Annotated in this window: 108 protein-coding genes, 1 tRNA gene and 1 pseudogene (2 of these 110 cut by a window edge); 53 read left to right on the top strand and 57 right to left on the bottom strand. The window is 37.3% G+C overall.

Features of this window, described 5'->3' with window-relative positions:
* The 6 genes from AO058_RS16710 to AO058_RS16685 form a co-directional block, all read right to left on the bottom strand.
* Window positions 1–1,405 carry the 5' portion of a S8 family peptidase gene (locus tag AO058_RS16710; protein WP_075328014.1) on the bottom strand. The gene continues 14 nt to the left of window position 1, outside the view, so 1,405 of the gene's 1,419 nt are visible here — the first part of the coding sequence; it begins with the start codon at window positions 1,403–1,405; the stop codon falls past the left edge of the window.
* 233 nt (window positions 1,406–1,638) lie between these two features.
* Window positions 1,639–1,989: a 50S ribosomal protein L19 gene (gene rplS, locus AO058_RS16705; RefSeq protein WP_037319936.1), complete on the bottom strand. Its 351-nt coding sequence runs from the start codon at window positions 1,987–1,989 to the stop codon at window positions 1,639–1,641.
* A gap of 114 nt (window positions 1,990–2,103) precedes the next feature.
* Window positions 2,104–2,790, bottom strand: a complete 687-nt coding sequence (trmD, locus tag AO058_RS16700; protein WP_075327577.1) for a tRNA (guanosine(37)-N1)-methyltransferase TrmD — start codon at window positions 2,788–2,790, stop codon at window positions 2,104–2,106.
* Between the two features lie 50 nt (window positions 2,791–2,840).
* The gene (locus AO058_RS16695; protein ID WP_232228859.1) at window positions 2,841–3,425 is read right to left on the bottom strand and encodes a hypothetical protein; all 585 of its coding nucleotides are present in this window, start codon (window positions 3,423–3,425) and stop codon (window positions 2,841–2,843) included.
* Between the two features lie 197 nt (window positions 3,426–3,622).
* On the bottom strand, window positions 3,623–5,071 hold the full coding sequence (locus tag AO058_RS16690; protein WP_075327576.1) for a glyceraldehyde-3-phosphate dehydrogenase: 1,449 nt from the start codon (window positions 5,069–5,071) through the stop codon (window positions 3,623–3,625).
* 214 nt (window positions 5,072–5,285) lie between these two features.
* Window positions 5,286–6,683 carry a S1C family serine protease gene (locus AO058_RS16685; RefSeq protein ID WP_075328012.1) on the bottom strand — a complete coding sequence of 466 codons (1,398 nt, stop codon included), beginning with the start codon at window positions 6,681–6,683 and terminating at the stop codon, window positions 5,286–5,288.
* A gap of 135 nt (window positions 6,684–6,818) precedes the next feature.
* On the opposite strand from AO058_RS16685, the gene dapF reads away from it, so the two are divergent.
* From dapF to AO058_RS16665, 4 genes are all read left to right on the top strand, one after another.
* Window positions 6,819–7,613 (top strand): diaminopimelate epimerase, encoded by a 795-nt coding sequence (gene dapF, locus AO058_RS16680; protein ID WP_075327575.1) that lies wholly within the window; start codon window positions 6,819–6,821, stop codon window positions 7,611–7,613.
* Complete coding sequence (locus AO058_RS16675) at window positions 7,601–8,125, top strand: GNAT family N-acetyltransferase (protein ID WP_075327574.1); 525 nt, start codon at window positions 7,601–7,603, stop codon at window positions 8,123–8,125. The genes dapF and AO058_RS16675 overlap by 13 nt, the downstream gene beginning before the upstream one ends.
* Window positions 8,125–9,168, top strand: coding sequence for an endolytic transglycosylase MltG (mltG, locus tag AO058_RS16670; RefSeq protein ID WP_075327573.1), 1,044 nt, complete (start codon window positions 8,125–8,127; stop codon window positions 9,166–9,168). The genes AO058_RS16675 and mltG overlap by 1 nt, the downstream gene beginning before the upstream one ends.
* 213 nt (window positions 9,169–9,381) lie before the next feature.
* A complete protein-coding gene (locus AO058_RS16665; protein ID WP_075327572.1) occupies window positions 9,382–10,053 on the top strand; it encodes a peptidoglycan-binding protein LysM in 672 nt (223 codons plus the stop codon).
* Here AO058_RS16665 and AO058_RS16660 read toward each other — a convergent pair.
* From AO058_RS16660 to dnaA, 3 genes are read right to left on the bottom strand one after another with little or no spacing between them, the layout of a single operon-like run.
* On the bottom strand, window positions 10,050–10,775 hold the full coding sequence (locus AO058_RS16660) for an SAM-dependent methyltransferase (RefSeq protein WP_075327571.1): 726 nt from the start codon (window positions 10,773–10,775) through the stop codon (window positions 10,050–10,052). The two genes, AO058_RS16665 and AO058_RS16660, sit on opposite strands and share 4 nt — an antisense overlap.
* Window positions 10,775–11,245, bottom strand: a complete 471-nt coding sequence (locus tag AO058_RS16655; RefSeq protein ID WP_075327570.1) for a low molecular weight protein-tyrosine-phosphatase — start codon at window positions 11,243–11,245, stop codon at window positions 10,775–10,777. Before AO058_RS16655 ends, AO058_RS16660 begins: the two co-directional genes overlap by 1 nt.
* A 10-nt stretch (window positions 11,246–11,255) precedes the next feature.
* Window positions 11,256–12,683: a chromosomal replication initiator protein DnaA gene (gene dnaA, locus AO058_RS16650; RefSeq protein ID WP_075327569.1), complete on the bottom strand. Its 1,428-nt coding sequence runs from the start codon at window positions 12,681–12,683 to the stop codon at window positions 11,256–11,258.
* A gap of 205 nt (window positions 12,684–12,888) precedes the next feature.
* Here dnaA and AO058_RS16645 point away from each other — a divergent pair, with 205 nt between their 5' ends.
* On the top strand, window positions 12,889–13,284 hold the full coding sequence (locus AO058_RS16645) for an acyl-CoA thioesterase (protein ID WP_075327568.1): 396 nt from the start codon (window positions 12,889–12,891) through the stop codon (window positions 13,282–13,284).
* A 110-nt stretch (window positions 13,285–13,394) separates the two neighbouring features.
* On the opposite strand, the gene AO058_RS16640 is transcribed toward AO058_RS16645, so the two are convergent.
* From AO058_RS16640 to ribD, 4 genes are all read right to left on the bottom strand, one after another.
* Window positions 13,395–14,003 (bottom strand): IMPACT family protein, encoded by a 609-nt coding sequence (locus tag AO058_RS16640; RefSeq protein WP_075327567.1) that lies wholly within the window; start codon window positions 14,001–14,003, stop codon window positions 13,395–13,397.
* Window positions 14,004–14,065: 62 nt separating this feature from the next.
* Window positions 14,066–14,938, bottom strand: a complete 873-nt coding sequence (locus AO058_RS16635; protein WP_075327566.1) for an EamA family transporter — start codon at window positions 14,936–14,938, stop codon at window positions 14,066–14,068.
* Window positions 14,935–15,543 carry an HAD family hydrolase gene (locus tag AO058_RS16630; RefSeq protein WP_075327565.1) on the bottom strand — a complete coding sequence of 203 codons (609 nt, stop codon included), beginning with the start codon at window positions 15,541–15,543 and terminating at the stop codon, window positions 14,935–14,937. Before AO058_RS16630 ends, AO058_RS16635 begins: the two co-directional genes overlap by 4 nt.
* Complete coding sequence (gene ribD / locus AO058_RS16625; protein WP_075327564.1) at window positions 15,536–16,573, bottom strand: bifunctional diaminohydroxyphosphoribosylaminopyrimidine deaminase/5-amino-6-(5-phosphoribosylamino)uracil reductase RibD; 1,038 nt, start codon at window positions 16,571–16,573, stop codon at window positions 15,536–15,538. The genes AO058_RS16630 and ribD overlap by 8 nt, the downstream gene beginning before the upstream one ends.
* Window positions 16,574–16,601: 28 nt before the next feature.
* On the opposite strand from ribD, the gene AO058_RS16620 reads away from it, so the two are divergent.
* The 6 genes from AO058_RS16620 (at window position 16,602) to AO058_RS16595 (ending at window position 22,229) form a co-directional block, all read left to right on the top strand.
* Window positions 16,602–17,087 (top strand): GNAT family N-acetyltransferase, encoded by a 486-nt coding sequence (locus AO058_RS16620; RefSeq protein WP_075327563.1) that lies wholly within the window; start codon window positions 16,602–16,604, stop codon window positions 17,085–17,087.
* Window positions 17,088–17,361: 274 nt separating this feature from the next.
* Complete coding sequence (prmC, locus tag AO058_RS16615) at window positions 17,362–18,207, top strand: peptide chain release factor N(5)-glutamine methyltransferase (protein WP_075327562.1); 846 nt, start codon at window positions 17,362–17,364, stop codon at window positions 18,205–18,207.
* Between the two features lie 50 nt (window positions 18,208–18,257).
* Complete coding sequence (locus AO058_RS16610) at window positions 18,258–18,863, top strand: TIGR00730 family Rossman fold protein (protein ID WP_083634205.1); 606 nt, start codon at window positions 18,258–18,260, stop codon at window positions 18,861–18,863.
* 11 nt (window positions 18,864–18,874) lie between these two features.
* Window positions 18,875–19,543, top strand: a complete 669-nt coding sequence (locus AO058_RS16605; protein WP_075327560.1) for a VOC family protein — start codon at window positions 18,875–18,877, stop codon at window positions 19,541–19,543.
* A 14-nt stretch (window positions 19,544–19,557) separates the two neighbouring features.
* Entirely contained in the window at window positions 19,558–21,552 is a 1,995-nt protein-coding gene (gene ligA, locus AO058_RS16600) for an NAD-dependent DNA ligase LigA (RefSeq protein ID WP_075327559.1), read from the top strand.
* Between the two features lie 392 nt (window positions 21,553–21,944).
* A complete protein-coding gene (locus AO058_RS16595) occupies window positions 21,945–22,229 on the top strand; it encodes an addiction module antidote protein (RefSeq protein WP_075327558.1) in 285 nt (94 codons plus the stop codon).
* A 71-nt stretch (window positions 22,230–22,300) separates the two neighbouring features.
* On the opposite strand, the gene AO058_RS16590 is transcribed toward AO058_RS16595, so the two are convergent.
* Together AO058_RS16590 and AO058_RS16585 are read right to left on the bottom strand one after the other, a co-directional pair.
* Complete coding sequence (locus AO058_RS16590) at window positions 22,301–23,209, bottom strand: bifunctional metallophosphatase/5'-nucleotidase (RefSeq protein WP_075327557.1); 909 nt, start codon at window positions 23,207–23,209, stop codon at window positions 22,301–22,303.
* A gap of 3 nt (window positions 23,210–23,212) precedes the next feature.
* The gene (locus AO058_RS16585; RefSeq protein WP_075327556.1) at window positions 23,213–23,971 is read right to left on the bottom strand and encodes a 5'-nucleotidase C-terminal domain-containing protein; all 759 of its coding nucleotides are present in this window, start codon (window positions 23,969–23,971) and stop codon (window positions 23,213–23,215) included.
* Between the two features lie 341 nt (window positions 23,972–24,312).
* Here AO058_RS16585 and AO058_RS16580 point away from each other — a divergent pair, with 341 nt between their 5' ends.
* From AO058_RS16580 to AO058_RS16495, 18 genes are all read left to right on the top strand, one after another.
* On the top strand, window positions 24,313–25,011 hold the full coding sequence (locus AO058_RS16580) for a hypothetical protein (RefSeq protein ID WP_143083626.1): 699 nt from the start codon (window positions 24,313–24,315) through the stop codon (window positions 25,009–25,011).
* 201 nt (window positions 25,012–25,212) lie between these two features.
* Window positions 25,213–26,091 (top strand): 4-hydroxy-tetrahydrodipicolinate synthase, encoded by an 879-nt coding sequence (gene dapA, locus AO058_RS16575; RefSeq protein ID WP_075327554.1) that lies wholly within the window; start codon window positions 25,213–25,215, stop codon window positions 26,089–26,091.
* Between the two features lie 285 nt (window positions 26,092–26,376).
* Entirely contained in the window at window positions 26,377–27,204 is an 828-nt protein-coding gene (locus AO058_RS16570) for an outer membrane protein assembly factor BamD (RefSeq protein ID WP_232228858.1), read from the top strand.
* A gap of 13 nt (window positions 27,205–27,217) precedes the next feature.
* Window positions 27,218–27,553: a DNA-directed RNA polymerase subunit omega gene (locus AO058_RS16565; RefSeq protein ID WP_075327552.1), complete on the top strand. Its 336-nt coding sequence runs from the start codon at window positions 27,218–27,220 to the stop codon at window positions 27,551–27,553.
* A 5-nt stretch (window positions 27,554–27,558) separates the two neighbouring features.
* Window positions 27,559–28,764 (top strand): bifunctional phosphopantothenoylcysteine decarboxylase/phosphopantothenate--cysteine ligase CoaBC, encoded by a 1,206-nt coding sequence (gene coaBC, locus AO058_RS16560; RefSeq protein WP_075327551.1) that lies wholly within the window; start codon window positions 27,559–27,561, stop codon window positions 28,762–28,764.
* Window positions 28,757–29,644 (top strand): type IX secretion system protein PorD, encoded by an 888-nt coding sequence (locus AO058_RS16555; RefSeq protein WP_075327550.1) that lies wholly within the window; start codon window positions 28,757–28,759, stop codon window positions 29,642–29,644. Before coaBC ends, AO058_RS16555 begins: the two co-directional genes overlap by 8 nt.
* Window positions 29,645–29,998: 354 nt before the next feature.
* On the top strand, window positions 29,999–31,651 hold the full coding sequence (gene recN / locus AO058_RS16550) for a DNA repair protein RecN (protein ID WP_075327549.1): 1,653 nt from the start codon (window positions 29,999–30,001) through the stop codon (window positions 31,649–31,651).
* 153 nt (window positions 31,652–31,804) lie between these two features.
* The gene (locus AO058_RS16545; protein ID WP_075327548.1) at window positions 31,805–32,632 is read left to right on the top strand and encodes an enoyl-ACP reductase FabI; all 828 of its coding nucleotides are present in this window, start codon (window positions 31,805–31,807) and stop codon (window positions 32,630–32,632) included.
* 167 nt (window positions 32,633–32,799) lie between these two features.
* Entirely contained in the window at window positions 32,800–33,102 is a 303-nt protein-coding gene (locus AO058_RS16540; RefSeq protein ID WP_075327547.1) for a nucleotidyltransferase domain-containing protein, read from the top strand.
* Entirely contained in the window at window positions 33,092–33,427 is a 336-nt protein-coding gene (locus tag AO058_RS16535) for a HepT-like ribonuclease domain-containing protein (RefSeq protein ID WP_075327546.1), read from the top strand. The genes AO058_RS16540 and AO058_RS16535 overlap by 11 nt, the downstream gene beginning before the upstream one ends.
* A gap of 144 nt (window positions 33,428–33,571) precedes the next feature.
* Complete coding sequence (locus AO058_RS16530; RefSeq protein ID WP_075327545.1) at window positions 33,572–33,793, top strand: hypothetical protein; 222 nt, start codon at window positions 33,572–33,574, stop codon at window positions 33,791–33,793.
* A complete protein-coding gene (locus tag AO058_RS16525) occupies window positions 33,793–34,101 on the top strand; it encodes a type II toxin-antitoxin system RelE/ParE family toxin (protein WP_075327544.1) in 309 nt (102 codons plus the stop codon). The genes AO058_RS16530 and AO058_RS16525 overlap by 1 nt, the downstream gene beginning before the upstream one ends.
* A gap of 37 nt (window positions 34,102–34,138) precedes the next feature.
* Entirely contained in the window at window positions 34,139–35,146 is a 1,008-nt protein-coding gene (locus AO058_RS16520) for a glycosyltransferase (protein ID WP_075327543.1), read from the top strand.
* A complete protein-coding gene (locus tag AO058_RS16515) occupies window positions 35,139–36,095 on the top strand; it encodes a CdaR family protein (RefSeq protein WP_075327542.1) in 957 nt (318 codons plus the stop codon). Before AO058_RS16520 ends, AO058_RS16515 begins: the two co-directional genes overlap by 8 nt.
* Complete coding sequence (gene coaE / locus AO058_RS16510) at window positions 36,092–36,682, top strand: dephospho-CoA kinase (RefSeq protein ID WP_075327541.1); 591 nt, start codon at window positions 36,092–36,094, stop codon at window positions 36,680–36,682. Before AO058_RS16515 ends, coaE begins: the two co-directional genes overlap by 4 nt.
* A 67-nt stretch (window positions 36,683–36,749) precedes the next feature.
* Window positions 36,750–38,321, top strand: a complete 1,572-nt coding sequence (locus tag AO058_RS16505) for a sensor histidine kinase (RefSeq protein WP_075327540.1) — start codon at window positions 36,750–36,752, stop codon at window positions 38,319–38,321.
* Between the two features lie 4 nt (window positions 38,322–38,325).
* Window positions 38,326–39,048: a response regulator transcription factor gene (locus AO058_RS16500; protein ID WP_075327539.1), complete on the top strand. Its 723-nt coding sequence runs from the start codon at window positions 38,326–38,328 to the stop codon at window positions 39,046–39,048.
* A 381-nt stretch (window positions 39,049–39,429) separates the two neighbouring features.
* Window positions 39,430–44,220, top strand: a complete 4,791-nt coding sequence (locus AO058_RS16495; protein ID WP_075327538.1) for an Ig-like domain-containing protein — start codon at window positions 39,430–39,432, stop codon at window positions 44,218–44,220.
* 498 nt (window positions 44,221–44,718) lie between these two features.
* Here the strand turns inward: AO058_RS16495 and coaD are convergent, their stop codons facing one another.
* Complete coding sequence (coaD, locus tag AO058_RS16485) at window positions 44,719–45,171, bottom strand: pantetheine-phosphate adenylyltransferase (RefSeq protein ID WP_075327537.1); 453 nt, start codon at window positions 45,169–45,171, stop codon at window positions 44,719–44,721.
* Between the two features lie 614 nt (window positions 45,172–45,785).
* On the bottom strand, window positions 45,786–46,766 hold the full coding sequence (locus AO058_RS16475; RefSeq protein ID WP_075327535.1) for a D-alanine--D-alanine ligase: 981 nt from the start codon (window positions 46,764–46,766) through the stop codon (window positions 45,786–45,788).
* A 178-nt stretch (window positions 46,767–46,944) separates the two neighbouring features.
* Here AO058_RS16475 and AO058_RS16470 point away from each other — a divergent pair, with 178 nt between their 5' ends.
* The 4 genes from AO058_RS16470 to AO058_RS16455 are packed head-to-tail and all read left to right on the top strand — an operon-like array spanning window position 46,945 to window position 49,152.
* Window positions 46,945–47,562 carry a PASTA domain-containing protein gene (locus AO058_RS16470; RefSeq protein WP_075327534.1) on the top strand — a complete coding sequence of 206 codons (618 nt, stop codon included), beginning with the start codon at window positions 46,945–46,947 and terminating at the stop codon, window positions 47,560–47,562.
* Entirely contained in the window at window positions 47,562–48,608 is a 1,047-nt protein-coding gene (locus tag AO058_RS16465) for an RluA family pseudouridine synthase (RefSeq protein ID WP_075327533.1), read from the top strand. Before AO058_RS16470 ends, AO058_RS16465 begins: the two co-directional genes overlap by 1 nt.
* Window positions 48,609–48,644: 36 nt before the next feature.
* The gene (locus AO058_RS16460; RefSeq protein WP_075327532.1) at window positions 48,645–48,878 is read left to right on the top strand and encodes a hypothetical protein; all 234 of its coding nucleotides are present in this window, start codon (window positions 48,645–48,647) and stop codon (window positions 48,876–48,878) included.
* On the top strand, window positions 48,868–49,152 hold the full coding sequence (locus AO058_RS16455) for a type II toxin-antitoxin system RelE/ParE family toxin (RefSeq protein WP_075327531.1): 285 nt from the start codon (window positions 48,868–48,870) through the stop codon (window positions 49,150–49,152). The genes AO058_RS16460 and AO058_RS16455 overlap by 11 nt, the downstream gene beginning before the upstream one ends.
* A 115-nt stretch (window positions 49,153–49,267) precedes the next feature.
* Here the strand turns inward: AO058_RS16455 and AO058_RS16450 are convergent, their stop codons facing one another.
* From AO058_RS16450 to AO058_RS16425, 6 genes are all read right to left on the bottom strand, one after another.
* Window positions 49,268–49,996 carry an SDR family oxidoreductase gene (locus AO058_RS16450; protein ID WP_075327530.1) on the bottom strand — a complete coding sequence of 243 codons (729 nt, stop codon included), beginning with the start codon at window positions 49,994–49,996 and terminating at the stop codon, window positions 49,268–49,270.
* A 360-nt stretch (window positions 49,997–50,356) separates the two neighbouring features.
* The gene (locus tag AO058_RS16445; protein ID WP_075327529.1) at window positions 50,357–50,605 is read right to left on the bottom strand and encodes a hypothetical protein; all 249 of its coding nucleotides are present in this window, start codon (window positions 50,603–50,605) and stop codon (window positions 50,357–50,359) included.
* Window positions 50,606–50,698: 93 nt separating this feature from the next.
* Complete coding sequence (locus AO058_RS16440; protein ID WP_075327528.1) at window positions 50,699–50,995, bottom strand: TIGR03643 family protein; 297 nt, start codon at window positions 50,993–50,995, stop codon at window positions 50,699–50,701.
* Window positions 50,996–51,395: 400 nt separating this feature from the next.
* Window positions 51,396–52,376: an HNH endonuclease gene (locus AO058_RS16435; RefSeq protein ID WP_075327527.1), complete on the bottom strand. Its 981-nt coding sequence runs from the start codon at window positions 52,374–52,376 to the stop codon at window positions 51,396–51,398.
* 1 nt (window position 52,377) lies between these two features.
* Window positions 52,378–55,521, bottom strand: coding sequence for a DEAD/DEAH box helicase (locus tag AO058_RS16430; protein ID WP_075327526.1), 3,144 nt, complete (start codon window positions 55,519–55,521; stop codon window positions 52,378–52,380).
* Window positions 55,518–55,904, bottom strand: coding sequence for a (deoxy)nucleoside triphosphate pyrophosphohydrolase (locus AO058_RS16425; RefSeq protein ID WP_075328011.1), 387 nt, complete (start codon window positions 55,902–55,904; stop codon window positions 55,518–55,520). Before AO058_RS16425 ends, AO058_RS16430 begins: the two co-directional genes overlap by 4 nt.
* A 227-nt stretch (window positions 55,905–56,131) precedes the next feature.
* On the opposite strand from AO058_RS16425, the gene AO058_RS16420 reads away from it, so the two are divergent.
* The 4 genes from AO058_RS16420 (at window position 56,132) to AO058_RS16405 (ending at window position 59,677) form a co-directional block, all read left to right on the top strand.
* A complete protein-coding gene (locus AO058_RS16420; protein ID WP_232228857.1) occupies window positions 56,132–56,623 on the top strand; it encodes a CIA30 family protein in 492 nt (163 codons plus the stop codon).
* Window positions 56,624–56,768: 145 nt separating this feature from the next.
* Window positions 56,769–57,530: a peroxide stress protein YaaA gene (gene yaaA, locus AO058_RS16415; RefSeq protein WP_075327524.1), complete on the top strand. Its 762-nt coding sequence runs from the start codon at window positions 56,769–56,771 to the stop codon at window positions 57,528–57,530.
* Window positions 57,531–57,966: 436 nt separating this feature from the next.
* The gene (locus AO058_RS16410) at window positions 57,967–58,875 is read left to right on the top strand and encodes a L,D-transpeptidase (RefSeq protein ID WP_232228856.1); all 909 of its coding nucleotides are present in this window, start codon (window positions 57,967–57,969) and stop codon (window positions 58,873–58,875) included.
* A 40-nt stretch (window positions 58,876–58,915) separates the two neighbouring features.
* Window positions 58,916–59,677, top strand: coding sequence for a hypothetical protein (locus AO058_RS16405; protein WP_075327523.1), 762 nt, complete (start codon window positions 58,916–58,918; stop codon window positions 59,675–59,677).
* Window positions 59,678–60,171: 494 nt separating this feature from the next.
* On the opposite strand, the gene AO058_RS16400 is transcribed toward AO058_RS16405, so the two are convergent.
* The 8 genes from AO058_RS16400 to AO058_RS16370 all read right to left on the bottom strand — a co-directional run bounded on the left by AO058_RS16400 (window position 60,172) and on the right by AO058_RS16370 (window position 67,458).
* Complete coding sequence (locus AO058_RS16400) at window positions 60,172–61,449, bottom strand: hypothetical protein (RefSeq protein WP_075327522.1); 1,278 nt, start codon at window positions 61,447–61,449, stop codon at window positions 60,172–60,174.
* Window positions 61,450–61,501: 52 nt separating this feature from the next.
* Window positions 61,502–61,894 (bottom strand): hypothetical protein, encoded by a 393-nt coding sequence (locus tag AO058_RS16395; protein ID WP_075327521.1) that lies wholly within the window; start codon window positions 61,892–61,894, stop codon window positions 61,502–61,504.
* Window positions 61,895–62,052: 158 nt separating this feature from the next.
* Window positions 62,053–63,060 (bottom strand): TlpA disulfide reductase family protein, encoded by a 1,008-nt coding sequence (locus tag AO058_RS16390; RefSeq protein WP_075327520.1) that lies wholly within the window; start codon window positions 63,058–63,060, stop codon window positions 62,053–62,055.
* Window positions 63,061–63,785: 725 nt separating this feature from the next.
* Complete coding sequence (locus AO058_RS18445) at window positions 63,786–63,926, bottom strand: hypothetical protein (RefSeq protein ID WP_156858155.1); 141 nt, start codon at window positions 63,924–63,926, stop codon at window positions 63,786–63,788.
* 75 nt (window positions 63,927–64,001) lie between these two features.
* A complete protein-coding gene (locus AO058_RS16385) occupies window positions 64,002–64,538 on the bottom strand; it encodes a 2'-5' RNA ligase family protein (RefSeq protein WP_075327519.1) in 537 nt (178 codons plus the stop codon).
* A 27-nt stretch (window positions 64,539–64,565) separates the two neighbouring features.
* Entirely contained in the window at window positions 64,566–64,937 is a 372-nt protein-coding gene (locus AO058_RS16380) for a hypothetical protein (RefSeq protein WP_075327518.1), read from the bottom strand.
* Between the two features lie 3 nt (window positions 64,938–64,940).
* A complete protein-coding gene (lysA, locus tag AO058_RS16375) occupies window positions 64,941–66,173 on the bottom strand; it encodes a diaminopimelate decarboxylase (RefSeq protein ID WP_075327517.1) in 1,233 nt (410 codons plus the stop codon).
* Between the two features lie 112 nt (window positions 66,174–66,285).
* A complete protein-coding gene (locus AO058_RS16370; protein WP_075327516.1) occupies window positions 66,286–67,458 on the bottom strand; it encodes an MFS transporter in 1,173 nt (390 codons plus the stop codon).
* A 266-nt stretch (window positions 67,459–67,724) separates the two neighbouring features.
* On the opposite strand from AO058_RS16370, the gene sucC reads away from it, so the two are divergent.
* The 3 genes from sucC (at window position 67,725) to AO058_RS16355 (ending at window position 69,984) form a co-directional block, all read left to right on the top strand.
* Window positions 67,725–68,918 (top strand): ADP-forming succinate--CoA ligase subunit beta, encoded by a 1,194-nt coding sequence (gene sucC, locus AO058_RS16365; RefSeq protein WP_075327515.1) that lies wholly within the window; start codon window positions 67,725–67,727, stop codon window positions 68,916–68,918.
* A 190-nt stretch (window positions 68,919–69,108) separates the two neighbouring features.
* Complete coding sequence (locus tag AO058_RS16360) at window positions 69,109–69,426, top strand: hypothetical protein (RefSeq protein ID WP_075327514.1); 318 nt, start codon at window positions 69,109–69,111, stop codon at window positions 69,424–69,426.
* 225 nt (window positions 69,427–69,651) lie between these two features.
* Complete coding sequence (locus AO058_RS16355; protein WP_075327513.1) at window positions 69,652–69,984, top strand: hypothetical protein; 333 nt, start codon at window positions 69,652–69,654, stop codon at window positions 69,982–69,984.
* Between the two features lie 78 nt (window positions 69,985–70,062).
* Here the strand turns inward: AO058_RS16355 and AO058_RS16350 are convergent, their stop codons facing one another.
* From AO058_RS16350 to AO058_RS16325, 6 genes are all read right to left on the bottom strand, one after another.
* On the bottom strand, window positions 70,063–70,875 hold the full coding sequence (locus tag AO058_RS16350) for an MBL fold metallo-hydrolase (RefSeq protein ID WP_075327512.1): 813 nt from the start codon (window positions 70,873–70,875) through the stop codon (window positions 70,063–70,065).
* Between the two features lie 63 nt (window positions 70,876–70,938).
* The gene (locus tag AO058_RS16345) at window positions 70,939–71,397 is read right to left on the bottom strand and encodes a GNAT family N-acetyltransferase (protein WP_075327511.1); all 459 of its coding nucleotides are present in this window, start codon (window positions 71,395–71,397) and stop codon (window positions 70,939–70,941) included.
* A gap of 76 nt (window positions 71,398–71,473) precedes the next feature.
* Complete coding sequence (locus AO058_RS16340; RefSeq protein ID WP_075327510.1) at window positions 71,474–71,839, bottom strand: DUF1622 domain-containing protein; 366 nt, start codon at window positions 71,837–71,839, stop codon at window positions 71,474–71,476.
* Window positions 71,836–72,834, bottom strand: a complete 999-nt coding sequence (locus AO058_RS16335; RefSeq protein ID WP_075327509.1) for a formimidoylglutamase — start codon at window positions 72,832–72,834, stop codon at window positions 71,836–71,838. The genes AO058_RS16340 and AO058_RS16335 overlap by 4 nt, the downstream gene beginning before the upstream one ends.
* Entirely contained in the window at window positions 72,834–74,072 is a 1,239-nt protein-coding gene (gene hutI / locus AO058_RS16330; RefSeq protein ID WP_075327508.1) for an imidazolonepropionase, read from the bottom strand. Before hutI ends, AO058_RS16335 begins: the two co-directional genes overlap by 1 nt.
* Window positions 74,073–74,317: 245 nt before the next feature.
* Window positions 74,318–75,373 (bottom strand): NAD(P)-dependent alcohol dehydrogenase, encoded by a 1,056-nt coding sequence (locus tag AO058_RS16325; RefSeq protein ID WP_075328009.1) that lies wholly within the window; start codon window positions 75,371–75,373, stop codon window positions 74,318–74,320.
* Window positions 75,374–75,552: 179 nt separating this feature from the next.
* Here AO058_RS16325 and AO058_RS16320 point away from each other — a divergent pair, with 179 nt between their 5' ends.
* The 6 genes from AO058_RS16320 (at window position 75,553) to mazG (ending at window position 80,821) form a co-directional block, all read left to right on the top strand.
* On the top strand, window positions 75,553–76,707 hold the full coding sequence (locus tag AO058_RS16320; RefSeq protein WP_075327507.1) for a trans-sulfuration enzyme family protein: 1,155 nt from the start codon (window positions 75,553–75,555) through the stop codon (window positions 76,705–76,707).
* A gap of 76 nt (window positions 76,708–76,783) precedes the next feature.
* Window positions 76,784–77,500 carry a bacillithiol biosynthesis deacetylase BshB1 gene (gene bshB1, locus AO058_RS16315; protein ID WP_075327506.1) on the top strand — a complete coding sequence of 239 codons (717 nt, stop codon included), beginning with the start codon at window positions 76,784–76,786 and terminating at the stop codon, window positions 77,498–77,500.
* Between the two features lie 144 nt (window positions 77,501–77,644).
* Window positions 77,645–77,720: transfer RNA gene (locus AO058_RS16310), tRNA-His, on the top strand.
* A gap of 787 nt (window positions 77,721–78,507) precedes the next feature.
* Window positions 78,508–79,044, top strand: a complete 537-nt coding sequence (locus tag AO058_RS18600; protein ID WP_198036118.1) for a reverse transcriptase domain-containing protein — start codon at window positions 78,508–78,510, stop codon at window positions 79,042–79,044.
* An 80-nt stretch (window positions 79,045–79,124) separates the two neighbouring features.
* A complete protein-coding gene (locus AO058_RS18595) occupies window positions 79,125–79,799 on the top strand; it encodes a group II intron maturase-specific domain-containing protein (RefSeq protein WP_198036117.1) in 675 nt (224 codons plus the stop codon).
* A gap of 248 nt (window positions 79,800–80,047) precedes the next feature.
* Complete coding sequence (mazG, locus tag AO058_RS16295; protein WP_075327504.1) at window positions 80,048–80,821, top strand: nucleoside triphosphate pyrophosphohydrolase; 774 nt, start codon at window positions 80,048–80,050, stop codon at window positions 80,819–80,821.
* Window positions 80,822–80,826: 5 nt separating this feature from the next.
* Here mazG and AO058_RS16290 read toward each other — a convergent pair whose 3' ends face one another.
* The 8 genes from AO058_RS16290 to AO058_RS16255 all read right to left on the bottom strand — a co-directional run bounded on the left by AO058_RS16290 (window position 80,827) and on the right by AO058_RS16255 (window position 91,274).
* Window positions 80,827–81,453: a class I SAM-dependent methyltransferase gene (locus AO058_RS16290; RefSeq protein WP_075327503.1), complete on the bottom strand. Its 627-nt coding sequence runs from the start codon at window positions 81,451–81,453 to the stop codon at window positions 80,827–80,829.
* A 10-nt stretch (window positions 81,454–81,463) separates the two neighbouring features.
* Window positions 81,464–83,734: a DUF349 domain-containing protein gene (locus tag AO058_RS16285; protein WP_075327502.1), complete on the bottom strand. Its 2,271-nt coding sequence runs from the start codon at window positions 83,732–83,734 to the stop codon at window positions 81,464–81,466.
* A gap of 112 nt (window positions 83,735–83,846) precedes the next feature.
* Entirely contained in the window at window positions 83,847–84,575 is a 729-nt protein-coding gene (locus AO058_RS16280; protein ID WP_075327501.1) for a shikimate dehydrogenase family protein, read from the bottom strand.
* Complete coding sequence (locus AO058_RS16275; protein ID WP_075327500.1) at window positions 84,572–85,597, bottom strand: DUF368 domain-containing protein; 1,026 nt, start codon at window positions 85,595–85,597, stop codon at window positions 84,572–84,574. Before AO058_RS16275 ends, AO058_RS16280 begins: the two co-directional genes overlap by 4 nt.
* Window positions 85,584–86,522 carry a DUF368 domain-containing protein gene (locus tag AO058_RS16270; protein ID WP_075327499.1) on the bottom strand — a complete coding sequence of 313 codons (939 nt, stop codon included), beginning with the start codon at window positions 86,520–86,522 and terminating at the stop codon, window positions 85,584–85,586. The genes AO058_RS16275 and AO058_RS16270 overlap by 14 nt, the downstream gene beginning before the upstream one ends.
* Window positions 86,523–86,562: 40 nt before the next feature.
* A complete protein-coding gene (locus AO058_RS16265; protein ID WP_075327498.1) occupies window positions 86,563–87,960 on the bottom strand; it encodes a tetratricopeptide repeat protein in 1,398 nt (465 codons plus the stop codon).
* Between the two features lie 178 nt (window positions 87,961–88,138).
* Window positions 88,139–89,338 (bottom strand): aspartate aminotransferase family protein, encoded by a 1,200-nt coding sequence (locus tag AO058_RS16260; protein ID WP_075327497.1) that lies wholly within the window; start codon window positions 89,336–89,338, stop codon window positions 88,139–88,141.
* Window positions 89,331–91,274: an OstA-like protein gene (locus tag AO058_RS16255; RefSeq protein ID WP_083634242.1), complete on the bottom strand. Its 1,944-nt coding sequence runs from the start codon at window positions 91,272–91,274 to the stop codon at window positions 89,331–89,333. The genes AO058_RS16260 and AO058_RS16255 overlap by 8 nt, the downstream gene beginning before the upstream one ends.
* A gap of 213 nt (window positions 91,275–91,487) precedes the next feature.
* On the opposite strand from AO058_RS16255, the gene AO058_RS16250 reads away from it, so the two are divergent.
* Together AO058_RS16250 and AO058_RS16245 are read left to right on the top strand one after the other, a co-directional pair.
* Entirely contained in the window at window positions 91,488–92,231 is a 744-nt protein-coding gene (locus AO058_RS16250) for a ferritin-like domain-containing protein (RefSeq protein WP_075327495.1), read from the top strand.
* Window positions 92,232–92,257: 26 nt separating this feature from the next.
* Complete coding sequence (locus AO058_RS16245; protein WP_075327494.1) at window positions 92,258–93,091, top strand: ferritin-like domain-containing protein; 834 nt, start codon at window positions 92,258–92,260, stop codon at window positions 93,089–93,091.
* Window positions 93,092–93,191: 100 nt separating this feature from the next.
* Here AO058_RS16245 and AO058_RS16240 read toward each other — a convergent pair whose 3' ends face one another.
* The 8 genes and pseudogenes from AO058_RS16240 to AO058_RS16205 form a co-directional block, all read right to left on the bottom strand.
* Window positions 93,192–94,463 (bottom strand): adenylosuccinate synthase, encoded by a 1,272-nt coding sequence (locus AO058_RS16240; RefSeq protein ID WP_075327493.1) that lies wholly within the window; start codon window positions 94,461–94,463, stop codon window positions 93,192–93,194.
* A 12-nt stretch (window positions 94,464–94,475) separates the two neighbouring features.
* Complete coding sequence (locus AO058_RS16235; protein WP_037315154.1) at window positions 94,476–94,931, bottom strand: Fur family transcriptional regulator; 456 nt, start codon at window positions 94,929–94,931, stop codon at window positions 94,476–94,478.
* A gap of 29 nt (window positions 94,932–94,960) precedes the next feature.
* Window positions 94,961–97,170 (bottom strand): annotated as a pseudogene (locus AO058_RS16230) (RelA/SpoT family protein).
* A gap of 35 nt (window positions 97,171–97,205) precedes the next feature.
* The gene (locus AO058_RS16225) at window positions 97,206–98,444 is read right to left on the bottom strand and encodes a M48 family metallopeptidase (RefSeq protein WP_075327492.1); all 1,239 of its coding nucleotides are present in this window, start codon (window positions 98,442–98,444) and stop codon (window positions 97,206–97,208) included.
* Window positions 98,445–98,495: 51 nt separating this feature from the next.
* Entirely contained in the window at window positions 98,496–99,290 is a 795-nt protein-coding gene (locus tag AO058_RS16220) for a TrmH family RNA methyltransferase (RefSeq protein ID WP_075327491.1), read from the bottom strand.
* Between the two features lie 101 nt (window positions 99,291–99,391).
* Entirely contained in the window at window positions 99,392–100,693 is a 1,302-nt protein-coding gene (locus AO058_RS16215; protein WP_198036116.1) for an amidohydrolase family protein, read from the bottom strand.
* A gap of 15 nt (window positions 100,694–100,708) precedes the next feature.
* Window positions 100,709–103,702, bottom strand: coding sequence for an amidohydrolase family protein (locus AO058_RS16210; RefSeq protein ID WP_075327489.1), 2,994 nt, complete (start codon window positions 103,700–103,702; stop codon window positions 100,709–100,711).
* Between the two features lie 132 nt (window positions 103,703–103,834).
* On the bottom strand, window positions 103,835–104,908 hold the full coding sequence (locus AO058_RS16205) for a DUF3810 domain-containing protein (protein WP_075327488.1): 1,074 nt from the start codon (window positions 104,906–104,908) through the stop codon (window positions 103,835–103,837).
* Between the two features lie 239 nt (window positions 104,909–105,147).
* Here AO058_RS16205 and AO058_RS16200 point away from each other — a divergent pair, with 239 nt between their 5' ends.
* Entirely contained in the window at window positions 105,148–106,608 is a 1,461-nt protein-coding gene (locus AO058_RS16200; protein WP_075327487.1) for an aminoacyl-histidine dipeptidase, read from the top strand.
* A 78-nt stretch (window positions 106,609–106,686) separates the two neighbouring features.
* Here AO058_RS16200 and AO058_RS16195 read toward each other — a convergent pair whose 3' ends face one another.
* From AO058_RS16195 to AO058_RS16185, 3 genes are read right to left on the bottom strand one after another with little or no spacing between them, the layout of a single operon-like run.
* Entirely contained in the window at window positions 106,687–107,808 is a 1,122-nt protein-coding gene (locus tag AO058_RS16195; RefSeq protein ID WP_075327486.1) for a peptidylprolyl isomerase, read from the bottom strand.
* A 42-nt stretch (window positions 107,809–107,850) separates the two neighbouring features.
* Window positions 107,851–108,411 (bottom strand): gliding motility-associated peptidyl-prolyl isomerase GldI, encoded by a 561-nt coding sequence (gldI, locus tag AO058_RS16190; protein WP_075327485.1) that lies wholly within the window; start codon window positions 108,409–108,411, stop codon window positions 107,851–107,853.
* On the bottom strand, window positions 108,411–109,421 hold the full coding sequence (locus AO058_RS16185; protein WP_075327484.1) for a DHH family phosphoesterase: 1,011 nt from the start codon (window positions 109,419–109,421) through the stop codon (window positions 108,411–108,413). Before AO058_RS16185 ends, gldI begins: the two co-directional genes overlap by 1 nt.
* Window positions 109,422–109,780: 359 nt before the next feature.
* On the opposite strand from AO058_RS16185, the gene AO058_RS16180 reads away from it, so the two are divergent.
* Both AO058_RS16180 and AO058_RS16175 read left to right on the top strand, forming a co-directional pair.
* The gene (locus AO058_RS16180) at window positions 109,781–110,200 is read left to right on the top strand and encodes a nucleoside-diphosphate kinase (RefSeq protein WP_075327483.1); all 420 of its coding nucleotides are present in this window, start codon (window positions 109,781–109,783) and stop codon (window positions 110,198–110,200) included.
* 202 nt (window positions 110,201–110,402) lie between these two features.
* Window positions 110,403–111,002 (top strand): hypothetical protein, encoded by a 600-nt coding sequence (locus AO058_RS16175; protein WP_075327482.1) that lies wholly within the window; start codon window positions 110,403–110,405, stop codon window positions 111,000–111,002.
* A gap of 74 nt (window positions 111,003–111,076) precedes the next feature.
* Here AO058_RS16175 and AO058_RS16170 read toward each other — a convergent pair whose 3' ends face one another.
* The gene (locus tag AO058_RS16170; protein ID WP_075327481.1) at window positions 111,077–113,221 is read right to left on the bottom strand and encodes a M3 family metallopeptidase; all 2,145 of its coding nucleotides are present in this window, start codon (window positions 113,219–113,221) and stop codon (window positions 111,077–111,079) included.
* A 175-nt stretch (window positions 113,222–113,396) separates the two neighbouring features.
* Here AO058_RS16170 and azu point away from each other — a divergent pair, with 175 nt between their 5' ends.
* Together azu and serA are read left to right on the top strand one after the other, a co-directional pair.
* The gene (gene azu / locus AO058_RS16165) at window positions 113,397–113,945 is read left to right on the top strand and encodes an azurin (protein WP_075327480.1); all 549 of its coding nucleotides are present in this window, start codon (window positions 113,397–113,399) and stop codon (window positions 113,943–113,945) included.
* 318 nt (window positions 113,946–114,263) lie between these two features.
* Window positions 114,264–115,343: the 5' portion of a phosphoglycerate dehydrogenase gene (serA, locus tag AO058_RS16160; RefSeq protein ID WP_075327479.1), read on the top strand. Its footprint extends 813 nt past the window's final position; the window shows 1,080 of its 1,893 coding nt (coding positions 1–1,080); it begins with the start codon at window positions 114,264–114,266; its stop codon lies off the right edge, out of view.

The raw sequence follows: 115,343 nt of genomic DNA, 5'->3' as shown, positions 1-115,343 counted from the left end.
CGCGGTAAGCATTTATTCTTCCTTTTCCAAAGAATGTGCTTTGACCGTTGCCATCAACTTTATCTGCAGTTTTTTCAATTTGTTTTGTAACTTCTTGAGGATTCATGTCACCACCATTTTTAGCGATGATTAATGCAGCAACACCAGAAACGTGTGGAGCAGCCATACTTGTACCTGCGCTCCAGAATAATGAATTATTATTACCGGTGCTAAGAATCATATCATCAAGAGCAACGTCTCCATCTCCTCCAGGGGCAGCAATGTCTACTAAAGATTTCCCGTGAGTAGTGTAACTTGAAGGAATATCAAAGTTTGTGTAATCTGCAGTCCAGTCGTAACCTTCGGGTGCAGTTGCAGAGACAGTTACCACATTATTTAATCCACCAGGTAGTTTAATATATGCTGAATTTCCATCGTAATTTACCCCATCATTACCTGCTGAAGCTATAATTGTACTTCCTTTTTTATAGGCATAATCTATAGCTTTTTGCTGAGCATTTACAATTTCCATAACATACTTAGCAGGTATTTTATAAGGATCTCCGTTTGCATCAATTAATTTTCCGTTCTTATTCAAAGTAACACCTAAACTCATATTAATAACGTCAGCCGAGTTTTCGCCTGCATAAACAATACCGGCATTAATTGAACTAAAGGCGCCACTTCCTGTAAATTCAGAAAGAACTTTAACAGCTACAAGTTCAGCGTGTGGTGCAACACCAATAAGGCCTAATCCATTTTGAGCAGCAGCAATGGTTCCTGCTACGTGAGTTCCATGATTATCAAAAGGAGTGCTCTCTAAAACATTCCAATCTTCTCCGGGTACAAATGAAGCTGAAAGTGAAGTATTTAAATTGGGTGCCAGTTCTACGTGTTCGGCATCTATACCAGAGTCAAGAACAAATACATTTGCCCCGCTACCAGTAAAACCAGCATTCCATGCATCTGGAGCGTCAATAGCCTCTAATCCCCAAAGATAATCGTAGAAATAATAAGGTTCTGTGCTTCCAATACTAGGTGTGGCTTCTGGAAGATTTGCTTCTATACCTTTAGAGGTAGGTATCCATGCTATTTCATAATCTGGCACCACAGCGTTTATGTTCTTCTTTTTCATGGTGTTCTCTATGAAGTTTACATCTTTTGAACTTACAATAGAAATTCCAATTTCAGGAATAGAACTTACGATCTCACTACCGCTTGTTTTTAGAGAATTTTCTACACTTTTAGTTAAGTCAGAAGATTCAGAAATTACCATATAATTTTTAAATGGTGGCTCCTGTAAATCAGTAGCAAGGTTTTCCTCACTTTCACTTAAATTCTCTTCTTTCTCACATGAGCTAAATACAGCCCCAAATAAGAAAACGCATACAAGCATTTTCCATAATTTAATTGTTGTTTTTTTCATAAAATATGTTTTAGTTTTTTCAAGGCCATAAATTACAAGAATAACAACTATTAACAAGAATTTAATATCATTAAATTATAATATTTAGCATTTAGGTTAAAGAAATAACGATAAATACTAAAAAGATTACTGAAATATTAATGATAAAATTGTAGTATGCTGGTTTACTTAAAAATAATCTATAAAAAAAGCCCCGATTTATGGGGCTTTCTATAATTTGAATAAGATGTATTCTATCTTTTAGCTTCCTTAATACGGGCTTTTTTCCCGGTAAGTTCTCTAAAGTAATAAATACGAGCTCTTCTTACTTTTCCTCGTTTGTTCAATTCAATTTTTTGAATTGCAGGAAGGTTTAAAGGAAAAATTCTTTCTACTCCAACGGTTCCACTCATTTTTCTAATGGTGAAAGTTTGTGAAGCACCGCTACCTCTTTTCTGAATTACTACCCCTTTAAAAAACTGGGTACGGGTTTTTTGACCCTCTTTAATTTCGTAATACACAGTAATGGTATCACCTGCAGAAAATTCAGGTAAATCTTTTCTTTCAACGAATTCGTCTTGTACGTACTTAATTAACGATTCCATAATTTCTTATTTAATGTAAAATCTAAAACAACATTCACGGACCTCGCCAGAGGTTATTTTAGAACGAGTGCAAAAGTATTAATTTTAATTTATAATGCAACTTAGAAATTGCAATTATTTTTCTGTTTCATCCAAAAGATCAGGCCTTAAGCGTTTGGTACGCTCCCAGGCTTTTTCTTCCCGCCAGGCTTCTATCTTAGGAAAATTCCCCGAGGTTAATATCTCCGGAACTTTCCATCCTTTATATTCAGCAGGTCTTGTATAAACCGGTGGTGCCAGTAAATTATCCTGAAAAGAGTCAGTTAACGCTGAAGTTTCATTACCCAAAACTCCGGGAATTAATCTTATAATAGCATCACAAACCACGGCAGCACCAAGTTCCCCGCCAGAAAGTACATAATCGCCTATAGAAATTTCTTTGGTAATAAAATGGTCGCGTACTCTTTGATCTACTCCTTTATAATGTCCGCAGAGAATAATGATGTTTTCCTTAAGGGAAAGTGCATTCGCCGTTTTTTGATTAAAACGATCGCCATCCGGGCTCATATAGATTACTTCATCATAATCCCGCTGACTTTTAAGATTAGAAATACACTTATCTATAGGCTCTACCATCATTACCATCCCGGCACCTCCGCCAAATTGATAATCATCAATCTGTTTGTAATTATCGGTTACATAATCTCGTAAATTATGAAGATGAATTTCTACATGACCGCTTTCTATAGCTCTTTTTAAAATAGAAGCCTCAAAAGGGCTTTTAAGTAAATCTGGAACAACGGTAATTATATCTATGCGCATATTTTCTAATAAAATGCAAAGATGCTAATTAAAATTTTAGCTGAAGAAAATTAATCTTTGGCTTTATTCTTTTCATCCTGAAGCATGCGGCCTAAGCGCTGTTCTTTTTCTAAAGCTTTCGCGCGGTATAGGTCAAATTCTTTTTCGGTTTCATCTAACCTATGCTTTGCTTCTTTAGTAGTAGCATTAGAATTTTTAAACTTATAGATAAAGAAAAGTAGTGCGAGAATTAAGACTCCTACAATTCCCCACATCAAGGCCATATAACTTCCTTTGCTAAAGGGCATCCCAAGAAATTTAATAGCATCTTTTTCTTCGTTTACACGCTGAAGATCTTCCTGGGTTTGGGCTAATTGATTTTCAAGATTTTCAATTTCTTCATTTTGATTGGAAATTGTGCTTTGCTCTTCCTGAAGCTCATTTTTTAAATCCTGAACGTGGCGTTTTGTATTGTCTCGTAATTCAATTAAAGCATCATAATCTACTACTTTGTAGCCCTGGTAGTTGTTTGAAGATTCAATAAGGTTGTCAAATTCGTCTTCAATAAAATTAGAAGTAGCCAGGGAATCCTGAGCCGATAAAAAACTGATTGAAAATATTAAAAGTAAACTTGAAAAAATAATATTACGCATCATTTAGGATTTTTCTGGTTGGAATTTATATGCTTGAACGCCTTCTTTTTTTACTTATTGTAAAAGAATTGGTTAATTTGAATCTAATTTTTATAAATTCCTTTAAATTAATTATTTGAGCGCGCAAATGTAAAGTATTCCCAATAAAAAACCCACCAAATTTAGGTGGGTTTTCAGGTATTTTAGCTTATTATAAAATATTAATAATAAGTAAACCTTCTCACTTTCGCGATATACTTTGCCAGCCTTATTAATTGGTGGCTGTACCCATATTCGTTATCATACCAGATATAAAGAATTACCTTTTTACCATCTTCAGAGACTATTGTCGCCTTACTATCATAAATAGCCGGGGCGTTAGAGCCAACAATGTCTGATGATACTAATTCATTATCCAGGGAATATTTAATTTGTTCTACAAGTTCACCTTCAAGGGCGTATTTCTTTAAAATATTATTTACGCCTTCAACAGTGGTTTGACCATCAATTTCCAGATTTAGAATCGCAAGTGACCCATTGGGAACAGGAACCCTAATTGCGTTAGAAGTAAGTTTACCTTCAAACACAGGTAAAGCTTTGGCTACGGCTTTTCCGGCACCGGTTTCGGTAATCACCATATTAAGGGCAGCAGCACGACCTCTTCGGTATTTGCTGTGCATATTATCTACCAGGTTCTGGTCGTTAGTGTAGGCGTGAATAGTTTCTAAATGTCCGTGCACCACACCAAGTGTCTCCTGAACGGCTTTTAACACAGGGGTGATTGCATTCGTAGTACATGAAGCTGCAGAAAATATCGAAATTTTATCAGGATTATATTCTTTATGATTTACACCATGAACAATATTGGGAATGCCTTTCCCGGGAGCAGAAAGTAAAACCTTTGCCGCTCCTTTCGCTTTAAGGTGTCTGCTTAGTGCTTCTTTGTCTCTAAACGCACCGGTGTTATCTATAATTAAAGCTTTATTTATTCCGAATTTTGTATAGTCAATATCCTCAGGTCTATCTGCGGAAATTATCTTAACGGTAGTGCCGTTTATAATAAGTGTGCTATTTTCTTCGTCTATACCAACAGTTCCAGAAAAATCACCGTGAACTGAATCATTTTTTAATAAAGAAGCACGTTTTTCTAAAACATTCCTATCTACAGCACCTCGAGTAACGATAGCTCGCAAACGCAACTGACTGCCCTTACCGGTTCTGGCCATTAATTCTCTGGCTAATAAGCGACCAATACGCCCAAAACCGTAAAGCACAACATCCTTAGGAACAACTTTATCATATTTTTTTGCATCTTTCAGTTTATCTGAAACAAAAGCCATAGCATTAAGATGTCCCTGGTCTTCTAAATGATACTCATAGGTTAATTTCCCAATGTCCAGTTTTGCAGGTGGCAGATCCATATCCTGGATTGCTTTTGCTATTTCTACCGTATCAAATATTGAGATTGGTTTTTCTACAAATTCCCCGGCATATTCGTGTAGATTTAGAATATCGCTTACATTTCGGTTAAGTAATTGATTTCTGAATAAGACCAGCTCAATAGATTTATCGTACCAAAGATCACTTATAATATTAATAAATTGTACGGTCGCTTTGCGCCGGTTTGCCTGAAAAGAAAGTTCCTTTTCGTAAACTTTGTTGAAGCTCATGTGTGGTTTGTGTTGTTTTCCCTCTTTGAGGGTTTAATTTTGCCGAGCCTTAGCTCGAAATTATAAAATAGTTTCTATCTCAAACCTCGTGGACTTCCCCAAGGTTCTTAATTATTGGCGCAAAAGTATATATTTCAAACGTTTTCGTAAAGAAAATTTTGCATAAAAAACTCCCTTTAATTAAGGGAGTTTTAGAAGATTTATTCTTTGCTTTCTATCGCCAAACCATTCGCTGTTTTTCGCCATTTCTATCAACTATGGTAATCACAATATCTTCAGCAAGATTTTTATTTCTAAAGATTCGTTCAACATCACTTACGCTAGCTACCTCTTTATTATCTATTGCGGTAATAATGGTTCCTACCAATTCTTCCGCAGGTAATCTAGGGGAAAGGGTACGGTGAATTCTTACGCCATTTTCAACATTCAATTCCTGTAATTCTTCCTTACTGGCATTAGAAACTTCTATTTTTATAGGTTCTATAGTGTAGGTTTCAAATTTTGTAAGGGTTACCTTAGCTTCTCTTTTCTTGCCATCTCTAATAAATAGTACATCAATTTCATCGTTAGGACGCTTTGAATTAATATATCCAGTTAGATCAGAAAATTTATTAATGTCTATATTATCTAATTTTCTAATTATATCCCCTTGTTTAAGTCCGGCTTTTTCTGCACCGCTTCCCTCGGTTACTTCAGCCACCATAACTCCCTGGGTAGTTTCAAGTCCTAATTCTTCTACCGCCCGTGGGTTAATATTTCCACCTCTAATTCCTAAAATTCCTTTTTGCACATCACCATACTCCATAATATCTTCTACGATTTTACGGGTATTATTAGAGGGTACGGCAAATGCATAACCTATATAACTTCCGGTTTGGGAAGTAATGGCAGTATTAATTCCAACCAGTTCGCCATTAATATTCACTAAAGCGCCTCCACTGTTACCTGGATTAATCGCGGCATCCGTTTGTATAAAAGATTGCGAAGTAAGATCGCGTGTATTTAAATCTCTTGCGGTAGCACTAATAATTCCAGCGGTTACGGTAGATTTAAGGTTAAAAGGATTTCCAACTGCAAGCACCCATTCTCCCAATTTTACATTGTTAGAATCGCCAAACGGAATATAATCCAGGCCTTCAGCATCAATTTTTAATAGAGCGATATCTGAACTTTCATCGGCTCCAACAATTTCTGCAGTATAGGTTTTGTTATTGTTCAAGGTAACTTCAACCTCATTGGCTTCTTTAATTACGTGGTTGTTGGTTACAATATAACCATCTGGAGAAATAATAACTCCAGAGCCGGCTCCCTGCAGTGCTTTTCCGCCACTATAATTCCCCTGAATTAGATCTCTCATAGTACGCGGACCTTTAAAAACAGCTACGTTTTTAACGTGTACCACTCCGTTAACGGTATTTTCTGCTGCTTCAGTAAAATCGGCATTGGTGCCGTAGATATTTCCTGAGTAATTTGCAGGAATTAATTCGGCTGTAGTATTAGAAACCGGGGGTAAACCTGTGGACGTTTCTTCTTCAAAAAACATTTTATAGCTCCCTAAAGTCAACGTGCCTCCTAAAATAGAAACGAGAAGTAGTTTAGATAAATTTTTCATTTTCAATCTTGTTTTTATATAATTCAACTTTAAAATTATAATATTAGTATTTTCAGTTTTTAACTTTAACGGCCATTTAACACGGCCTAAAATCGTGTTATTTATAGTATCTTTGTTGCCCTTAAAATTCACGTAATGAAAATTCCATTTTATAAATATCAGGGCACCGGGAACGATTTTGTGATGATTGACAACCGTAAACAACTGTTATCCAAAAACAATACCAAAATAATAAAAATGCTGTGCGACCGTAAATTTGGCATTGGGGGGGACGGACTTATACTTTTGGAAAATCCTGACATAGATGGTGACGATTTTAAAATGGTATATTTTAATGCCGATGGTAATGAAAGCAGTATGTGCGGTAATGGGGGACGTTGTCTGGTAGCCTTTGCGAAATTTCTTGGAATAATAGAAAATGCAGCTACTTTTACGGCAATAGATGGTCCGCATAAAGCGACGATTAGCGACCACCAGGTTAGTTTACAAATGCAGAATGTTGCAGAGATAAAACAACTGGGAAATAGTGCTTTTCTTGATACTGGTTCTCCACATCACATAATTTTCACCAAAAATGTCGCCGATCTTGATGTGAAAAAAGAAGGCGCTGTAATTAGATATTCAGATGAATATGTAGCCAATGGCGGTACCAATGTGAATTTTGTAGATATGCAGGAAGATAATACCTTTTTAGTTAGAACATACGAAAGGGGAGTGGAAGACGAAACGCTTTCTTGCGGTACAGGGGTTACTGCAGTTGCGCTGGCGGCGCACGCTTCTGGAAAGGCAAATAAGAATACGGTAAAGCTAATTGTTCCCGGGGGCGAATTATCGGTTTCCTTCAGTAAAGAAAACGAAACTTATACAAATGTGTGGTTAACCGGCCCGGCAGAGCAGGTTTTTAAAGGAGAAATAGTATGCCAGGCTTAAGAGGAAATAAGGTTTATTTACGTGCTTTGGAACCCGAGGATCTCGATTTTGTTCATACTGTGGAGAATATAGAAGAGTTTTGGGAAGTAAGTGCCACCCAAACCCCTTATTCACGGTTTCTTATTAAGCAATACCTGGAAAACGCGCATCGCGACATTTACGATATTAAACAATTGCGCTTGGTGATTTGTGATCTTCAGGATAATGAAGTTGGTCTAATAGATATTTTTGACTTTGAGCCAAAAGACCGAAGGGCAGCTTTGGGAATCTTAATTGCCGATCCCTCTGAACGCGGAAAAGGATATGGTGCTGAAGCTCTAAAATTACTTTGCAATTACTGTTTTACCCATCTCGCCATGCACCAGGTTTATGCAAATATCACCGAAGGAAACGAAACCAGCGTAAAACTTTTTGAAAACCTGGGTTTCCAAAGAGTTGGTATAAAAAAAGACTGGACTTATTCTGAAGGCGGTTTTAAAGATGAAATTCTCTATCAATTGATCAATAAATAATGTACATCAAAAAAATTCTACTGGCTATTGCCATTCTTGGGCTTATAGGCCTTTCTGTTTTTAGCTATTATATTTATACCAGTATTTTTTCTGGAAACACCAGTTTTACGGGAGAGAAAAAGATAGTTTATGTGCCTACGGGTGCAGACTATCAAACCGTGATAGATAGCCTTCAGCCTTACGTGGAAGATATGGAATCATTTGACCTTGTTGCCCGAAAAAAGGGTTATGCATCAAATATCAGGGCCGGGAGATACGCTATTAAACCCGGGATGAATAATAATGAATTGGTAAATGCTTTGCGAAGCGGAAATTTACCGGTAAAAATTACCTTTAATAACCAGGAGAGACTGGAAAATCTTGCCGGAAGGGTTGCCCAGCAAATTGAAGCCGATAGTGCAGCTTTAATTAAAGCTTTTAAGGATAAAGAATTCTTAGCTGAAAATGATTTTACTGAAGCTAATGCCTTAGCAATGTATATTCCTAACCAATATGAATTTTACTGGAATACTTCAGCTGAAGAATTTAGAGAGCGAATGAAGCGGGAATACGATCGCTTCTGGACCGATGAAAAGAAGCAAAAAGCCGAAGAAATAGGCTTGAACCCTAAAGAGGTTTCCACACTGGCTTCAATAGTTCACAAAGAAACTGCCAAAGTAGACGAACGCCCAAAAGTAGCGGGAGTTTATATGAACCGGTATAAAAACGGTTGGAAATTAGATGCCGATCCTACAGTGATCTACGCATTGAAAAATAAAACGCAAAAATGGGATACCATTATTAAAAGAGTGCTTTATAAAGATCTGGAATTAGATTCTCCTTATAATACCTATATATACAAAGAGTTACCACCGGGACCTATTTTTATGCCAGATATTTCTGCTATAAACGCCGTGCTTAATTATGAAGATCACGATTACTTCTATTTTGTAGCTGATGTTAAAAATTTTGGCTATCATAAATTCGCCAAAAATTTAGCTCAGCACAATCGAAATAAGCAGGAATATGTGCGTTGGATTAACAAACAAGGTGTAAAAAGATAAAAATAATTTTTACTCAAAATTATTAAGAAAGTTCTAACGCCTTAGCATACGTACTCTTAGAGCGATGTTAAGTCATTCCATAACTTTATAATTTACTTAACAGGTTGTGCTTCAGATTTTTAAAATTTGTTGTACATTTGCACGGCAAAATTGAAAGGGGCGTAAGCTTAATTTTTTTAGCCCAAACCGTTAACCTTTCGGAAACAAAATGTAATGAGAAGGAAAATTGCAAAATTTTCAATCTTGCCTGTTTTTGCAGGCTGCATGTTTTTCAGTTTTTCAACTAGAGAAGCAGCGAATTTGGAAATTGAAGGTTATTCAACTTCCAATTTAGATCTAAACTATACCGTAGCCCTTGTAGAGGAAAGCGAGTTAGCAAAAGATCAAAGCCTTGAAAGGGCGTTACCTGAACTGGGAAAGTCCTATGTTGGTTTTAAAGAAGCGCTAGGTTTTAAAGAATCTCGCGGAAATTATCAAACAATTAATGAGTTTGGTTATATGGGGAAATACCAGTTTGGTATTGGAACCCTGGAATTACTTGGCATTTACAATAGTGCAGAATTCCTTAACTCACCACAACTCCAGGAAGCCGCATTTTATACCAATGCTTCCAGAAACAAATGGATATTAATTCGTGATATTGCACGTTTTGAAGGCAAAGTAATTAATGGGGTGAAAGTAACCGAGTCTGGTATTCTTGCCGCTGCCCATCTTGCTGGACCGGGAAGTGTGAAAAAATACCTTAGAAGCTGGGGAGCCCAGTCTTTTAGTGATGCTTTTGGAACTTCAATTAGAAATTATTTGAAGAAATTTGGCGGTTATGATACTTCGTTTGTAAAACCGGAAAAAAACCCGAGAGTAGATATTCAAGCTTTTAGAGCTTAAATTTCTTTCTGAAATATAAAAATAGCAGGCCTCTTATGGAGGTCTGTTTTTGTTTTACTCCATTCTGAAACCGGTTTGGTTACGATGTACTCTGTAGGTAAGGTAAGATCACAAGCCACGCAAAGCCTGGTCGTGGGATTTAAGAGCTGAAGCAGATCTTCAAGCAATTTATTGTTTCGGTAAGGGGTTTCAATAAAAATTTGCGCTTCCTGCTTTTCAATAGAAAATCGTTCTAAATCTTTAATTTCCTTTTTCCGTTCTTTTTTGTCTATCGGCAAATAGCCGTTAAATGTAAAACGTTGTCCGTTCATTCCGCTGCCCATCATTGCTAATAGAATTGAAGAGGGTCCCACTAATGGAATTACCTGGATGCCTTCATTATGCGCAATTTTCACAATTTCAGCACCTGGATCTGCAACACCGGGACAACCCGCTTCGCTCAATAAGCCTATATTTTTTCCTTCTTTACAATCGTTTAAAAATGAAGGAATTTCTGAAGCTTCAGTGAATTTATTTAGATGAAAAAATTTTAAAGTAGATTGTTGCTTTTCAGGAACCAGCTGTTTTATATGTCTCCTGGCAGTTTTTTCATTTTCGGCAATAAAAATATCCAGGTTTTCCATAATTTCTTTAACCTGAATTGGTAAAACCTGCATTGGGTTTGCCGCTCCCATAGTTGTGGGAATCAGGTAAAGTTTTCCTGAATATCTAAAGTCTGTCATTATGCTTTGTTTTCTTCCTTCAGCTGGTCTGCTATTTTTTCGCAAGCTTCATCCAGCATCTGGTATACATTTTCAAACCCGTGGTCGCCACCAAAATAAGGATCTGGAACATCTACATTTTCAGAAGGGAATATTTCATTAAGAATTAAATGAACTTTCGTCCGGTCGTCATCGTTTCTGGTCAGGGCCATTACATCCTTAAAATTGGAATTATCCATCACATAAATGCGATCGAATTTATCAAAATCTTCCACCTGAAATTGTCTTCCGCGCTGGTATGTAATATCAAGGTTATTCTTTTTCGCTATTGCAACAGAGCGAGGATCTGGCGCATCGTCTATGTGGTAATCTCCGGTCCCGGCCGAATCTACAAATACCTTAGATTGGTCTACCTTAGATTTTAAAATTTCCTCGGCAAGCGGTGATCTGCAAATATTGCCGAGGCACACCATCAATACCTTAGTCTTCATAAAAATGCTTTTATATGGTAAGTTTTTTGTTGAGGTCTTCAACAAACTTTTTGAATTGCTTATCAGTCGTCGCCAGGTTATCTACCGTTTTGCAAGCGTGTAAAACCGTAGCGTGATCGTGTTTTCCAATTTGAGAGCCAATACTTGCCAAAGAAGCTTTTGTAAACTTTTTAGCAAAGAACATGGCCAATTGTCTCGCCTGTACAATATGCCTTTTTCGGGTTTTAGACTGCAAAGTTTGCACATCCATCTGGAAATAATCACTCACCACTTTCTGAATATAATCTATAGAAACTTCGCGCTTGGTATTTTTCACGTAGTTGTCTACGATCTTTTTAGCGAGTTCTAAAGTGATATCTTTTTTGTTGAAAGAAGAGTGGGCAATAAGAGAAATAATAGCACCTTCCAGTTCCCTAATATTGGTTTTAATATTATTAGCCAAAAACTCAACAATTTCTTCCGGCATTTCTACTCCGTCGCGATAAAGTTTGCTTTTAATAATAGAAATACGGGTTTCAAAATCGGGGTGTTGTAATTCTGCTGAAAGTCCCCATTTAAATCTAGAAAGCAGGCGTTGTTCAATATCCTGCATATCTACCGGCGCTTTATCACTGGTAAGAATTACCTGTTTTCCGTTTTGGTGTAAATGATTGAAAATGTGGAAAAATACATCTTGAGTTCCTGCTTTTCCTGAAAGCAATTGGATATCATCCACGATCAAAACATCAATAATCTGGTAAAAATGAATAAAATCGTTTCGGTTATTTTTCTTTACAGATTCTATATACTGTTGGGTAAATTTTTCAGCAGAAATATATAAAACCGTCTTTTCTGGATATTTATCTTTTATTTCAACCCCAATAGCGTGCGCCAAATGTGTTTTTCCCAATCCTACACCACCAAAAATTAGTAACGGATTAAAAGAAGTTCCACCTGGTTTATTGGCTACAGCTAACCCCGCCGATCTTGCCAACCTGTTGGAATCTCCTTCCAGAAAATTTTCAAAATTATAACTCGGGTTAAGTTGAGACTCGATTTTTACATTTCTAATCCCGGGAATTATAAAAGGGTTTTTTAATTCGGGGTTTTTATTTTTTAGTGGCACGTCTACTTCCTGGGAAGCCATATGACTGCGCTGCGTACTCGGGATTTTCTCGGTAAATGGCATTTTATTGCCGTAGGTATTTTCCATTTTGATCACATAGACCAATTTGGCTTTTTCCCCTAATTCTTTGGTAAGAGAAACTTTTAAGAGCTTAACATAGTGTTCTTCTAACCATTCGTAAAAAAACTTTGAGGGCACCTGTATGCTTAGTGCACAATCTGTAAGTTTTACTGCTTGTATAGGTTCAAACCACGTTTTATAAGCCTGTGGAGTGATGTTATCTTTGATAAAAGCCAGACAGCTATTCCAAACTGATTGCGCAGTTTTTGACATGCTTTGTGTTGTATTATTTTAGATTAGTAGTGGTTTATTAGCAGTTAAAAGATTTAGGAGTCTCTCAACTTTGGTAGAACAAATATGTGAACAAATTATGTAATAAAAAAACCGGTTTAGGGTTGAATTTTAAGAAAATTATGTGCATACTTAATTCCGCTTATGAAAGTACAAAACCTCATTCAATTTAGCTGTTAAATTCAATATGAAAAGTCACGTTTCTTATGTTAAAGTCCGTTATGCGGAAACCGATCAAATGGGTGTGGTGCATCACGGTAATTATGCTCAATACTTTGAAATTGCCCGTTTAGACTGGCTTTCGGCGCTTGGGATTTCTTATAAGTCTATGGAGGAAAACGGGGTGATGCTGCCTGTTTATGAGTTGAATACAAAGTTTTTAAAACCTGCGGTTTTTGACGATGAACTTAAAATTGAAGTGCGATTGAAAGAACTTCCCTCGGTAAAAATTACTTTTGAATATTTAGTTTTTAACCAATGTGAAGACTTAATTACAAAAGCTTATACAACATTGGTTTTTATGGATTCCAAAACCAAAAAACCAATTCGCTGCCCGCAGTATATTTTGGATAAGCTGAAGTAGATATTAAACAAACCTCACAGTTTTCAAAACCTCGAATGTTTAATTTTTACTGTGATCCTGTCCCGAAGTTTCAGAACTAATTTAAAACCTAATATTTTTTAAAATCACCTTCAATCTTCCAACCTTTTAATCTCAACCTTATATGTTGAATCAAACTTTTCAAAAATTGCTTCAGCGTCTTTTTTTCTAACCGAAATATAGATCTTGCAATCCAGCTCCAGTTTTTGTTCGATGATATTGAGATTGTTTTCTTTAATTAAACGCATCACAATATTCATTTCAGGATAATCAAAACTGATCTCAAAAGCTTCGTCTATGGTTCGGGTTACTATATTCGATTCTTCCAGCGCCATTTGTGAGGCCGTTTTATAAGCGTTAATCAAGCCGCCTACACCGAGTTTTACACCACCAAAATATCTTACAACGACTATTAATATATTAGTAACCTCAAAAGATTGTATTTGTCCGTAAATAGGCATTCCGGCAGAATTTGAGGGTTCTCCGTCATCATTGGCACGATATTGAAAATCTTGTTTTCCTAATTGCCAGGCGTAACACCAGTGCCGCGCTTTATGATGTTTGGTTTTTAGTTCTTCTAAATGAATATTGGCTTCCTCTTCTGTCTTTACCGGAAAAGCATAACCAAAAAACTTGGAGTTCCGGTCTTTAAACAAGACTTCGGGAGAGGCTTTGGTTATGGTTTTATAGGTGTCTTTCATTATGTATCGCTATTTTTTAGACCTCACAGGTTTCCAAAACCTGTGAGGTCTTTTCAGTAAAACTACTGGCTACTCGCCACAAGGATAATACTTATCACGGCTAACGCAATTCCAATCCAGTTTTTCTTCAAAAGAACTTCTTTAAAAAGTATAATTCCAAGAATTGTAGATGCTAGCACAATCCCTACATGGTTTAAAGTAAAAATAACCGAGTTTTCAATTCCGGGAGCACGCAATGCCATAACCAGGAAATAAATGGAAAAATAGTTCGGAATTCCCAGCGCGATCCCGCCGGCTATATTTTTCCAGGTAATTCTTAATTTTCCTAAAACTGCCTGTCCAATTAAGATTGTTATTCCAATAATCCCGGCGATTCCAAAAATACTGGAAGAAAAAAGGCCGACATCGGTTTCAGAAACATAAAAATTTTCAAGGTAGTTTATGGTGGTGTCAATTATCCCACTTCCAATAAAAACCAAGAGCGGAAATACTAAATTCCTTTTCTTTATTTTAATGCCTTTTGCGGTTTTAATGGAACTCAAATAAACCGCTGCTAGTGCAAGCAGAATCCCCGAAATTTTTAAAAAGCCCAGGCTTTCATCATAAATAAATATTCCGAAGAAAACAGGAATCGCAACCGACATTTTGGTGGCTACTGAAACGACTGAAAGTCCGCTGCGTTGGGTGGTAATCGCGGCAAGATTAAAAACCGTAATAAAAAGCGCACCTAAAATGAGCGTTCCAAAAAACCATTTTTCTGAAGGAATTCTCACAATATCATCAACACTTTCTATATAGCCAAAAAAGCCCACAATACAGGCGATAAAATAGTTAACAATGATAGCTTGCAGTGTATTTACCCCGTATTTTTTATAGAGCCTAAATACGATAAAAATAACCGTAGAAGAAAGGATGCTAAGCAGCAGGTAGATCAAAATAATTCCTTTTTAGCGGTAAATAAATCGATGACATCTTCTCGGGTAGGTTCAATATTCCAGGTGTGGATTCCTAAATCTTCTGCAGCATCAGTGTTTTCTTTGGTGTCGTCAATAAAAAGACATTCTTGAGGTTTTAAGCCGTGTTGTTTTAGCACAAACTCATAAATTTCAGCATCTGGTTTTCTAAAATTGATCTCGTGTGAAAGATAAAAAGCATCGAAACAAGCTTTAAAATCTTCAAAAAACTGTACATTTTCTTTAACCCAATCTATATGAATTTCGTTGGTGTTACTCAAAAGAATTAATTGGTAATTTTTTTCTTCGGAAATTTTCTTTAAAAACTGGTAACGATATTCAGGGAAATCAACCAAAATAGCGTTCCAGGAATTTTTGAAATGTTCTTCCTGAAGCTGAGTATATTCGCTCTGATAAGATTTTACAAATTCTTCAGAAGAAATAAGCCCTTTTTCATATTTCTGATTGATATTGAGCAAACTTTCTGAAAGTTCTTCGATTTCATGTTTATTCATTTCGCGCATCGTGGCCGGTTTGTCCAGGTTGATGAATACGTCTCCGAAATCGAAAATTATGGTTTTAATCATTCTTATAATTCTTTAAAGTATCACGCTCCAAATTAGTTTCTGAAAGCTTAATTCCTGAAAATTGCGGAGCATTTATTCCCTCGTGAAATTCTGAAATTCCGGTAAAAACTCTGGCTTCATCCCAAAGATTGGCGTCAATAAAAGTCTGAAGTGTTTTTGCGCCACCTTCTATAATAACCGATTGTAAGTTGTGCCGATAAAGCACCTCGCAAATTTGTTTCACTATATCCTGTTGAAAATCAAGCTTTTCAAATATCAAATTATCTCCTGAATTTTTTACATATTCGGTTAAAACAATGGTCTTGATACTGCCATTAAACAATGCAGATTCCTGCGGAATTTTTAATTCTTTGTCTATCACTACCCGCACCGGGTTTTTGCCATTCCAAAGCCTTGTATTTAGTTTGGGGTTATCAGCAATGGCCGTATTGGTGCCTACTAGAATAGCCTGTTCTTCACTTCTCCATTTATGCACCAATTGTTTTGAATATTGATTCGTGATCCAAACCGGCTCGCGTTTTTCCTGGACTTTTGGAGCGATAAATCCATCAGCGGTTTGCGCCCATTTCAAAATAATATAAGGCTGTTTCTTTTGATGGAAAGTGAAAAAACGTTTGTTGAGATCCTGGCATTCTTTTTCCAGAATTCCTACCTGAACTTCGCAACCGGCTTCCATCAGTTTCTTGATGCCGCGACCGGCAACTTCAGCAAAAGGATCTACTGTACCAATAATCACTTTTTTAATACCCTTAGCGATAATTAGATCGCTGCAAGGCGGCGTTTTTCCAAAATGACTGCAGGGTTCCAGACTCACATAGATGGTAGACTTTTTTAAAAGCGATTCATCTCTCACAGAATTTACAGCGTTTACCTCGGCGTGTGGGGCTCCTGCTTTTTGATGCCAGCCTTCACCGATTATCTTGTTTTTATAAACAATTACGCTGCCTACCAGCGGATTGGGATAGGTGGCTCCCAGTCCGTTTTTGGCCAGTTCAATACAGCGTTTTATATATTTTTCGTGTATATTCACGCCTCTAAAATAGGATTATTTAACAAGAATGAGCACGTTAAAAATACGGGAAATTCAACCCGAAGACAATCAACAAGTTGCCGAAGTAGTAAGAAAGGTTTTGGTAGAAATGGGCGTTCCAAAAGTAGGAGCCGCCTATGAAGACAAGGCGCTAGACGATATGTATGCAACTTATCAGCCTCCGCGAATGAATTATTTTGTGGTGGAAGATGAAGGGAAAATTATTGGAGGAGCAGGAATTGCACCGTTAATTGGGCTGGAAGAAAAAATATGCGAATTGCAAAAAATGTATTTCTTGCCTGAAGCTCGTGGCAAAGGTCTTGGCGCCCAAATGATGGATACCTGTCTTAAGTTCGCCAAATCTCAGAATTTTGAACAATGCTATATTGAAACCCTTCCTTATATGAAAAGCGCACGGAAACTCTACGCACGCAGTGGCTTCAAATCTTTAGAAAAACCCCTTGGAGACACCGGCCATTATAATTGTACGATGTGGATGATTAGGGATGTTTGAGAAGTAGGAGTAAAGAGTAAAGAGTGAAGAATGAAGAGGGAGGAGTCTTTTTTACGTTATCGCGAGACAGGGAGGAACGCCACGATTTTATGTTTTAATCAAGAGAAAAGAGTAGAGAGAAAAGAAAGAAAAAAGATTTAAGAAACAAGAAACAAGATCCAGGAGATAAGAATCAGGAATTTGGATTTTCCTCAAACTGACAACGCCCAACTCACAACTGATAACAGATAACCCAAAACCGAGAACCGAGAACTCACAACCCACAACTGGAAAGATGAAACTAAAAGCCCAAAAAGAAATTTTTACTAAATCGCTGGAAAATGAATATCCTGTGGAAGAAGTGCATTCTTTTTTCTTTATGCTAACAGAAGCTTTTTTCAAGATCAATCGGTTAAATCTTGCTTTAAATCCTGAGCTTGAAATTGATAAAAGTCAGATTGAGAAACTAGAGTCAGCCTTAGCGCGTTTAAAAAACCACGAACCCATTCAGCATATTATTGGGGAAACAGAGTTTTTCGGATTGACTTTTAAGGTTGATAAAAATGTATTAGTACCAAGACCAGAAACCGAGGAATTGGTTGAATGGATTTTAGAAGAATTTTTCGAAGAGGAATCTGGGCGAATCCTGGATATTGGGACGGGGAGTGGTTGCATCGCTATTAGCCTGGCAAAAAATCTTCCGGAAGCTCAAATTTCGGCTATAGATATTTCTGAAGCAGCTCTGGTAATGGCGAAAACCAATGCAGAAATTAATAATGTTGACATTAATTTTATCCAGGAAGATATTTTAAAAACCGAAGCTCTTAAGGGAAACTGGGATGTTATTGTCTCTAATCCGCCCTACGTTAGGGAACTGGAGAAAAAGGAAATGCACCGAAATGTTTTAGAATACGATCCACCTACTGCATTATATGTAAAAGACGAAAATCCTTTAATTTTCTATGAGAAAATCACGAAATTGGCTAAAAGTAGCCTAAATCCTAGCGGGAAGCTCTATTTTGAGATCAACCAATACCTGGCCGAAGAAACCGAAAAGATGATGCAGAAATATGGTTTTAGCACCGAATTGCGAAAAGATCTTTTTGGAAATTTCAGAATGCTAAAAGGAGAATTGCGTTAATATTAAGGTTTTTAAAACCCAATAGTTCTAAATTTCATAAACCAATAATTTTGGAAAACAACAGTAAAAACCAACTTAAAAGCATTGCCGTTTTTTGTGCAAGCAGCGAAGGCAACGATGAGAAAATTTTCTCAGAATCTTATCGTCTGGGAAAAGTTTTAGCTCAAAAGAATATTAAATTGGTATTTGGCGGAAGTAAACTTGGCTTAATGGGGCAGGTTGCTGCCGGTACCCTTCAAAACGGAGGAGAAGTTATTGGGGTGATTCCAGATTTTTTAAAGACCAAAGAAGTAGTCCATACCGGTTTAACCGAATTGATCACTACCAAAGATATGCACGAGCGCAAGCTTAAAATGCACGAATTAAGCGATGGTTTTATTGCCCTGCCTGGCGGGTTTGGAACTTTTGAAGAGCTTTTTGAAATTGTAACCTGGGGCCAATTAGGGCTGCATCAAAATCCTATTGGATTATTAAATATTAACGGGTTTTACGACGATCTTATCGCGATGCTTAAAACCATGGTGAGAAAAGGTTTGCTTAGAAAAGAGAATTTTAATCTTTTGCTTATTGGGGAAGATATTGAGGAATTACTGGAAAAAATGTATAATTTTAAGCCTATGCCTGTTCCCAAATGGATGAATAAAGACCAGACCTAAATTAAGACATTATGAAAATCCATAAACTTCAAATTTATTCCGATAATATTAAGGAACAACTTCGGTTTTACCGGGAGCAGTTAAATTTAAATATCACGGGTTATTCCGAAGACTATTTTGAAGTTGAAACCGGGTATTCTACCATAAAATTTCAGCAAAAAGAAAACGCAACAGCTTACCATATCGCATTTCATATTCCCGATGGGCAGCATAAAGAAGCCCTGGAATGGGTAAAAGAATGGGTTCCGGTTTTGAAAGGTAATGGGCAGGAAATTGTAGATTTTATGGCCTGGAATGCTAAATCTTTGTACTTCTATGACGAAGATAAAAATATTATAGAATTCATTTCTCGTGAGAGTTTCAGTAAACCGGAATCAGCATTATTTTCAGAAAAAAGTATTTTGGGAATTAGTGAGGTAGGCCTGGTAACAGAGAACATTCAGGAGAAATTCGACTTTCTAAATTCAAATTTTCAGTTAGATAAATATGATGGCGATTTTGAGCATTTTTGTGCGATAGGTGATGACGAAGGTTTGCTCATCACCATAAACCAAAAACTTAAAGATTGGTTTCCTACAGATGATAAAGCCTATAAATCTGAATTTAAAATAGAATTTACGTACCAGGGAAAAAAGCATTCCCTTGTTTTTGAAAACGATCAACTAAAAGCCCAGCAATAACTTACCAGCCTTTTATGAGTACCGAAGAAAAGATCAAACAGTTACGCGAAGAATTACACCGCCATAATTATTTATATTATATAGAGGATAAGCCCGAGATCAGCGATTACGATTTTGATATGAAGCTGAAAGAATTACAGGAGCTGGAAGAAAAAAATCCTGAATTTGATGACCCTAATTCTCCCACGCGCCGTGTAGGTGGTGCGATAACTAAAAATTTTGAGACCGTAGTTCACGATTATAGAATGTACTCGCTTTCCAATTCTTACTCTAAAGAAGAGCTGGAAGACTGGGAAAAGCGGATCGAGAAATCTATTGGGGGTAAAGTACAGTATGTTTGCGAATTAAAATACGATGGAGCTTCTATTAGCCTGACTTATGAGGATGGAAAATTAAAACGTGCAGTTACCCGTGGGGATGGGTTCCAGGGAGATGATGTTACCAATAATATAAAGACCATTAGATCTGTACCTTTAAAACTGAAGGGAGAATTTCCGCAGAAATTTGATATTCGGGGTGAAATAGTGTTGCCTTATGAAGGTTTTGCAAAAATGAATGCCGAAAGGGTAGAAGCAGGCGAAGAACCTTATGCAAATCCTAGAAATACCGCTTCCGGAAGCTTAAAACTCCAGGATAGTGCTGAGGTTGCCAAAAGACCTTTAGATTGCCTGCTTTATAGTTTGGTAGCCGATAGTTTACCGGTAAAATCACAATTTGAAGGTTTGGAAAAAGCCAGGGATTGGGGCTTTAAAGTGCCACCTGAAGCCGAGTTAAAAAATAGTATAGCTGAAGTTCTCGATTACGTGAATTATTGGGACCAACACCGCCACGATTTACCTTATGAAACCGATGGGGTAGTGGTGAAGGTAAATAGTTTTGATCAGCAGGATGAATTAGGTTATACCGCTAAATCCCCACGCTGGGCAATGGCTTATAAATTTAAGGCTGAACAGGAGAGTACTAAATTAAATAAGATCACCTACCAGGTTGGGAGAACAGGAGCAATCACGCCCGTAGCAAATCTTGAACCGGTACAATTAGCCGGAACTACTGTGAAACGTGCGTCTTTACACAATGCCGATCAAATTGAAAAACTGGATGTACGGGAAGGAGATACTGTTTTTGTTGAAAAAGGAGGTGAAATTATTCCGAAGATTGTGGGGGTTGATTTCACTAAAAGAGATCCCGAAACTCCCGAAACTAAATATGCCGAAACCTGTCCCGAATGCGATAGCGAGTTAATTAGAAAAGAAGGCGAAGCGCAACATTACTGCCCTAATTATAATGGATGTCCGCCGCAAATTATAGGGAGAATTCAACATTTTATTTCCCGAAAAGCAATGGATATAGAAGGCCTGGGTGGAGAAACCGTTGCTTTGTTGGTGAATGCTAATTTAATTACCAATTATGCCGACCTATATACCCTGAAAAAAGAAGATATTCTTCCATTGGAACGAATGGCAGAGAAATCGGCGGAAAACCTTATTAATGGAATTGAAAAATCTAAAGAAATTCCTTTTGAAAGGGTTTTATTTGCCCTTGGAATAAGATATGTGGGCGAAACTGTAGCTAAAAAACTAGCAAAGCATTACAAAAATATAGATGCTTTGGCTTCGGCTTCAACCGAAGATCTTACAGCGGTTGATGAAATTGGAGAGCGCATAGCCGAAAGTGTAACCGATTTTTTTGCTTCCGAAGAAAACAGGGAGATCGTGCAGCGTTTAAAGGACTACGGACTTCAATTGGAAATTGCTGTAGAAGAACTGGAAAACCAGAGCGATTTACTTGAGGGCATTACTTTTGTGATTTCCGGGGTTTTTGAAAAAGTTGCCAGAAATGAACTCAAGAAAATGATAGAAGATAACGGCGGAAAAGTTTCCGGTTCAATTTCAGGAAAAACGGACTATTTGGTTGCAGGCGAAAATATGGGGCCCAGCAAACTGGCAAAGGCAGAAAAACTGGGGACTAAAATTATTACGGAAGAAGAATTCCTGGAGATGTTATCTTGAGTCTGGATACACTTTAAAAACTTCATTATTAGAAATCTGAATTCAAAAAAATTATATACTTTTGTATCTAAGTGAATACACTTAGAAGGATGTATTTTATAGAGAAAACAGTAGAATTTGACAAGTGGCTAAGGAAATTAAAAGATTTGAGGGCATAATCTAAGATTTTGTTCAGAATCCAGAAACTGGAAAACGACGAGCACTTTAGAGACTGTAAACCTGTTGGAGATGGAATAAGTGAACTAAGAATAAATTACGCTAAAAGCTTATAGAATATATTTCAAGGAAAGAGATGGGAAAATTATTATACTGCTTATTGGCGGTGATAAATCAACCCAGCAAAAGGACATCGAAAAGGCAAAAGAAATTTGGAGCAAATTAAAAAATTAAGAATGGAAACATCAAAATTTGATATTGCAGATTATTTGGACAGCAACGACATGATTGTTGAATATCTTAATTCTGTTTTAGAAGAAGGGGATACTTCAGATTTAATTATAGCATTAAGGCATATTTCAAAGGCCATTGGAATGACAAAAATTGCAGATGAAACCGGGTTAAGTCGGCCTAGTATATACAAAGCTTTATCTGATGGTGCAAAACCACAATTTTCAACAATAATGAAAGTTTTAAAAGCTGTTGGTGGCCAAATTAAAATAAACCCGATTTCAAATTAAAGGCAACCCATTATCGCTTCAATTCTCACATTCAAAAGTTAAATCAGATCTTTTTTGACTTTTAAAAATCGCTAAACCTCGATCTTGACTCCATTTGTTTCAATATTATTTTTATCATCTAAATAAAAATCAATTCTTCCCAGGTAAAGTCCGTAACAACCCACCTGATTTACTAAAACCTTTTTACCGGCCTTATTGGTTTCAACCGTTGGTTTATCCAAAAAAGTATGAGTGTGGCCGCCAATAATGAGATCTATGTTTTCGGTGGTTTGTGCTAGTTTAATATCAGAAATCTTATCACTGCTGTATTTATAGCCTAAATGCGAAAGGCAAATAACCAGGTCACAATTCTTTTCTTCTTTTAGAATTCGGCTTTGATCCTGCGCAATTTCTATGGGATCCAGATATTTCGTTTCCTTATAAAGACTATCGTTCACCAGACCCTGCAGTTCAATTCCCAAACCAAAAATTCCAATTCTCACACCATCCTTAGTGAAAATTTTATGCTCGTGGGTATTCCCATCCATCACCGTATTGCTGAAATCATAATTAGATGAAATAAAATCGAATTCGGCGTGTGGAAGTTGTGCATATAATCCATCTATCCCATTATCAAAATCGTGGTTTCCTATGGTAGCCGCGTCATATTTCATTTTACTCATCAGCTTAAACTCCAGTTCGCCTCCATAGAAATTAAAGTAAGGCGTCCCCTGAAAAATATCCCCAGCGTCTAAAAGTAAAGTATTGGGATTTTCATTTCTAATCTGCTGAATTAAAGTCGCTCGCCTGGCAACACCGCCCATATTAGGATTCCTGGAATCATCAGGGCCAAAAGGCTCAATATGACTATGCACATCATTGGTGTGTAAAATGGTAATGTGCTTTTTATAGTTAGGTTTAAATGAAAGTGAACTTAAGCCACCAATCCCTATAAAAGCCGTTGCTGCCGAGGTTTGTTGTATAAAATTTCTTCTTTTCATTTCTTACTTTCTTATAAATCTATTGTCTTTCTCAACCGTTAAAGTATCTACCTTTTTAAAATAATCTATAATGGCATTGCGCAGTTTATAGTCTACTTTATATAATTGGATTGGATCTTTAAAAAAGTTCATATTATCGCCGCCTTGTTGCAAATAATCTGAAGTAGCTACAAAATAGGTTTTATCTTCATCAAAATCTTCACCGTTTATTTTTGCGCTGGTAACCTTATAATCCTGATCCATTTCAATCTGGATTCCGCTAACAGGATGTGCGGTTTTTGCACGTTCCAGGTAAGTAAGCATTTCCTTAATTTTTTCTCCGGAAAGTTCTGCTACTACAATTTCATTTTCAAAAGGCATTAGTGCGTATGCACTTCGGGTAGAAATATTTCCTTTGTTGAGACCAGCTCTAATTCCGCCGTGATTTAGCAAAACCATATCTATTTCATTTCCGGTTCTGCTTTTAAAAATAGGGTTGGCCTGTTCTATTACCAAATCGGCCATTAAGTTTCCAATTGCGGTGTTGAGGTCGCCGTCACTTTTCACCATATCATTTGGATTGTAAGCTAAAGTGCTATCTAGCGTTTTATTGAGATGCTCTTTAAACGGTGCTACAAATTCCTCAATTTCGGCATCGGGTTCAATCTTTTCATCTATAGCTATTAGTTGCCCTTTAATTTCTGAAGGTTTAACCTCGTTTCCTTTACAACTTAATAGAATTACTGAAAGAAGCAGGAATAAACTTAATCTGGTTTTTTTCATTCGTATATAATTTTCACCCTTTTTATGAATTTGAAGATAATTATTTATCAATTTCTAGGATTGGGAATTAGGCCGGTTATATTCATTTTTAAAAACTCAAAGATAAATAGATTATCCGGGTCAAACTTAACTGTTCAACTCTAAAGCCCGGAATATTTTTATAAAACGACTCTTGAAATTGAATCAGCGATTTTTCTGTTAAAAAATTAAAGGTATTTCAACGGAATAATTAATCATTTTGTCGAAAAATGGGTTAAAATTTCTAAAAATAGCAATGCTTTACTCAAATGGATATTATTGATAACATGAATTTTATATTTTCGGTCCGCAATTGAATGAAAATGAGTCTTTTTCAATACATTTTAATTTTACTCGTTCCGCTTCTAGCTATAAATTTATATGCTGCCATAGCTGAAGCCGATTGGTTAATGCAGGCCACACAGCTTATTTTTGTGCCCGGCCTTGCCGGTATTTATATCAAGCTTAAAAAAAATATGAGCTTGAATGCTATACTCTTTTTTATCTTTTTCTTTCTGGCTCAAATTAATGGCTTCATATTTAATACTAATAACTTAACTCTTATTTCCTTCTTCTTTTATATTATCGCCTATTTTGGTTTAAGCAGGGAAGCTTTGCAGAATACCCAACTGGAAACTGCCAGTAAAACCATACTGGTTTATTTTTTTCTGTTAATAGCCATAAATGCTTATTTGCTATTTACCCACGTGCTGGAACTTAAACAATATATGAGTGATGAACTTGAATTTGGCATTTATATAGCTTATTACGGCGTCTTACTGGTAATGGGCATTATTTCCCTTATTTATTATTTGAATTCTTACTCAAAAAAATCAATTTATTTTATCACGCTGGTTCTTACTTTTATTTTTTCAAATGTGTTTAGGGATTCCGCTTATTTTTATATGAAAGATTCTGCTATTTTAATTACCGGTAATTTGTTGTGGTATAATGGCTTAATCTTTAGTTTGCTGTTTTTTCTAACTCCAGAGAGAAAGCTGCGTTTATTGAACCTTCTCTAAAAAGCGAAAGCTAATTCCTGTTTATTTTTTAACAGAAAAAACAAAGCTGTTAAATATGTGCTTTTGTTTAAATACAAAAGCAGATTTTGGTCCTTTAAATTGTCGAAATCTATACATTTGTCGCCCGAAAATTTTGCATTTTTCAGTTTTAAGGTGAAATTCCGCAAATCTTTTCGATTATCATAAAAAATTTAAACAGCAATGAACTCATTTATTGGTACCGGTGTGGCTTTGATAACTCCTTTTAAGGAAGATTTATCTGTAGATGTGCAAGCACTGGAAAACCTGGTAGAAAACCAGATTGAAAATGGAATAGATTACCTGGTGGTTTTAGGAACTACCGCCGAAAGCGCCAGTCTTAATAAAGAAGAAAAACAGCTTGTAATAAATACGGTTGTAAAAAAGAATAATAAACGTTTGCCTCTGGTATTGGGAATGGGAGGCAATAATACATACGCCCTTTGCGAAGAACTCAAAGCTGCAAATCTTTCTGGCTTTGAAGCTATCCTTTCGGTTTCTCCTTTTTACAATAAGCCAACCCAGGAAGGTATTTACCAGCATTTTAAGGCTGTGGCTGCCGCTTCCCCGTTGCCAATAATTCTTTATAATGTACCGGGAAGAACTGCGTCTAATATCCTGCCGGAAACTATAAACCGTATTGCCCGCGATTTTAGCAATGTAATCGGCGTAAAAGAGGCTGCCGGCGATATGGTGCAGGCAATGAAATTAATAAGCTTGGTACCCAAAGATTTCCTGGTAATTTCTGGAGACGATATGCTTACCCTGCCTATGGTTTTAGCCGGCGGAAAAGGAGTGATTTCGGTAATAGCACAGGGATTCCCGGTTGAATTCTCTAAAATGGTTTCGCTAGGTTTAGAAGGGAAACCTGCTGAAGCTTACGAACTTCATTATAAATTACAGCGCTCTATAGACTTGATTTTTGCTGAAGGAAATCCTGCAGGAATTAAAGCTTTACTTGCTCTAAAACAAAGTATTCAGAACAACCTGAGATTACCGCTGGTGAAAGCCACACCAGCACTTCAGCAGCAGATTGAAGATTTTTTGAAGAATTTTAGCTAAAATTATTAATTACAAGGTCTAAAAAGTTTTAAATATCGTCATTCTTTCCCGAAGCGTTGGGATTATTTCAGGATCTAATAAATTGCCAGTCGATCAATGTTAGAAGCTGAAACCAGTTCAGCTTGACGATAGAATAATTTCTTAGACCTTTTATTTTTTCAGCAAAAGCCTTAGATTATCTTTCTTTCAGGATAATAAGAAGGCACATTTTGAGTTATCTAAGCCTGCAACACAAAGTTTTTTTTATACTGAAGAAAAATGTACTTTTGCCAGATGTTTTTACAAATGATGAAGAAAGCAATTTTATTAGTAACAGTTTTAATTTTAACTGTATCCTGTGGGGAGTATCAAACCTTACTAAAAAGTGATGATGCCGGCGCAAAGTATACCTATGCTGAAGAGCTGTACAATGAAGCCCAGGAAGAAAATAGCAATAAAAAATATCGTAAGGCCCTTAGGTTATTTGAGCAAATTGTTCCGCAATATCGCGGGAAGCCTCAAGGTGAGAAACTCAGTTATTTATTTGCCAACACCTACTACCAGTTAGGGGATTTTTACCTTTCTTCATACGAGTTTGAGCGTTTTCAGCAATCTTATCCTAACAGTGATAAGGTAGAAGAAGCCGCTTTTAAAAAGGCGAGAAGTTTCTACGAGCTTTCTCCAAGATACGATCTTGATCAAACCGATACGCATAAAGCAATTGCAGAACTTCAGGCTTATTTAAACACTTATCCTGAAGGCGAGCACGCCGAAGAAGCCAACGATATGGCAGCCGAATTACGTATAAAACTGGAAAAAAAGGAATACGAAATTGCCAAACAATATCATCTAACAGGAGAGGCTAGAGCCGGTAATTACCAGGCAGCAATTACTTCCTTTACTAATTTCCTTTCTAATAATCCCGGGTCTCCTTTTAGAGAAGACGCCCATTATTACAGGTTTGATTCTGCTTACCAACTGGCAGTAAATAGTTTTAGAGATTTAATGCAGGAAAGACTGCAACAAGCCCTGGAATATTCCCAGGAGTATAAAAAATATTACCCTGAAGGTGAATATTCTGAAGCCATAGAAGCTTCAACCGAAGACATAAAATCACGCTTACAAAATTTTTAATAGTAGAAGAAAGATGGATATTAAAAAGACAGACGCACCAATTAACACAATTACCTTCGATAAGAACAAGGTAGACGAGCCAACTAACAATATATACGAGGCTATTTCTGTGGTTGCAAAAAGAGCAAACCAAATAAATTCTGAGATCAAAAAAGAATTGTTGGAGAAGCTTGACGAATTTGCGACTTATAACGACAGTCTTGACGAGATTTTTGAAAATAAAGAGCAAATTGAGGTTTCTAAGTTTTACGAAAAACTTCCAAAGCCACACGCGCTTGCTATCCAGGAATGGTTAGACGGTAAGATCTATTACCGGAATACTAAAGATTCTGAAGAAGCAGAAGCTTAATTAAGATGTCTGTACTAAAAGGCAAAAAAGTGCTTTTGGGCATAAGTGGTGGTATTGCCGCTTACAAATCTGCATTTTTAGTACGATTATTTATTAAAGCCGGTGCACAGGTAAAAGTCGTGATGACGCCGGCTGCAAAAGAATTTGTTACACCGCTTACGCTTTCAACACTTTCCAAGAACGAAGTGTTTTCTTCTTTTACCGAAGACGATGAAGATGAGCAATGGAACAATCACGTAGAACTCGGCCTTTGGGCCGATTTTATGGTTTTGGCCCCTGCCACTGCCAATACCTTATCTAAAATGGCTACGGGGAATAGCGACAACTTTTTGCTCGCAACCTATCTTTCAGCTAAATGTCCGGTATTCTTTGCACCTGCAATGGATTTGGATATGTATAAACACCCTTCCACAAAAAAGAGTTTTGAGAGCCTTAAGTCCTACGGAAATATTATGATTCCCGCAGGAACGGGTGAACTTGCCAGTGGTTTAAAAGGCGAAGGGAGAATGGCAGAGCCCGAAGAGATTATCGAATTTTTAGAAACATATTTTTCTGAAAACTTACCTCTGCAGGGAAAGAAAATTTTAATTACCGCTGGGCCAACTTACGAAGCCATAGACCCGGTTCGTTTTATTGGAAACCATTCCAGTGGAAAAATGGGCTTTGAACTTGCTAAAAAAGCCGCTGAACTTGGAGCTGAGGTGATCCTTATTTCCGGTCCTACACATTTGGAAATCGATGATCCAAAGATCAACCTAATTAGAGTAGTAAGTACAAGAGAAATGTACACCGCTGTACATGATCATTTTGAAAATGTAGATGTGGCTATTGCTGCTGCCGCGGTTTCAGATTATAAGCCAAAGATAGTAGCGGCGCAAAAAATTAAAAAGGCCGAAGAAAACCTAAGCCTGGAACTTACCAAAACCCAGGACATTCTCTTATCGATGGGGGAAAAGAAAACCCATCAAAAACTAATTGGTTTTGCCCTGGAAACCAATAACGAATTAGAGCACGCCCGGGGAAAACTGTTGAAGAAAAACCTGAATTTTATCGTGCTTAATTCTATGAACGATACCGGCGCCGGATTTAAAAAAGATACCAATAAGATCACTTTGGTGTATAAAGATTCAGAAAAGGCTTTCGATCTAAAACCCAAGGCCGAGGTTGCAACCGATATTTTAAACGAAATTGTACATTTGTTAGATGCGTAAATTGCTATTTCTTATTCTTTTAGTGGCCGGGATGCCTTTTGCTGCTGCCCAGGAACTCAACTGCGAAATAGTGATCAATACCGAGCAAACAGGACAAAGCAATCTTTCTGTTTTTAGAACTTTAGAAAGTTCCCTTAGGGAATTTGTAAACCAAACCTCATGGACCGATGAGGAATTTCAACCTGGAGAACGCATTAACTGTAGTATGTTTATCACCATCAATGAGTTTGAAGGTGAATCTTTCAGCGGTACTATCCAGGTGCAGTCTTCAAGACCGGTTTACGGCTCTAATATGGTGAGTCCGATTTTTAACTTTAACGATAATCAGTTCAGCTTTAATTACCGGGAATATCAGCCTTTAAATTATAGTCAGAATTCATTTTCCAACAACCTGGTTTCGGTAGTTTCTTTCTATGTATATACCATTTTAGGAATGGACGCCGATTCCTTTGCACCCGAAGGCGGCACCGAATATTACCAGGAAGCCAATCGAATTGTAAATCTCGCACAACAAAGCGGTAGAACCGGCTGGAGTGGAGCCGATGGACAAAGCTCTCGTTTTCGTTTGAATTCTGATTTGCTTTCTAATATGTTCACTGAATATCGTAGCGCTTTGTATCAATATCACCGCCAGGGATTAGATGTGATGCATAAAGATCCTGAAGCCGGGAAAATAGCTATTGCTGATGCAATAGAAGGTTTAACCACTATGAATTCGAGGCGGGCAAATTCTTTGCTGCTTAGAACTTTCTTTGATGCCAAAGCCGATGAAGTAACACAGATCTTTAGCGGAGGGCCAGATATTAATCGCCCTCGTTTTAGCGAAACTTTAAGTAGCCTGGCACCACGATATGCCCGAAACTGGCGAAATATTCAATAAGAGATTTTTACTCGATCATCTCGGTTTAAAAGTTGAATATCCGTAAACACTCATACTTTAAAATTTAGACGTCACCCTGAACTGGTTTCAGAGCCTGCTCTGATTTCTATCGGAGGCCTAAATTGAAGGGTAGGTACTATTCGTGTTAGATGCTGAAACAAGTTCAGCATGACGATTTTTTCTTAAATTCACTTCTATGAGGGAAACCGGATATACATTTGAAAAGTATTATTTCTTTAGCAAACGTCTGTATAATCAAATTTTTCCCTTTTGATATAACTTCCGGGTTTACCCAAAGTTTATTGTTGATTGGGAAAAATTTCTCCCGTATATTTAGCCCAAATTTAGTACACTTTGCTCACAGCTCTATCTATAAAAAATTACGCCTTAATTGAGGATATAAATATCAAACTTCAGGAAGGCTTTACCATAATAACAGGTGAAACGGGTGCCGGTAAGTCTATTATGCTAGGCGCACTTGGGCTCCTTTTAGGTAACCGCGCCGATTACGGAAGTATTCGTGATACTGATAAGAAATGCGTGATAGAAGGTTCCTTCAATATTTCCAATTACAGGCTAAAAGATTTCTTTATCACTGAAGACCTGGATTATGAAGAAAATACCATTATTAGGCGTGAAATTCTGGCTTCAGGGAAATCCCGGGCTTTTGTAAACGATACGCCGGTAAAACTGACTTCTCTTAATAAGCTTGGGGAATATTTAATTGATATTCATAGTCAGCACGAGACTTTGAGTCTCGGAAATAACGATTACCAGTTTCAGGTAATTGATACCATTGCTAATAGTGAAACTTTGCTGTTAGAGTATAAAACCGAATTAAAAGCTTATAAAAAGCTACAAAAGCGACTGGTAGAATTAAAAGAAGAACAGGCACAGGCCACAAAAGAATACGATTATAATTTATTTTTACTGAATGAGCTTGAAGAAGCGCGTTTGGTAAACGGGATGCAGGAAGAACTGGAAACCCGTTACGAAGAATTGAGCAATGTTGAAGAACTTACCGAAAACCTAAGTGCAGCTTTAAATTTACTGGAGCAGGAAGAAATTGGAAGTTTAGACAGCTTAAAACAGGCTCGTGCCTCGCTGGCCAGGATTGCCAATTTATCTGCTAACTATGAAGCTTTGCATCAGCGTATTGAAAGTGTAATTATTGAATTAGACGATCTTTCTTCAGAAGTAAGTGATGCGTTAGATAGGGTAGAGGCCAACCCTGAAGAGCTGGAAGCCACCAATCAAAAGCTTCAGCTAATTTATAATTTACAGAAAAAACATTCCGCAGAAAATATTGCCGAATTACTGAAGATCAAAGATGAACTTCAGGAAAAAGTTTCGGTAAGTGAAAATGCCGAAAATGCACTTTCAGAATTGGAGAACGCCATTGTAAAACAGGAAACCAAATTGGGAGCTGTGGCTGCAAAACTCCACGAAAAACGAAAAGCAATAGTACCGACTTTTATCAAAGAAGCCGAAAGTTTACTGGCCGATCTTGGGATGCCAAACGCCCGTTTAAAAATTGAATTAAAAAAAGCTGCGAATTTTCTAGCCAACGGACAGGATGAATTATTTTGGTATTTGGCAGCGAATAAAGGCGGCGATTTTAAAGAGATCAAAAAAGCAGCTTCTGGCGGGGAACTTTCCAGGATTATGCTAGCGGTTAAAAGTATTCTCGCGGCACAAAGTAAACTTCCAACCATTATTTTTGATGAAATTGATACGGGAGTTTCAGGAGATATTGCGCAAAAAATGGCCGGTATTTTACAACGAATGGGGAATGCCATGCAGGTAATTGCTATTACCCACCTACCGCAAATTGCCGGGAAAGGAAACAGTCATTTTAAGATTTTTAAAGAAGATTCTGCTAACGCCACTACTACCAAGATAGAAGAATTAAAAGGCAGCGAGCGTGTAGAAGAACTGGCAATGATGCTTGGCGGTAAAAATATTGGAGATTCGGCGCGGGCTCACGCACGTGCACTCCTGGATTAAAACTATGGCCTGAAAGTAATTTTGCTATCTTTACCCGATAATCGGGATTTAAAAAATTTCGGGCGGGCCCCGGAATATAAATTTTATATCCAAATCGCTTTGTGAGCTTGCTCCGGGCTGATTTATACTAACAAAACGAAAAAATTTATCACTATGTCATACAACCTGTTAAAAGGAAAAAAAGGAATTATTTTTGGCGCATTAGACGAGAATTCTATCGCCTGGAAAACCGCTGAGCGTGTTAAGGAAGAAGGCGGAGAATTTGTGCTTACCAATGCTCCAATTGCGTTAAGAATGGGAACTCTTAAAGAGCTGGCCGAGAAAACCGGTTCAGAGATTATTCCTGCTGATGCTACTAAAATTGAAGACCTGGAAAACCTGGTTGAAAAATCTATGGAGATCCTTGGCGGAAAAATAGATTTCGTGCTTCACGCTATCGGGATGTCGGTAAATGTTAGAAAGGGGAATCATTATACGGAGCAGAATTACGATTTCACCCAAAAAGGCTGGGATATCTCTGCGGTTTCTTTTCATAAAACTATGCAGGTGCTTTACAAAAAAGAAGCAATGAACGAGTGGGGAAGTGTTGTTGCACTAAGCTATATGGCTGCCCAGCGCGTATTTCCCGATTATAATGATATGGCCGATAATAAGGCGTTTTTAGAATCTATTGCACGTAGCTTTGGTTATTTCTTTGGGAAAGATCATAAAGTGAGAGTAAATACTATTTCACAATCGCCAACCCCAACCACTGCAGGACAGGGTGTAAAAGGGTTTGACGGCTTTATTGCTTACGCTGATAAAATGTCGCCGCTTGGTAATGCTACCGCTTTAGAGTGTGCCGATTACACGGTAAGTTTATTCTCTGATCTAACTAAAAAAGTTACGCTTCAAAACCTTTTCCACGATGGTGGTTTTTCCAATATGGGCGTAAGTCAGGAAGTTATGGAGTCTTTTATTAAAGGCCAGGAGGAGAAATAAAAAAATAAGTTTAGCATGACGTTTTGGTTTCACGTCATGCTGAATTTATTTCAGCATCTAAGATAATAGGAAAATCTTCCCAAACTTGATTGGGAAATCTTGCTTTAATATGTCACCCTTCTTAGTGAAGTGATCAAACAGGTTTTTAGTATATTTGATAGGTTAAGATGAAAGAAATCAATCAACATATCGATCAAATAAAAAAGCTTTGTGATACCAATAAAGTTAAGTCATTATTTGTTTTCGGGTCTATAGTTAAAGATAAACTTAGACCCGAAAGTGATATTGATTTTGTGGTTGATATAGATGATCAAGATCCACTTTCTTATTCCGATAAATATTTCGATTTAAAATTTAACCTTGAGAAAATCTTTAAAAGAAGAATTGATTTACTGGAATTAAAAGCTATTAAAAATAAGTTTTTAAAGCAGGAGATTGATCAAACCAAACTCCACATTTATGGAGAATGAAGTTAAAGCCTGGTTGGAAGATATTAGACAGGCGATTTCTGAAATATATTCCTTTTTACCGGAAAACAGAGATTTTAATGAATTTCTCAACGACTTAAAAGGTAAACGTGCTATTGAAAGAAACCTGGAAATTATTGGAGAAGCGGTTAATAGAGTTCTGAAATCAAATCCAGATTTTTCTATTACGAATGCACGAAAAATTGTCGATACACGAAACAGGATAAGCCACGGTTATGATACTGTTTCAGATGAAATTTTGTGGTCCATTATTGTTAGGGATTTAGAGCCTCTAAAAGGCGAAGTTGATAAATTATTGAAGGAATAATCATCGAGCTGACTCTATAAAAGGGTTCAGGGTGACGGTTTCGGAAATTTAAGATAAAAGTAGCTGGATTAGAGCTCTTTTTAAAATTGAAATATGAATTTAATTAAACAGGGTTTCGTACTTTTATTACACATTTATTAAATTATGGATATTCAAACTGAGAAAATAGAGTTAGCAAAACTGCTGTTAAATACTAACGATCCCGAGATTATTCAGTCTATAAAGAAAATCCTTAAAAAAGAGACTTCACCTGATTTTTGGGATGAATTAAATGCTGAACAGAAACAAGAGATCAAAGACGCAAGGAAGGAAATTGAAAATGGAAATTACACCGATTATGAGATGTTTATAAGTAAACATAAGTAATGAATAGAAGGCTTATAATTTCTCCTATTGCGGAAAAAAAATTAGAAGCTCTTCTTGAATACCTTGTAGAGGAATGGTCTCTTAAAGTGAAGACAAATTTCATCATGCATTTAGATGAATACCTTCAAATCATAAAAAAAGAACCGGAAAGTTTTCCGGAATCTGAAAAAGTGAAAGGTTTAAGAAGGTGTGTGCTCACTAAACAAATCTCCATTTATTACGAATTTAATGATGAGGAAATTAGAATTCTTACCTTTTTTGATACCCGTCAGGAACCCGGGAAATTAGCCGATGATTTTAAAAAATGATTTTACACGGCATTCAATCCTCAAATCAATTCCTTAAATGAAATTAAACTATTCCTTTATAATTCCTGTATATAACCGCCCCGGGGAGGTGAGGGAGTTGTTAGAGAGTATGCTCAAACTTAAGTTTGATCGGGATTTTGAAATTGTGCTTGTAGAAGATGGTTCCAGTATTTCTTCTGGAGGTATTGCAACCGAGTTCCAGCAACAACTCAACATTAGTTACCACTACAAAAAGAATACAGGCCCCGGAGATTCCCGGAATTTTGGGATGCGAAAAGCCAAAGGCAATTACTTTCTTATCCTGGATTCTGATGTTTTATTACCTGAAAATTATCTGCAGGAAGTAGATAAATTCCTTCAGCAGGATTACTGCGATTGTTTTGGCGGGCCAGATGCTTCTCATCCTTCATTCAGCAAGATTCAGAAAGCCATAGATTATTCCATGACCTCTTTTCTTACCACTGGTGGGATTCGAGGTAAAAAGTCGGCGGTAAATGATTTTCAGCCCAGGAGTTTTAATATGGGGATTTCAAAGAACGCCTTTGAAGCTTCCGGCGGATTCGGGAAAATTCATCCCGGCGAAGATCCCGATCTTTCGCTTCGGCTTAAAAAAATGGGATATAAATTATGTTTAATTCTAGGTGCGGTGGTTTTTCATAAACGCCGCATAGACTGGTCTAAATTCTATACCCAGGTTCAAAAATTTGGGATGGTACGGCCAATTCTCAATAAATGGCATCCAGGCTCGGGGAAAATCACTTATTGGTTTCCCGCGGTTTTTAGTTTAGGCTTTTTATTCGCTATTTTGCTTTTAAAACTGGGAATTTGGTGGTTATTTCTTTTATATGTACTATATTTTGTGATTATTGCCATAGATGCCGCTATTAAAAATAAAAGTTTAGGAATTGGTTTCCTGGCGGTTTATGCCACTTTGGTACAATTTTTTGGATATGGTTATGGCTTTATAAAATCCCTCTGGCATATTCATATTTTAAAACAGGACCCGGAACACGAATTCCCGAATTTATTCTTTAAAAATGTTTAAAAACATAAGATTTAAAAGAATTTCTATAAAAAAATCCAGCTTAAAAAGCTTCGGGTTTTTCTTGCTGTTTTCTTCACTTATTTGGTTTTTTGTTCAAATTTCTAAAGAATATACGCAAGTAATAGATATTCCGGTTTCTTATGAAAATGTACCTTTAGATAAAACCCTATCTAAAGAACGGCCAGATAATTTACAATTAAGAATTCAGGATAAAGGTTTTGCTATTTGGTACTACCAGATCTTTAAACCCAGGGTGGAATTAGATCTTGGCAAAGCCACAGAAGAAGATGGCGAGCTGGTTTATAATTTTGAAGCCAACCGCGAAGTTTTGGAAGAGCAGGTGAATATCAATTTTGAAAAAGCCCGTTTTATCCAGGAAAGCCTTTCGGTAGAATTTCAGCCTAAAAAGAATAAATGGGTAAATGTTAGGCCACGTATAGATCTTAATTACGCGGTAGGTTATTCGGCAGGGGAGCCGGTAAGCCTGCAACCCGATTCGGTACAGGTAAGCGGCCCCGAAAATATTATTGATACCCTTCAAAATTTAAATACGGTTTATTTAAAGATCAACAACATTAATACTAATGTTTCCGGCAGGGTTAAAATTGATACTACCAACCTGGGAATGTTGAGTTTTTATAATACCGAGGTTACCTATAGCCAGGAAGTAGAGAAGTTTACCGAAGGCAGTGTAAAAGTGCCGGTAGAAATTCTAAATAAGCCCGAAGATACCAATATTGCTATTTTTCCGAAAGAAGTTTTGGTGTATTATCAGGTGAATTTAAAGCAATACGAAATGGTGAAAGCCGAAAACTTTAGGGTGGTTTGCGATTTTAATGATATAGATGATGGCGACGATTTTATTATCGCCAGGATTGCAGAAGCGCCTTTAATGGTGAGAAATCTTCGGCTTAACGAGCGTAAAATTCAATTTGTTATAAAACGATGATGGTAGTGGGACTCACCGGCGGTATTGGCAGCGGGAAAACTACCGTGGCCGGCTTTTTTAAAGAAAAAGGCGTCCCGGTTTATATTGCCGATGATGCCGGGAAACGCCTCCTGGAAACTTCAGCAGAGATAAGGGAAAAAGTTACCGCGCTTATTGGTAAAGAAGCTTATTCTGGCCAAACGCCCAATCGTAAACATATCGCTTCTGTAGTATTTAATGAATCTGATAAACTGGAGGCACTTAACGCAATAATTCACCCAGCCGTAGCCAAAGATTTTGAAAGCTGGAAAAACGAGCAGAATTCGGTTTATGTAATTTATGAAGCAGCAATTTTGTTTGAAGCCGGCGGTTATAAAAAATGCGATATAAATATTTTAGTTACTGCTGATAAAGCAGAAAAAATAAAAAGATTACAACAACGCGATAATAGTTCCCTGGAAGAAATTGAAGCCAGGATGGCCAAACAATGGAGTGACGACCAAAAGAAAAAACTGGTCGATTTTGAAATAGAGAATCACGATTTATCCCTTACCAAATCGCGGGTTGACGAATTACATCAGATTATCTTAAAACGAGGTAAAAATTAGCAGAAGTTTTGTTAACATTTGGTTAAACGCTTGAAGCACTAAATGTTAAAATCTTACTTTTGGCAGCATGAATAAAAAGCTTTTTTTACTTCTCGTTATCTTAATGAGCCTTTCCCTTATCGGTATTATTTTTGTGCAGGGATACTGGATTAAGAGTACCGTAGACGACAAAGAAGCGCAGTTTACCTACGATGTGAAACAGGTACTCTTAAGAGTGGTTAATGAAATTGAAAACCAGGAAATTGAAGATTACTGGATGAAATTTAAAGATGCCGACAGCACAAATAGTCGGCTGCAGGCCGCCACGATTACCGAGTATTCTTATATAAACGAAAACAAATTAAGAAACCAAACCCTCTTTCATTCAGATGCTATTCTGGAAGAAGATTATAAGGTTTCTTCAGGCTTTATAGAATCGGCCCGCGATAGTATTCCCTTTACCAAGCTCATCAATAAAAAGGTGACCAGTATTGTGAATAACCGTAATAATATAGACGGTAGCGGTCTAAGCTCTCAACAGCAAATAGAGCGTATTATTCGTATGGACGAATATGAGAAGAATTTGCTTAAAGAATATATTGCCGAGCATACCAGCAGGCTTCCACTGCACCAAAGAGTGAACGAGGCTACAATAGAAAGGCTTTTAGCCCAGGAATTGAGTAACCGCGATATCAATTCAGAGTTTGAATATGGCGTTTACAGCAATAGTATTTCTACCAATCTGCACAGCGAGAATTTTTCGCTAAGCCATCCCGCTACCTACGGGGTTCCGCTTTTTGCAGACGATATGGGAAATAGCAATTACCAGCTGCTGGTAAATTTTACCGAAAAGAAAAAAGTAGTGCTTTCATCTATAACATTAATGGCCGCACTTTCTATAATTTTTACGCTTATTATCGTGATTGCTTATTCCAGCGCATTATCGCAATTGATAAAGCAACGGCAAATTTCACAGATAAAAACCGACTTTATAAATAATATGACGCACGAATTTAAAACGCCTATTGCCACTATTAACCTGGCTTTAGACGCCATTAAGAATCCTAAGATTAGCAGCGACGAAGAAAAGAAAAAGCGCTATCTTAAGATGATTCGTGACGAAAACAGGAGAATGCACGCCCAGGTAGAAAACGTTTTACGAATTTCTAAACTGGATAAAAATGAATTGGACCTTAAAAAAGAAAGGCTTCAGCTTAATGAGATTGTAGAAGATGCCATTACCCATATAGAATTAATTGTAGAAGATCGTGGCGGTTATATACAAACGCATTTTGGGGCACTGCGCTCTTCAATTTTGGCCAATCAGGATCATTTTACCAATGTGATAGTAAACATACTGGACAATGCGGTAAAATACTCACCAGAGACGCCTAAGATTGATATTTATACTGAAAATGTAAAGAACTACATCATCCTTAAAATTCGCGACCAGGGTTCGGGAATGACTAAGTTGGTGCAAAAGAAAATATTTGAAAAGTTTTATCGTGAACATACCGGAGATATCCATAACGTGAAAGGTCACGGTTTAGGTTTAGCCTATGCCAAAAGAATTATTGAAGATCACCACGGGCAGGTATCGGTAGAAAGCGAAAAAGGAAAAGGAAGCACATTTATAATTAAATTACCTCTAATATCTTAAATATATGGAAACTGAAGACAAGAAAATTTTGTTAGTAGAAGACGATCCAAACTTTGGAACCGTCTTAAAAGATTATTTGGCGATGAACGATTACGAAGTAACGCACGCCAAAAACGGAATGGAAGGTTTTGAAAAGTTTAAAAAAGACGATTTTGATCTTTGTATTCTTGATGTCATGATGCCTTACAAAGACGGCTTTACGCTGGCTAAAGAGATAAGGGAAAAGAACGAAGAAATCCCAATTATCTTCCTTACCGCCAAAGCGATGAAAGAAGACGTGCTTAAAGGTTACAAAGTTGGGGCAGACGATTACCTAAACAAACCTTTTGACAGCGAAGTATTGCTTATGAAGATAAAAGCCATTATGCAGCGTAAAGCTACAGATAGCGTGGCAGACTCTAAGCAATTTGAGTTCGAGATTGGTGGTTTTCACCTTAACTCTAAACTAAGGTTTTTAACCTATAAAGACGAAGAAGCTCAAAAACTTTCTCCAAAAGAGAACGAGTTATTGCGTTTACTTGCGCTGCACGAGAACGATTTAATGCCAAGAGAACTGGCACTTACCAAAATTTGGAGAGACGATAACTATTTTACCTCCAGAAGTATGGATGTATATATCGCTAAACTGCGTAAATACCTTAAAAAAGACGAGAATGTAGAGATTTTAAACATTCACGGCGAAGGATTTAGATTGGTGGTAAAAAACAATGAAAATGCCGAAGCATAACGCGAGGTAATTTTCAGTTTCCGGGAATAATGAGAGTGGCTAATATTCTATTTTAGTCCATTTAGCTTATGTTGAACCTGACCGTTCAGGCGGACTTGTTTTAATAATGAGAACGTCATCCTGAATTTATTTCAGGATCTAGGTTGTTAAGAAGTTAGATGCTGAACCAGGTTCAGGATAATGTGGCGAAGCGGCTTTAGCAAAAAGCCACTCTCATTGTTTTCTTACCCGGAAAATTTTAACAACACTTCCCCGGCCGCTACCTGGCCAGGCATTTTTATGCCCGGGTTTAAATTACGGAAAACCGTATAATTAACGTAATTTTTAAATCTTTCACGCCACAAGTTTTATCTTTACTGCCGGAAGCGCTAAAATCCGGCTATGAAGCAAAGTTACTTTACATCACCCGGTTTTACTTTTCGGCTACAGCCGTTTGGTACACCTACTGCGCTTTTTTTACTCTTTTTTTTACTGAATTTTACTTTTGGGTTTGGGCAGGACTGTACAATTAACAGCTCAGCACCTGATCCTACAGATGAAAGTCCCATTCCTTTAGATCTAAACTTTGAAGGTCCTATAAATCGTGATTTAGTTGAAGATGATTTTATAGTGCCAAATGGAGAAATTGGAAATTTTGAGAGACTAATTCCTGAGTTCATAAAAGGAGCCAATGATATTGTAATTGAAAGATTTAATGTTGAAGGAGGATTATTAGATTACTTCGATTTAGAAAATTTTTTAAGGAGAGAGTTTGAAGATGCAGTTATTTCAATCACTCAATATACTGAAGATGATATTTTCTATCTTACTTATGGCAACGGTGTAAAATCTTTAAATTTAATATCCGAAAATTCTCAGGAAACATCGATAAATGGAGACGATTTAGGTTCACCTTTAGATATTGAAGCAAGTTTACCTGGGAGTAATCAAAGATTGTATTTAGCAGATAAAAATGAACAGCAGGTAAATATATATAATAATAGTGCTACTGCTAAACTGGATGACTTTAAGGTACCTAATTATGATTCTAGCAATGATGTCGGACCAACTGGAATTGTAACCGACGCTGCCGGGAATATTTATGTCGCTGTTGCATTTACTCCAGATGGAAATTATGATGTTGAGTATGATAAAGTTGCCGTATATGAAGCAGGTAATTATAATAATCCCATTGTTTTCCCGCCAGATAATTCGGGAATAGAATTAGACAGACCATACAGAATAGCAGTAGATAAAATAGGGAGAGTTTATGTCGCTGACAGTGGAGGTTCAACTCCTAATGGCAGAGTTTTGGTTTTTGATGAAAACTATAATCATATTCACACCATAGAAGGATCCCTAGACAATATAGGGGCTCCTGGTAGTATTGTAGCAGATGATTATGGTTATATCTATATTATTGATTATCAAAACGACATTACATTCAATGGAATTTTTCAAAATCCCGAAGATTTAATTGCAGAATATGATAAAATAACCTCCACAAGTTATTCTATAAATGTTTATGATTCCAATGCTAATTTTGCATATGTTACGGAATTTAACCAGGGATTAAATTTGCCTATAGATTTAGAAGTTGATTATTGTGGTAATATTCTGGTAAATAATTTGAAAATGACCGGAGATCAACCCGGTTTTTCTGGAATTGATGTTGACTTCGATTTCCAACTTAAAACCTTTACTCGCCACGATAATTTTACAGCCGAAGTAACACCGGAAGAGGAAGGTGAAGTCGTGGTAACTTTAAATTCTGACAATGATTTTTTTCCGTGTGATCCCCAACCTGAATGTACTTTTTCTATTGATTATGAAACTGAGGCAGCACCAAACGAATCTCCCGTAGCAGTAGCTGATAATTATTCCATCCAGGAAAACGAAACTTTGGTGGTTAATGCAGCAGATGGAGTTCTCGAAAATGATTCCGATCCTGAAGATGATGCATTAACCGCAGTTTTAGTTGATGATGTTCAGAATGGTACTTTAGATTTTGAAAGCGATGGTTCGTTCACTTATACCCCAAATCCTGGTTTTACAGATGACGATGATACTTTTACCTATTATGCTACAGATGGTGAGGATAACTCCAATGAGGTAACTGTTGTAATTAGAGTTACTTCTGCGCCAAACGAAGCTCCTGTGGCAGTTCCTGATAACTATTCCATCCAGGAAAACGAAATTTTGGTAGTTAATGCAACAAATGGAGTTCTCGAAAATGATTCCGATCCTGAAGATGATGCATTAACCGCAGTTTTAGTTGATGATGTTCAGAATGGCACTTTAGATTTTGAAAATGATGGTTCTTTCACTTATACACCAAACACCGATTTTTCAGATGAAGATACTTTTACCTATTATGCTACAGATGGTGAGGAAAATTCTGATCCTGCTACCGTAACTATAACGGTGAATGAAGTAGTTCCGGTAAACAGAATACCAAATGCTTTAGCTGAATCTTACACAATAAATCAAGGGGAAGTACTCAATATATCTGCACCGGGTGTTTTGGAAAATGACAGTGATCCTGATGGAGATAACCTTACCGCAGATTTAAGAAGACCTGCGGCAAATGGTGATTTCAATTTCGCTTCCAATGGTTCGTTTACCTACGAACCAGACCCAGGTTTTACGGGAGTAGATGATTTTATTTACGTAGCCTATGATGGCGAAGATTTTTCGGGTGAGGTAAGAGTTACAATTACTGTGAATCAGGTAAATTCTGCTCCTATTGCCGAAGATGATACTTACGAAGTAGATCAGGACGAAATTTTAAATATTCCTGCGCCTGGCGTTTTAGGAAATGATGAGGATGAAGACGAAGATAATTTAAATGCAAATCTGGAAGAAGGTGCGCAAAATGGAACGGTGACTTTAAATTCTGATGGTTCGTTTGAATATGAGCCAGAGGATGCATTTTCGGGTCAGGATAGTTTTACTTATCGCGCAAATGATGGGGAATTAGATTCTAATATTGCTACAGTTACTATAACCGTAAACGCCACAGACCCTAACGCACCCGAAATAGAATGTGTAACTCACGAGCTTTTCCTGGACCAAGATGGGCAGGTCACTTTAAATCCTGAAGATATTTTGGATGGCGAGCGGGGAAACCTGGAACTAAGTGTAGATATAGAAAATTTTGATTGTTCCAATCTTGGCGAAAACACCGTGATTTTAACCGCTACAGATCCTGATACAGGCTTAAGCGATACTTGTGTTACTGAAGTAATGATTTCTGATTATATTTTACCTGTAGCAAATTGTGTAGCACCGGGAAGGGAATTTAGATTGCAAAATGGGAGTGTTACAATTTCGCCATCGGCTATAGATTTAAATTCCGAAGATAACTGTGAAATCACCAGGACGCTTTCCGAAGATACTTTTACAATTCCCGGAACAAAAAATATTATTTTGTATGTAGAAGATGCTGCGGGAAATACCGACCAATGTACCACTACCATAGAAATTCTCCCAGAAGATACAGATCGTGTTTACCGCTGTATCGAAGAAGCAGAAATCCCCAATATTACGCTGGATGAAGATTGTGAGCTAAATATACCCAGTTATACCTTCTTCGTTCAAGCCCAAAATTTTAACCCGGCAATGACGCAAACTTACGAAAAGCTAACTGAGGATACTTATTTAATAACTGTAGAAATCAGGGAGTTTGGTTCAGATGAATTTGTGGGAGAATGTGAATTTTTGGTAAATGTTGTAGATTTAATTCCGCCAGGCATTTCCTGCCCTAACGATCAGATAGAAAGCTTTGATCCCGATACCGGTTTTGAGGTTCCCAATTACGTAAATATGGCCGGGATTTCAGATAATTGTGGTGAAGTAAGTTTCCGCCAGGAACCCGCTGCCGGGGAGATAATTTATAATAACACTACGGTAAATCTTTTTGTAGAAGATGAAGGCGGCCTGGAAGCCAGTTGTAGTTTTGAGCTGGAATTAACCGAAGCCGATGTTTTAAATATTTCCTGTCTAATAGATAAAAATGTAAACCCAGACGATAATTGCAGTTTCTGGCTACCAGATTATACCTCCAATGCCGATGTTAATTTTCCCGGTGCCGATATAACACAAACCCCACCGGTAGGCACCATACTTACTGAAAGCACCCAAATTAAACTCACCGCCAGCCTTAACGGCGAAACAGACGAGTGCTATTTTATGGTAAACCTGGTAGATGATCAGGACCCGGTTGCAAATTGTGTTTCCGGTTATGTGGTGAATTTAGACAATAATGGTACCGCAAGTATAAGTCCAGAAGACCTGGATAATAATTCTACCGATAACTGCGGAATTGTTTCCATGGCTTTAAGTCAGGTAGATTTCACCACCGCCGATATTGGCGACGTGCCGGTAACTTTAACCGTTCGGGACGATGCTGGAAATATAGATTCCTGTGAGACCACGGTAGAAGTACGGGGCGAAGCTTCAGGAGAATTTGAATGCCGTGAAAATATTGAAGTTTTTCTTGATGAAAACGGCGAGGCCAATCTCAATATTCAGGAGCTCTACACCGGCGACGCCAGCGGACTTAATTTAGAGGCAAGTCGGTTAAATTTTACTTGCGAAGATTTAGGTGCGGCATTTATTCAGTTAGATTATTCCGGGGATGAAACAGGCAGTTGCACCATAAATGTATATGTTAGGGATGAACTTCCACCAGAGATAAATACAAACCTGGTAGAACTCACACTAGACAATGAAGGTTTCTCCTACCTGGAAGAAAGCGATATTTCAGCTGAAGATAATTGCAGCGAAGAGCTAATTTACCGTTTTAGCAAGTCGGTTTTCACCTGTAAGGAGGTAGGGATGAATTCGGTAAACGTTGAGGTAGAAGATATTAACGGAAACAAGAACGATAAAAATATACATGTAAGAATTAGCGGCGAAGGCTGTGATCTTCCCGAACCGGGGGAGAACGAATATTTATTTCTCTACCCAAACCCCAACAACGGTATTTTCACCATTGCCACTCCCGAGGGAATGTTTATTGAGCAGGTGCGGGTTTTTGATTCCCGTGGGCGTTACATTATGCAGCAGGATTATAACGCCAATGCCCGCTTCTACAGAATGACTATCCAGGGCGTGGAAGAATCGGTCTACACCTTGCAGATCTTCACCAACGAAGGCGTAATAGTAAAACGCGCGATAATTAAGAGATAGTTTTTTAGTATACAGTGTTTCAGTGGACAGTATCCCAGTGAGCAGTTGGCAGTGGGTTTGTTGTTTGAGGTTTAGGATTTGTAGTTCCCGTCACTTCGAGTTTCCGACGGAGAAGGAAGTTGATTAGAAAACGTATTAAACGTCATCCTGAACTTGTTTCAGGATCTAAGTTGTAGTTGATTTAGAGTTTGATACGAGTTCAGAAAGATAAACTTTTATCAGGAAATGTTCTTTAAGAAAGATTCGTAGGAAACTCTTTTTCCTTTATCCAACTCTTCAATTCCCTGCCTGATCTCGTTCTGTTCTTTTTGGTTTAACTCCTCCCAGAAATCCGGATTTTATTTTTTAACAAAATCAGCCATTTTCTGGATGAATTCTAAATTTTCATTCTCCAAAATTGTTTTAAGTAATTTAAGTTTAGTGGTTTGAATATCCATTCTAATTTAATTCTAAAAACAAATTCACTAAAAATATAATCTAATATTGATTAACGGCATTTCACTTCCTCACCACATCTGGCACCATAAACTTATAATCACCATTATTTCTAATCACATCCCGAACCACAGTAGAGGAAATATGACTTTTTCCGGAAGAAGTGATAAAAAACAAGGTGTCTATCCCGCTCATTTTGTAATTGGTTTGCCCAATGGCTTTTTCAAATTCAAGGTCCTGTGCATTTCGTAATCCGCGTAGGAGGAAAGCCGCGTTTTGTTCCTTGCAGAAATCAACGGTAAGTCCTTTGTAAGTAGTTACGTTTATTTTGGGTTCATCTTTAAACGTTTCTTTTAAAAAATGAAGTCGTTCTTCCAGCGAGAACATATATTTTTTATCGGAATTCGTACCAATAGCCAAAATAATCTCATCGAATAACGGGAGTGCTCTTTCAATGATATCGGTGTGGCCTAAAGTAATAGGATCAAAAGACCCCGGAAATACTGCTTTTTTCATAAATCAAATTTAGTCTTTCCCGTGCAGACGGGAAACTTTTTTGTCTTTCCCGTCCCGATATATATCGGGAAAAATTCTAACGGGAAATCATAAACTCAATTTCGTCATTTTCGTGAAAACGGAAATCTAATTTAGTCATTTTTAGATGAATTTATTCCAGTTCTTCCGTCACTTCCGGTTTTTTGATGGGAGGAGGAAGTATGAGAAGTGGAAATTACCAGGGAACGTCATCGCGAGCGAGGCACGAGCGTGGCGATCTTTTCAAAAAGCTCTCCTCCTTCCTAAGGAGGAGTACCCAAAAGGGGAGGTGGTTTGTTGTTTGGAACTACTCGTTACTTCGAGTTCCCAACGCGAGGAGGAAGTATCGAGAAGTGTATTTTGTTACTGAAGCTTTTCTCCATACAGTTTTTTAAAGCTACCACCTTAAAAGTGTTTTAAGCGTCATCCTCAACTTGTTTCAGGATCTAAGTTGTTGGTGATTAAAACATGTTAGAAGCTGAAACAAGTTCAGCTGGACGAAATAAAAAAATCGCAAAATCACGAACAAAGTAGGCCATATTTTTTCTCCAATGAGATCCCTCCTTCGGTGCTTGTCCCGAATTTACATCGGGAAGCTAGGGGGCTTTCAGCGCCGTTTCAATCGCACTTCCGTAGAGATCAGTTAAAGTGATTCCGGCGGCTTCGGCTTGCTGAGGTAGAATACTCGCCTGACTTAAACCGGGAGTGGTATTCATTTCAATAAAATGAGGCTCGCCATTATGAAAAATAAATTCGGAACGGGTAAAGCCTCGCATTTTGAGTTTTGTATAAATCAACTTGGCGATTTCCTGCACCTGTTTGGTTTTTTCTTTAGAAATATTGGCCGGGGTGATTTCCTGTGATTTTCCTAAATATTTAGCCTCGTAATCAAAGAATTCATTTTCAGAAATTATCTCGGTAACCGGAAGCGCCTTTACTTTTCCTTTATAAGTGATCACCCCAACAGAAACCTCGGTGCCATCCAGGAAAGATTCAATAATCACTTCATCATCTTCTTTAAAAGCGGTTTTTGTGGCAGGAACTAATTCTTCTTCGGTTTTAACCTTGGTAATTCCAAAACTACTGCCGGCGCGATTGGCCTTAACAAAACAAGGCAACCCGACCTTCGCAATAATTTCTTCCGCATTCACTTTGTCCTCCTTATTCAGAAAATAATTAACTGCAGTTTTTATTCCGTAAGGTTTTAAAACGCTTATCAGGTCGCGTTTATTGAAGGTTAAAGCTGCCTGATAATAACCACAGGTTGTTTGTGGGATTCCCACCAATTCCAGGTAAGCTTGCAAGAGTCCGTTTTCTCCCGGTGTACCATGAATAGTATTAAAAACGCAATCGAAAGAAATTGTTTTTCCGGCAATTTTTACGGTAAAATCGTTTTTGTTAATCGGGTAGGGAGTATCATCATCGGCCACCACAAACCATTCTTTTTGCAAGATATGCACGCGGTATGGTTCGTACAAATCGCGGTTAAGATGTTTATACACCATATTTCCGCTATTGATGGAAATTCTATATTCACTGGAAAAGCCGCCCATGGCGATGGCAATTTTTTTCTTCATTTCTCCGTTATCAGTTGTCAGTTATCTGTTTTCGGTTAACAGTTTTTCAGCTATTTGGCCTGGTTAGAATACTCTCTGAGGACTCAAAACCCAGTACCGATAACTGTGAGAACAAATCTACAAACAATCTGTCACCAAAAGCAGGGGTTTTATATCTTTGCTGCTTAGAAACAAATGTATGGGATTCTTTAAATTTATTTTCAGCAAAACCTTTTTAATTCAATTGGTGATTGCTGCCATTGTAATTGTGGTACTCGCTTTTTTAGCTCTTAGATGGTTGGATTATTCTACCAACCAGGATCAACGAATTGCAGTGCCAGACCTCTCTAAACAGTCTTTAGATGTGGTAGACGATCAACTGGCTGAACTCGATTTAAGGTATGAAATCCTGGATTCGGCAAATTTTAATCCCGATTTTCCGCGATATTCTGTAATAGAACAAGTACCGGAACCGGGACAATTTGTAAAGGAAAACAGAAAGATTTACCTTACATTGAATCCGTCTGGTTACCGAAAAATAATGATCCCCGATTTGATTAGGAGAACCCGTCGCCAGGCCGAACCTACCTTGCGATCTTTAGGTTTTGAAATTGGTGACGTAAGTTATAAACCCGATATTGCCGAAGACGCGGTATTGGAATTAAGACATAAAGGTAAAAAACTGGAACCGGGAGATGAGTTGATGAAAACTTCTAAAATTGATCTTGTATTGGGCGATGGCTCGGGAAGATATAGAATGGAAGGTGAAGAAGAGCAGGATAGTATAACTTCTGAAGAGGAGGAAATAGAATTTTAATGAAGGAAGACGAGCAACACGAAATAGAGGAACAGGACGAAACTTTATACGAACATCATAAATTTGAGGCCGGTCCCGGCCAGAGTCCGTTGCGGGTAGATAAATTCTTAATGAATTTTATTGAAAATGCCACGCGGAATAAAATTCAGAAAGCCGCCAAAACCGGAAACATCTACGTTAACGAAGAAAAGGTTAAGCAAAATTATAAAGTAAAAGCCGGTGATGTGGTGCAGGTAATGTTTGAGCATCCGCCGTACGAGTTTTTGCTTACTCCAGAGAATATTCCGTTAGATATTGTTTATGAAGACGATACCTTGCTTGTGGTAAATAAACCGGCAGGAATGGTAGTACATCCCGGTCACGGAAATTACAGTGGCACGCTTATAAATGCACTGATTTACCATTTTGAAAATCTGCCGAATAACTCCAGCGACCGGCCAGGTTTGGTGCACAGAATTGATAAAGATACCAGCGGACTTTTAGTTATCGCCAAGACTGAGGAAGCAATGGCGCACCTCTCCAAACAGTTTTTTGATAAAACCAGCGAACGCGAATACGTGGCCCTGGTTTGGGGAAATGTTGAAGAAGATGAGGGCAGGGTAGAAGGCAATATTGGTCGTCATCCTAAAAACCGTTTACAAAACACGGTTTATGAAGGTGATGAAGCCGAAAAAGGAAAACCCGCAGTAACCCATTATAAAGTTTTAGAGCGCTTTGGTTATGTAACTTTGGTTTCCTGCCAGCTCGAAACCGGAAGAACGCACCAAATTAGGGTGCATATGAAACACATTGGGCATACACTGTTTAACGACGAGCGCTATGGTGGTGAAAAGATTTTAAAAGGAACTACTTTTAGTAAATACAAGCAATTTGTAGATAACTGTTTTAAGATTTTGCCCCGCCAGGCACTACACGCCAAAACCCTTGGGTTTATCCACCCAAAAACCGGCGAAGCAATGAGTTTCAATACAGAAATCCCTGAAGATATCCAGGCTTGTATTGAAAAATGGCGTAACTACGCCAAAAACCAGAAAGAGGTTTTGTAAGGTTTTTTCGTTAACTTTATAAGAAAGCTTGTTGAAATGGAAAACATACACCTAAAAGTTAGTACTAGAGAAGCCTATAAAGACTTAATGGAGTTTTTGGATAAGTTCGATAAAAATGAACTCGAAATTATCCCTGATTCAGATTTTGAAAAGCAAAAAGCAAATCTTCAAAAGGAGCTGGAAGCAATTGAAGAAGGGAATTCCGATTTAATGGATCTCGAAGAATATGACAGCTATTTGGAAAAGGTTATAAGTGAATATGAAGATTAAATTATCTTCAAAATTCAGGACTAAACTTGAACGTCAGGTAAGATATATTGCAAAAGATAAACCCGCAGCGGCTAGAAAATTTAAAACCGACTTATTGTCTGAAATTCGAAAAATTTCAGATTACCCATACTCTTTTCGTCCATCAATTTATTTTGAAAATGAAAATATTCGAGAAATGATTTTCAAAGGATATGTAATCATTTTCAGGATAGATTCTGAAAATAAAATGATTCTGGTTTTCGCTCTTCTAAAACACGAAGATTTCTCTCAATAAATTGTTTTAAAAACAACCCAAAAGTTCCCCCCCCCTTTATTTTTAAGGGGAGGTGGCCGCAGGCCGGAGGGGTTCCTGTTCAAATATATTTTTCAATTTTAAAAACTACTGCTTTCTAGCTCTTTCCGGTAGGTTTTATAAGCAACTCGTTTACATTCACACTATCGGGTTGGGTAGTGGCGTAAAGAACCGCATCGGCAATATTTTGGGGAGCTAATTTAGGTTCGCCGTTGCCATAATCCTTGTCTTCCAGTAATTCTTCATCGCTAATGTCTTCCCTAAGCCGTGTTTCTACAGTTCCCGGTTCAATAGAAGTTACTCGAATATTAAAGTCGGGAGAAAGTTCCATTCGCATGGCGCGGGAAAGTTCTATCACTGCAGCCTTAGAAGCACCATATACAGCGCCGCCTTCAAAAATCTCTTTTCCATCTACCGAGGCTATATTAATTATATGTCCGCTTTTTTGCTTTTTCATTGTTGGAAGCGCAGCGTGGATACAACGTAGCGTTCCTTTTACATTAACTTCAATAGTTTGTAGCCAGTCTTCTAGCTTGCGGTTTTTAAGGTAGGTAAGGGGCATCACTCCTGCCGAATTTACCAGAATATCTATCTTTCCAAATCTATCGTATATTTTCTCAAAAGCTTCAGTCACACTTTTATCGCTGGTAACGTCCATTTCCACTTCAAAACTATCGCTAAGGCCTTTTCCTATATCTTTCAATTTATCCAGGCTACGGCTGGCTAAGGCTACTTTACAGCCTTTTTTAGAAAGTTCTTCGGCAATAGATTTTCCAATTCCGCTACTTGCGCCGGTTACTACGGCTACTTTATTATTCAAATTCATGTTGTTTGTTTATTGGTTGGTTTGCAAGTTGGGAGGAATTAGAAGTTTAAGGCGTTAAAGAAGTTTGAAATAACAGGAATTTAACGAGTAAGATCTTTAATTAGGAATCCAGGATTAAGGGTTCCCCCATCACCCCGAACTTGTTTCGGGGTTTAAGTAATTTTAATTCCATCAGATTGTCAGAGCCTGCGCCCAATTCTTGATCGGGGGTTCTAATAGGTATAGATTAATCATCATTCTAGCTCCTGAAATATCCCGAAGCTTAGGGACATCATATCGTGAGATCGTCACCCTGAGCTTGTCTCAGGGTCTAGGTTGTTTCTTAAATCTGCAAAAGAATTAAATATATAAACGCTAATCTCAATTCAACGAACAATTTACATTCGTCATCATTTTCCACGCGCAGTTAAATTTTGGTAGTTTTTTAGCCGAATTCAGTTTTTTCTTAAATCTTATTTTTATGAATTTCCCTCCAGAAGTCTTGTATTGGTAATTCGCCGAATTAAGCAAACGCCCGTTATAATCTATAATAATTCCTCCGGTATTTCGCCAAAGAAAACTACCGCTAAAGGCTTTAACAAGCTTGGGATGTTTACGGGAACCTTCCATTTTTTGAGTTTTTTGGAAGTATAAGATAAGGAAAAGTTGTGTTAAAATTAAGTTTAAGTAGAAATTAATTGATTTCCAGAGTGTTTCAAATCCTTAATATTTCTTTTTTGAAATGCGATTCCCGGTAATTTGGCGTTGTGCGGCAGACTTAAACCTGGAGATCTCCATATCCCTTAATTTTGCGTGTTTGGTCTTTCTACCCTGTACCCTGGCGCGCCATTTTCTCCAGTTGCACGGGTGCATTTGCTCTTGCATAAACTTAATCACCTCTTTTTCGGTAAGTCCAAACTGGTATTCAATAGCTTCAAATGGCGTACGGTCTTCCCAGGCCATAGCAATCACCCGGTCCTGCTGCCGCTCATCTAATTCAAACTTTTCAGCGATGCTCATTTTTACTCGATAAGTGAGGTTTTAAAATTCATTCCGGGTTCTCCTCGAAATCAATTTTTTTAAGCCTTGCCGGCCTACCCCGAAATTGCTTATTTCAAATTTAAGAAAATAGAAGACTTTGAAAGCTTGAACATTGGTGAAGGTTTTGTAAAAAAGAAAGCAATTTTATAGAAATCAATAAATTGAAGCAGAATAAAAATTATTTGGGCGTTTCCCTGGCGGGTCGGGCTTTACGCTACAATCTTTTTGCTCGATAATCGAGATTTAATGATTTATGGTTTGTCTTGAAATTGAAGTTTTTTTAAATATTTCAGGTTCTTGCTCTGGGGTAGTTTGCTCGTTTCTCCCAAAAAGGATTTCCACTGCAATCCCTAACGCAAAAAAAATGTTGATTATGAATTTATAATATGAAAACTTCCCTATTATGCCATTTTAAAGCTTCCGGTGATGGAAACCAATTTTCATTTTCTGGTAATAAAATTTGCTTTCCTTCAAAAGCTGACAGTGGGAAGCTTGAGTTTTCATCCTCTATTGTTGGTGAAATTCTAACTAAGAAATCTGAATTAATTGTTACTAGACCACGATCGAAGGCCCGATGAAGTGTTGGTGATAATGCAATACCATTCGTGACTGTATCATCATTCGAAATACTGAAAGGATAAATATGGCAGGCATCTACCATTTGTACATTTTGAGTAGAATTTATTTTTAAACCCGAAATACAACAGGTGTAATCGTAAATTTTGGGTATAGTTTTTTTAAACATTCCACCTCGCACGAAAATTTCTTCTTCAAAATCGCTCTGCTCCAAAGTTTCCCTTAATTCGGCAATATGATTCTGATAATATTCTTTGGGCTCATTTAGTATCTCGTTTTTAATTTTATTTTCTTCATAATAATTGTCTTGTCTCAAGTAATTATTTCTGAAATCAGGAAAAAAAGCTTCAATTAAAAGCTGCTCGAACCACAATTGGTTTTCTGGAAGCTGAAGTAAGAAAAATAAATCCTTATCTATCTCAGCAAAGGCAATTGATTCATTTAAATTATTAAAGCTTTTGATACTTTTAGAACTTGTGGTTACGATATCTTTTCCCGGTTTAGGAACTAGATGCCAGAATGGCTCTGATCTCATATGAAAAAATGGTAAAGAGAAATTTCGAGAATGACCAGTTTGTACAAGTTCTTCCCAATTTTGCTTAAAAGCTAGAATAATTTCGGAGATAATAAATATTCTGTTTGATTTAATCACTCCTTTAGCAATTAGCTGAATTATGGCGAGAAGAAGAATTGGTTTATGAGGAGCTCTACCTAGATTTTCGCTGAAACCACGGTTTAGTTTTTTAAAATAGTTCGAATATTTATAAATAATTTCTTCAGACATATTATCCTACTGCCAATTTCTGACTTTCTTTTAAAATATAAGAAGGCATTTCTTCATGAAGTTTCCATTTAACGTTCATTGGTTTAGCGCCTTTCGATTTCACGAAATCTGCTTCACCTAAAAAGGTATAAGACATTGTAAACCCATATTCATCCACGTTCTGTTCTCTAACAAATAAGAGTATTTTTTTTCCTTTATCCCGGTGCTTAATATAGGACTCGCCTTTTGGAGAATCTGGAGCAGTACTGTTTTGCGATTGCCAGTGGAATAATCTCTTATTCAATGCATAATCTTCATACATTGTGGTAGGGGAATATTCTTTTTCAGTTTTTTTAAGTGTTACAAAGAGCGCTTCTATATTCAAATCTTTATTTTGAGCTACTCCTTCCCGGTTTGATGATTTCTTCTTAAAGCTACTCAAACCTAATGCTACTAAAATTTCTTCTCTATTATATCTACTATGAAGTTTTAAAGGGAAATCGAATTCCAAATCTATATCTTTTTCTACAAATTCAATTTTTTCAATTTGGTATTCTATGAACTCCTGCATTTCACGAAGCATATTTTTATTTTTCAGAAGAGAACGAATACTTTCTCTAACATTTGAGAAGCCTAAATTGGTACCAGTTTCTTTCCAAACGTCGTAATGAAACATTAGAAGCATAACCTCTTCCTCTTTGTTTAACAAATCAAGATTTATATTTTCCGAAATCAATTTTTTAATGAATTTCAAGTAAGTAAGAGAATTGGCGTGAATAAGCTTTCTTTGCAGGCAAGCAGTTAATTCTTTCTCTTGAGGTTCATTAAAATCTGGAATTACTTTAGCATCTGCACATAATCTTTTCCAACTTCCTTTTTTATAGACCTGTCGGATATCTAAGTGGTGAAACTCTAAAAAATTATGTAACGTAAGCGGGAGTGTCGAGTGATGTTTGAATCTTTGAATTTTCTGAAGAAGTTGAGGTCTTCTAAATTCAGTAGCCTCCCTAATATTTCGCAGAATTACTTCTTTAGCTTTTTTCTCTAGTACAATTGAGCATCCTAATGGAAGATGTGGAAATTCATCCTCGATCTCTGTGATTATAGATGTATGAGTTTTACCAACAAGCGCTCTAAACTTATGCTCAAAATCATACTCTGGCCTAGCATTTCCTACAAAATCAAGTACCGTTAAGCAATCTTTATCTTCAGCTAAGCGTAATCCACGCCCTAGCTGTTGTAAGAAAATTGTCAAACTCTCAGTTGGCCTTAAGAAAAGAACTGTATCAATATTTGGGATATCAACACCTTCGTTGAATATATCGACCACAAATAGATAATTAATTTCTTTTTTAATGAGTTTGTTTCTAACCAAATCTCTTGAGCCGCTATTTCCGCTAACGAGATAATCTGCTTTTAAACCAGAAAGAACAAATTTCTCAGCCATATATTTGGCGTGTTCCTGACTTACACAAAACCCAAGAGCTTGAACATCATTAATGTCGGTTAAATATTCTTCACAATTCTTTATAATGTCAGCTAATCGCCGATCATTTTCAGTATAAAGTTTAGTAAGCTCCTTTACTTCGTATTTACCTCGCCATTGAACGCTGGAAAGATCAACGGAATCGGAAAGTGCAAAATACTGGAAAGGACTAAGAAGCTTCCTGTTTAGGGCTTCAGGTAGTCTTATTTCCGCAGCAATTCTATTATGAAAATCTTCTGCTATGTCACCACCATCCATTCTTTCTGGAGTTGCGGTTAGACCTAAGAGAATTTTTGGATTAAATCTTTTTAAAATTGGACGATAGCTGTCAGCTTTAATGTGATGAACCTCATCTATAATTATGTAGTTGAAAAAATCCTCTGCTAAATCTAGCATTTTCAATCTACTGTGCAGTGTTTGAACAGACGCGAATAGCTCATCATACTTTTCTGGTTCATTCCCATCTACCCAAAGTTCACCGAAATTAGCATCGCGTAGAACGTGCTGAAAGGTGGAACGTGCCTGCATCAAAATTTCTTTACGATGCGCAACGAATAAAAATTTTGAGTTTGGATTTTTGTTCTTAAATTTCTTAAAATCAAAAGCAGAAATAACGGTCTTTCCTGTTCCCGTAGCTGCAACTAATAAATTTTTATTTCGATTGTGAATTTCTCTTTCTGCCTGTAATTTAGATAAAATTTCTTCTTGGTAAGAATATGGTTTTAGTTCGAAGAAAGTGGTAATTTGACTTGTATTATATGAACTCTGTCTTTTAAGAGCAGTGCTTAGCTTTTCTCTATGTGTGCCTTTTTTATAAAATTCGAATTCAGGATCTTCCCAATAAGTTTCAAAAGTTTTTTGAAACTTATCTATAATATGACCTATTTCTTGGGTGGTAACTTTAAGGTTCCATTCCAGGCCATTAGTTAAAGCTGAACGAGAAAGATTAGAAGAACCAATATAGCCAGTATGAAAACCTGAATTTCGTAAAAATAAATAAGCTTTTGCGTGCAGCCTTTCGTGTTCTGAATTATAGGAAACTTTTATTTCAGTATTTGCAAGCGATGAGAGGTATTCCACAGCTTTTACATCTGTGGCACCCATATAAGAAGTGGTAATAATCTTTAATTTTTTACCGCTTTTGGTAAATTCTTCTAGTTCCTTTTTAAATATTCGAATTCCAGAAAATTTAATAAAAGAAACTAGCCAGCATATTTCATCGGCAGAAAGAATTTCTTTTTTAATTTCACTCTCCAAGGAAATTCCAACATTGTTTCCGGTAAATAGTTCGCTTTGACTTAACCGAGTGTAAGGAGTAATTTCCTTCAGCCTGGCCTTCAAATTTGAATATGGAAAATCTAGTTTAGAAAAAACAGCCTGTAAAATCTTTCCTTCGTTTTCAATTAAATTTTCAGAGAATTCTGCACTCTTGAGCTCTTCTACTAAAAGATTTATAATTTTATTCGATAATTCAATTTGTTTTAAAGGACGGTCTTTATCTTTGATTTCCTCCAACGCAAATTTGATGTTTTCACTCAAATAAGTACTCAAATATTGAGAAGCTTCTTCCTTATCCAAAGGTGTTTCGCTAACGTGGAATTTCTGTAAATCTACATTTTCGAGTTTATTGGAAACTAATTTAGTTATTAGCTGCTCGTAAAGGCCTGTTTCAAAACTCATTTATACTTATTGATATAATAATTAACAATTGGAATATCTGCTTCAGCCCAATCTAAAGATTTTAATTTTTCAATAGGAAACCATTCTACTTGCGAATGTTCTAAAAGCATAATTTTGAAAGTCTGCAAAGAACATCGGAAAGGTATCAATTGAATTTTCTTTGATTCAGGATAGCTATGTTCGTTGGAGGGTAATTGTTCCAAAACTTTAATTTCTACTCCTAATTCTTCTATAATTTCTCGTGTGAGACACTCTTCAAGAGTTTCTTCTTTTACTTTTCCACCAGGAAACTCCCATTTGTTTGGTAAATGCATTTTACTGCTTCTTTGCGCACACAATACTTTACCCTCATGTTCTATAATAGCACAAGCAACTTTTATCATTAAAGGGATTTTATTAGAAACTAATTCAATAAAGAAAATTATAAAGCTCAATTTAACATTTAATTTAGAAACCAAAAAAGGTTTTCCATAAACCGATAAAATTTTATTAACTCAAAATACTCATAACTATCTCTTCTTAAAATCCCGGATTTACCAAAAGAATTCCCCTAACTTTAAAACAAAAAATGTTTCAGCAGCAATTCTTCTTAATATTAATATTCTTGGTTATGAGTAAATTACTTCTTTTCGATTTTAGCGTTACCTCTAACTGGAGTGCCTGGGAAGTAGAAAACGATGTAGTAATGGGGGGAAACTCCACTGCCAGGCTGGAACGCAGTGAGTCTGGCAATGCTATTTTTACTGGCCATGTTTCGTTGGAAAACAACGGTGGTTTTGCTTCGGTGCAGTATCATTTTCCATCTAAAAATATTAAAGGCTATAAAAAAGCGCTGATCTTGCTGAAAGGAGACGGGAAATCTTATCAATTTAGAATGAAGGCCAATTTACAGGATAGAGCTTCTTATATCTACACCTTCAAAACCACGGGAGAATGGCAAACAATTGAAGTTCCGCTAAAGGAAATGGAACCGGTTTTTCGTGGTAGAAAACTTGATCTTCCTAATTTTTCTGCAGAGAGTATTCAGGAAATTCGCTTTTTAATCGGGAATAAAAAAGCAGAAGATTTTAGGCTGGAAATTGATAAAATAGAGTTGGAGTAAGTATCTCGCTGAAAAAGATTTTCCGAATTAATTTATCGTTTTTCAGCGCCAATAAGTCTTAACTATCTTTCTATAAAAAACTAATAATAGGCAGTTTTCCTAATTGCTATGCTTTCACTTATCTTTGAAGTAAAACTACTTACCTATGAAAATTGTTGTTTCCCCGGCCAAAAGCCTGGATTACGAATCTAAATTACCTACTACCCGCGGCACTCAGCCTGCTTTTTTAGAAACCACGGTGAAGCTTAATCGCAAGATGGCGAGAATGACAAAAAATGAGATTTCAAAATTAATGGGAATCAGCGATAAGTTGGCCGATCTTAATTATACCCGCTACCAGGCTTTTGAGGAAGAACACAACAAAAAGAATTCCCGCCCGGCGATGTATGCGTTTAACGGAGATGTTTACACCGGCCTGGATGCCTATACCATCCCCACCGATAAACTGGACCGCCTTCAGGATATTTTACGAATCCTTTCGGGACTTTATGGCGTGCTAAAACCGCTGGATCTTATGCAGCCTTATCGGCTAGAGATGGGAACTTCTGTAGGTATTGAGCGTAAGAATAATCTTTATGAAGTTTGGCAATCAAAAGTTACTAAACTCCTGAATGATGAAATGAAGGAAGGCGAACTTTTTATCAACCTGGCCAGCAACGAGTATTTTAAAGCTGTTGACACTAAAAAACTAAAAGCTGAGGTGATCTCACCTGTATTTAAAGATTTCAAGAACGGAAAATTAAAGATCATCAGTTTCTTCGCAAAAAAAGCGCGCGGGGCAATGGTACGTTATATTATCGATAAAGACGTAAATACCATGGAAGAGCTAAAAAGTTTTGATTATATGGATTACCGTTTTAGTGAAGAACATACGGAGAAGGAGAACGAACCGGTTTTTATTCGTTAGTTCTTTTCAGTTTTCAGTAAGCAGTCTCAGTGGGCAGTGGTTAGGGTTCTTGAGTTCTCGGTTTTTAAGCAATTCTTGTATTCGTCATCGCGAGTTCGGAACGAGCGTGGCGATCTGTAGTTACAATTCCTTGTCACTTTGAGTTTCCGACGAGAGTCGGAAGTATCGAAAAGTGCTTTGTGTTTAAAAGTTAAGCGAAAAGTTAAAGGTAAGAGAAGAGAGAAAAGAATAAAGTTTCAGAAATCAGGATATTTTTTGAAAACTCAAAACCGATAACTCACAAATGACCACTCACTACCGAAAACTGAACAACTTTTACCAATCTCCCAACAAATTATTAACGCTTCCTTGGCAGCTGAAAAAAGATTAGCGATCTAATTTCGTAATCGTATAGGAATGTTTTATTTCCGTGACGCACAACCTAAATCTGCCAATTTTGAAACAACAATACACTAAATTAATCCTGCTTTTTTCTGGGATTATTCTTTTAATTTTTACTGCCTGTAATAATAATGCACAGGAACCCAAGAAAAAAGTTCCACCAACGCAATTAGATACTATTTCAATGGAACCACCGGTTTTTAAAACTACTTACCGGTTAGATTCTATTCAGAATAAAGAACATTTGGATAGTCTTTTTAATGATTTTTCTGAAGAAGATGTAAAGTTGGTCTATACGCTAAACCGAATTGACGCTTATCGCGTTAAACCCGGTGCCAAACTAATAATTCCCGATTCTTTGGTAAAGGATTTGAATGTCTATGCACCTTTTCCAAAACTAATGAAGCCATTAGATTCAATAGAAAAAACCGTGATAATTTCAAAACGAATCCAGGCTTTTGCACTTTACGAAAATGGGAATTTATTGCATTGGGGTCCGGTGAGTACCGGGAAGCAAAGCACAGGCACACCTTCGGGTTTATACTACGGCAATTATAAAGCGAAGCGAAAAATAAGTACCATAGACCAATCCTGGATTATGCCTTATTATTTTAATTTCATGAATTTTGAAGGAATTGGGACACACGAATATACGCTCCCGGGATATCCTGCCAGCCACGGCTGCGTTAGGATGTACCGGGAAGATGCAAAAATGATTTACGATTGGGCCAATATGTGGGAATTAAAAAGTGATGTGATTGTACAAAATGGAACCCCATTTATGGTGATAGGTGAATATGATTATAATGATATTCAACCCTGGTTTAAACTTGCAGAAAACCAGGGAAGTAATGACTTAAACAAGGCTGAGATAGATACGCTAAAAGTTTATGCCCAGCGTTATAAAAACGATCCTTTAAACTTTAAATTTGAAGACTTAAGCGACCAGGATATTGTGCTTTAGATGCTTTTAGATTTTGTATTTTAGTCAGAAATTCGTTTTTATGAAATTTAGATTTTCAATTCCAGTTTTATTTTGTGCATTTTTATTTTGCTTCGGAAGCCTGGTGGCCCAGGAAACTACGGTTATGGTTAGGGCACTGGCAAAAGATGCGAAATTTATAGGAAGTTCTATTGGCGGCGCTAAAATTATTCTTAGAAATGCTGAAACGCGAGAAATCCTGGACCAGGGTTTAACCTCAGGGAGTACAGGAAACACCAAATTAATTTTGCAAACTCCCAAAAAGCGCTACGATAAACTCACCGATGAAACTACAGCGGGATTTGAAGCTAAATTAAATATAAAAGAACCTACGTTCGTAGATGTAGAGGCCCACGCACCGGTTAATAAAAAACAGGCCAAAGTAATTTCTAGCACTCAACTATGGGTTATTCCTGGGAAAGATATTACCGGTGAGGGGGTAGTACTGGAAATCCCGGGATTTGTGGTAGATATATTATCGCCACAAACTCACGAACGCATTAAAGCTTCTAATGGAATTAATCTAAAAGTCAACATTATTATGATGTGTGGTTGCCCCGTTACCGAAGATGGTGTGTGGGATGCCAATCAATATGAAGTAAAAGCGATCATAACTTCAGAAGGAAGTGAAATTAAAGAAGTCAGCTTAAACCCAACCAATAAACCCAGTACCTTTACTGCAAATACAAATTTAGAAAAAGGCTACTATACCATCACGATCTACGCTTTTGATCCCGTGACAGGCAATACCGGTGTAGATAAAACGAATATTATTATTAATTAAGTTCTCGGTTCTCGGTTCTGAGTTGGCAGGTGCTATTACTTCGTCAATGCGGGCAAGAAACGAAGCCGGCGATCTTTTGATTGGGTTTCCTTCCGTCCCTTCGAGACGGTAGGAGGAAGTATCGAGAAGAGCAGAACTTCTATGAGTTCTCGATACAGCGTTATTTTCGCTTTTGCTCAAATATCGCCATTCGAACTGACGACCGGACGGAATAAGAGAAAAGAGTCGGGATAAAAGAAGCAAGACCAAAGACTCTGAAATATCCCAAAACTCGCAACAACTACAAACCATAAACACCAAACTTTCAAACCCGCAACCGGTTCAACCGGGAACTGACAACCGAGCCCAGTGAAGAATTATTAGTGGATTCGTGGCGTAACAATAACTCGGAAACAATAAATCAAGTACAGATTACCGTGTCCTGCAATCGCAGTTCTCACAAAGACGGAAACTCAAAACTCCAAACAATAAACTGAAAGCTGCCAACTGCCCACTTAATTTTTACATTCAAAACATTTAATTAAAGCCGGGCTTATTTTTGCATCTTCAGAACCTTTAAGGGGTTTGTTCAGTAATTCTTTTTCAGCGATTATTCGGTGGAATTCTTTGGCGTATGCTACTAAATTTTCACGGCGGGATTTAATCTTTTCAGCAATCTCTTTTCCGTCTAATTCGTAGATTTCCCTGCGCCAAATTTTAAAAGCATCGGCAATAGCTTTATCAGTCATTAATTCCTGTAATTTTTTTGCTTCCGAGGTAAAGATTTCTTCAGGAGTATCAGTAAGGAAATAAACATCGTTAGGATAAACCAATCCCGGCATATAATCTATTTCCTTTTCAAATGGCCGAACTTCCGGTTCAATATTCTCATTCGAAATTATTCCGGGAATAACGCCCTCTAAATTGAAAAAAGCATTATCCCTGTCACCGGCCACGGGAAAGGCTTTAAAAGCATTATTTTCTTCCTGAATTACCCAGCCCCACTGCTTGGCGTGCCTGTCCCAATCGCCAATAAGCATATCAAATAATCGAGCCCTCACCAATGCATTTCTATCTATCGAAACTTTTTCAGGATGTTCATTTTTTAATTCCTGCAGGTTCTTGGTGTCAAGAATTTCAGCTACATTTTTATAACCGGTCCAGTTCTTTTCTCCTTCGGTTTCATCTTCTAAAAGGAACAATCTATTGCCGTATTTCTCGTTATATTTTTCGCCTAGAAAATCCTGTTTTGGAACAAAAACCACTTTGGGATGGGTGTGTAAAACATTAGCTTTTTCTGAAAGTGCAGCGGCGAGAATTGCGCCGTATGGGTGCGAGGCCGAAATTGCATCTATCACAATATTTTCCAACCCAAGGCTTCGGGCAAACTGGGGAACGTGGGTAGATGGATCTTTATTTACACTGCGCAGGGAATAAAGAAAACCCTCATTATCCTTTAAACGAAGGGAATGGGTTTGGGTACCACCACCTTCTTTTACGATTTTCATTCCGCCGTAAAGTGTATCGAGAAAAAGTACAGGAACTTTTACGGGAGTGGCCCAGGCTTCGCGGTAATTTTCTCCCTGCATAATATTTTTAAGCGGATTGATTTTATATAAACTGCTTGCAGCGACTGTAACGGAGTCGTGCGCACGGAAATCTATATCTTCAATATCTTTAAAATCTTCTATTGTTGCGGTTTCAAATTCCTTATCGGTACCTAAAACCGAAAAATAAATAAGTCCTATAAAACCAATAAGAAGTATTAAAACCAGCCAAAGCAGCTTTTTCATTTTCTATAATTTATTGCGATTTAAAAATAGCAATAAAAACGAGGATAAGCATTCAAATTTGCTGAGGCTTTAGCGGAATTTCATTTAAAAGATTGTTAAGCTGATTAAGGGAATGGGAAGCGATCAAACCTTTATGAATTTTAATATTTTGATCTTCCGATTCCAGTATAAAACTATTTTTATATTTTCTAATTGCGCTAAGTTTGGTGAGATCTATACTCTTAGGAAAGAGTGAATTTTTAGTAAGGATATTATTATTTATTTGGAGGTAGTGATATTTGTTTTCGTAGTACCAGGTACCAATTTCTAAAAAGCCCAGGATTAACCAGGGATATATAAAAATAGGTGCTGAATCGATTATAAAAGCGATAGTACCAATAATTACCGATACGATGCCGTAAAGCAGTTTATACTTCAGTCTTTTTTGTGGATAATATATGGTCACAACTTAACGTTTAAAATAATATTTGAATAGTGCTAATATCAAGATCAATGCCTATTAAGAGGCACTTTGAAATTAGATAAAAGGAAATTCAAATAAATTATGGTTAAGTTGCGGAAAAATTAGGGGGTAATTTTAATGAAATTAATAAAAAAACCTCATTATTTCAATAATTTTTTAATGTTTTCTTTTAACTCCTTATCTCTTAAATTGACACCGACCACGCGACCGTTGGTATTTATAAGATAATTGGAAGGGGTGCGCTTTATTCCGTAGTTGGTAAAAACCGGACCTTCCCAGCCTTCCAAAGCGCTAAGGTGTTGCCATTTTAAATTGTCTTTTTCTATAGATTTAATCCAATCGGTTTGTGAAGTATCACGGGAAACCGCTACAATTTCGAGTCCGTCTGACCTATATTTTCGATATAATTTTTTTAGCTCGCGGTTTTGCATTTTACTGGGTTCGCAGGTAGAAGCCCAAAATTGTAAAAGGGTTACTTTACCTGTTAAAGCTGAAAATTTTCGTGTTTCCCCAGTGGGTGTAGGTAATTCAAAATCTACATATTTTTCGCCAGGTTGGGGGATGTTGTCATTATTTAAAATACTAAGGATTCGCTTTCCCAAAGCGCTTTCCTGAATTTCTTCAGGAAAAAGATCAAAATAATGAGCCGTAGTTTCCTGTCCCCATTTTCCTGAGACTTCATAAAGCATCCGGGCACTAATCAAGGCGTTGGGATTGTTTTTTATAAATTCTTCCTGGCGTTTTCTAAGTTCGGCTTCACTAATTTTATCATAATCTTCATAAACTGTTTTTATTTCGTCAACTAATTCCTGAGAAATAGAGCCGGTAACTTCGGCATCCTGGAAATCGGTATTGCTTGCATCAAAACGCATAGGTTTGTCCTGCAACCATAATTCTTTGAATTTAGAACGATCTTTAGTATGCAGCATTACCCACATTCTGGGTTCGGAAAGTTTAGTTTCGAATTTAAAGCTATTATTTTGAACTTTTGCGGAATCCAACGTAGCTCCATTTACCAAATCCCGAAAATAAAGCCAGCTGCCATCTTTTATATCATTTGTTTTACCGGTTAAAGAAAAAGAGGATTCCTGAGCCGTACCAGAAAATAGGCCTAATGCAAGCGCCAAAAGGAGAGAGGTTAACCGCATGATTTATTAGGTTTTGGAAATTAATTTAGTGAAAATATCGATTAAAAATTCAAATAAAAATAGGGCATTGAATCTGCCGCGATAGTTTGCTTTAATCGCAGCGGTACAGAAAGAGGTATATTCTATTAAAGTAATTCCTATTATTTAGACTCGGGAAATTTCCACTTCCAAAACTTGAATTTTCCCGTGAGTAGAAACGGAACTCCTAGACCGGTTAAAGCGCCGGCAAAGAAATTTAAATTATAAAATGCAAAGTAGGAGCTCCAAAAGAGCCCTACGAGTATAAGAAAAAGGCCGACTAATCTAGCTGTATTCACAGGGAAAAATTTTAAGGAGCTTAACCAAGAACAATAACTTCTAAAGCCTGGTCTAAAAATACAACCAGCATAAACGCAGTGAAAATAATTCCTACTAATTTTAAAATATTGATTCGATCTTTCATGATTAAGGTTTTTTAGTATTTCGATAGATATTTTTTAGTGATGCTTTCCTGAAGAAATTCTTATGAATTGAGGAAGCAATATCTTTCGAAAAATCGGTTTTAAATAACTCGATTTTTGTAAAACAAGCGGTAAATATAAGAAAATTCTAAGCTTTTTGCCAAAATTATATTTTTTCCGGAGGATTTTATATGGTTTTTGGTTAAAAAATTAGTAGTAATGTAAGATTAGATTAATTAGTTTTTTTAATGAAGATAAGGTGAAAAAAAGATTAAGGAATATTTGTTAAACCGGGTTATTCCAGCCTTCTAAAGCCGCTTCTATGGTGAAATCCAGGAAGTAGATTGCAATAATTATGAGAGCTATTATTCCCAGGATTTCTAAGAAAGTATAATTATGTTTTCTGTTAGTTTTATTATTTTCCATACCTGCCTTTAGTGATAAGTAGATGAAAATATTAAAATGTTACAGTAAACCTTAAAAAGCTTTGGATTATAGGGTTTATTCCAATTTAAATTCACAATGGCGATGCCACTGTTTTCCATCGTGTTTTAGCAGTGTAAATGATTTCGCGATAAAGGAAGCCTGAAACTCACGTTTTTTAAAATCTGCCCAGGCATCAGGAAATTGTTTGTAATGAAGATCTCGAGAGGCGAGCGTAATATGCGGATGAATTTTAGAAAATTTCTCGTGTTTCTTTAACTGCAAATTTGCTGCGATTACTTTTTGTAATTTGGTGTGAAGAATTTTTATTGGCTCGTGATCTTCAATATTTATAAAAATCACTTTTTGGTTAAACCTGCCAAAATCTTTTAAATCTACCCGTAAGCTTTTTTGATTCTCAGCAAAAATTTCCAGGAAACCAATAAGTATATTTTCTTCTGATTCAGAAAGCTGAAATGGAATTTGAAGGGTAATATGCGCGGGCAGTTTCAACGCATGTTTAGCTTTATATTTTTCAGCAATTTCCTGCTTTAGAGATTTTACTCGCTTACAAATTTCTTTCGGGGGAATTATAGCGAGAAAATATAAAGGCATTTCAGATTGAATTTTCGAGAGTTAATTTTATTTTCTTCCTCTTACAAAAACCGTTTTCTTATTAAAATAATAGATTAATAAACCAAAAGTGAATAATAGTAAATTTTGTACAAGACTATCTACCATAAAATTTAAATCATCTCCCGTAGCGATTTTTATGAGCTTTCCTATAATTGAAAGCCCGGGGCCAACCATCATTATAATTGCCCAAAAGTGGATGGCCATTTTTGCAAGTCGGTGTTTGTTAAATAGCAAATATAGCAGCGTTAATTCTATAACTACCGCAATTAAGCCGAGGTAATTACCGGAAATAACCATATAAGTATTCCAAATAAGTATTAGGAAAATATAAATAATGAGCAGCCTATAAAACCATTTGTTTTTAAAAACTGTTTCCATAAATTATTTAGAAGCTTTTGCAGTTTTCGGGGTGAAATCCATAACTTTTTGATGCCTTAGCAAATCCTCAAAAGTTTCGCGCTCCCTTATTAAATGGCCTTTACCTTTATACCATAAAACTTCTGGCGGGCGGTAACGTGAATTAAAATTACTGGCCATTGAAAATGAGTAGGCCCCGGCATTGCTAAAAGCCAGGATATCTCCTTCGGTAATTTCAGCAATTCGGCGGTTATTGGCAAAAGTATCGGTTTCGCAAATATAGCCTACCACCGAGTAAAACCTGAATTTACCTTCGGGGTTAGATACATTTTTAATATCGTGATGAGACCCGTAAAACATTGGGCGAATTAAATGATTAAATCCGGTGTCTACCCCGGCGAAAACCGTAGAAGTGGTTTGCTTTATCACGTTCACTTTAGCAAGGAATTTCCCGGCCTCACTCACTAAAAATTTTCCTGGTTCAAAAACTAAAGTAAGTTCGCGCCCGTATTCTTTGCAGAAATTCTTAAAACGTTCGGTTAGTTTTTCACCTAACTCTTCAATATCGGTTTCAATATCATTTTCACGGTAAGGCACTTTAAATCCGCTCCCAAAATCAAGAAATTCAAGGTTTTTAAAGTTTTTAGCCGAATCAAAAAGAATTTCTGAAGCGCGTAAGAAAACTTCAATATCAAGAATATCACTACCGGTGTGCATATGAATCCCGTTAATATTCATCCCGGTATTTTCAACAATACGCAGCAAAAGTGGCATTTGGTGAATAGAAATTCCGAATTTAGAATCTACGTGGCCTACTGAAATTTTAGAATTTCCGCCGGCCAAAATATGCGGATTTATACGAATACAAACCGGTACTTCTGGATGTTTGGCTCCAAACTGTTCAAGGATAGATAGATTGTCTATATTAATTTGCACTCCCAATCGTACCACCTGTTCAATTTCTTCTAAAGAAACTCCGTTTGGCGTATAAATAATATCTTTTGGAGCAACCCCGGCTTTCAAAGCAAGCTTCACTTCCTGTACCGACACTGTGTCCATACCACTTCCTAAGGAATTTAAATATTTCAGGATAGAAATATTAGAAAGCGCTTTTACCGCATAATGAATACGTAAATCTTTAATTTCAGAAAACGCATTTTTAAGTCGGTTAAACTGAAAAGCAATTTTTTCGGCATCATAAACGTAAACAGGGCTTCCAAATTCTTTGGCTACAGCGAGAAGATCTTGATTGGTCATAACAATTGAAAAATTTAAGTGGCAAAAAACAGGAGAAATTTCAACTCCCACAAGTGCAAGTCTCAAAAATAACGAATTCCCCGAAATTGTTAATATTTAAAGAGTAGATACTTTAACTCGCGGTGGCTACAGCGCTTTCTTTTCGTTTTCTAATAAGAATAATCGCCAGGGCGATAAAAACGCCGAGACCCGCCATAACTGCGCCGACCAAAGATGCAGAGGTGAAGCCATAACCAAAAGCAATTGGCAAACCGGCAAAATAGGCACCGGAGGCATTTCCCATATTAAATGCGCTCTGGTTCATAGAAGAGCCCAAGCTCTCCGAGCCTTTTGCTGAATTGATCATCACCATTTGAATAGGTGTGGAGAGGCAAAAAGCGATAGTAGCAATAAGGAAGGTCATAATCAAAATTGCAATTTGATTCTCGGCAACGTAAGCATTGGTAATTAAGGCAAACACCATTAAAACCATACTCATGATCACCGCATAAATAGGAGAAAATTTCTCGGCAAGCTTAGCGCCAATAAGGTTTCCTATTACCATTCCCACACCGGCAAGAATCATAACATAACTAACGAACCCTTCGGGGTGTCCCGCTACTTCAGTTATTAAAGGTGCTATATAACTGTACCAGGCAAAAAAACCGCCAGTACCAATAGTGGTAAGTAAAACCACCATCCAAAGTTCCCCACGTTTTAGCACATTTAAATCTTTTCTAATACCTTCAGAAGAAGATTTTGGAAGTACGGGCATCCAGAATTTTACACTGGCAATTGCCAGTAAACCCACAATTCCCACCAAGATAAAAGAAACATTCCAACTATAATTGTGGCCCAAAAAAGTTCCCAGCGGAACGCCAAATACGTTGGCCAGCGTTAGGCCGGTAAACATAATGGCAATAGCTTGTGCCGATTTCCCGGGTTTGGCCAGCTGGCCGGCAACCACCGCGCCAATTCCAAAAAAAGCTCCGTGTGGTAAACCCGATAAAAAACGGGAAACCAATAACAGCTCGTAAGAATTGGCAAAAGCTGAAAGCGAATTAAATACCGTGAACCAAACCATAAGAAGGAGCAGGGTTTTATGCGCCGGCCATTTCCCGCCAAAGGCAGTAAGCAAGGGCGCTCCAACTACTACACCCAAGGCGTAAGCAGAGATAAAATGCCCGGCCTGTGGGATACTGATCTCTAATGCCGAAGCTACATCGGGAAGAATTCCCATAATTACGAATTCGGTCAATCCAATGCCGAATCCCCCAATAGCCAGTGCCACAAGTGCTTTATTCATTCTAAGGTTAATTTTTAGCAAAGGGCAAAATTAAAAGGGATAAACTTAATAATGCATAATTTCATCAAAAAATTACGATAAGCTTATAGTGGGGAAATCGCAGTAATGACGGGCATTTTAAAAATTTGTAAACCTTAAGGAAATGCTAAATTTTCTTCTGGCTTTAGATTATCGCAGGGCTGGCGATATCCTAAAAAAGATTGGTACAATAGCTATACATTTGTTACTTTTGCTAACCGTAATTAATACTGAAGAAATAGCTGATTATGAACATACACGAATATCAAGGAAAAGAGATTTTAAGCAGTTTTGGCGTACGCATTCAGCGTGGTTTAGTTGCACATAACGCAAAAGAGGCCGTAGAAGCCGCCAAAGAACTAACTGAACAAACCGGTACCGGATGGCACGTTATTAAAGCCCAGGTACACGCCGGTGGACGTGGAAAAGGTGGTGGTGTAAAACTGGCCAAGAACCTTAAAGAAGTTGAAGAAGTTGCTGGTAACATTATTGGAATGAACCTGGTAACACCACAAACTTCTGCTGAAGGTAAAAAAGTACACCAGGTATTAGTAGCCGAGGATGTTTATTATCCTGGAGATAACGAGCCTGAAGAATATTACATGTCTGTATTACTTAACCGTGCAACCGGCCGTAATATGATTATGTATTCTACCGAAGGTGGTGTAGATATTGAAACTGTTGCTGAAGAAACTCCGCATTTAATTTTTACTGAAGAGGTGGATCCTGCAACAGGACTTATGCCTTTCCAGGCAAGAAGAATTGCCTTTAACCTGAAACTTAGTGGAGCTGCTTTTAAAGACATGACAAAATTTGTAATGTCTCTTTATAAAGCCTTTGAAAAATCTGATTCTTCACTTTTTGAGATCAACCCGGTTTTAAAAACCAGTGATGATAAAATTCTTGCAGTAGATGCAAAAGTAACCCTTGATGACAACGCACTTTTCCGTCATAAAGACTATGCTGAAATGCGTGATATTCGTGAAGAAAACCAAACTGAAGTTGAAGCTAAAGAAGTTGGACTTAACTATGTAGACCTGGACGGAAACGTGGGTTGTATGGTTAACGGTGCTGGCCTCGCGATGGCAACAATGGATCTTATTAAGCAAGCTGGTGGAGAACCTGCAAACTTCCTTGACGTTGGTGGTACAGCTGATGCAAAACGAGTTGAAGAAGCTTTCCGTTTGATCTTAAAAGACGATAAAGTAGAGGCGATCCTTGTAAATATTTTTGGAGGTATTGTTCGTTGTGACCGTGTGGCGCAGGGAATTGTAGATGCCTATAAAAATATGGGTGATGCTGTTAATGTGCCAATTATTGTACGTTTACAGGGAACCAATGCAGATATCGCCAAGAAATTAATTGACGATAGCGGATTTAAAATCCACTCTGCTGTTCAATTTCAGGAAGCTGCAGATAAAGTACAGGAAGTACTTAAATAATCCCGGAGTTTCGGGATTTCCTGTTAAATTAAGACTGTCTAAAGTTTAATCTTATTAACCCGTCATTCTAAAACAAGTTCAGGGTGACGATAGGAAATAAGAAAAATTTTAGGCAGTTTTTTTGTGCCCTACTGTAACAGCTTAAATAAGAAGATGGTCTCTCGGTTATAAACCAATTAAATCATTCATCATGAAAAAGCTAGTAGTTATTTTAGGAATTATCTTCATCGGTCTTAGTAGTTTTACTTCTGTAATTGACAAAACGGATAAAGTTCTTGTTAAACAGATTTATGCAATGCTGGATGATCTTCCGTTGGAAATTGAGGAAGAACTTCTGGTTGAAGTAAGACTGATAATTAATGAGCAAAATCGAATAAAAGTGTTGTTTGTTGAAGCTGAAGATCCTTTAGTGAGAAAACTAATTAGAAAGCGCTTGGATAAGAATACATTGGCAATACCTTTTAAAGTTGAAGGTGCTTATCGCTTGCCAATTAGAATTAAAGTATAAAATAATCGGCATTCTGACCCGAAGAGCCAGGGGTATTTCAGTATTCAAAATTGACCCGGAAACGATCCCGAAACTTCGGGGCATGGTGACGAAAATTACAGAACCGGTTCATCACCGGTTTTTTTGTTCTCAGATATAAGTTAAAATTTCCTGAAATTAATATAAGTATGTAACATATAGAGTTTTAGACCGGTCTTTATAGTATAACCTTTAAATTTTATTATTATGAAGACTTTAAAATTAGTATTGTTTGCATTGGCGTTTAGTGCCGGAAGTTTAGTTCACGCTACTCCGGGAAATTCACCTGAAACTTCAGATTCCTTTAATAAGGAAATCCAGAATTTATTAAAAAATATTGAACTTGATATTGAAGAAGAAGTGGTGGCAAATCTTGTAGTGAGTTTTAACGAAAAGAATGAAATGCAGGTGCTTTATGTGGGAACCGAGCATATTCCCGCCGGGAAATTGATTAAAAAACACTTGAATCATAAAAAGATTAAGACCGTTTTAGATCCTTCTATTAAAAAATATAAGTTACCCATAAGATTAAAGCCTTAGTTATTTTTTCAATCAAAAAATGTAAAAAACAAAGAACCCGGCTCATCACCGGGTTTCATTTTTTAAAAAGATTCGTATTTATTCTTGCTCGCTATCAGGATACCATTCCAGCATCTCTACTTCAATATCCTTATTGCTTTCGTTTACCAATTCTTTAAATTTATCTACATCAGCAAAACCATCCTGACCTCTAAAATGGTAAGGAATTACCTTCTTAGGTGCAAATGCTAAAACGCCATCGGCAGCCTCTTCAACCGTCATTGTGTATGGCAGGTTCATTGGGATTAAAGCAATCTCAATATTTTCCAGTTCCTTCATTTCAGGAATGTTTTCAGTATCTCCGGCAATATAAAGGCGTTGCCCGTTTCTTTCTACTACATAGCCATTCCCGCGTCCTTTAGGGTGGTATGCTTCAGGATCTTCTGGAAGGTTGTACATTGGGATCGCTTCAATATAAAATTCAAGTACACGAGTTGTAGCACCATTTTCCAAAACCCTAACTATATCTTTCATTTCGTCAGGCATTTTGTCTCTTACAGCTTGAGGCACTATTATATAAGCTCCTTCTAAACTTAAAGCTTCCAGGGTTTCAATACTCATATGATCTCCGTGGATATCGGTAATTAAAACGAAGTCTGGATCTTCTATTCCTTCAAAAGCTTCGGCACCACCAACAGGATCTATGTAGAAAGTGGCATCGCTCCAGTTTACCGCGGCAGTAGCGTGAGATATAGGCTTAATGTCTATAGAAGCCGAATCAGCCTCCAGCACGTTCTTTTCTTTTCCGTAAGGATTTTCATTTAGTTTATTTTCAGCATCATTGTTTTTTCCTTCATTCTTGCAGCCGGTAAATAAAATTCCCGCTACGATTAAGGTGAATAAATATTTCATAGTTGATTATTTTACATTAAAATTAATTAACCTACACTAGAATAGCCTCGTTTTTTTAAAATTTTATGCCAAATCCAGTCGCATTTTTATATCTCCACGGCTGTAAGGGTTATTTTTTCCAATAGGAATTTCTTTGAAGCCATACTTTTTATAGATATAAATTGCATTTTCAAGTTTTCGATTAGAAAAAATAATTAAATGATTCCAGCCCTGCTTTTTAGCAAAATGGAGGCTATGTTCCATTAATTTCTGTCCAATTTTTTTACCCTGGTATTCGGGACTTACTGCCATTTTTGTTAATTCAAAGATGCCATCTTCAATTTTCATTAAAGCCACGCAACCAATAATTTTTTCCTCATCTTTTACGAAAAAGATATTTCCACCGGTTACAATAATATATTTTTCGGGATTTCCCAGTACTTCTTCATCGTGGGGTTCTACCCAAAAATACTTTTCTAACCAGGCAAGGTTTAAGTTTTTAAAATCTTTGGAGTAAGCTGAATTATAAGAGACAATTTCCATTTTTATGTAGCTATTTTTTTGAACAAAAATAGAATAATTAAGCTGTAATTTCTAAGCCCAAAATCTGAATAAAGGTTTATTTCTGGCCTGTAGTACGATCTTTTGATTGTTTCCAGGGGAATTTTCCTTCTATTTCAATTTCCAAAGTAAAGCTTAAAAAGGTGCGAATTAGGATTATAAGTCCTAAATTGAGAATCTGCTCCATTTCGGCTCCATACACCACGGTGGCAATAATATCGGCAGCAATTAGAATTTCCAGTCCCAGTAAAATTGCACGTCCTAATTCTTCTCTTATTTTTTGAAAGCTCCGTACTTTTTCTCCCTGAAGTTTAAATGCATACCTACCCAGGGCAAGAAAGGTTCCAATTACCATAACGAGAATTCCTACCACTTCTATTACCAGGGCGGTTAGTTTAATAAGTTCTTCTGCTGTATCTGTCATGTCTTCATAAAATCTGTTATAAAAAATGATAGTGCCTTTCCTACTTGCGCGTAATTTTCATCGCTGGGGGCGGCTTCGCAAATATGTAAGTATTTACAATTTTTTTCTTCGGAAGCAATTTGGAGAAAACTTCTAAGCATATTTAAAGCAAAACCAGAAGGCGATTGTGCGCTAGATGGAAAATTTATAATGGCATCACAGTCCAGTTCCAACCCAAAAGGCTGTTTGTTAATAAACTCCAGCTGGGAATTAAAAGCAGCCATTTTTCCCTGGTGAGTTTGCAAAATTAGATCTTCAAAAAGATGGAATTTAATATTTGAAACCGAACTTATTTCGTCAAAAATATATTGTGGAGTATAATTTTTATGTAAACCGAAAGTTGAATATTTCCCGAGGAAACCATCTCGTTGTGCAAAGCTAAAACCATTGCCACTATGCCGGTGTTCCAACTTTCTTAAATCGGTATGGGCATCAATATTTAAAATATTTAGCGGTTTTTTTATGGCTTTAGAAGTGCCTTTAATATTGCCGTAAGCGTTGTTATGCCCGCCGCCAATAATAATTGGAATTTTCCCGGCTAAAACTATTTCCTCAACCAAAAAACTTACTTTTTCGTCTATTTTTTCTACCAGGTCCCCAAGTTTTGCATAATAGTTTGGATCGGCTTCATCAATATTGGCTGCTTTTTGCATTTCGGTTTTGCAGTCAATTTCACCAAGTAGAATAATATTTTCTGGAGCGGTGAATTCATTATTTTGAATATTCAGCAACGAATTTAAGCAAGCTTCCCAGGCCTTTGAAGCTCCGGCTTTTCCATGGTTAGCTCTAACGCCAATATCTTCGGGAATGCCAAAAAGCACAAATTTTGCCTTTGTTTTCTTAAGATCATCCAGACTTTCTACAAAACCTATTTTTTCCCCAAACCGGGTTTCACCGTCACGAATGGAAATAAGCTTTTCTACCGACTTATAATTATAGATTTTTAAACCGTCCATTATTCTATCATCTTTCCGTTAATAAAAACCGACTCTATAGAATTTGTGCCGAAAGCATAGGGTAAAAAGGTATAAGACGGAATTTCTTTCGTCAATATAAAATTGGCCTTTTTTCCTTTCGTGATACTCCCGTGGGTTTCGCTAAGTTCCATGGCGTATGCGCCGTTAATTGTAGCTGCGTTTATCGCTTCTTCCGGGGTCATTTTCATTTTTATACAAGCCAGGGAAACTACCAAATTCATATTTCCGCTTGGTGTACTTCCCGGGTTGAAATCGGTTGCTAAGGCTAATGGCAACCCAGAGTCCAGCATTTCTCTCGCGGGTGTATAGGGAATGCTTAAAAATAGCGAGCAGGAGGGAAGTGCTACGGGCATTGTACTTGTTCCTTTTAAACTTTCAATATCTTCCGGGCGCATCACCTCTAAATGGTCTACGCTTAAAGCATCGTGCTCTATTCCTGCCTGGATACCTCCAATAGCATTAAATTGATTAACATGTATTTTTGGTTTTAAACCGAATTTTTTCGCTGCAGAAAGCAGTTTATGGGTATCAGCTACGCTGAAATATCCTTTTTCACAGAAAATATCTATGTATTCTGCCAGGTTTTCTTCGGCAACTTTTGGTAAGATTTTTTCAATCACCAAATCCATATAAGCATCGGGTTTTTCTTTATATTCCTTCGGAATTGCATGCGCACCTAAAAAAGTAGCTTTAATTGGAAGCTCGTAATTTTTCTGAAGTTTCTTTATAACCCGAAGCATTTTTAACTCGCCTTCTTCGGTTAAACCGTAACCCGATTTAATCTCAACAGCACCGGTACCCAGTTTCATAACTTCTTCCAGCCTTTTAGCCGATCGTTGGTAAACCTCTTCTTCCGAAGTTTCCTGCAGGGTTTTAGCAGAGTTTAAAATTCCGCCGCCTCGATTGGCGATTTCTTCGTATGAAAGTCCGTTAATACGATCGGCAAATTCCAATTCCCTGTTCCCGGCATACACAATATGCGTATGAGAATCGCACCAGCTAGGCAGGATTATTTTTCCTTCAGCATCAATAGTTTTATCGGCATTGATTTCAGGTAAAGAATCCATTTCGCCGTAATCGGCAATCTTATCATCTTCAATAAGTAACCAGGCGTTTTTTATAGTTGGTAACTCCTTCATCTCAGTTCCCGATAGTTTATCTACCTTGTTTTCCCTTACCTGAAGTAGCTCTTTTATATTTATAAATAATTGTTTCATCGTGCTTAGTTTTTTGTCTGTTTTCTGCTGAAAATGTGCGTTAAACAAATATAAAAACTAAGCCGGGAAAACCGGCTTTTTCAGTAGAAACAAAAAAAGCTGACTGAATATTCCTGGTTCCGTCAAGCTGTCCCGAAGCTTCGGGATTGTTGCAGCTTCTAACATGTTGCTTACTATAATCATATTAGATCCTGAAATAAATTCAGGATGACGTTTAGAAAATCATTTTTCAGTAAACCTTTTTATTAGTTCTTATTTTTCAAGGATTTCATATCAATCACAAAACGATATTTCACATCTGATTTTACAACGCGATCAAAAGCTTCGTTGATGTTTTGTATATCTATCATTTCAATATCTGAAACAATATTATTTTCGCCACAAAAATCCAGCATTTCCTGGGTTTCTTTAATACCACCAATCACCGAACCGGCAATTCGTTTACGTCCGCCAATTAATCCGCCACCGTGCACGGGATCCAGAGGTTCAATTGCACCCACCAGGACCATTGTAGCGTCTCTTTTTAATAAAGCGATATACGGATTCATATCGTGACCAACCGGTACGGTATTCAAAAGAAAATCGAAACTTCCGGCTTGTTTTTTCATATCCTCTTCGTTTTTTGAAACCAGAACTTCATCAGCTCCCAGTTTTTTGGCGTCTTCAGATTTGGAAGGGGAAGTAGTGATCATCACCACGTGAGCTCCTAAAGCAGAAGCAAATTTTACGCCCATGTGACCAAGCCCACCAAGACCAATTACGCCAACTTTATCACCTTTTTTTACATTCCAGTGACGAAGTGGTGAATAGGTAGTAATCCCCGCGCAAAGTAGGGGAGCGGTAGCTTTCGCGTCAATATTTTCAGGAATGCTAAGTACAAATTCCTTATCTACCACAATTTGTTCAGAATAACCTCCAAAGGTATGGCCGCCTAAATGTTTGTCTTTACTATTATAGGTTAATGTGGCGCCTTTTTCGCAAAATTGTTCGAGGTCTTCTTTGCAAGAATCGCATTCTTGGCAGGAATCTACCATACAGCCCACGCCTACAAGATCACCTTCTTTAAAATTACTTACGTTTTTCCCAACCTGGGTTACACGACCAATAATTTCGTGGCCCGGGACCACAGGATATTTAGAATTCTTCCAGTCGTTTCTAACCTGGTGAATATCACTATGGCAAACCCCGCAATATTCAATTTCAATTTGAACATCGTCTGCGGTAATTTGCCTGCGTTCAATGTTTAGTTCTTTTAAATTGGCATCGCTGGCTTGCGCGCCATAGGCTTTTACTTCACTCATATCAATCATTTTTCTTAAAGATAAAGAATAGAAAAGCTAATATTAAATGCCTATCCTGGTTTAACTTAATTTAACTTCTGTTTGATTATGAAAATCTTTAGGAATAGGAAACAGCCCAAAAACAAAGGACATTTAGAATATTTCTTTTTACATTAGGGCGAATTTTGAAAGCTTTAAAAATGACAAAAAAAAATCCCGGAATAAATACCATTTGCACCCATAGCGGAGAACTGGAAGACAAACAATTTAAAGGCGCGGTTTCACCATTATATATGGCTACATCTTATGCGTTTGAAGATGTTGAGGTAAAGCGCTATCCAAGATATTTTAATACTCCAAACCAGGTCGCGTTGGCTCAAAAAATGGCCGCTTTAGAACACGGGGAAGCAGCGTTGATATTTGGAAGCGGAATGGCAGCGGTAAGCACAGCGCTTATGGCTTTTGCGCAGAAGGGAGACCACGTGGTTTTTCAGAATACACTCTATGGCGGAACAAGTAATTTGATTACCGAAGAATTTGAGAAATTTGGATTGGAATATTCATTTACTAAAGATTCAAAACCCGAATCTTTTGAGGCTGAAATAAAAGAAAATACAAAGGTGATCTATATTGAAACACCTTCAAACCCACTACTTACTGTAACCGATATAAAAGCGATTGCCGAAATTGCCAAAAAACACAATTTGGTGAGTATGATAGATAATACTTTTGCTTCGCCGGTGAACCAGAACCCTATAGATTTTGGAATTGATGTGGTGTTACATTCAGCAACCAAATATATGGGTGGGCATAGCGATATTCTTGCAGGAACGGCGATTGCTTCTGAAGCGCATATTGATAAGATCTTTCAGCTGGCTAAAAATTTTGGTGGAAGTTTAAGTGACTTTACAGTTTGGATGTTGGAACGCAGTTTAAAGACTATGGGATTACGGGTAAAAGCCCAGAATGAAAATGCGTTGGAGTTAGCTCGTTTCCTTGAAAAACACGGAGACATTTCCAGGGTTTATTATCCCGGTTTAGAATCACATCCCGATCACGAACTTGCAAAATCACAAATGAAAGGTTTTGGCGGCATGATGTCGTTTGAATTGCGGGGAGGACTGGATTTTGATCTTTTTCAGAAGAAATTAAAATTGATAAAATCTTCTATGAGCTTAGCCGGCGTTGAATCTACCATCTTATCTCCTTCAAAAACTTCTCACGGCCTACTTTCTCCTGAAGAAAGAGAAGCCCAGGGGATAAAAGATGGCTTGATGCGATTTTCAGTAGGAATTGAAGAGAAAGAAGATTTGATGGAAGACCTGGAACAGGCATTGAAGGAAGTACGAGGATGAAAATACGTGGGACGAAGTTTGAAAGACTAACTTAAAATTAGATTTCCGCCTGCGCGGAAATGACAAAGTAAATATTATGAAACTAGATATATTGGCTATAGGCTCGCATCCAGACGATGTAGAATTAAGTTGTTCGGGCACTATAGCAAAAGAAGTAGACAGAGGAAAAAAGGTAGGGATTTTAGACCTTACTCGTGGTGAAATGGGCACTCGCGGCACTGCCGAAACTCGTGATAAAGAAGCAAAAGAAGCTGCAAAAATACTGGGCGTTTCAATTAGAGAAAACCTTGAATTTAGCGATGCTTTTTTTGAAAATAATACCGCCCACAAACTGGAAATTATAAAAATCTTACGAAAATATCGCCCCGAAATTGTTTTATGCAATGCAGTAGACGATAGGCATATAGACCACGGAAAAGGAGCGAAATTGGTAAGTGACGCCTGTTTCTTAAGCGGATTACGTAAAATAGAGACTATTTGCGACAGGGAAAGTCAGGAGGCCTGGCGACCCAAGCACGTTTATCATTATATCCAGTGGAAAAATTTAAAACCTGATGTGGTGGTGGATATTTCGGGATATATGGATAAAAAGATGGAATCGGTTCTGGCTTATAAAACCCAGTTTTACGATCAGGATTCTAAAGAACCTGAAACCCCAATTTCCAGCAGTAACTTTTTAGATAGTATTAACTACAGAGCGAGAGATCTGGGCAGATTAATCAATACTGAACACGCCGAAGGTTTCACGGTAGAGCGTTACCCGGCGGTAGATTCTATTTTTGATCTAATCTAGAATGAAAATTAGTTTTCGCTAATTAATTAATTTGAAGCTTCTTAGCTTTAAGTACAGGAAATAGCAGTAAAATTCGTTCTAATATTAAAAATTTTTCTTTGGGAAATAGTTAAAATAACCTACATTTGCAACCGCAATTAAAATGGTGGTTGTAGCTCAGCTGGTTAGAGCGCCGGATTGTGGTTCCGGAGGTCGCCGGTTCGAACCCGGTCTTCCACCCCTTTATTCAAGCCTTCAGTTTTCTGAAGGCTTTTTGTTTGCCCTGCACGCAAACAATTCCGGGACTTGAAAGAAAGCCCGCTCACCTGATCGGAGGGAAGAGCAATGTAAAGTCAAGTGCGTCACTGGCAACAGTGGGGTGTGAAGGAAGACCTAGCAAGTTAGTGGAACATAGAGAAATCGAACCGATTCTGGCATATATTGGGGGTAAGGTTGCAAAAAGTGCCGATGCCCAAAATCCGAATAGCAATATATGTTAAAACGGATGGCTTCACTAACAGGAATGTTTGCTTAACGGGGGAAGCCTGATTATTCGCCTTTTGAGGCTAAGCAGAAACAAGTCGAGAGACAAGGATTTGTTATGGAAAATCAGGTGGCAGATGAGTCCGTAGTAGTGAGAAAATTTAGGCCTGAGAAGCACTGGTGACAGTGTGGAGGAGAAAACCCAAATGACATTGCACAAGAATCGCATAATCGGTTGCAATGACTGTCACAGATTAACTGTGGCGGATGCGAAGGGACGAAGTTAAATTAAGTACAGGAAGTTCTTTAAAGGAATTAGCCATAAGCGAAGACAATCGGAATTGAAACATTCTGAGGAATTGCAGCAAAGAGGAGTGACGAGCTAACTCTGGCTGTTAATCCGCGCGAGTATTGAGTAGTAAGATTTTCTTTTACTGTTATAGATTGCCACAGTGCTAAAGACAACAGTATACCTTATGAACAAACAATCTGTCTAATTCTGCCTAAAGAAATAAACCGTACTGCAAAGAAGAGAAAGTTTCATTATGCGAAAATGGTACAGTCTTATAGACAAGGTATATGCATTACCTAGGCTGGAACAAGCCTACCGTGAGGTAAGGAAAAACAAAGGTTCCAGAGCCAAGGGAGTGGATAACCAAAGTATAGCTGATTTTAGTTCAGCTTTAGAGGAGAATTTGTGCCAACTCTCCAGGGAACTGAAAGAGGGGAGATATAGGCCACAGCCGGTAAGGCGAGCCTATATCGATAAACCAGACGGGAGCAAGAGAGGATTGGGTATCCCAACCATCAAAGACCGCATTGTACAACAATCGCTGTTTAATGTGTTGCAACCTATCTTCGATCCCGAATTCCATCCCTCCAGTTATGGGTATCGTCCTAAACGAAGTGCTCATCATGCCATTGCCAAAGCAGAGCGCTTTAGTCGGTACTATGGTCTGGATCATGTAGCAGACATGGATTTATCCAAATGTTTTGATACTCTAGACCATCGGCTGATAGTGCAAAGCGTGGGCAAACGGGTAAGCGATGGAAAGATACTTAAACTGATAGGGAGCTTTTAGAATCCGGCGCACTTGATGGAGCGCGCTTCACACCTACAAAGAAGGGGAGCCCACAAGGGGGAATTATCTCACCGCTTCTGATGAATATCTATCTGGACGCATTCGACCAGCATATGAAAAATTCAGGCATACGAATGGTGAGGTTTGCTGATGACGTGCTGTTGTTTGCACCAACCAAAGCTCAAGCTGGAAAATACATGGCTAAAGCCACGAGTTATCTGGAAAAAGAGCTTGGGTTAGAAGTGAATAAAAACAAGAGCAGTCTGACAAACCTTGAAGAAGGCATCCACTATTTAGGTGTGGTGATAAAGCCCTATGGAGTAGTGGTATCCCACAAAAGCATCAAGAGGTTCAAAAAGAAAGTAAAATTACTAACCCCTCGAACTAAAGGGCAAAGTATAGCTTTCTATATTAAAGAACTGAACCCGCTATTAAGGGGTTTTGCCAATTACTTCCGAATAGGCTTGACCAAAAAGCTGTTCCAGGATCTTTTAAGCTGGATCAGGAGAAGGTTACGAATGATGGTGATGAAAAGCTGGAAAAGCTGGAAACCTCTTCACCGACAACTAAGGCGTATGGGCTATAAGGGGAATTTTCTTAAGATATCGGTAACCCGATGGAGAAACTCCTCCACCAATTTAATACACTATGCCCTGCCCAATAAGTACTTCTCAGAATTAGGGTTGTACGCAATGGACACAGTTGAAGGGAACACTTTGCATCAGTACTATCAAACAGTACTGAATAAGATTTAACATGAGCCGTGTACGAGACCCGTATGCACGGTTCTGGAAGAGGGATGAAGATAATAAATGCTCAAATATTTATTATCTTCACCCTACTTGATTTATGCGGTGAATTTAAAGAACCTGAAATATTAAAATAGGCGCAATGCTGAATTGGTTTCAGTATCTAGGTGGCACTGAATAATAACTATTTTTTCTAATAAGACTTCCAAAAGCCTAAAATCAATCCTTATTTTTACAACACTAAAATTTCGACTATGAACTCCAGAGAAGAGCAATTAAAAGCATTTGATCGATTATTAACTATCATGGAAGAGCTAAGAGAGCAATGTCCCTGGGATAGAAAACAAACTATGGAATCGTTGCGGCATTTAACCATTGAGGAAACCTACGAGCTTGGCGATGCAATTTTAGATAATGATGTAGAGGAAGTGCGAAAAGAACTGGGAGATCTACTGCTACACCTTGTGTTTTATGCAAAAATAGGAAGCGAAACTAAAGATTTTGATATCGCTGATGTTGCTAACGGAATTTGTGACAAATTAATAGCCCGCCATCCACATATTTATGGTGATGTAGAAGTAGCAGATGAAGAAGAAGTAAAGAAGAACTGGGAAAACCTGAAACTTAAAGAAGGAAAAACCAGTGTTTTAGAAGGAGTGCCACGCTCTTTGCCGGCAGTGGTAAAAGCCAGTAGAATTCAGGAGAAAGTGGCCGGGGTTGGATTTGATTGGGAAAAACCGGAACAGGTATTTGAAAAACTTCAGGAAGAATTAGGAGAATTACAGCACGAAATAAATACCGAAAATAAAGATAAAATAGAAGCTGAATTCGGGGATGTTATGTTCTCTATGATTAATTATGCTCGTTTTCTTGGTATAAATCCTGAAAACGCTTTAGAACGTACTAATAAAAAGTTTATTACCCGGTTTCAGTATTTGGAAGGCAAAGCAAAAGGACAAAATAAAGCTTTAAAGGATATGACTTTAGCTGAAATGGATGTCTTTTGGAATGAAGCTAAGTTGTTGTAAGATTTTTATTTCCCAAAAATAATCACCTTAGGATTAATCTCCAATGCTGAAAATCCCAGGTTATTTCTTATCCAATCCAGGCTTTTTGCAGTATAGAAAAAAACATGGGTACGATCGTTTTTATAATACCAGTTATTGAAATCTATTTCTTCAGAATAAATAGAGGTTTTACAATACAATTTCCCTCCAGCATATAGTCGTTGGGCTAATTCGCTGAATTCACGCTTTGGATCATAGAAATGTTCCATGACTTCACAACAAATAATAAAATCGTAGGTAGCGTTTAATACGGCGGTATTCGGGTAAAAATAAGGATCGTATAAAGCAATGGAATATCCTTGTTTTTCAAGAATGTTTGCGGCAACTGGCCCGGTGCCACAGCCGTAATCCAACCCGGAATGTTTTGGAGTAAAATCCGTGAGAATTTGAGAGGTTATGGGGCTTACAAAATCCTGGTAGCCGAGATCTTCTATGTCATTATTGTGCGTTAGGTATCGTTTTTCTTCGGCGTATTTTGAAATATAGAAGTCGGGTAAAAGTTGAATGCCACCACAAGTGGTGCATTCAACAAATTCCCTGTTCTTACTTTTCCAGAATTCTTTGGTTGCACCTTCGCAAAGAATACATTTCATATCGCTTTTCTTAGTAAAGCGACTTGATTTTACGAAGTTTTTCTTTCCAAACTTCCAGTTGTTCTTTCTGGTCAGCTATATTTTTGTGTACTTCCTGTACCAACGGGTTATCATCATCTACATTAGAGAAAAACTGTAAGTTGTTTTCTAACTGTCTAATTTCAGCCTTTGTTTCCTCAATTTTCTTGGTAAGGAAATAATGCTCATTACGAAGCTTTTTATCATCGTCTGCATCATTTATAGCCTGTACTTTATTTTCGTATTTCAGCATTTCAGCTTTGGTGTGATCTACATCTAATTTATTGAAAAGCTGATCTAAAGCTTTATTGAATTTTCCTTCAATAAAACGCTTATTGTGAGGTACTTTTCCAAGATTTTTCCAGTCTTCAATAAATTGTTTAATCTTAGGTAGATCTTCTTTTTTATCGCCGGTTAGCTCTACAGATTTTACCTGCTCTAACAATTCTTTTTTCTTATCAAAAGCTTCAAATTCCTCTTTATTCTCATCGTCACGATTTTCGTGCATGCGTTCAAAATAATGATTGCAGGCAGCTTTAAATTGTTTCCAAACCTTGTCGCTATCTTTTCTTGGCACGTGACCAATCTTTTTCCAATCGGCCTGGATTTTCTTCATTAAAGGCGTAACCGTCTTAAAATCGTCGCTATCTTTATTTTCTTCAGCGATTTTAATAAGCTCTTTTTTCTTTTCAAGATTATCGTATTGCTGCTTTTTTAGGTTTTTGTAAAAAGCGTTTTTATTTCGGTTAAATCGGCGAACGGTTTGTTTGAAATCTGTCCAGGTTTCTTCGTTTTTACTACGTGGTACCTTCCCGGCGTTAAAAAATGCTTCCCGAAGCGCTTCAATTTCTTTAATTTTTTGTTGCCATTTATTGTGGCTTTTATACTCTTCGTCTGCGATTTCCCTAATTTTCTTAATAATAACCTGCTTGGCCTTCCAATTCTCCTCGTAACGCTCATCCATCGTATTAAAGAATTCCTGACGCTTATCGTGAATTTGTTTGGTAGCACTGCTAAAACGCTCCCAAATATCTTCCCGAAACTCTTTTGCAACCGGCCCAAGTTCTTCTTTCCACATTTTGTGAAGCATTTGCAATTCCCTAAACGCACGGTTTACATCGTTTTCCTGCACCAGTTCTTCGGCACGGTCTATTACTTTTAATTTTTGATCGAGGTTGTGTTTAAAATCAAGATCGCGGAATTCACGATTTAAATGAAGAAAATCATAGAAATTCTCTACGTGATGGTGATAAGTATTCCATACATCGTTATATTTTTCTCGCGGAATAGGGCCCGCAACACGCCAACGATCCTGGAGCTCTTTAAAGTGCTTGTAAGTGGTATTTATATTTTCTTCAACATCAATTAGACCTTTTAATTCTTCAATAATTTCCAAGCGTTTGGCCAGGTTTTTATTAAGGTCTTGCTTTAGTTGCTTGTAGTAATTATTACGTTTTTCCCTGTAATCAAAATATAGTGAATTGAAACGTTTTTTTAGCGGAGTAGAGTAGTGGAAGTCTATAATATTCCCGCCTTCGGCAAGAAATTCCTCTTTTTTCTCCTCTTCTTCTTCGTTAAATTTTGCATTAAATTCAGCACGAATTTCAATTACGTGGTCTTTAATTGCCTGAACTTTTTCCTTTTTAAGCAAAGATTCAAATTCATCTGCCAACTGTTCTTTGCTCATAGCGTGATAATCTTTCTTTGGAATATCATGCCGCTCAGCCTTAGTCTCATCTTCGCTGTCTTCTGCTACAGAATCGTCTATATGCTCCTGGTGATGTTTTGAAGTTCTACCGTCTTCTTCTGAAGTTTCATCATCCTCATCGTCATCATCATCCTCAGAGTGGGCTTCACCTGATTTTTTTTCAGCTTTAGCACCTGTTTCAACCTGATCTTTTTCCTCTTCAGGTCGTTTTTTCTTCCTGCTTTCTTCAAGAATAGCATCATCTTCATCGTCTTCCTCCTTGCTCGCTTTATTTTCTTCTGAAGTGTTTTTAGTATCACCCGCTTCAGCAATCATAGCATCTTCCAGGCTATCATCTTCAGATTTAATTTCAGAGGCCGTTTCTGCCGGTTCAATTACAGCATCTTTCTCTTCTGAAGTTTTTTGGGTTTCAGACTTTTGAGAAAATGAATTTTCCTCTGCATTAGCTTCCTTGTTTTCGTCGGTCAACTTTTTCTTATCCTGAGTTTGTTCAGAATTATTTGTTGATTCGTTAGAAAACTCCTCTTTGTTTTTATCATTTTCTTGCTGAGACATATCTTTCAATGTAAAGGTTCGTGTAAATTAATTAGGCTGAAAGATAGTAACTCCACTAAAATTGGGCAAACAATTCCCTTTTTTTGTAGAATTTAAAAGCAAAAAGTAGTGGTCATTTTGTCCATATCTTCCAGGCGCTTTCGGCTTGTAATTCCAACATTTTTAACCCGTTGGTTGCCGTGGCTCCTTTGGCCTGGGTGCGAGCCATTAATTTTGTGGTGCGCGGATTGTAAATTAGGTCGTAAACCAGGTGTTTCTCGTTTATAAACTGAAAAGGAATTTCTGGATGCGCGTCAACATCAGGGTAAGTGCCTAAGGGAGTGGTGTTTATTATAAGGCTGTGTTCTTTCATTATCTCTTCAGAAAGATCATCGTAACCCAATTTATTTTCTCCAGCAGATCTTGATACGAATTTATATTCAATTTTGAATTTCGTTAGGGCATAAGCTACCGCCTTAGAAGCCCCGCCGGTTCCCAGGATAAGTGCTTTTTTATGATGCTCTTTCAAGAAAGGTTTTAAAGATTCAGAAAACCCTATATAATCGGTATTATGGCCAATTAATTTATTGCCAATTACATTAATGGTATTCACGGCACCAATTTCTTTAGCTTCTGGCGCTAGCTCGTCTAAATAGGGAATAATCTCCTGCTTATACGGGATCGTAACATTTAAACCCTGCAGATTAGGTGTTTCTTTTATAACATCCCGGAATTCTTTTATATTATCCAGGTCGAAATTTCGATATTCTGCTTCAATATTTTCTTTCTTAAACTTTTCAGTAAAATACGTGCGGGAAAAAGAGTAACTGATATTTTTTCCGAGTAGCCCAAAATTCTTCATCGCTTTGCGGGTTTTTGGTTTTTCTTTTCGTACCAGGCGAGTCCCAATACTATAAGTATTCCTACAAAGATAAAGAAAATTGCGAGCCAGGTCTCGGCAGAGGAGAATGCGGGGAAATACCGGTCGTAATAATCTATTACTGCATTTCCCTGGCTGTCTAAAATCATTTCCCCGTTAGCGTCTACTTTAAAAATTTTTTCCTTCCAGGGCCAAACTACGCCCAGAGAGCCGGTAATAAAGCCAATAATTGCAGCAAAAGTATCGGTTTTATAATTTTTTAAAACGAAACCAAGAAGGTGGGAAAGGCTTACCAATCCTGCTAGGGAACCTGCCCCAAAAACCAGTAATACTTCCAAGAGTCTAATTCGTTCAGGATCGGCAAGGAAGCTTAGATCCCAAAGTAATAGATTGGCAATGGTATCATAAAGCGCATTTACAGAATCGACTAAAAGAAGTACATAATTTCCTAATAAAATTAGGATAAAAGACCCTGAAAGTCCGGGAAGCGTCATTCCTGAAACGCCTATAATTCCGCAGAAAAATACAAACCAGAGATTATCATTTTCTTTAGCAGGTTCCAGAAAACTTATAGCCACACCTACAATTATTCCCAGCAATACAAATACCAGGGAACGTTTGCTCCATTCTTCAAAATCTTTACTGATGTAATAAATGGAACCTACAATCATTCCAAAAAAAGCGGCCCAAACGTAAAGTTCGTAATGAAGAATTAAGTAATCCAGAACTTTAGAAACACTAAAATAACTAATAAGCATCCCGAGAATAAGTAAGCTCAGGAATTTTCCATTGGTATAGTAATATAAACTTCTAAACCTACCGTTGATAAGCAGAATAAAAGCTTTGTAATTTATTTTTTGAAGAGAATAGATGAATTCTTCATAGAAACCGGCAACAAAAGCTACAACGCCACCAGATACACCGGGCACTTTATTAGCTGCTCCCATAGCTAAACCTTTAAGTACCAAAAGCACTTTATCTGTAAAGGTTCTAGTTTGTTGCATTTACTTTGGTTGAACTTTTTGCGGCGAAAATTTCCAGACCCAGAATTAATAAAAATCCTGTAAGCATCAAAATTACGGCAAAGAAAGTTTGAGGCTCACCATTAAAATTCCACGGTAAAACCGAAGCTTCTCTTAGAACAACTTCCTTATCTCCATACATTTCGGTTTGTAGAACATGTTTCCAGGGCCAGATTTTATTAAGGGAGCCGGCTATAAAACCAGTTAGCACCGCCAGGGTGATACTGCTGTAATGTACAAAAAGCCATTTCAGAATTTTAGAAAAACTAAGTAATCCAATAACAGCACCTACGACAAAGATTCCCAGGGTTTGGAAATCAAAATCGTGCGCGGCTTCAGTAATTCTTTTATAAGCTCCTAAAAGCACTAAAATAAAAGCGCCCGAAATTCCCGGAAGTATCATTGCGCAAATTGCAATAGCACCTGAAAAAAAGATGAATAAATTACTATCATTTGCAGCCATTGGAGGTAGGGAAACAATATAAAAAGCTACTCCGGCTCCAATAAGCAAAGCAAGGACAATTTTGAAATTCCATTTTGGGATTTGTTTGCCAACATACCAAATACTGGCAAGTACAAGACCGAAGAAAAAAGACCAGATTAAAACTGGGTGGTTCTCCAGTAAATAATTCGTAATTCTCATTAATGAAAAAATACTAATAAGAATTCCTATAAAAAGAGCTAAAATAAAAGGCCCGTTAAGTTGGTGCCACATGGCTTTAAAGCCTTTATTTTTCCAGGTAGTTATTAGCGAAAAATTTACCCCGCTAATGGTAGAGATTAATTCTTCATAAATTCCTGAAATAAAAGCAATAGTGCCTCCCGAAACTCCGGGAACCACATCTGCTGCACCCATCGCCATACCTTTTAGGGTTATTGAAAGATGGTCTTTAAAGCTTTTTTGCATGTGTACAAATTAAAATTCCGGCTCAAAGTTAGTAAAATAACTAAGAGAGGTTTATAAAGGAATTTATAATTTGTCTTACACTTTTTCGGTTAAAGATTTGAGGAAATAATTCTTCTATTACAATATAATATTCGGCATCTAGTTTTAGTCCTTTATTAAGGTGAAAATAAGCTTTTTCTCCTTCATTATGGCTAAAGTATAAACCGGCCAACCGAAATTCAATCTCAGCGGTATCAGGATAAAATTCCAGTGCCTGATTAAGGTTTTGAATAGCAGTTTCAAATTCGCCAAGATCTATTAAGATATCGCAGCGTCTAACCCAGGTTTCTAATTCATAATTACCAAGATCAAGACTTTTTTTATAGCCGCGTTCCGCCTCTTCAAAAAACTTAAGGCGGTTATTGATTTTAGCGTAACGTTTCCAGTATAAAACGTTTTCCTCATCTATATTTATCGCCTTATTAATATAATAAAGCGCTTTCTGGTAATTTTTCTTTTTAATATAGAAATCGGTGATCGCAATCCAGCCTTTATCTAGAAGCGGATCTTCGTGCACGCAATCTTTATAATGTTTAAGGGCGAGTTCGTTTAATCCTAATTTCTCAAAACATTTTCCAATTCGCAAATACGCAAAAGAAGTAGGATCGTCTAACTCCAGGGTTAAACGATAGTTTTCTATAGCTTCGTGAAAACGGCCTAATTTTTCCAGAACTTTTCCTTTTTCAAGATAAGCGCCAATAAAATAATCGTCACTAATTATGGCAAAATCGAAAGCCGATAATGCTTTTTCGTAATCTTTTAGGTCAAAATATTGTTTTCCTACCTGGTGCCAGGCAACCTCGCAATATGGATTTTTATCTAAATACATATTCAGGTATTCAATGGCTGCTGTTTTTTGATCAAGAAAATCAAAACAGTACATAATATTGTAAAGCGCTGAATAATCCTCTTCATCGGCTTCCAGACATTTCATAAAGCTGAATTTCGCATTCTCAAAATCTTCAAGGAATAAATATTCCATCCCAATTAGGGAATAAACTTCAGCAGGATCCAGGGTAATGTCAAGCGCCATTTCTAAAACCTGAATGGCGTGAGCGTGGCGATCTCGTTTAGAAAGAATTTGTGCTTTTTGTATATAAATTTCTTCGTTAGAAGATTCTAATTGTTGTAAATCTGTAAGCATTGCTTCAGCAACATCCAGTTTATCTTCAAAAACCAAAATCTCAATTTTAAAAAGTTTTAGGTTTGTTGAAGTAGGATGCTGCGCCAGGCCTAATTTCACGGCTTTTTTAGCCAATGCAAATTTCCCGTTCTCTAAATAATAGTTAATAATATCTTCAAATTCCGCTGAATCAAAGAATAAAACGTCGTTAGTTTTAAGCATAGATTCAAATCGGGAAAGTGAGAAATTGTTTTCGTCGTTATGGCTTAATTGCATACGTAGGTAATTACGGGATTTCTACTTTACTCACTAAGTGAGGTTTATATATTCCAGGTTAGACCGGAATTATTGATCTTTTTGAATAAAATGCCTTGCGGCACTGCTTTAAGGTATTTCCTAAAATTAAAAATGAATAATGTTAAAAAGCTCAAATATCAATATTGTTGTTAACAAATTAATTAACAGCTTCCTGTTTCTTAATTATATCCTCCAATACGTCAATAATGATGCCACAGCCTTCTTTTATTTCTTCTTCAGAAATGGTGAGGGGAGGAGTTATTCTCACCGCTTTTTTCTCAAATAAAAGCCAGAAAAGAATAAGGTTTTTTTCTTTACATTTTAAGATTAACTGATTCGCAGTTTCTTCTGAAGGTGTAATAATAGCAAGCATTAAGCCCATTCCTCTTACTTCTGAAATTAGCGGATGCACCAGCAATTTTCTGAATAATTTTTCTTTTTCCAGGCTTTCTGACATTAAGTCTGATGAAGTGATTTCTTTTAATGTAGCTAAAGCTGAAGCAGCAATTACAGGATTTCCCCCAAAGGTAGTGATATGTCCCATTTTTGGATTGTCTGAAAGGCTATCCATCATTTTAGCTGAAGCCGAAAAGGCGCCAATTGGCATTCCGCCGCCCATTCCTTTGCCTAAAGCAACAATGTCGGGAACCATATCAAAATTCTGAAATCCAAAGAGTTTTCCTGTTCTACCGAAGCCGGGTTGAATTTCATCTAGGATGAATAAAGCGCCAACTTCTTCACAACGTTGTTTGATCTTTTTTAAATAATTATTCTTCGGAAGTATAAACCCGGCTCCACCCTGGATACTTTCCAGGATTACTGCCGCGGTTTTTTTAGTAATCTTTTCTAAATCTTTCTCTTCATTAAACTGAATAAAAGAAATTCCGCCCAAAAGAGGTCTAAAAGGTTTTTGGCGTTCTTCGTAATCCATTAAGCTTAAAGAGCCCATGGTATTGCCATGATAAGCCTGGTGAGCTGCAATAATTTCAGCTCTTCCAGTGTAACGCCGTGCAAGTTTTAAAGCACCTTCAATAGCTTCGGTACCCGAATTGGTGAGATAAGTTTTTTCCAAAGGTTTGGGGAAATGTTCTGCCAGTAATTTTGTTAGTTCAACGGCGGGTTGCTGGGCGTATTCTCCATAAACCATAACATGTAGGTACTTTTCGGCTTGTTCCTTTATTGCCTTTACCACTTTTGGATGACAATGTCCTAAACTGCAGGCCGAAACCCCGGCTACAAAATCAAGATGTTTTTTTCCGTCAGTTGTAAAAATATAAGAACCTTTGGCCAATTCCACTTCAAGTCCTAAAGGATGTGGAGTGGTTTGAGCTTGGTATCTCAGGAAATCTTTATTCATCTTTTTGATCTTCTTCAGCTTCAGGATTAGCTTTATTTTCTTGCTCTGTAGCTTTAATCATTTCCTGTTGCTTCTTTAATTGAGGGATAGAATCTCTTAGCCTATTTTGTAATTCTTCGGCTTCAGTTTTAGCTGCATTTTCTTCATCCTCTTCTTCAGCATTAATCAATTGCTGCGCTTCCTTAAGCTGCGGAATACTATCTTTTGCCCTGTTTTGAAGGTCTTCGGGTTTAAGTCTTGATTTCTCGTTCAGCAGCATATCATCTCCTGCTTCGCGTTCATCAAAAAACTCTTCATCTTCCTCCGGCAAAGGAATTCCTTCTATTTTAACCAATTCGGGAGCCGGTTTGCCTTTAAAAAGATCCTCTTTAGTGAGCAACCTTTCATCACCTCGCCAGTTAAAGCCAATTAATTCCCGAACATTTAGGGGAAAATCTTCTTCCGGGGTTAAATTACCGTCAACATTCTGGTAGTAATAAATATCTTCAATTTCCCGTTCTTCAAAAAGGATTTTAATAGAACTGGAGAGGGTTTTGTTAATGCCAATAAGTTCCTGGTCGCTATTACGGCTGTAATAAAGGGTTTCGGTATTTTTATTAATATCTACCTGATATAGCTCATTGTCTTCAAATAATCCTACCAGGTCCATTCCTTTTACCTGGTTGTATCCATCTATAGTATCTTTTTGAATAAGAAAAGCATTGTTAAAAACCCGCATAGAATCAAGCTGTTCGGTTTTGGTATTGCTTTGCAAATGAATAGTATCTCCCGTCATTTGGCTAAGACCGCTCCACAGCACGGGACTTCGACGTTTCGTGACCGAAGTAACCGGGCCGCTGGTAATATTGATCATTTTGGTTAGACCGGTTTGCTGGTTAATATGCACCGAATCACTCTTCCCGCTCATATCGCTTTTGAAAAGTCTAACATCATAAAATCCGCGAATTATTCGTTTTTCAGGTTTTCCGGTGATCATTATGGTATCACCGTGAATAAACAATGAATCCCTATCCTGAACGCTGGCTGCAACTGCTCTTTTAGTAATAAAAACCGAATCTTTATCCCGAAAAACTTCAGCATAATGCCCTGTGACCACACTCTCGTTAATGGTGTCTATCACTTCAATATTATTCGTAGCAGAAGCAAAATTGGTATTCCGGTTAAAATACATGCTATCGCCTTTAACCGTTCTGTTTTCGTAATCTATTTTTGAATTTTTTACAAAATAACCGGTATCGCCCCTGGTATCATAAAAGCCACGTTCACAATAAACAGTGCTGGTTTCACTTTCTATGGTTGAAGGGCCATACAGATATGCGTGGCCGGTTTCGCCATAAAAATCAAGTTGTTCTGAATTGATGATGTATTCGGGATTGGTAAGCACTACATCTGAAACAAAAGAATATTTATCATCTTCCATAAAATACCGGCCAATATTACTGGTAATAACCCCGCCGGTGTCAATTACTTTACCACCGCTCCTGTAATAGGCCTGTTGTTTTAGCCGGTCAAAGAAAAGACTGTCAGATTCCAGGGTGGTTTGCGGGCGCTTCATCACCACCTCACCACTGGCGAAGGCAAACTGGGAGTTTCCGTTATATTCCGCATAATTACTATTTAATTTTACGGTATCGCCCTGTTGCATTCTCACATTGCCAAAAGCCCTGAAGAAGTTTTCATCTTTATAATGAATGGCGAGATCGCACCAAACCTCTATACCTTCGTGCTTAAAATATACCTGGTTTTCTACTTTACTTAAAACAAATGCACCGGGATATTTTTCATCCTGAATATTCCTATCGGCCCTATAGTCAATTTCTTTTGCTTCCTGCGCCTGGATTAAAGCTGGAAAAACGAAAAAGGCAAATACTATAAAAAGAATGAATTTTTTCAAGGTGAAAATTTTTTCAAAAGTAATTAAAATTCTGCCATCCATAATGGTAATTGTCGTAAGTCCGTAATCAGATTTTATAATGGAATAACGCAAAAAAGAATTTTTATTAAATCTTTAATTGCAAAAATTCCAATGCTTAATAAAGTTCATAAGGTTTAAGGTGTTTCCATTTTTTATTTAGAAAACTTTAACTCTAATACAAAAACCGTTGCCGGAATTACTGCGTAAGTATAGGAAACAACTAAAAATTAAATTATGGAAAAACCACGTATTAAGGTTGATGCAGTTTCTGTGAAGCCGGTAAACAACAGTAAATCACGAAGAAGATTTCTAAAAATGGGAGGACTTGCTATGGCAGGTTCAGGATTATTACTTTATGGATGTAGTAACGATGACGACGTTAATAACCCGGAACCTATGCCAGGAGAAGTTTTTGACCTGGGTAGTGGCGATGTGGGTATTTTAAATTATGCTTACGCGCTGGAGCAACTGGAAGCTGCATTTTATACCAACGTATTAGATGGTTCTTACTGGGCCGGAGCGACTGCTGAGGAGAAATTGATTCTGGAAGATCTCTATGACCACGAGGTAATTCATCGAGAATTCTTTAAAGCTGCAATTAATGCAAATGCTGAAGCCAACCAGGTTTTACCAGAACTTGAATTTGATTTTAGCGGTGTAAATTTTGCCGACAGGGATTCTGTACTGGCTACAGCCCGTGTCCTGGAAGATACCGGCGTGGCAGCATACAATGGAGCAGGTAGATTACTGCAAACACCAGATTTTTTAGTAATTGCCGGAAAAATAGTTTCGGTAGAAGCAAGACATGCGGCTACTATAAGGTCTATATATCTTGAAAACGATACCGCTTTCGCAGGGGATGATATTATTGATAGTAATGGTTTAGATCTCGCCAAAGATCCGCAAACCATTCTTAGCGAAGTGGGAGCTACGGGCTTTGTAGTGACCCCGTTTACCGCTAATAACTTACCTCAATAAGTATTAATCAACTTAAAAACAATATTATGAATATTATAAAATTTTTAGATGAATTTACTTCGGAAGACCTTATCAAAAAGTCTTCTTCAAGAAGAGAAATGCTTGGTAGCTTAGGGAATTTAGGGAAAAAGGCGGCTATGGTAGCTGTACCTTTTGGTCTTGCTTCAACTTCCGGAAAGGCATTTGCGCAAAGTGGTGGCAATGATGCTATAGGAGCATTGCAACTGGCACTTATCTTAGAATATCTTGAAGCTGAATTCTATATAAAAGCATTAGATTCTGGAGTATTACCAAGTGGCGGAAGAGCGGAAGCGGTATATAACCAAATATCAAAACACGAATCTGCTCATGTTGAGTTTCTAAAGGCAGGTTTGGGTGACAACTCAGTAGATTCACCAGAATTCGATTTTACTGCTGGCGGAGCTTTCGATCCATTTAATCCAAATAATGATATGGCTTACGCTCAATTATTAGCCTTAGCCCAGGCGTTTGAAGATACCGGCGTGAGAGCCTATAAGGGACAGGCGACAAATTTAATGGGTACCGAATTTTTAACCCCAGCATTGCAAATACATTCTGTAGAAGCAAGGCATGCATCTGAAATAAGAAGGTTAAGAGCAGATGTTTTAGGTGATAATACTAACGAGAATGCACTTGGTTGGATCACTTTAAACAATCGCGGACCGGGAATGCCGGAAGCAACGCAGGCTGTATACGATGGAGAAGAGAATGTAGTACAGGGTGGAGTAAATCTGGTTGATGCTACAGGATTTAGCGCCGAAGCGGTATCACAATCTTACGATGAGCCAATAAGCGGAGAAGTAGCCCAGCAAATCGCGGGTTTATTTATTGTTTCATAAGTATAATTGGCTCAATTCTAATTTTTTGTTATTAAGAATTTTGTGCTAAAAAAAGCCGTTTCAACTGAAACGGCTTTTTAAATTTATAATTGCTTTTTTATTAGCGCTCTATAGTTTGAGTTCTGTCTGGCCCTACAGAAACCACTTTAATAGGTATTTCCAGTTCTTTTTCCAGAAATTCCACATACTCATTAAATTCTTTCGGAAGTTCATTAGCCTTCGTCATCCCTGTAAGATCTGCTGCCCAACCTTTAATTTCGGTATAAACGGGTGTTACATTTTCTGCTTCAATATTATAGGGTAAATGCTGAATTTCCTTTCCCTTATAATTATAGGCAGTACATACTTTTAGGGTTTTAAAGCCGCTAAGCACATCACCTTTCATCATAATTAACTGGGTGATTCCATTTACCTGAACCGCATATTTTAAAGCTACTAAATCCAGCCAGCCACATCTACGAGCCCGACCGGTGGTTGCACCAAATTCGTTACCAACCCGTCCCATAGTTTCACCGTCTTCATCAAAAAGCTCGGTAGGGAAGGGGCCGCTTCCAACGCGGGTGGTATATGCTTTAAAAATCCCGTAAGCTTCCCCAATTTTATTTGGAGCCACACCAAGACCTGTACAGGCACCTGCAGCAGTAGTGGTAGAAGAAGTTACAAAAGGATAGGTCCCAAAATCTATATCGAGTAAAGATCCCTGGGCACCTTCAGCCAGAATAGTTTTTCCTTGTTTTTGCGCTTCGTGCAAATAAGCTTCACTATCTATAAAAGTTAGTGACTTAAGCGTTTTAACCGCATTAAAAAATTCCTTTTCCAATTCGGCAAGATCATATTGAACATCTACATCGTAGAATTTGATCATTTTTTCGTGCTTATCGGCCAGGGTTCTGTATTTGTCCTTCCAGTTAGAAAGTTCTAAATCTCCTACACGAATTCCGTTTCTTCCGGTTTTATCCATATAAGTAGGACCAATACCTTTTAGGGTAGAACCAATTTTGGCCTTTCCTTTAGAAGCTTCAGAAGCAGCATCTAAAAGCCTGTGGGTAGGCAAAATTAAATGTGCTTTTCGTGAAATAAGAAGTTTAGATATGTAATCTATATTATGTTTGCTAAGGTTGTCCAGCTCCTTTTTAAAAATTACGGGATCTATCACAACACCGTTACCTACAAGGTTGATGGTTTCATCGTGAAAAATTCCTGAAGGAATAGTATGTAATACGTGTTTCTGGCCGTCAAATTCCAGAGTGTGGCCTGCGTTTGGCCCGCCCTGAAATCTGGCAATAATATCGTATTTAGAAGTGAGTACATCAACAATTTTTCCTTTGCCTTCGTCACCCCATTGGAGACCGAGTAGTAAATCTACCGCCATTGAAATCTTAAGTTAATTAGTTGTTTTTTTGTTGCCGTAAAAATATAAAGAATGTTTGGTTATTTCTATATCAAACACTTCTTCGATAGTTTTTTTAATAGATTGAATACGCGGGTCGCAGAATTCTATTACTTCACCGGTATCGGTAAGAATAACATGGTCGTGCTGCCGGTCAAAATATGATTTCTCATACTGAGACTGGTTTTGTCCGAACTGGTGCTTTCTTACAAGTCCGCATTCCAGTAATAATTCTATGGTATTATAGAGGGTGGCACGACTTACCCGGTATTTTTTATTCTTCATTTTAATGTAGAGTGATTCTATATCAAAATGATCGTCGTTATTGTAGATTTCCTGAAGTATTGCAAAACGTTCGGGGGTTTTTCTATGCCCTTTTTCTTCCAAATACTTGGTAAAAACGTTTTTAACTACTGCCTGATCGTTCTTATTTACAACTTTTTTGCTCATAGTTCTTTGTACCTTACAAAGGTATGGGATTATTCACGGCTAACCTTATCGATCCCGTTAATTTTTTTGAGTCGGTTCATGATTTTTGTAAGTATCGCATTGTTCTTAACCCTTAGGGTAATTTGCCCGCTAAAAACGCCGTCTATACTTTCAAAATTAATCTTCTGCATATTCACATTCAGGTTACTGGAAATTTCCCGGGTTATCTCACTTACCAGGCCTAAATTGTCAATTCCGGTTAGTTTCATACGGCTTTAAAGTCTTGCTGAGAAGAATCTATCCATTTGGCAGGAATAATTCTATAGGCATAATTACTTTGAAGCTGAAGCGCATTAGGGCAGTTTTTCTTATGAACTTTAATACCATCGTTTACCGTTACAAAACCAAAAACCTGGTCTCCCGGAATTGGGTTGCAACAATTCGCCAATTTATATTCTAAAGTTTCATCTTCATCGCGTCCAAAAACAAGCTGGTCGTATTTTGAAGTTATTTCATCTTTATTAAGATCTTCCGCAATAACCGGTTTTTTGATCTTTCGCTTAATATAACTTACCAGGGCGTTGCTTCTGGATGCAGCAAATTCTTTAAGTTTTTGGTTATCAATTTTGCCAATTCCAACGCGATAAAATAAATCCAGGCTGGTTTTTAGGTTAAAATGAACCACCAGCTCGTTAATTATTTTCTCGTTAAACGGAATTTTTTGAGCCCTTAATTTTCGGGTAAGAATTGCTTTTCCTTCTTCTGCTATTTCCCTTTTTTCGTCTTTTAGAGAAGATTTTATCTTAGCTCGAGCCCTTGCTGTTGTAGCATAATCCAGCCAGTTAACATTGGGTTGTGCATTTTCTGAAGTAATTATTTCTACCTGGTCTCCGCTTTTTAACTCGTGGCTTAAAGGCACCAGTTTATTGTTAACCCGGGCACCACGTGTTTTTAAACCTATTTCAGTATGTATACTAAAGGCGAAATCTAAAGGAGTAGAGCCTTTTGGTAAAGATTTTAAATCTCCCTGTGGTGTAAATACAAATATTTCTTTTGAATAAAGATTCAGCTTAAACTGCTCTACAAAATCTACGGCATTTACATCGGGATTTTCCAGGGCTTCCTGAAGCCGGTTTAACCATTCTTCTATTCCGTGATCATCCTGAGTATCGCCCTGCTTGTATTTATAATGAGCTGCGTAACCTTTTTCTGCAATCTCATTCATTCGCTGACTTCTAATTTGAACTTCTACCCAGCGACCTTTTGGCCCCATAACGGTAATATGCAGCGCTTCATAACCGGTAGATTTAGGCGAAGAAATCCAATCTCGAAGCCGGGTTGGGTTTGGTCTAAAATGATCGGTTACTATTGAATAAATTTTCCAGGCGAGAAATTTTTCGTTGGCCTGGTCACTCTTATAAATAATTCTAATGGCAAATTTATCGTTAACCTCGTCAAAGCTTACATTCTGAGCTTTCATTTTACGATGAATGGAGTAAATAGATTTAGGTCTACCTTTAATATCGTAGTCAAAATTTTCCTGTGTGAGGGAATTTTCAATTACTTTAGAAAACTCCCTGATATAAGCATCCTGTTCTTCTTTACTTTCTTTTATTTTGGTGTGAATCTCGTGGTACACCTCAGGTTCTGTATATTTTAAACCAAGGTCTTCCAGTTCGGTTTTAATATTATAAAGTCCTATTCGGTGGGCTAGCGGGGCATAAATATAAAGGGTTTCTGAAGCAATTTTTTCCTGTTTATCCCGCCTCATAGCATCCATAGTTTGCATATTGTGCAATCTATCGGCTATTTTGATAATAATCACCCGAATATCATCATTCAGGGTAAGCAGCATTTTCCGAAAATTTTCGGCTTGCAGCGAAACATCCTTGTCTTTCTTTAAACTCGAAATTTTTGTGAGTCCGTCTACGATAGTCGCTACGGTTTCTCCAAACATTTCCTGAATATCTTTAAGCGTATATTGGGTATCTTCTACTACATCGTGTAAAAGTGCGGCGATAATAGAAGTGGCATCCAATCCAATTTCTGAAGCTACAATTTTTGCCACCGCAATTGGATGAAAAATATAAGCTTCGCCAGATTTTCTACGTTGATCTTTGTGGGCATCTACAGCGGTATCAAAAGCCTTCCTAATTTGCTTTTTATCATCGTCACTTAAACTACGGTAACTTATGCGCAGCAGTTCTTTATATTGCCGCGCAATTTGCTTGTTTTCTTTTTCTATAGCTGCTTCTGTCATAATTTAAAAGTACAATTAAGTAGATAAAGAAACAACTACAAACCTCGCTTTAAGTTTCTGAATCTTTGTAGAAGTGTAGGATGCGAATAATGCATAAAAACATAAGCTTTATGCGGAGTAAGATTACTCAGGCTGTTTTTAGTAAGTTTTTTTAAGCTTGAAATTAACGGCGCGGCACCATAGGTGTTCTTCGCATAATTATCTGCCTGGTATTCAAACTTTCGGGATAAATAATTCATTAATAATCCTGTAATTTCTGAAATTGGGCTGTATAAAATTCCAAAAGCTATCAAACCAATATGAAAACTGGGTTCTTCTACACCCAACGCTTGTGATAGGGCAGGGCTACCTACAAATAACGAAAGCAACCACAATGTAAAGCCTGTGGTTAAAATTGAAGCCAGTAAATTCACAATAATATGGTTCTTTTTATAATGCCCAACCTCGTGTGCCAATACCGCTACAATTTCCTCTTCTTCCAAATCTTTTACCAAAGTATCAAAAAGTGTAATACGTTTTTCCTTACCAAAGCCCGAAAAATAAGCATTGGCTTTTGTACTTCTTTTAGAACCATCTATGATAAAAATATTATCGAGGGTAAACCCAACACTTTTGGCGTAGGTTTCAATTTTTGTTCGCAAAGAACCTTCTTCCAATGGGCTTTGCTTATTGAACAAAGGCACAATAAGTTTTGCATAAAACATATTGATAAATATGGAAAATACAGCTACGAGAATCCAGGCATACCACCAGAAATCATTACCCGCAAATTGATAAAACCAAACGATAAGCGCAAGAATTCCGCCGCCGAGGATAATCATCATAAACCAGCCTTTAATTTTATCCAGGAAAAAAGTCTTTTTCGTGGTTTTATTAAAACCGTATTTTTCTTCTATCACAAAAGTGCTGTACCAGGAGAACGGTGTGGTGAGAATATCGCTGCCAATCATTATTATTCCGAAGAAAATAAGGGCAACCAATATTGCATTATCGGTGAAATTTCTCGCAATGTCATCTACCCAGGCAAATCCGTCAAAAATAATAAACCCTAAAGTGAGCAATACTGAAAAAGTGGAGGTAATAATTCCAAAACGGTAACGTTCCTTTTTATAGCGCTGAGATTTTTCGTATTCATCCTTGTTGTAAACATCACTGAGTTCCTGCGGAATTGGATCATCAAAGTGTTTTGCGTTTAAAGTATCCAGGATTTTATCGATAATAAAATCGATAATTATAATGGCAATGATGATATAAAATAGGGTTTGGGGATTCAAAGGTTTTTAATTTTATGCTGAATTATATTTACTAAGCTCGGTGTTTGTGTTCTAAAAACCACGCTGTCTTTTAGCTTCAAAAATAAGTATTCCAGCTGCAACAGAAACATTCATAGAATCAATTTCACCGCTCATAGGAATAATAATATTTTGCGTGGAATTTTCGCGCCATTCTTCGCTTAATCCGGTTGCTTCAGTTCCCACCACAATTGCTGCAGATTTTGTAAAATCGATGTTGTGGTATGGTTTTGACGCTTGCAAAGCTGCTGCGTAGATAGAAATATTATTTTCCTTTAAAAAATCAATAATTTCTGAAGTACTCCCGGTAGCAATTTGGTTGGTGAAGACACAACCCACGCTGGAGCGGATGATATTTGGATTATAAAGATCGGTTTTTGGGTTTGCTATAAAAACAGCATCTACTTTTGCGGCATCGGCAGTTCTTAAAATAGCACCTATATTTCCCGGTTTTTCTGGAGCTTCAGCCACAAGAATTAAGGGGTTTTTAGTTTCAAATTTAATACTGCGAAGATTATTTTCTTTAGTTTTAAAAATGGCTAAAACACCTTCAGTACTGCTTCTATAAGCCAGTTTTTCATAAACTTCCGAAGAAATTTCAGTTACTTGAAATTCATCTGAAGTAAATTCCTGAATTTTCTCAAAACTTATTAAATCGGGGCAAAAATAAATTGCCTTTAGTTCAAATTCGCCCTTTAAAGCCAATTCGATTTCCCGTTGGCCTTCTACCATAAAAACGCCTTCTTTCCGGCGAAGCCGGGATTTTTCCTGTAATTGAAGTAGGTGTTTTACCTCCTTATTTTGTGTACTGCTAATTTGCTTAACCATAGGTGTAAAAATAGGGAGTTTAAACCTATTGCAAAGAAAAAGAGGTTAACAAAATACCTGCTTAGATATAGTTGCTAACCTCTTTAATATATTTAAATTTTTTATTTACTGGCGCTCTCGTATTTTTCCATATAACGCTGGTAAAGTTCGGTTTGGTGAGTTTCCAAACTTACTTCTCTGCCCTGGATAAAAGCGTGGGTTAAAATATTTCCGCGCATATCTAAGGCATCACCTTCGCTAATAAATAAAGTGGCATCTTTTCCTTTTTCTAAAGTGCCCACCATATCATCTATTCCAAGAATTTTAGCAGTATTAGAAGTAATTAATTTTAAAGCTTCTTCTTTACCCAATCCGTAAGCACCGGCAGTTCCTGCATAGAAAGGTAAGTTTCTGGTATTCATCCGCTCCATACTTCCGCTGCTTTCCAGGGCTACTAAAACACCTTTATTATGAAGAATTCCGGCTAATTTATATGGAAAATCATAATCGTGATCTTCACTGTTTGGCTGATCGTGCGGACGCTGAACCAAAACAGGAATGTTATTCTCTTTAAGTTCTTCAATAGCTTTATGAGCCTCATAACCACCAACAATTACTAAATGTTCTATTTCCTGTTTTTGTTTAAAATCTATTACATCCAGTATTTCTTTTTTTCCGTCTACGTGAATAAAAACACGTTTTTCTCCGCTAAAAACGTTTTTCATCGCATTGTAAGCAAGATTGGTTTTTTCGCTGTTTCCTTCCAAATAAGCTTTTGCAGAAGCAAAAAATTCTTCCAACTCCAAAAGTTCTTCCTGGTAATCATCGCTGGGTTTAATCCCGGGATCTTCCCCGGCCCACCAACGGCCACGGGTAAAACTGCTTGGCCAATTTATGTGAAGCCCATCATCCTCCTTAATAACCGCATCTTCCCAGTTCCAGGCATCAAACTGTACAATAGAAGAAGTGCCGGAAATTCTACCGCCTCTTGGTACAATTTGCCCCATTAAAACCCCGTTTGGACGCATACTTTCTACCAGCTTACTTTCAGCATTATAAGCGATTATACTTCTAATATGAGGAAGCATGGATCCTATCTCATCTTCATCATCGGTAGCACGAACTGCATCAATTTCTACTAAACCTAAAGTGGCGTTGGGTGCTATAAATCCCGGGTAAGCGTGTTTTCCTTTGGCTTCAATAATACGGCCGCGATATTGCATTTTTGTAGCAGTGGCATCCATCACCTGGGTGATTTTTCCATCTTCAAAAATAATTAAACTATTTTCTATTATTTCACCATTTCCTAAGTGCGCGGTGGCACCAGCTATGGTAATTGCTTCGGTTTGTTTAGAAGCAGGTGTTTGCTGCGCAAAAGAATTTCCTATACAGGTAAATAGTGCGAGTAGTACTAAATATTTCATCTTCATTTTTTCTTTTTAATGGATTTCTTCCAGGGTATTACAATGGATATGTTGTTCTTCTTTCTTCGTTACCGGTTGTGTTTTTAGGCCTTTATTTTTAGCCTCCAACATTTGGGTAATTAATTCACTTCTTTGCTGCTGAATTTCTTCTCGCAACTTTTTATCTCTCTCAATATCAAAGAAAACTTTTCCCTGAATTAAAGTTTTTTCGGCTTTGGCGTAAATCGATAATGGATTATCTGACCATAGAACCAAATCTGCGTCTTTTCCTGTTTTTACACTTCCAACGCGATCATCTATATGCAATAATTTTGCCGGATTCAAGGTTACAAATTTCCAGGCTTCTTCTTCAGAAACTCCACCGTATTTTACAGATTTTGCTGCTTCCTGGTTTAATCTTCTGCTCATTTCGGCATCATCACTATTAATTGCAGTTACTATTCCCTGGCTATGCATAATTGGTGCATTAAAAGGAATGGCATCATTAACCTCATATTTATAAGCCCACCAGTCTGAAAAAGTAGAACCGCCTGCGCCGTGCTCCTTCATTTTATCGGCCACTTTATAACCTTCTAAAATATGCGTGAACGTATTAATTCTGAAATCAAAATTCTCAGCAACTTTCATCAACATATTAATTTCGCTTTGAACATAGGAGTGCGCTGAAACAAAGCGTTCACTATTAATAATCTCCAGGAGGGTTTCCATTTCCAGGTCCTTTCTAAAGTCTTTATCGTTTTGTTTTGCCTTTTCATATTCTTTTGCACGGGTAAAATAATCGGTAAAAACCTGTTCTACACCCATCCTGGTTTGTGGAAACCTGGAACGGCTTCCCCAGTTAGACTGCTTTACGTTCTCACCCAATGCGAATTTTATAAATTTAGGGGAGTTTTCAAAGATCATATCTTCAGCATCTTCACCCCATTTTAACCTTAAAATCGCAGAACGGCCGCCAATTGGATTTGCCGATCCGTGTAAAAGCTGTACGGTAGTTACCCCGCCAGCAAGGTTGCGATAAATATTCATATCTGTGGGATCTACCACATCTTCCATAGTAACTTCTGCAGTAGAGTTGTGGCCGGCCTCGTTAATGGCAGAAGCCGCAATATGTGAATGCTCGTCTATAATTCCTGAAGTTAGATGTTTTCCTGTGGCATCTATGACTTTGGCATTTCCGGCGCTAAGGTTCTTTCCAATCCTGGAAATTTCCCCGTTTTTCACCAAAACATCGGTATTTTCTAAAATTCCTTCTGCTTCGTTTGTCCAGACTGTTGCGTTTTTAAAAAGAATAGTTTCTTCTTTAGGCATTTCTGAAAATCCGTAAGCTTTATTCGGAAAACTTACCGGCATAATTTCGCGAATATCTTCCTCTTTATCTTCTCCGTTTTCTTCTTCGTCTTCTTCCGCTGCAGCAGTTTCATTTGAAGCTTTCCTGGTCGCTGAGAAATCAGTTTCTGAACCATCGCTTAAATAAGCCGTACCAGAAATTTGTTCTTTATTTTCGTCGGTTTTGGCCACTAAACGGGTGAAACCTGTTTTAGTAGTATCGGCAGGAGAAAGCAATAAATTCATCCAATTATCAGAAAAACTAAGTTTTGCCCCCAATTTTGTATCTCCAGATTTTACACTTGCCTTTGGAGCTTCGGGTTTTCCTGAAATCTTTAATTCATACGTTTTTCCGTCTAAATTAAGATCGTAGGTTCCGGTAATATCTGTAGTGTTCATTTTATTGATCACTATTTTTTCGCCCTGGATCCAGTTTTCAAAAACACTGGTTTCTTTATCAAAATAATCTCCTGAAGTGATTATAAAGTTTGCCCACGCGCCTTCTTTTAAAGTTCCCAGGCGATTTTCCTCGCCAAGAATTTTTGCAGGGGTAGTGGTTAAGGCAGCAAGCGCATCTTCTTTACTTAATCCATAAGAAACTGCTTTTAGTAAATTATTTCTGAAATCTTTTTCAGCCTCAAGGTTGTGGGCGGTTATGGTAAACGGAATTTCATTTTCGGCAAGCATTTTAAGGTTAGCCGGGGCCTGGTTCCAGGTTTTCATTTCTTCCAGCGTTACATGTTCGGCCAAAAAAGGATTTTCTACATCGTAAGCATCGGGAAAATTAAGCGGAACAATAAATGTGCTTCCGGTTTCCTTTATTTCCTTAAGACGCTGATATTCTTTTCCGTCTCCCAGGATCACATAATTCACATTGAATTCGTTACCTATTTTTCCGGCTCTTAAAGCATCCAGTAGATTATCTGTTGCGAAAATTTGAGTCAGATTTTTATTTCGGTTTAAAGCTTCTAAAGCTAAATCTTTGTTGTTAGATTTTCCTTTTCCGTACCATTCAGCATCTAAATAAGTCTGCCGAATTAATGCCATTGCACCCATTGTGGAGGTCGGATAAGACTGTCGGGACAGTTTACTTTTATCAAAAGAAAGGTATTGTGCCGAGCGATCTTTTAAAATGCGATCACCTTCGGTGCCGCCGGGGTTTAAAGCTACCAACATCCCGGTACCGCGAATAATCCCATCTGGAACGTGTGTATTTACGGCGCCAAACCCTGCTTTATGGAAGGAAGTTACCGTTTTTTCATCATAATTAAAGTGTTGTACCGCATCGGTTTCTGGCCTTATATGGTCGTTCCAGTAATACCCTTCCCGGTTCGCATCATATTGTGGCTGGCCGTTCCCGTTACTCGCTTCTTTGGGTTCTTTTACTCCAAAACTGCTGTAAAGATCAATAAAGGAAGGGTAAACTTCTTTCCCTTTTAAATCTATAACAATGCTGTTTTGTGGTTCGCTAACCGATTTGCCAATGGCAGTAATTTTGCCATCTTTTACCACAAACATTCCGTTTTCTATTGTTTGCTGCGGACTTACGTGAATTTTTGCATTTTTAAATACCGTGTAATTGGTTTGTGGATTTTTAACCCCGTCGTTTTTGGGGAAGTACTCCTGGGCGTTGCTTTGCAAACTGACCAGAAATACCAGACATAGTAAAAGTCTTATTTTCATAAATTGTAGCTGAATTAAATGTGGCTTAGAAATTAAAGGCGGTAAATTAAGAAAATTATAACAAAGCCGAAATTGGTTTTCGTACTATGTGAGAATTTATTTTTCTTACTAGCTATTTCATAAATTATTAGGTTAAAGTCTATTCTTTTCTTCTGAAAAATAATTCACCAAAAGTGCTACCACATAACTATAGCTTTTCATTCCATCGGCCTGGTTATTTACAATTAAAAACCGATTGTAAAATGCCTGAAATATGGGTTCAAAAGGATTTTGATGCGCCAACCAGAATTCTTCTACTTCCCGGTAGTTTTCTAAAATACCCGGATTCATTTTTGCCTTTAAAGTTTTAAACTTTTCAGGATCCCTTCGGTATAATTCATTTAAACAATATCGCAAGGCAAAAGTATATCCTGAATACCGGAAATAAGCATCGGGATGATTCATGGTGCTAAGGCAGGCAATAAAATTAGCTTCATTCTCTTTTGCAAAACCCAGTTGATGTCCAATTTCGTGACTGGCGGTAGTGGGGATTTTATAAGGCACAATTTGGGTATTTACCTGGGCTTCCCCGGTAAGTGGGTTCAAATAGCCGTTGAAGCCCATATAAGAAAGTGGAATACTATATAAAGAGCGTTTTAGCGATTCTCCTTTATAGGTAAGTTCAGGAAAATCTTTGCTGATATTGCTATAGCCTTCAATGGTTTTTTCAAAGATTTCATTCTTGGAATATGGAATTACCACGCTAACCGAATCGTTTTCCGTTAGTTGATTGTGGAGTTTGTTAGACTCAATAATTAATATTTCTGAAAGTTGATAAAGCTCTTCGGTGGTATAATCGTTTTCAATTTCTAAAGCTTCGTGAAGCGGTAAGCGGTAATAATTAAATCCCCAGAAAATATGGAAACAGGCATATACTACTGATAATATAGCAAGAACATCTATCACCCAAAAACGAGGGTTTCTAAATTTCTGATTAAAACGTCTTAGTAGCCAACGAATTATTAAAATTCCCAAGAACGTATATAAGAGATCGCCAAGAGAAAAAGGTAAAAATCCGTGCCCGTAGCGCATTAATTTTGAAAATTCAGGGTATAGAAATCGGCTGTACCAATTTTCTACCAGCTCGGGATGCCCGGCCAGGAAAAAGATAAAAATGATCTGCACGGGGAGCAGAAATGCTAAAATACAAAGTCCTTTTTTCTTCACTCGATAATCGAGATTTTATTCTCCGAGATCTGTCTCGAAATTAATAACATTATTTTCTATAATTGCTTCAAGAGCTTGCTACAGGGTAGTTTGCTTTTTAAAATTACAATTATTAGCAAAACACGGCTTAAAATTTTAAATAACTGTTCTTCATTTGGTTAAATAAGTTTTAAAAAGCCTGTAAATTTTCCTTCTTTGTTTATTACCAATACCTTTGTGAAAGACCAAAATATAAAACAATGAACGAAGAAATAAGGGAATTAGAGCCGAAAATCTTATGGAATAAATTTGCCGATCTAAACGAGGTACCACGACCTTCAAAAAAAGAAGAGCGGGTTATTGAGTTTATGAAAAACTTTGGAAACAAACTTAACCTGGAAACCCTGGTAGATGAAACCGGAAATGTGGTTATAAAAAAACCTGCTACTTCAGGGATGGAAGATAGAAAACCCATTGTATTGCAGGCCCATTTAGATATGGTGCACCAGAAAAATAACGATACCGATTTTGATTTTGAAACCAGCGGAATCAATATGTATGTAGATGGAGATTGGGTAAGAGCCAAAGGAACAACCCTGGGTGCCGATAATGGTCTGGGAGTTGCGAGTATGATGGCAATTTTAGAAAGTAACGATATTCAGCACCCTGCTCTTGAAGCTTTATTTACGATAGATGAAGAAACCGGAATGACCGGTGCAAAAGGTTTGGATTCTAATTTATTGGAAGGAGATATTCTTTTAAACCTGGATACCGAAGAAGATGATGAGATTGGGATTGGATGTGCCGGCGGCGTAGATATAACTGCGGTTAGGGATTATGAAGTAGAGCACACACCTGATAATTCGGTTGGTTACCAAATAAAAGTAAAAGGTTTGCAAGGCGGGCATTCTGGGATGGATATTATAAAAGGTCTGGCCAATGCCAATAAAATTATGGCACGTGTACTTTTTGATTCTAATCGGGATTTCGGTTTGCGCGTTTCCAGCATAAAAGGTGGCGGATTACGAAATGCCATTCCTCGTGAAAGCGAAGCTATTGTGGTGGTAGATAAATCTAATACCGAAACTTTTTTAACTGAAATTATTCAGCAGGTGCGTGAGATTAAAGCTGAATTTGCTTCTCTGGAACCTAATATGGATATTGAAATTTCTGAAACCGAAGTTCCAAACGAAGTAATGAAAGTGGAAGATCAGCAAGAAGTAGTTAAAGCAATTTCTGCAGCGCATAATGGAGTTTACAGAATGAGTCCTGATATTGAAGGTTTGGTTGAAGCTTCTAATAATATTGCCAGCGTAAAAGTTGGGGATGGAAAAGTGAAAATTAACTGTCTTACAAGATCATCGGTAGAATCTTCAAAAGATGATTTGGCCAATAGTTTGGAAGCAACCTTTGAGCTGGCGAAATTTAAGGTGAAATTATCTGGGGAATATCCGGGTTGGGCACCAAATCCTAATTCTGCAATTTTAAAAGTTGTAGATGGATTATATCAAAACCTGCATAATGAGAAAGCCGATGTTGCAGCCTGCCACGCTGGTTTGGAATGTGGAATAATTGGAAACCATTATCCTGAAATGGATATGATTTCTTTTGGGCCTACCATTAGAGGGGCACATTCACCTGATGAACGCGCAAGTATTTCCTCAGCCCAGAAGTACTGGAAATTTTTAATTGAAGTTTTAAAGAATATTCCGAAGAAATAATTGGAGATATTTAGAAAGTAAAAAGGCTGTTTGAATAGTCATTTTCAAACAGCCCTTCTTATATATAAATTCAGGAAATTATTCCTGTATACCTACCAATTCTACTTTAAAAACAAGATCGGTGTTTGGAGGAATTACGCCACCCGCGCCTCTTTCTCCATAACCTAAATGACTTGGGATATAAAGTAAAGCTTCATCTCCAACTTTTAATTGCTGAATGCCTTCTTTAAATCCTGGAATCATAGGAGCATCTGGACCGTAAACTACTGTCATGGGACCATAACCACCCTGGTTTTTTCTAGCTTCATTAAATAAGCCCATTTCTTTGGCCAGTTCTTCTTTGTTTGTATCAAAGATTTCACCGTCACTAAAATAGCCTTCGTAAAGCACTTCTACCATTTGCCCGGTTTTAGGTTTTTCACCTTCACCTTCATTTAAATAGTAAATTTTTAGTCCGCTATCTAATGCTTCAGCATCACCTTCGTGGCTTTCAAATTCTTCAGCCTGGGCTGCTTTAGCTTCCTGCCGCTTTTTAGCTTCGGCATCTTCCTTATCTTTTACTGCCTGTAGTTCTTCTTCAAATACCGTAGGAGCGTCAAAATTTTTGGCGGCTTTACCTTTTCTAATAATGTTTACCTCTTCCATGGTAACCGTCTTTACTGGCTTATCTCTTGGGCCTGTTTCAACTTTCCCTATAGAATCTACAACATCCTGGCCTTCTACAACTTTCCCGAAAACAGTATGCCTGCCATCAAGGTTTGGAGTAGGAGCAAGTGTAACAAAAAACTGACTTCCGTTAGTGCCCGGGCCGGCATTAGCCATAGAAAGAATTCCTTTAGAATCATGACTTAAGCTATCTACAATTTCATCTGGAAATTTGTAGCCTGGGCCACCACTACCGGTTCCAGTGGGATCACCTCCCTGTATTACAAAACCGTCTATAATTCTGTGAAAAGTTAATCCGTCGTAATAATTTTTGCCTTTATGGGTGCTGTCTACCATTTTGTTATTGCCTTCGGCAAGGGAAACAAAACTGGCTACGGTTATTGGAGTTTGTTCAAAGTAGAGTTCAGAAACAAAAGTTCCGTAATTGGTTTTAAATTCAGCATACATCCCATCTTCTAGATCTGGATATTCGTCGTTACACGCAAACATGGTAAATACCACGGCAAAAAGTAATAAAAATTTACTGGTTCTCATTTATTATAAAAATTAAAAAGGCTTAATAAAGCCCGGGTTTACTTATTGTTGATTTTGAATTTCTTCTTTTTCAGTGATATTATTGAGGGTGACTTTTGTTTTTAAAGGCCAGTTTGTACCTATTTTATTTTTATCTCCATAATATCCAAAAGCTTTATACGAAGGAAATAAAAAAGTTACGGTTTCTCCTTCTTTCATTAATTTTAGGCCCTGTCTTAAGCCGCTAAAAAGTTTTTCCTGGTCTATGGCATAAGTTCTGGTAGCTTTTTCTCCTTCGGCATAAATCACTTCATCATTTAAGGTAGAAATACTATAATCGAATTCTACAATATCGCCAAATTCTGGGGTGGTTGTAGTGGTAGAATCTTCAACTTTTTTATGATAAGAATACCAAAAACCATCTTGAGAAGAGTGATATTCTCTTGTAGAATCCCTTTGTATGGCAGTTTTAATAAGTGCTATTTCTTTTTCCAGTAGTTCCTGGTTTTTAGCAATAGATTCGCTAAAGTGGGAACCCGATTTCTGAGTTACAGGGTAACGGGCTTCAGGAGATTTACAGGCTCCCAAAGCGAAAATTGCTATAAAAATTAGATATTTATTCATTATTGCAATTCCTTATAACTGGGAAGAATGGTATTAAGCTTTGTGATGGTGTCTTCCATAGAAAGTTCACTTTTACCTCCGGCCGCATTATTGTGGCCTCCGCCTTCAAAATGAGCCCTGGCAAATTCATTTACGTTAAAATTACCTTTAGATCTAAATGAAATTTTAATAATTCCCTCTTGTTTATTTTCAATAAAAATTATGGCAAAAACTACCTTTTCTATCGCCAGGCCGTAATTTACAAAACCTTCGGTATCTCCTTTTTGAAAATTATGTTTATCCAGCTCTTCCTGAGTTAAAGTTATGTAAGCCGTTTTATACTGAGGTTTTACTCGTAAGTTTTGCAGCGCAGTTCCTAAAAGCTGAAGCCGGTCTTCATTATAGGTGTCAAATATATTGTTATGAATTTCGTGATTTACCGCCCCTTTATCAATTAAATCGGCTATTACGCGGTGTGTTTCGGCACTGGTGGCACTAAATCTAAACGAGCCCGTATCAGTCATAATACCTACATAAAGGCAGGTGGCGATTTCGGGAGTGATTTTATGTACGGCGCGTAATTTATCAATAAAATGATACACCATTTCGCAGGTAGAACTCATTTCGGCATCGCTATAGGTATAGTTAGCAAAGTCTGAGGGTTCCCGGTGATGGTCTATCATAATAAAAACAGCTTCCGAAGCTGTTAAGATTTCCTGCATATCGCCAGAGCGGTCTAAATGATTAAAATCCAGAGCAAAAACCAGCTCGGCTTCATTTATAAAATTTTCGGCATTTACTTTATCTTTTTCATAGATAATTACCTCATCATTTCCCGGTAGCCATTTTAGAAACCTGGGATAGTCGTTTGGTGAAATCACATTTACCTTATGGCCTTTATCCCTTAAAAAATGCATTAAACCTAAGGTAGAACCCATGGCGTCACCATCGGGGCCTTTGTGTGGTACAATAACTATATTTTTAGCCTGGGAAAGTTCGGCAGTGATCTCTAAAATTGCTTGTTCTATCATAATTTAATATAAAATACCACCGGGATAAATCCTCAAGGTATTATGTTGAAAAAAATGAAACAAAAACGTTTCAAATTTCATTTCCTTTAGTGATAAACCCAGGGCTATAATTCAATCTCTTGCCCGGCGAGTAATCAGTAAAGATACAATTTATTAATACCAGCTTAAAAAACCAATCTGTATTTTTGTATTCAACAAATCAACAAAAAATGAAGGTAATTTTGTCGCTCTTTCTAAGCTTTTTTCTATTTAGGCTTTAAAAAATGCAGCAGTCTGAAAGCTAAATTCATATAAAACTTAAAGGAGCTTGTATTTGCAGCTTATTTAATTATTTTTGCCAAAATTTAAAAAACCATAAGATGGCAGGAAAAAGAACATTCACCATGATAAAGCCCGATGCTGTTGAAGCCGGGAATGTAGGTGCAATATTAGAGCAAATTACCGCTTCAGGATTTAGAATTGTAGCTTTGAAAATGACTCAAATGACTACCGCTGATGCTGAAGAATTTTATGCAGTACACAACGAACGTCCTTTCTTTGGAGAGTTGGTAGAGTTTATGACTCGTGGACCAATCGTATCGGCTGTGTTAGAAAAAGACAATGCCGTAGAAGATTTTAGAGCTTTAATTGGAGCCACAAACCCAGAAGATGCTGCTGAAGGAACTATAAGAAAAAAATACGCGAAATCTGTTGGTGAAAATGCTGTACACGGAAGTGATAGCGACGAAAACGCACGGATTGAAGCTGCTTTTCATTTTTCAGGTAGAGAGATGTTCTAAGCAGAACTTTTTAAGTAATATAAAAGCCATCAGTTATTCGCTGATGGCTTTTTTGATTTATACCAATAGGGTTTTGTATAATATATTGCCCTACAAACACTTATAATTCCGTTTTTCATCTAAATAATAAGGAAACTATCGAATAAATAAGGTTTTTAGCCGGCTATTTTATAAATTATTGTTCAACTTAAAATGTAGAATTATGAAATTTATTGATAGCTATTTTGTCTTTTTTATTTTTTTGTTAAGCACTTCAATTACTGCGCAGGAATTAGAAGGAAAATGGATTGTCTCGGGAAATAAAAGCTTTGGTGGTTTTCCCGGAATACATTTAATGGAAGTGAGTGAAGATTCCTTATCTCACTATAACTTTGATCAATTTGTGACAAAAACTGCATATCAAACCGAAGATAACAAGTTGAAAATAGATACACTCGCCTTTGCCGATTTCAGCTTTAAAAATCCTAACCGATTAAGTATTTCTTCAGAAAGATTGGAACAACCTATAGATTATATAAGATTAGTTCCCACTAAAACAGATTTAAACGCTGCAAAAATTAAACAGAAAAAATACAATTTAGAACGGGGTGGGAAAAATTTCGAAATAGATTTTCAAAATCATCCCGATAGTAAAATTATGCATTCCTATTTAAAGAAAATAGATGAAACTTATTTCCTGGTAATTCATCGCTATGGTAACCCAATTACTGCGGTACCCATTGAGAAAATTACTGCAGATAAATTGCACTTATATGGATTTATGGCTGGCCCCGAAAAACTTGTAGCTAAAGCCATTGAATAATTGAAATAGCATAAATAAAAAACCTGCCTAAAAGAAGTCTTTGAGGCAGGTTTCACAAAATTTTCTTTGATATTTTATTTCTCTTCAGGTACCGGGAAGCCACGATCGCGCATTAGCGCATCAATTTCAGCATCACGGCCTCTAAATTTTCGATAAGCTTCAGCGGGATCCATGGCGTTTCTTGGCGCAAACAGATATTTCACTAATTTTTCTGCCATATTCTCATCGTAGAATCCTCCGGGAGATTCAGCAAAAGCTTCCGCAGCGTCAGAGGTTAATACATCAGCCCATAAATAGCCGTAATATCCGGTAGCATAACCTTCTCCTGAAAATACGTGTCCAAAATGTGGAGAACGGTGACGCATCACAATTTCATCTGGCATTCCCAGTTCGTCTAAAGTTTCTTTTTCAAACTTTCTTGGTTCAATTTTATCGGGATCTGTGGTATGGTATTTCATATCCATTAAAGCCGAAGCTAAAAACTCGGTGGTAGCGAATCCCTGATTGAAAGTAGCTGCTTTTTTAATTTTGGCTACTAATTCATCTGGAATTACTTCCCCGGTTTCATGATGTTTTAGAAAGCGGTTTATCACTTTATCGGTAGATAACCAACGTTCCAGTAATTGCGATTGAAACTCGGTATAATCACGAACACCACTGTTTAGGGTTGGATATTTAATATCGGCAGCTAAAAAGTGTAGCGCGTGGCCAAATTCGTGGAAAAAAGTTTCGGCATCGTCCCAGGAAACTAACACAGGTTCTCTGGGAGCCGGTTTTATAAAGTTAGAATTATTGGATGCTAAAACGGGTTTTGCACCTTCTAATTCAGAATAACTTCTATAGGTGGTTGCCCAGGCACCTGAACGTTTTCCCTGGCGCGCAAAAGGATCTAAATACCAAAGCCCAATAAGTTCTCCAGAATCTTTATCGGTTACTTCCCAAACATTTACATCTTCGTGGAAAACAGGGACGCTACCTTCTTCTACCGGCTTAAACTCGAAATTAAAAAGCTCTCCAGCGGTATAGAAAAGCGCATCGGTTAGATTGCCCAGTTCTAAATACTGCTTTACTTCCTCACTGTCAAGATCGTATTTTTCTTTTCTTACTTTTTCTGCATAATATCTATAATCCCAGGGTTTAATGGTAATATTAGCCCCTTCATCATCGGCTACAGCTTGCATATCTTTTACTTCTTCTTCTACGCGGGCAAGTGCAGCCGGCCAAACGGCTTCCATAAGTTCCATCGCGTTTTCTGGGTTTTTAGCCATTCGGTTTTGTAAGCGCCATTGGGCAAAATTTTCATAACCCAGCAACTCTACACGTTCATCGCGAAGTTTCAGGATTTTTTTTATCACCTCATTATTATCAAATTCATCATCATTATCACCCCGGGAATAATAGTTTTTCCAAACTTTTTCGCGTAGTTCACGTTCATCAGAATAAGTTAAAAACGGATCCATAGAAGAGCGCGTATTGGTTACGGCATATTTCCCTGCTTCTCCATTGGCTTTAGCAGTGCTCGCTGCAGCTTTCACATAAGATTCCGGAAGGCCGCTAAGTTGATCTTCGGTTAAATAAACAATGTAGTTCTCTTCCTCAGCAAGAACATTATTAGAGAATTTGGTATATAATTCAGAAAGTTCACTGTTTATTTCGGCGTAACGCTTTTTATCTTCTTCGTTTAAATTGGCGCCTTCCATCGCAAATTCTTCGTAAATAAGATCAATTACGCGTTGCTCTGGAGCCGGTAGCGGATTTTCTTCTGAATTCTGATAAACGGTTTTAATCCTTTCGAATAGTTTTGTGTTTTGAGAAATTTTAGAGCTGTATTCAGAAATTTCCGGAGAAAGTTCGCGCTGTATTTCCCTAAATTCAGGACTGGAAACATTGCTGCTAAATATACCGTAATAAGTAAATACCCTGTTTAAAAGATCGCCAGAATCTTCAAAAGGCACAATAGTATTTTCAAAAGTTGCCGGTTCAGGATTTTGGGTAATTTTATCGATTTCAGCAAGATGCGCATCCATCGCTTTAAGCATTGCGGGTTTTACAAGTTCTACCTGCATTTTATCAAAAGCGGGAACGCCGGCATAAGGGCCAGTCCATTCAGCAAGTAAAATGTTATCCATATTCTGTTTGGGGTTTTGTTCCTGGGAATTAGCTTGAAATCCTGCGACCAGCGCAAACACCCCCAGGCCTTTTATAATGTTTTTTTTCATTTTGTGTGGTTTTATTTCGAATCTATGAAGGTAAGGATTTTGGCAAAATTGGCAGCTATAGAACTTTTATAAATTCCCTGAAATATGAAAAATTAAGGCTTAAATACATTAACAATTAAAAATAATTTATCTTTGATATTGTAAATAACTAATTACAAACTATAAATAAGTAAATATGAAATTTTTAAGCAAAACTGTATTGATTTTAGGAGCCGTAGCAATGATTGCCTGCGGAGATAAAAAAGAAGAAAAAGAGGATAAAATTACTATTGGAGATGGTACCAGCCCGCAGTCTCAAACTGAAGCCGCCACAGATAAGTCTGCTTCAGAAATGAATTCTTCAGACGAAGATGTGGTTGAGGTGACTATTGAAGGAAATGACCAAATGCGTTTTAATAAAGACGAGATTAAAGTAAAAGCCGGGCAAACCGTTAGACTTACTTTAAAACACGTTGGTGAGATGGAAAAAACCGTAATGGGCCATAACTGGGTATTGTTAACTCAAGGTACCGTAATTAACGAATTTGGACAGAAAGCTGTACAGGCCAAGGATAACGACTATATTCCTGAAGGAACTGATGCGGTTATTGCCCACACTAAAATGATTGGTGGCGGAGAAGAAGTAACTATAGAATTTGAAGCTCCTGAAGCTGGTGAATACGACTTTATTTGTAGCTTTCCAGGTCACTATTCTGTGATGAAAGGTAAATTTATCGTGGAATAAGAGAATTTTTTAATTTTTTAGAAATGCCTTTACTGCGGAGACTTCCGTTTAGTAAAGGCATTTTTATTTTAGAGAGGTTATTTGAGTTCTGATTTTAATTTCTTCTAAAAGTTTTTTATTTGAAAAACCGAAGAAATTTCATTTTTAACTACTAATTTCAGTGGCTTTTTATAAGCTCTGTATTTTATAGCAGCTCATTTTATGAATTGTTGAAAATATTACCATAGCTAAAATTTTGACCGTGTATTTTTACTAAAATTGGTACGCTAAGATTGCTAAAAATAGTAGTTTTAGGCTTCATTTTAGATTACCTTAAATATGAGTGAGAACAAGCACTTTGTAATAGATTTTGATAGTACATTTACCCAGGTAGAAGCCCTGGATGTTTTGGGAGAAATATCCCTGGCCAACGATCCCGATAAGCAAAAAAACCTTGATGAAGTAGAAGCTTTAACCGATAAGGGAATGAAAGGAGAAATTTCTTTTAGAGAATCCCTGGTAGAGCGAATTCGGCTTCTAAAAGCCAATAAAAGTGATTTGCCAAAATTGGTAGAAAACTTAAGTGAGCGGGTATCTTCTTCATTTGTTAGAAACCGGGAGTTCTTTAACGATCATCACGAAAATATCTATATTGTCTCCAACGGTTTTAAAGAATTTATTGTTCCTATAGTTGAACCGTATGGGGTTAAGCCCGAAAATGTTTTTGCCAATACTTTTGAGTTTGATGAAGATGGTGAGATTGTAGGTTTTGATAAAGAAAACGTGCTTTCTTCAAATAACGGAAAAGTAGAACAACTTAAAAGATTAAAGTTAAAAGGCGATGTTTACGTAATTGGCGATGGTTATACCGATTATGAAATTAAAGCCGCCGGACTCGCCAATAAGTTTTATGCCTTCACCGAAAATGTAGAAAGGGCAAATATTCTTGAAAAGGCAGACCATATCACACCAAGTTTAGACGAATTTTTATTTGTACACAATATGAACAAAGCAATCTCTTACCCAAAAAATAGAATTAACGTACTTCTTCTTGAAAATGTTCACCAGGACGCAGTAGATATAATGAAGAAAGAAGGTTATAATGTAACTGTACATCCCGGAGCGATGGATGAAGATGAACTTTGTGAAAAAATCAAAGATGTATCAGTAATAGGGATTCGTTCTAAAACACATTTAACTGAAAAAGTACTGGAAAATGCCAACCGATTAATCGCGGTGGGCGCTTTTTGTATAGGAACCAACCAAATAGATCTTCAGGCCTGTTTAAAGAAAGGAGTTGCAGTTTTTAATGCGCCTTACAGTAATACAAGATCTGTGGTAGAACTAGCTATTGGGGAGATTATTTTATTGATGCGTAACCTGCCCGATAAAATGCGATTAATGCACGAAGGGAAATGG

The organism is Salegentibacter sp. T436, from assembly GCF_001932675.1.
Lineage (GTDB): Bacteria > Bacteroidota > Bacteroidia > Flavobacteriales > Flavobacteriaceae > Salegentibacter > Salegentibacter agarivorans.
Note: the sequence above shows the minus strand (reverse complement) of the source record. Positions and strands in the feature narration are given on the sequence as shown.

Bases quoted from the DNA above. Each gene is read 5' to 3' on its own strand.
- rplS (WP_037319936.1), bottom strand. From the start codon at position 1,989: ATGGAATCGTTAATTAAGTACGTACAAGACGAATTCGTTGAAAGAAAA.
- trmD (WP_075327577.1), bottom strand. From the start codon at position 2,790: ATGCGCATAGATATAATTACCGTTGTTCCAGATTTACTTAAAAGCCCT.
- AO058_RS16695 (WP_232228859.1), bottom strand. From the start codon at position 3,425: ATGATGCGTAATATTATTTTTTCAAGTTTACTTTTAATATTTTCAATC.
- AO058_RS16690 (WP_075327576.1), bottom strand. From the start codon at position 5,071: ATGAGCTTCAACAAAGTTTACGAAAAGGAACTTTCTTTTCAGGCAAAC.
- AO058_RS16685 (WP_075328012.1), bottom strand. From the start codon at position 6,683: ATGAAAAATTTATCTAAACTACTTCTCGTTTCTATTTTAGGAGGCACG.
- dapF (WP_075327575.1), top strand. From the start codon at position 6,819: ATGAAAATTCCATTTTATAAATATCAGGGCACCGGGAACGATTTTGTG.
- AO058_RS16675 (WP_075327574.1), top strand. From the start codon at position 7,601: ATGCCAGGCTTAAGAGGAAATAAGGTTTATTTACGTGCTTTGGAACCC.
- mltG (WP_075327573.1), top strand. From the start codon at position 8,125: ATGTACATCAAAAAAATTCTACTGGCTATTGCCATTCTTGGGCTTATA.
- AO058_RS16665 (WP_075327572.1), top strand. From the start codon at position 9,382: ATGAGAAGGAAAATTGCAAAATTTTCAATCTTGCCTGTTTTTGCAGGC.
- AO058_RS16660 (WP_075327571.1), bottom strand. From the start codon at position 10,775: ATGACAGACTTTAGATATTCAGGAAAACTTTACCTGATTCCCACAACT.
- AO058_RS16655 (WP_075327570.1), bottom strand. From the start codon at position 11,245: ATGAAGACTAAGGTATTGATGGTGTGCCTCGGCAATATTTGCAGATCA.
- dnaA (WP_075327569.1), bottom strand. From the start codon at position 12,683: ATGTCAAAAACTGCGCAATCAGTTTGGAATAGCTGTCTGGCTTTTATC.
- AO058_RS16645 (WP_075327568.1), top strand. From the start codon at position 12,889: ATGAAAAGTCACGTTTCTTATGTTAAAGTCCGTTATGCGGAAACCGAT.
- AO058_RS16640 (WP_075327567.1), bottom strand. From the start codon at position 14,003: ATGAAAGACACCTATAAAACCATAACCAAAGCCTCTCCCGAAGTCTTG.
- AO058_RS16630 (WP_075327565.1), bottom strand. From the start codon at position 15,543: ATGATTAAAACCATAATTTTCGATTTCGGAGACGTATTCATCAACCTG.
- AO058_RS16620 (WP_075327563.1), top strand. From the start codon at position 16,602: ATGAGCACGTTAAAAATACGGGAAATTCAACCCGAAGACAATCAACAA.
- prmC (WP_075327562.1), top strand. From the start codon at position 17,362: ATGAAACTAAAAGCCCAAAAAGAAATTTTTACTAAATCGCTGGAAAAT.
- AO058_RS16605 (WP_075327560.1), top strand. From the start codon at position 18,875: ATGAAAATCCATAAACTTCAAATTTATTCCGATAATATTAAGGAACAA.
- ligA (WP_075327559.1), top strand. From the start codon at position 19,558: ATGAGTACCGAAGAAAAGATCAAACAGTTACGCGAAGAATTACACCGC.
- AO058_RS16595 (WP_075327558.1), top strand. From the start codon at position 21,945: ATGGAAACATCAAAATTTGATATTGCAGATTATTTGGACAGCAACGAC.
- AO058_RS16590 (WP_075327557.1), bottom strand. From the start codon at position 23,209: ATGAAAAGAAGAAATTTTATACAACAAACCTCGGCAGCAACGGCTTTT.
- AO058_RS16585 (WP_075327556.1), bottom strand. From the start codon at position 23,971: ATGAAAAAAACCAGATTAAGTTTATTCCTGCTTCTTTCAGTAATTCTA.
- AO058_RS16580 (WP_143083626.1), top strand. From the start codon at position 24,313: ATGAGTCTTTTTCAATACATTTTAATTTTACTCGTTCCGCTTCTAGCT.
- dapA (WP_075327554.1), top strand. From the start codon at position 25,213: ATGAACTCATTTATTGGTACCGGTGTGGCTTTGATAACTCCTTTTAAG.
- AO058_RS16570 (WP_232228858.1), top strand. From the start codon at position 26,377: ATGATGAAGAAAGCAATTTTATTAGTAACAGTTTTAATTTTAACTGTA.
- AO058_RS16565 (WP_075327552.1), top strand. From the start codon at position 27,218: ATGGATATTAAAAAGACAGACGCACCAATTAACACAATTACCTTCGAT.
- coaBC (WP_075327551.1), top strand. From the start codon at position 27,559: ATGTCTGTACTAAAAGGCAAAAAAGTGCTTTTGGGCATAAGTGGTGGT.
- AO058_RS16555 (WP_075327550.1), top strand. From the start codon at position 28,757: ATGCGTAAATTGCTATTTCTTATTCTTTTAGTGGCCGGGATGCCTTTT.
- AO058_RS16545 (WP_075327548.1), top strand. From the start codon at position 31,805: ATGTCATACAACCTGTTAAAAGGAAAAAAAGGAATTATTTTTGGCGCA.
- AO058_RS16540 (WP_075327547.1), top strand. From the start codon at position 32,800: ATGAAAGAAATCAATCAACATATCGATCAAATAAAAAAGCTTTGTGAT.
- AO058_RS16535 (WP_075327546.1), top strand. From the start codon at position 33,092: ATGGAGAATGAAGTTAAAGCCTGGTTGGAAGATATTAGACAGGCGATT.
- AO058_RS16530 (WP_075327545.1), top strand. From the start codon at position 33,572: ATGGATATTCAAACTGAGAAAATAGAGTTAGCAAAACTGCTGTTAAAT.
- AO058_RS16525 (WP_075327544.1), top strand. From the start codon at position 33,793: ATGAATAGAAGGCTTATAATTTCTCCTATTGCGGAAAAAAAATTAGAA.
- AO058_RS16520 (WP_075327543.1), top strand. From the start codon at position 34,139: ATGAAATTAAACTATTCCTTTATAATTCCTGTATATAACCGCCCCGGG.
- AO058_RS16515 (WP_075327542.1), top strand. From the start codon at position 35,139: ATGTTTAAAAACATAAGATTTAAAAGAATTTCTATAAAAAAATCCAGC.
- coaE (WP_075327541.1), top strand. From the start codon at position 36,092: ATGATGGTAGTGGGACTCACCGGCGGTATTGGCAGCGGGAAAACTACC.
- AO058_RS16505 (WP_075327540.1), top strand. From the start codon at position 36,750: ATGAATAAAAAGCTTTTTTTACTTCTCGTTATCTTAATGAGCCTTTCC.
- AO058_RS16500 (WP_075327539.1), top strand. From the start codon at position 38,326: ATGGAAACTGAAGACAAGAAAATTTTGTTAGTAGAAGACGATCCAAAC.
- AO058_RS16495 (WP_075327538.1), top strand. From the start codon at position 39,430: ATGAAGCAAAGTTACTTTACATCACCCGGTTTTACTTTTCGGCTACAG.
- coaD (WP_075327537.1), bottom strand. From the start codon at position 45,171: ATGAAAAAAGCAGTATTTCCGGGGTCTTTTGATCCTATTACTTTAGGC.
- AO058_RS16475 (WP_075327535.1), bottom strand. From the start codon at position 46,766: ATGAAGAAAAAAATTGCCATCGCCATGGGCGGCTTTTCCAGTGAATAT.
- AO058_RS16470 (WP_075327534.1), top strand. From the start codon at position 46,945: ATGGGATTCTTTAAATTTATTTTCAGCAAAACCTTTTTAATTCAATTG.
- AO058_RS16465 (WP_075327533.1), top strand. From the start codon at position 47,562: ATGAAGGAAGACGAGCAACACGAAATAGAGGAACAGGACGAAACTTTA.
- AO058_RS16460 (WP_075327532.1), top strand. From the start codon at position 48,645: ATGGAAAACATACACCTAAAAGTTAGTACTAGAGAAGCCTATAAAGAC.
- AO058_RS16455 (WP_075327531.1), top strand. From the start codon at position 48,868: ATGAAGATTAAATTATCTTCAAAATTCAGGACTAAACTTGAACGTCAG.
- AO058_RS16450 (WP_075327530.1), bottom strand. From the start codon at position 49,996: ATGAATTTGAATAATAAAGTAGCCGTAGTAACCGGCGCAAGTAGCGGA.
- AO058_RS16445 (WP_075327529.1), bottom strand. From the start codon at position 50,605: ATGGAAGGTTCCCGTAAACATCCCAAGCTTGTTAAAGCCTTTAGCGGT.
- AO058_RS16440 (WP_075327528.1), bottom strand. From the start codon at position 50,995: ATGAGCATCGCTGAAAAGTTTGAATTAGATGAGCGGCAGCAGGACCGG.
- AO058_RS16435 (WP_075327527.1), bottom strand. From the start codon at position 52,376: ATGTCTGAAGAAATTATTTATAAATATTCGAACTATTTTAAAAAACTA.
- AO058_RS16430 (WP_075327526.1), bottom strand. From the start codon at position 55,521: ATGAGTTTTGAAACAGGCCTTTACGAGCAGCTAATAACTAAATTAGTT.
- AO058_RS16425 (WP_075328011.1), bottom strand. From the start codon at position 55,904: ATGATAAAAGTTGCTTGTGCTATTATAGAACATGAGGGTAAAGTATTG.
- AO058_RS16420 (WP_232228857.1), top strand. From the start codon at position 56,132: ATGAGTAAATTACTTCTTTTCGATTTTAGCGTTACCTCTAACTGGAGT.
- yaaA (WP_075327524.1), top strand. From the start codon at position 56,769: ATGAAAATTGTTGTTTCCCCGGCCAAAAGCCTGGATTACGAATCTAAA.
- AO058_RS16405 (WP_075327523.1), top strand. From the start codon at position 58,916: ATGAAATTTAGATTTTCAATTCCAGTTTTATTTTGTGCATTTTTATTT.
- AO058_RS16400 (WP_075327522.1), bottom strand. From the start codon at position 61,449: ATGAAAAAGCTGCTTTGGCTGGTTTTAATACTTCTTATTGGTTTTATA.
- AO058_RS16390 (WP_075327520.1), bottom strand. From the start codon at position 63,060: ATGCGGTTAACCTCTCTCCTTTTGGCGCTTGCATTAGGCCTATTTTCT.
- AO058_RS18445 (WP_156858155.1), bottom strand. From the start codon at position 63,926: ATGGAAAATAATAAAACTAACAGAAAACATAATTATACTTTCTTAGAA.
- AO058_RS16385 (WP_075327519.1), bottom strand. From the start codon at position 64,538: ATGCCTTTATATTTTCTCGCTATAATTCCCCCGAAAGAAATTTGTAAG.
- AO058_RS16380 (WP_075327518.1), bottom strand. From the start codon at position 64,937: ATGGAAACAGTTTTTAAAAACAAATGGTTTTATAGGCTGCTCATTATT.
- lysA (WP_075327517.1), bottom strand. From the start codon at position 66,173: ATGACCAATCAAGATCTTCTCGCTGTAGCCAAAGAATTTGGAAGCCCT.
- AO058_RS16370 (WP_075327516.1), bottom strand. From the start codon at position 67,458: ATGAATAAAGCACTTGTGGCACTGGCTATTGGGGGATTCGGCATTGGA.
- sucC (WP_075327515.1), top strand. From the start codon at position 67,725: ATGAACATACACGAATATCAAGGAAAAGAGATTTTAAGCAGTTTTGGC.
- AO058_RS16360 (WP_075327514.1), top strand. From the start codon at position 69,109: ATGAAAAAGCTAGTAGTTATTTTAGGAATTATCTTCATCGGTCTTAGT.
- AO058_RS16355 (WP_075327513.1), top strand. From the start codon at position 69,652: ATGAAGACTTTAAAATTAGTATTGTTTGCATTGGCGTTTAGTGCCGGA.
- AO058_RS16350 (WP_075327512.1), bottom strand. From the start codon at position 70,875: ATGAAATATTTATTCACCTTAATCGTAGCGGGAATTTTATTTACCGGC.
- AO058_RS16345 (WP_075327511.1), bottom strand. From the start codon at position 71,397: ATGGAAATTGTCTCTTATAATTCAGCTTACTCCAAAGATTTTAAAAAC.
- AO058_RS16340 (WP_075327510.1), bottom strand. From the start codon at position 71,839: ATGACAGATACAGCAGAAGAACTTATTAAACTAACCGCCCTGGTAATA.
- AO058_RS16335 (WP_075327509.1), bottom strand. From the start codon at position 72,834: ATGGACGGTTTAAAAATCTATAATTATAAGTCGGTAGAAAAGCTTATT.
- hutI (WP_075327508.1), bottom strand. From the start codon at position 74,072: ATGAAACAATTATTTATAAATATAAAAGAGCTACTTCAGGTAAGGGAA.
- AO058_RS16325 (WP_075328009.1), bottom strand. From the start codon at position 75,373: ATGAGTGAAGTAAAAGCCTATGGCGCGCAAGCCAGCGATGCCAATTTA.
- AO058_RS16320 (WP_075327507.1), top strand. From the start codon at position 75,553: ATGACAAAAAAAAATCCCGGAATAAATACCATTTGCACCCATAGCGGA.
- bshB1 (WP_075327506.1), top strand. From the start codon at position 76,784: ATGAAACTAGATATATTGGCTATAGGCTCGCATCCAGACGATGTAGAA.
- AO058_RS18600 (WP_198036118.1), top strand. From the start codon at position 78,508: ATGCGAAAATGGTACAGTCTTATAGACAAGGTATATGCATTACCTAGG.
- AO058_RS18595 (WP_198036117.1), top strand. From the start codon at position 79,125: ATGAATATCTATCTGGACGCATTCGACCAGCATATGAAAAATTCAGGC.
- mazG (WP_075327504.1), top strand. From the start codon at position 80,048: ATGAACTCCAGAGAAGAGCAATTAAAAGCATTTGATCGATTATTAACT.
- AO058_RS16290 (WP_075327503.1), bottom strand. From the start codon at position 81,453: ATGAAATGTATTCTTTGCGAAGGTGCAACCAAAGAATTCTGGAAAAGT.
- AO058_RS16285 (WP_075327502.1), bottom strand. From the start codon at position 83,734: ATGTCTCAGCAAGAAAATGATAAAAACAAAGAGGAGTTTTCTAACGAA.
- AO058_RS16280 (WP_075327501.1), bottom strand. From the start codon at position 84,575: ATGAAGAATTTTGGGCTACTCGGAAAAAATATCAGTTACTCTTTTTCC.
- AO058_RS16275 (WP_075327500.1), bottom strand. From the start codon at position 85,597: ATGCAACAAACTAGAACCTTTACAGATAAAGTGCTTTTGGTACTTAAA.
- AO058_RS16270 (WP_075327499.1), bottom strand. From the start codon at position 86,522: ATGCAAAAAAGCTTTAAAGACCATCTTTCAATAACCCTAAAAGGTATG.
- AO058_RS16265 (WP_075327498.1), bottom strand. From the start codon at position 87,960: ATGCAATTAAGCCATAACGACGAAAACAATTTCTCACTTTCCCGATTT.
- AO058_RS16260 (WP_075327497.1), bottom strand. From the start codon at position 89,338: ATGAATAAAGATTTCCTGAGATACCAAGCTCAAACCACTCCACATCCT.
- AO058_RS16255 (WP_083634242.1), bottom strand. From the start codon at position 91,274: ATGGATGGCAGAATTTTAATTACTTTTGAAAAAATTTTCACCTTGAAA.
- AO058_RS16250 (WP_075327495.1), top strand. From the start codon at position 91,488: ATGGAAAAACCACGTATTAAGGTTGATGCAGTTTCTGTGAAGCCGGTA.
- AO058_RS16245 (WP_075327494.1), top strand. From the start codon at position 92,258: ATGAATATTATAAAATTTTTAGATGAATTTACTTCGGAAGACCTTATC.
- AO058_RS16240 (WP_075327493.1), bottom strand. From the start codon at position 94,463: ATGGCGGTAGATTTACTACTCGGTCTCCAATGGGGTGACGAAGGCAAA.
- AO058_RS16235 (WP_037315154.1), bottom strand. From the start codon at position 94,931: ATGAGCAAAAAAGTTGTAAATAAGAACGATCAGGCAGTAGTTAAAAAC.
- AO058_RS16220 (WP_075327491.1), bottom strand. From the start codon at position 99,290: ATGGTTAAGCAAATTAGCAGTACACAAAATAAGGAGGTAAAACACCTA.
- AO058_RS16215 (WP_198036116.1), bottom strand. From the start codon at position 100,693: ATGAAATATTTAGTACTACTCGCACTATTTACCTGTATAGGAAATTCT.
- AO058_RS16210 (WP_075327489.1), bottom strand. From the start codon at position 103,702: ATGAAAATAAGACTTTTACTATGTCTGGTATTTCTGGTCAGTTTGCAA.
- AO058_RS16200 (WP_075327487.1), top strand. From the start codon at position 105,148: ATGAACGAAGAAATAAGGGAATTAGAGCCGAAAATCTTATGGAATAAA.
- AO058_RS16195 (WP_075327486.1), bottom strand. From the start codon at position 107,808: ATGAGAACCAGTAAATTTTTATTACTTTTTGCCGTGGTATTTACCATG.
- gldI (WP_075327485.1), bottom strand. From the start codon at position 108,411: ATGAATAAATATCTAATTTTTATAGCAATTTTCGCTTTGGGAGCCTGT.
- AO058_RS16185 (WP_075327484.1), bottom strand. From the start codon at position 109,421: ATGATAGAACAAGCAATTTTAGAGATCACTGCCGAACTTTCCCAGGCT.
- AO058_RS16180 (WP_075327483.1), top strand. From the start codon at position 109,781: ATGGCAGGAAAAAGAACATTCACCATGATAAAGCCCGATGCTGTTGAA.
- AO058_RS16175 (WP_075327482.1), top strand. From the start codon at position 110,403: ATGAAATTTATTGATAGCTATTTTGTCTTTTTTATTTTTTTGTTAAGC.
- AO058_RS16170 (WP_075327481.1), bottom strand. From the start codon at position 113,221: ATGAAAAAAAACATTATAAAAGGCCTGGGGGTGTTTGCGCTGGTCGCA.
- azu (WP_075327480.1), top strand. From the start codon at position 113,397: ATGAAATTTTTAAGCAAAACTGTATTGATTTTAGGAGCCGTAGCAATG.